119 protein-coding genes and 1 tRNA gene (1 of these 120 only partly in view) are annotated in these 112,182 nt (G+C 60.8%); 39 read left to right on the top strand and 81 right to left on the bottom strand.

What is annotated here, in order from left to right:
• The 25 genes from scpB to glyA all read right to left on the bottom strand — a co-directional run.
• Window positions 1–611: the 5' portion of an SMC-Scp complex subunit ScpB gene (gene scpB, locus B5G40_RS02355; RefSeq protein ID WP_087268538.1), read on the bottom strand. The gene continues 55 nt to the left of window position 1, outside the view; 611 of the gene's 666 nt are visible here — the first part of the coding sequence; it begins with the start codon at window positions 609–611; its stop codon lies off the left edge, out of view.
• 3 nt (window positions 612–614) lie between these two features.
• Window positions 615–1,436 (bottom strand): segregation and condensation protein A, encoded by an 822-nt coding sequence (locus B5G40_RS02350; protein ID WP_343286718.1) that lies wholly within the window; start codon window positions 1,434–1,436, stop codon window positions 615–617.
• A 1-nt stretch (window position 1,437) separates the two neighbouring features.
• Window positions 1,438–2,148, bottom strand: coding sequence for a site-2 protease family protein (locus B5G40_RS02345; RefSeq protein ID WP_087398629.1), 711 nt, complete (start codon window positions 2,146–2,148; stop codon window positions 1,438–1,440).
• Between the two features lie 3 nt (window positions 2,149–2,151).
• Window positions 2,152–2,847 carry a tyrosine-protein phosphatase gene (locus B5G40_RS02340; RefSeq protein ID WP_087398628.1) on the bottom strand — a complete coding sequence of 232 codons (696 nt, stop codon included), beginning with the start codon at window positions 2,845–2,847 and terminating at the stop codon, window positions 2,152–2,154.
• A gap of 105 nt (window positions 2,848–2,952) precedes the next feature.
• Window positions 2,953–3,705: a fumarylacetoacetate hydrolase family protein gene (locus B5G40_RS02335; RefSeq protein WP_087398627.1), complete on the bottom strand. Its 753-nt coding sequence runs from the start codon at window positions 3,703–3,705 to the stop codon at window positions 2,953–2,955.
• Entirely contained in the window at window positions 3,702–4,301 is a 600-nt protein-coding gene (gene yihA, locus B5G40_RS02330; protein WP_087187900.1) for a ribosome biogenesis GTP-binding protein YihA/YsxC, read from the bottom strand. The genes B5G40_RS02335 and yihA overlap by 4 nt, the downstream gene beginning before the upstream one ends.
• A gap of 45 nt (window positions 4,302–4,346) precedes the next feature.
• Window positions 4,347–6,746, bottom strand: a complete 2,400-nt coding sequence (gene lon / locus B5G40_RS02325) for an endopeptidase La (protein ID WP_087398626.1) — start codon at window positions 6,744–6,746, stop codon at window positions 4,347–4,349.
• 108 nt (window positions 6,747–6,854) lie between these two features.
• Window positions 6,855–8,168 (bottom strand): ATP-dependent Clp protease ATP-binding subunit ClpX, encoded by a 1,314-nt coding sequence (clpX, locus tag B5G40_RS02320; RefSeq protein ID WP_087398625.1) that lies wholly within the window; start codon window positions 8,166–8,168, stop codon window positions 6,855–6,857.
• A 94-nt stretch (window positions 8,169–8,262) separates the two neighbouring features.
• The gene (locus B5G40_RS02315) at window positions 8,263–8,844 is read right to left on the bottom strand and encodes an ATP-dependent Clp protease proteolytic subunit (protein WP_087187897.1); all 582 of its coding nucleotides are present in this window, start codon (window positions 8,842–8,844) and stop codon (window positions 8,263–8,265) included.
• A 120-nt stretch (window positions 8,845–8,964) separates the two neighbouring features.
• Entirely contained in the window at window positions 8,965–10,398 is a 1,434-nt protein-coding gene (gene tig, locus B5G40_RS02310) for a trigger factor (RefSeq protein ID WP_087398624.1), read from the bottom strand.
• Between the two features lie 118 nt (window positions 10,399–10,516).
• The gene (locus tag B5G40_RS02305) at window positions 10,517–11,197 is read right to left on the bottom strand and encodes a metallophosphoesterase (RefSeq protein ID WP_087187895.1); all 681 of its coding nucleotides are present in this window, start codon (window positions 11,195–11,197) and stop codon (window positions 10,517–10,519) included.
• The gene (thrC, locus tag B5G40_RS02300) at window positions 11,198–12,685 is read right to left on the bottom strand and encodes a threonine synthase (protein ID WP_087398623.1); all 1,488 of its coding nucleotides are present in this window, start codon (window positions 12,683–12,685) and stop codon (window positions 11,198–11,200) included.
• Window positions 12,673–13,617, bottom strand: coding sequence for a dipeptidase (locus tag B5G40_RS02295; protein WP_087398622.1), 945 nt, complete (start codon window positions 13,615–13,617; stop codon window positions 12,673–12,675). Before B5G40_RS02295 ends, thrC begins: the two co-directional genes overlap by 13 nt.
• A gap of 15 nt (window positions 13,618–13,632) precedes the next feature.
• Window positions 13,633–14,004, bottom strand: a complete 372-nt coding sequence (locus B5G40_RS02290; protein WP_087268515.1) for a YraN family protein — start codon at window positions 14,002–14,004, stop codon at window positions 13,633–13,635.
• Window positions 14,001–14,606: a ribonuclease HII gene (locus B5G40_RS02285; protein ID WP_206407200.1), complete on the bottom strand. Its 606-nt coding sequence runs from the start codon at window positions 14,604–14,606 to the stop codon at window positions 14,001–14,003. The genes B5G40_RS02290 and B5G40_RS02285 overlap by 4 nt, the downstream gene beginning before the upstream one ends.
• A 14-nt stretch (window positions 14,607–14,620) precedes the next feature.
• On the bottom strand, window positions 14,621–15,475 hold the full coding sequence (gene ylqF / locus B5G40_RS02280; RefSeq protein WP_087398620.1) for a ribosome biogenesis GTPase YlqF: 855 nt from the start codon (window positions 15,473–15,475) through the stop codon (window positions 14,621–14,623).
• Window positions 15,476–15,610: 135 nt separating this feature from the next.
• A complete protein-coding gene (locus tag B5G40_RS02275; RefSeq protein ID WP_087398619.1) occupies window positions 15,611–17,617 on the bottom strand; it encodes an amidohydrolase family protein in 2,007 nt (668 codons plus the stop codon).
• 366 nt (window positions 17,618–17,983) lie between these two features.
• A complete protein-coding gene (gene rplS, locus B5G40_RS02270; RefSeq protein ID WP_087398721.1) occupies window positions 17,984–18,325 on the bottom strand; it encodes a 50S ribosomal protein L19 in 342 nt (113 codons plus the stop codon).
• Window positions 18,326–18,463: 138 nt separating this feature from the next.
• Window positions 18,464–19,030: a site-2 protease family protein gene (locus B5G40_RS02265; protein ID WP_242959141.1), complete on the bottom strand. Its 567-nt coding sequence runs from the start codon at window positions 19,028–19,030 to the stop codon at window positions 18,464–18,466.
• 15 nt (window positions 19,031–19,045) lie between these two features.
• A complete protein-coding gene (locus B5G40_RS02260) occupies window positions 19,046–19,957 on the bottom strand; it encodes a M23 family metallopeptidase (RefSeq protein WP_242959140.1) in 912 nt (303 codons plus the stop codon).
• 136 nt (window positions 19,958–20,093) lie between these two features.
• A complete protein-coding gene (locus B5G40_RS02255; RefSeq protein ID WP_087398616.1) occupies window positions 20,094–21,365 on the bottom strand; it encodes a replication-associated recombination protein A in 1,272 nt (423 codons plus the stop codon).
• Window positions 21,366–21,640: 275 nt separating this feature from the next.
• The gene (locus B5G40_RS02250) at window positions 21,641–22,711 is read right to left on the bottom strand and encodes an S-layer homology domain-containing protein (protein ID WP_206407199.1); all 1,071 of its coding nucleotides are present in this window, start codon (window positions 22,709–22,711) and stop codon (window positions 21,641–21,643) included.
• 185 nt (window positions 22,712–22,896) lie between these two features.
• On the bottom strand, window positions 22,897–23,097 hold the full coding sequence (locus tag B5G40_RS02245) for a helix-turn-helix transcriptional regulator (RefSeq protein ID WP_087187963.1): 201 nt from the start codon (window positions 23,095–23,097) through the stop codon (window positions 22,897–22,899).
• Entirely contained in the window at window positions 23,094–23,450 is a 357-nt protein-coding gene (locus B5G40_RS02240; RefSeq protein ID WP_087398614.1) for a DUF3796 domain-containing protein, read from the bottom strand. The genes B5G40_RS02245 and B5G40_RS02240 overlap by 4 nt, the downstream gene beginning before the upstream one ends.
• 132 nt (window positions 23,451–23,582) lie before the next feature.
• Window positions 23,583–24,824, bottom strand: coding sequence for a serine hydroxymethyltransferase (gene glyA, locus B5G40_RS02235; RefSeq protein ID WP_087398613.1), 1,242 nt, complete (start codon window positions 24,822–24,824; stop codon window positions 23,583–23,585).
• Between the two features lie 138 nt (window positions 24,825–24,962).
• Here glyA and nth point away from each other — a divergent pair, with 138 nt between their 5' ends.
• The 4 genes from nth to mreB all read left to right on the top strand — a co-directional run bounded on the left by nth (window position 24,963) and on the right by mreB (window position 28,057).
• Window positions 24,963–25,610, top strand: coding sequence for an endonuclease III (gene nth, locus B5G40_RS02230; RefSeq protein WP_087398612.1), 648 nt, complete (start codon window positions 24,963–24,965; stop codon window positions 25,608–25,610).
• A 402-nt stretch (window positions 25,611–26,012) separates the two neighbouring features.
• Window positions 26,013–26,192, top strand: a complete 180-nt coding sequence (locus tag B5G40_RS02225) for a hypothetical protein (protein ID WP_087398611.1) — start codon at window positions 26,013–26,015, stop codon at window positions 26,190–26,192.
• The gene (locus B5G40_RS02220; RefSeq protein ID WP_087398610.1) at window positions 26,189–26,845 is read left to right on the top strand and encodes a ComF family protein; all 657 of its coding nucleotides are present in this window, start codon (window positions 26,189–26,191) and stop codon (window positions 26,843–26,845) included. The genes B5G40_RS02225 and B5G40_RS02220 overlap by 4 nt, the downstream gene beginning before the upstream one ends.
• A 189-nt stretch (window positions 26,846–27,034) precedes the next feature.
• Window positions 27,035–28,057, top strand: coding sequence for a rod shape-determining protein (mreB, locus tag B5G40_RS02215; protein WP_087398609.1), 1,023 nt, complete (start codon window positions 27,035–27,037; stop codon window positions 28,055–28,057).
• A 92-nt stretch (window positions 28,058–28,149) separates the two neighbouring features.
• Here mreB and B5G40_RS02210 read toward each other — a convergent pair whose 3' ends face one another.
• Both B5G40_RS02210 and B5G40_RS02205 read right to left on the bottom strand, forming a co-directional pair.
• Window positions 28,150–28,932 carry a type III pantothenate kinase gene (locus tag B5G40_RS02210; protein WP_242959139.1) on the bottom strand — a complete coding sequence of 261 codons (783 nt, stop codon included), beginning with the start codon at window positions 28,930–28,932 and terminating at the stop codon, window positions 28,150–28,152.
• Between the two features lie 12 nt (window positions 28,933–28,944).
• Window positions 28,945–29,412: a metallophosphoesterase family protein gene (locus B5G40_RS02205; RefSeq protein ID WP_087326967.1), complete on the bottom strand. Its 468-nt coding sequence runs from the start codon at window positions 29,410–29,412 to the stop codon at window positions 28,945–28,947.
• A 72-nt stretch (window positions 29,413–29,484) separates the two neighbouring features.
• Here B5G40_RS02205 and B5G40_RS02200 point away from each other — a divergent pair, with 72 nt between their 5' ends.
• From B5G40_RS02200 to B5G40_RS02190, 3 genes are read left to right on the top strand one after another with little or no spacing between them, the layout of a single operon-like run.
• On the top strand, window positions 29,485–29,745 hold the full coding sequence (locus B5G40_RS02200) for a hypothetical protein (protein WP_087187878.1): 261 nt from the start codon (window positions 29,485–29,487) through the stop codon (window positions 29,743–29,745).
• 24 nt (window positions 29,746–29,769) lie between these two features.
• On the top strand, window positions 29,770–30,189 hold the full coding sequence (locus B5G40_RS02195; RefSeq protein WP_087326964.1) for a hypothetical protein: 420 nt from the start codon (window positions 29,770–29,772) through the stop codon (window positions 30,187–30,189).
• Complete coding sequence (locus B5G40_RS02190; RefSeq protein WP_087187876.1) at window positions 30,182–30,457, top strand: hypothetical protein; 276 nt, start codon at window positions 30,182–30,184, stop codon at window positions 30,455–30,457. The genes B5G40_RS02195 and B5G40_RS02190 overlap by 8 nt, the downstream gene beginning before the upstream one ends.
• On the opposite strand, the gene B5G40_RS02185 is transcribed toward B5G40_RS02190, so the two are convergent.
• Genes B5G40_RS02185 through trpS form a run of 4 tightly spaced genes read right to left on the bottom strand, consistent with a single transcriptional unit; the run spans window position 30,454 to window position 34,546 of the window.
• Window positions 30,454–31,209, bottom strand: coding sequence for a hypothetical protein (locus B5G40_RS02185; protein ID WP_087326961.1), 756 nt, complete (start codon window positions 31,207–31,209; stop codon window positions 30,454–30,456). The genes B5G40_RS02190 and B5G40_RS02185 overlap by 4 nt on opposite strands.
• A 52-nt stretch (window positions 31,210–31,261) precedes the next feature.
• Entirely contained in the window at window positions 31,262–32,410 is a 1,149-nt protein-coding gene (wecB, locus tag B5G40_RS02180; RefSeq protein WP_087326958.1) for a non-hydrolyzing UDP-N-acetylglucosamine 2-epimerase, read from the bottom strand.
• Window positions 32,407–33,522, bottom strand: a complete 1,116-nt coding sequence (locus B5G40_RS02175; protein WP_087326956.1) for an MraY family glycosyltransferase — start codon at window positions 33,520–33,522, stop codon at window positions 32,407–32,409. Before B5G40_RS02175 ends, wecB begins: the two co-directional genes overlap by 4 nt.
• Window positions 33,523–33,544: 22 nt before the next feature.
• Window positions 33,545–34,546 (bottom strand): tryptophan--tRNA ligase, encoded by a 1,002-nt coding sequence (trpS, locus tag B5G40_RS02170; RefSeq protein ID WP_087187872.1) that lies wholly within the window; start codon window positions 34,544–34,546, stop codon window positions 33,545–33,547.
• Window positions 34,547–34,725: 179 nt separating this feature from the next.
• Between trpS and gltX the strand changes: the two genes are divergently transcribed.
• The 3 genes from gltX (at window position 34,726) to B5G40_RS02155 (ending at window position 38,995) form a co-directional block, all read left to right on the top strand.
• Window positions 34,726–36,210, top strand: a complete 1,485-nt coding sequence (gene gltX, locus B5G40_RS02165; RefSeq protein WP_087398608.1) for a glutamate--tRNA ligase — start codon at window positions 34,726–34,728, stop codon at window positions 36,208–36,210.
• Between the two features lie 54 nt (window positions 36,211–36,264).
• On the top strand, window positions 36,265–37,623 hold the full coding sequence (locus B5G40_RS02160; RefSeq protein WP_087398607.1) for a PepSY1/2 domain-containing protein: 1,359 nt from the start codon (window positions 36,265–36,267) through the stop codon (window positions 37,621–37,623).
• A gap of 193 nt (window positions 37,624–37,816) precedes the next feature.
• Window positions 37,817–38,995, top strand: coding sequence for an iron-containing alcohol dehydrogenase (locus tag B5G40_RS02155; protein ID WP_087187869.1), 1,179 nt, complete (start codon window positions 37,817–37,819; stop codon window positions 38,993–38,995).
• Window positions 38,996–39,068: 73 nt separating this feature from the next.
• Here the strand turns inward: B5G40_RS02155 and B5G40_RS02150 are convergent, their stop codons facing one another.
• Genes B5G40_RS02150 through B5G40_RS02140 form a run of 3 tightly spaced genes read right to left on the bottom strand, consistent with a single transcriptional unit; the run spans window position 39,069 to window position 43,045 of the window.
• Window positions 39,069–39,476, bottom strand: coding sequence for a GNAT family N-acetyltransferase (locus B5G40_RS02150; RefSeq protein WP_158094640.1), 408 nt, complete (start codon window positions 39,474–39,476; stop codon window positions 39,069–39,071).
• Between the two features lie 5 nt (window positions 39,477–39,481).
• Window positions 39,482–42,145 carry a DNA translocase FtsK gene (locus tag B5G40_RS02145; protein ID WP_087398606.1) on the bottom strand — a complete coding sequence of 888 codons (2,664 nt, stop codon included), beginning with the start codon at window positions 42,143–42,145 and terminating at the stop codon, window positions 39,482–39,484.
• A gap of 54 nt (window positions 42,146–42,199) precedes the next feature.
• Entirely contained in the window at window positions 42,200–43,045 is an 846-nt protein-coding gene (locus B5G40_RS02140; RefSeq protein ID WP_242959137.1) for an undecaprenyl-diphosphate phosphatase, read from the bottom strand.
• A 280-nt stretch (window positions 43,046–43,325) separates the two neighbouring features.
• Between B5G40_RS02140 and B5G40_RS02135 the strand changes: the two genes are divergently transcribed.
• From B5G40_RS02135 to B5G40_RS02120, 4 genes are all read left to right on the top strand, one after another.
• Complete coding sequence (locus tag B5G40_RS02135; RefSeq protein ID WP_206407198.1) at window positions 43,326–43,793, top strand: D-alanyl-D-alanine carboxypeptidase family protein; 468 nt, start codon at window positions 43,326–43,328, stop codon at window positions 43,791–43,793.
• Window positions 43,745–44,740: an S-layer homology domain-containing protein gene (locus tag B5G40_RS02130; RefSeq protein ID WP_087398604.1), complete on the top strand. Its 996-nt coding sequence runs from the start codon at window positions 43,745–43,747 to the stop codon at window positions 44,738–44,740. Before B5G40_RS02135 ends, B5G40_RS02130 begins: the two co-directional genes overlap by 49 nt.
• A 38-nt stretch (window positions 44,741–44,778) precedes the next feature.
• Entirely contained in the window at window positions 44,779–45,150 is a 372-nt protein-coding gene (locus B5G40_RS02125; protein WP_158099469.1) for an SH3 domain-containing protein, read from the top strand.
• 72 nt (window positions 45,151–45,222) lie between these two features.
• Window positions 45,223–45,690, top strand: coding sequence for a hypothetical protein (locus B5G40_RS02120; protein ID WP_087398602.1), 468 nt, complete (start codon window positions 45,223–45,225; stop codon window positions 45,688–45,690).
• A gap of 47 nt (window positions 45,691–45,737) precedes the next feature.
• On the opposite strand, the gene B5G40_RS02115 is transcribed toward B5G40_RS02120, so the two are convergent.
• The 11 genes from B5G40_RS02115 to abc-f all read right to left on the bottom strand — a co-directional run bounded on the left by B5G40_RS02115 (window position 45,738) and on the right by abc-f (window position 56,517).
• Window positions 45,738–47,459, bottom strand: coding sequence for a stalk domain-containing protein (locus B5G40_RS02115; RefSeq protein WP_087398601.1), 1,722 nt, complete (start codon window positions 47,457–47,459; stop codon window positions 45,738–45,740).
• Window positions 47,460–47,617: 158 nt separating this feature from the next.
• Entirely contained in the window at window positions 47,618–49,027 is a 1,410-nt protein-coding gene (locus B5G40_RS02110; RefSeq protein WP_087398600.1) for an aminopeptidase, read from the bottom strand.
• Window positions 49,028–49,053: 26 nt separating this feature from the next.
• The gene (gene coaE / locus B5G40_RS02105; protein WP_087398599.1) at window positions 49,054–49,647 is read right to left on the bottom strand and encodes a dephospho-CoA kinase; all 594 of its coding nucleotides are present in this window, start codon (window positions 49,645–49,647) and stop codon (window positions 49,054–49,056) included.
• A gap of 189 nt (window positions 49,648–49,836) precedes the next feature.
• A complete protein-coding gene (locus B5G40_RS02100; RefSeq protein ID WP_087398598.1) occupies window positions 49,837–50,565 on the bottom strand; it encodes an anti-sigma-I factor RsgI family protein in 729 nt (242 codons plus the stop codon).
• The gene (locus B5G40_RS02095) at window positions 50,558–51,040 is read right to left on the bottom strand and encodes an RNA polymerase sigma factor (RefSeq protein ID WP_087398597.1); all 483 of its coding nucleotides are present in this window, start codon (window positions 51,038–51,040) and stop codon (window positions 50,558–50,560) included. The genes B5G40_RS02100 and B5G40_RS02095 overlap by 8 nt, the downstream gene beginning before the upstream one ends.
• Window positions 51,041–51,077: 37 nt before the next feature.
• Window positions 51,078–51,329, bottom strand: a complete 252-nt coding sequence (locus tag B5G40_RS02090; RefSeq protein WP_087398596.1) for a hypothetical protein — start codon at window positions 51,327–51,329, stop codon at window positions 51,078–51,080.
• 106 nt (window positions 51,330–51,435) lie between these two features.
• Window positions 51,436–52,461, bottom strand: coding sequence for an L-threonylcarbamoyladenylate synthase (locus B5G40_RS02085; protein WP_087271519.1), 1,026 nt, complete (start codon window positions 52,459–52,461; stop codon window positions 51,436–51,438).
• Between the two features lie 147 nt (window positions 52,462–52,608).
• Window positions 52,609–52,866 (bottom strand): hypothetical protein, encoded by a 258-nt coding sequence (locus tag B5G40_RS02080; protein ID WP_087187077.1) that lies wholly within the window; start codon window positions 52,864–52,866, stop codon window positions 52,609–52,611.
• Between the two features lie 40 nt (window positions 52,867–52,906).
• Window positions 52,907–53,971: a peptide chain release factor 1 gene (gene prfA, locus B5G40_RS02075; RefSeq protein WP_087398595.1), complete on the bottom strand. Its 1,065-nt coding sequence runs from the start codon at window positions 53,969–53,971 to the stop codon at window positions 52,907–52,909.
• A 12-nt stretch (window positions 53,972–53,983) separates the two neighbouring features.
• Window positions 53,984–54,619 carry a YdcF family protein gene (locus tag B5G40_RS02070; RefSeq protein ID WP_087398594.1) on the bottom strand — a complete coding sequence of 212 codons (636 nt, stop codon included), beginning with the start codon at window positions 54,617–54,619 and terminating at the stop codon, window positions 53,984–53,986.
• Complete coding sequence (gene abc-f / locus B5G40_RS02065) at window positions 54,616–56,517, bottom strand: ribosomal protection-like ABC-F family protein (RefSeq protein WP_087398593.1); 1,902 nt, start codon at window positions 56,515–56,517, stop codon at window positions 54,616–54,618. Before abc-f ends, B5G40_RS02070 begins: the two co-directional genes overlap by 4 nt.
• A gap of 88 nt (window positions 56,518–56,605) precedes the next feature.
• Here abc-f and mtnA point away from each other — a divergent pair, with 88 nt between their 5' ends.
• On the top strand, window positions 56,606–57,595 hold the full coding sequence (gene mtnA, locus B5G40_RS02060) for an S-methyl-5-thioribose-1-phosphate isomerase (protein ID WP_087398592.1): 990 nt from the start codon (window positions 56,606–56,608) through the stop codon (window positions 57,593–57,595).
• Between the two features lie 54 nt (window positions 57,596–57,649).
• Here the strand turns inward: mtnA and murF are convergent, their stop codons facing one another.
• Both murF and B5G40_RS02050 read right to left on the bottom strand, forming a co-directional pair.
• Entirely contained in the window at window positions 57,650–59,041 is a 1,392-nt protein-coding gene (murF, locus tag B5G40_RS02055; protein ID WP_087398591.1) for a UDP-N-acetylmuramoyl-tripeptide--D-alanyl-D-alanine ligase, read from the bottom strand.
• A gap of 40 nt (window positions 59,042–59,081) precedes the next feature.
• Complete coding sequence (locus tag B5G40_RS02050; protein WP_087271533.1) at window positions 59,082–60,131, bottom strand: D-alanine--D-alanine ligase; 1,050 nt, start codon at window positions 60,129–60,131, stop codon at window positions 59,082–59,084.
• A gap of 307 nt (window positions 60,132–60,438) precedes the next feature.
• Between B5G40_RS02050 and B5G40_RS02045 the strand changes: the two genes are divergently transcribed.
• Window positions 60,439–61,578 carry an MFS transporter gene (locus B5G40_RS02045; protein WP_087398590.1) on the top strand — a complete coding sequence of 380 codons (1,140 nt, stop codon included), beginning with the start codon at window positions 60,439–60,441 and terminating at the stop codon, window positions 61,576–61,578.
• Window positions 61,579–61,621: 43 nt separating this feature from the next.
• Here B5G40_RS02045 and B5G40_RS02040 read toward each other — a convergent pair whose 3' ends face one another.
• A complete protein-coding gene (locus B5G40_RS02040) occupies window positions 61,622–62,884 on the bottom strand; it encodes an Ig-like domain-containing protein (protein WP_087398589.1) in 1,263 nt (420 codons plus the stop codon).
• Between the two features lie 141 nt (window positions 62,885–63,025).
• Here B5G40_RS02040 and B5G40_RS02035 point away from each other — a divergent pair, with 141 nt between their 5' ends.
• The 10 genes from B5G40_RS02035 to B5G40_RS01990 all read left to right on the top strand — a co-directional run bounded on the left by B5G40_RS02035 (window position 63,026) and on the right by B5G40_RS01990 (window position 70,471).
• Window positions 63,026–63,793: a formate/nitrite transporter family protein gene (locus B5G40_RS02035; RefSeq protein WP_087398588.1), complete on the top strand. Its 768-nt coding sequence runs from the start codon at window positions 63,026–63,028 to the stop codon at window positions 63,791–63,793.
• Between the two features lie 111 nt (window positions 63,794–63,904).
• Complete coding sequence (gene ylxM / locus B5G40_RS02030; protein WP_087187086.1) at window positions 63,905–64,273, top strand: YlxM family DNA-binding protein; 369 nt, start codon at window positions 63,905–63,907, stop codon at window positions 64,271–64,273.
• A gap of 4 nt (window positions 64,274–64,277) precedes the next feature.
• Window positions 64,278–65,636, top strand: a complete 1,359-nt coding sequence (gene ffh / locus B5G40_RS02025; protein ID WP_087187087.1) for a signal recognition particle protein — start codon at window positions 64,278–64,280, stop codon at window positions 65,634–65,636.
• A 68-nt stretch (window positions 65,637–65,704) separates the two neighbouring features.
• A complete protein-coding gene (gene rpsP / locus B5G40_RS02020; RefSeq protein ID WP_007489428.1) occupies window positions 65,705–65,944 on the top strand; it encodes a 30S ribosomal protein S16 in 240 nt (79 codons plus the stop codon).
• Between the two features lie 18 nt (window positions 65,945–65,962).
• Window positions 65,963–66,193, top strand: coding sequence for a KH domain-containing protein (locus B5G40_RS02015; protein WP_087271545.1), 231 nt, complete (start codon window positions 65,963–65,965; stop codon window positions 66,191–66,193).
• Between the two features lie 99 nt (window positions 66,194–66,292).
• Complete coding sequence (gene rimM, locus B5G40_RS02010) at window positions 66,293–66,793, top strand: ribosome maturation factor RimM (protein WP_087326885.1); 501 nt, start codon at window positions 66,293–66,295, stop codon at window positions 66,791–66,793.
• Window positions 66,786–67,535, top strand: coding sequence for a tRNA (guanosine(37)-N1)-methyltransferase TrmD (gene trmD / locus B5G40_RS02005; RefSeq protein WP_087398587.1), 750 nt, complete (start codon window positions 66,786–66,788; stop codon window positions 67,533–67,535). The genes rimM and trmD overlap by 8 nt, the downstream gene beginning before the upstream one ends.
• A 21-nt stretch (window positions 67,536–67,556) precedes the next feature.
• Window positions 67,557–68,915, top strand: a complete 1,359-nt coding sequence (locus B5G40_RS02000) for an alpha-amylase family glycosyl hydrolase (protein ID WP_087398586.1) — start codon at window positions 67,557–67,559, stop codon at window positions 68,913–68,915.
• Window positions 68,916–69,041: 126 nt separating this feature from the next.
• Entirely contained in the window at window positions 69,042–69,878 is an 837-nt protein-coding gene (locus B5G40_RS01995) for a DegV family protein (protein WP_087398585.1), read from the top strand.
• A 98-nt stretch (window positions 69,879–69,976) separates the two neighbouring features.
• A complete protein-coding gene (locus B5G40_RS01990) occupies window positions 69,977–70,471 on the top strand; it encodes a GNAT family N-acetyltransferase (RefSeq protein WP_087398584.1) in 495 nt (164 codons plus the stop codon).
• A gap of 346 nt (window positions 70,472–70,817) precedes the next feature.
• Here B5G40_RS01990 and rbr read toward each other — a convergent pair whose 3' ends face one another.
• The 11 genes from rbr to B5G40_RS01935 form a co-directional block, all read right to left on the bottom strand.
• Window positions 70,818–71,351, bottom strand: coding sequence for a rubrerythrin (gene rbr / locus B5G40_RS01985; protein WP_087187094.1), 534 nt, complete (start codon window positions 71,349–71,351; stop codon window positions 70,818–70,820).
• A gap of 52 nt (window positions 71,352–71,403) precedes the next feature.
• The gene (locus B5G40_RS01980) at window positions 71,404–71,790 is read right to left on the bottom strand and encodes a desulfoferrodoxin family protein (RefSeq protein ID WP_087187095.1); all 387 of its coding nucleotides are present in this window, start codon (window positions 71,788–71,790) and stop codon (window positions 71,404–71,406) included.
• 73 nt (window positions 71,791–71,863) lie between these two features.
• Window positions 71,864–72,247, bottom strand: a complete 384-nt coding sequence (locus B5G40_RS01975) for a Fur family transcriptional regulator (protein WP_087187096.1) — start codon at window positions 72,245–72,247, stop codon at window positions 71,864–71,866.
• Between the two features lie 174 nt (window positions 72,248–72,421).
• Window positions 72,422–73,969 carry a stalk domain-containing protein gene (locus B5G40_RS01970; protein WP_158099468.1) on the bottom strand — a complete coding sequence of 516 codons (1,548 nt, stop codon included), beginning with the start codon at window positions 73,967–73,969 and terminating at the stop codon, window positions 72,422–72,424.
• 138 nt (window positions 73,970–74,107) lie between these two features.
• Entirely contained in the window at window positions 74,108–76,072 is a 1,965-nt protein-coding gene (locus tag B5G40_RS01965) for a YgiQ family radical SAM protein (protein ID WP_087398582.1), read from the bottom strand.
• A 12-nt stretch (window positions 76,073–76,084) separates the two neighbouring features.
• Window positions 76,085–77,245 carry a bifunctional histidine phosphatase family protein/GNAT family N-acetyltransferase gene (locus B5G40_RS01960; RefSeq protein WP_087398581.1) on the bottom strand — a complete coding sequence of 387 codons (1,161 nt, stop codon included), beginning with the start codon at window positions 77,243–77,245 and terminating at the stop codon, window positions 76,085–76,087.
• Window positions 77,246–77,281: 36 nt separating this feature from the next.
• Complete coding sequence (locus B5G40_RS01955) at window positions 77,282–78,199, bottom strand: dihydroorotate dehydrogenase (protein WP_087398580.1); 918 nt, start codon at window positions 78,197–78,199, stop codon at window positions 77,282–77,284.
• Window positions 78,192–78,971 carry a dihydroorotate dehydrogenase electron transfer subunit gene (locus B5G40_RS01950; protein ID WP_087398579.1) on the bottom strand — a complete coding sequence of 260 codons (780 nt, stop codon included), beginning with the start codon at window positions 78,969–78,971 and terminating at the stop codon, window positions 78,192–78,194. The genes B5G40_RS01955 and B5G40_RS01950 overlap by 8 nt, the downstream gene beginning before the upstream one ends.
• 18 nt (window positions 78,972–78,989) lie before the next feature.
• Window positions 78,990–79,244 (bottom strand): hypothetical protein, encoded by a 255-nt coding sequence (locus B5G40_RS01945; protein WP_087271580.1) that lies wholly within the window; start codon window positions 79,242–79,244, stop codon window positions 78,990–78,992.
• A gap of 12 nt (window positions 79,245–79,256) precedes the next feature.
• Window positions 79,257–80,183, bottom strand: a complete 927-nt coding sequence (gene pyrF, locus B5G40_RS01940; protein ID WP_087187103.1) for an orotidine-5'-phosphate decarboxylase — start codon at window positions 80,181–80,183, stop codon at window positions 79,257–79,259.
• Window positions 80,184–80,213: 30 nt separating this feature from the next.
• The gene (locus B5G40_RS01935) at window positions 80,214–81,497 is read right to left on the bottom strand and encodes a dihydroorotase (protein ID WP_087187104.1); all 1,284 of its coding nucleotides are present in this window, start codon (window positions 81,495–81,497) and stop codon (window positions 80,214–80,216) included.
• A 211-nt stretch (window positions 81,498–81,708) separates the two neighbouring features.
• Between B5G40_RS01935 and B5G40_RS17065 the strand changes: the two genes are divergently transcribed.
• Window positions 81,709–81,885, top strand: coding sequence for a hypothetical protein (locus B5G40_RS17065; protein ID WP_164475006.1), 177 nt, complete (start codon window positions 81,709–81,711; stop codon window positions 81,883–81,885).
• 52 nt (window positions 81,886–81,937) lie between these two features.
• On the opposite strand, the gene B5G40_RS01930 is transcribed toward B5G40_RS17065, so the two are convergent.
• From B5G40_RS01930 to B5G40_RS01895, 9 genes are all read right to left on the bottom strand, one after another.
• The gene (locus tag B5G40_RS01930; protein ID WP_087326852.1) at window positions 81,938–82,516 is read right to left on the bottom strand and encodes an AAA family ATPase; all 579 of its coding nucleotides are present in this window, start codon (window positions 82,514–82,516) and stop codon (window positions 81,938–81,940) included.
• Window positions 82,517–82,532: 16 nt separating this feature from the next.
• Window positions 82,533–83,324 (bottom strand): MATE family efflux transporter, encoded by a 792-nt coding sequence (locus B5G40_RS17525; protein ID WP_343286717.1) that lies wholly within the window; start codon window positions 83,322–83,324, stop codon window positions 82,533–82,535.
• Window positions 83,321–83,935: an MATE family efflux transporter gene (locus B5G40_RS17520; RefSeq protein ID WP_343286716.1), complete on the bottom strand. Its 615-nt coding sequence runs from the start codon at window positions 83,933–83,935 to the stop codon at window positions 83,321–83,323. Before B5G40_RS17520 ends, B5G40_RS17525 begins: the two co-directional genes overlap by 4 nt.
• A gap of 119 nt (window positions 83,936–84,054) precedes the next feature.
• Window positions 84,055–84,495, bottom strand: a complete 441-nt coding sequence (locus tag B5G40_RS01920) for a MarR family winged helix-turn-helix transcriptional regulator (RefSeq protein WP_087398578.1) — start codon at window positions 84,493–84,495, stop codon at window positions 84,055–84,057.
• A gap of 71 nt (window positions 84,496–84,566) precedes the next feature.
• Window positions 84,567–85,289 (bottom strand): RNA polymerase sporulation sigma factor SigE, encoded by a 723-nt coding sequence (gene sigE, locus B5G40_RS01915; RefSeq protein WP_087187107.1) that lies wholly within the window; start codon window positions 85,287–85,289, stop codon window positions 84,567–84,569.
• Between the two features lie 12 nt (window positions 85,290–85,301).
• Complete coding sequence (locus tag B5G40_RS01910) at window positions 85,302–86,150, bottom strand: sigma-E processing peptidase SpoIIGA (RefSeq protein WP_087398577.1); 849 nt, start codon at window positions 86,148–86,150, stop codon at window positions 85,302–85,304.
• Window positions 86,151–86,292: 142 nt separating this feature from the next.
• On the bottom strand, window positions 86,293–86,637 hold the full coding sequence (locus B5G40_RS01905; protein WP_242959129.1) for a DsrE family protein: 345 nt from the start codon (window positions 86,635–86,637) through the stop codon (window positions 86,293–86,295).
• Window positions 86,637–87,701, bottom strand: a complete 1,065-nt coding sequence (gene hisC, locus B5G40_RS01900; protein ID WP_087398576.1) for a histidinol-phosphate transaminase — start codon at window positions 87,699–87,701, stop codon at window positions 86,637–86,639. Before hisC ends, B5G40_RS01905 begins: the two co-directional genes overlap by 1 nt.
• Window positions 87,698–87,892, bottom strand: coding sequence for a DUF951 domain-containing protein (locus B5G40_RS01895; RefSeq protein WP_087266101.1), 195 nt, complete (start codon window positions 87,890–87,892; stop codon window positions 87,698–87,700). The genes hisC and B5G40_RS01895 overlap by 4 nt, the downstream gene beginning before the upstream one ends.
• Window positions 87,893–88,026: 134 nt before the next feature.
• Here B5G40_RS01895 and B5G40_RS01890 point away from each other — a divergent pair, with 134 nt between their 5' ends.
• The 4 genes from B5G40_RS01890 to B5G40_RS01875 all read left to right on the top strand — a co-directional run bounded on the left by B5G40_RS01890 (window position 88,027) and on the right by B5G40_RS01875 (window position 92,994).
• Entirely contained in the window at window positions 88,027–88,971 is a 945-nt protein-coding gene (locus B5G40_RS01890) for a S1 RNA-binding domain-containing protein (RefSeq protein WP_242959127.1), read from the top strand.
• A 147-nt stretch (window positions 88,972–89,118) separates the two neighbouring features.
• Window positions 89,119–89,817 (top strand): response regulator transcription factor, encoded by a 699-nt coding sequence (locus B5G40_RS01885; protein ID WP_087388937.1) that lies wholly within the window; start codon window positions 89,119–89,121, stop codon window positions 89,815–89,817.
• Window positions 89,792–91,837, top strand: coding sequence for a sensor histidine kinase (locus B5G40_RS01880; RefSeq protein ID WP_087398575.1), 2,046 nt, complete (start codon window positions 89,792–89,794; stop codon window positions 91,835–91,837). The genes B5G40_RS01885 and B5G40_RS01880 overlap by 26 nt, the downstream gene beginning before the upstream one ends.
• Complete coding sequence (locus tag B5G40_RS01875) at window positions 91,834–92,994, top strand: DUF4358 domain-containing protein (RefSeq protein WP_087398574.1); 1,161 nt, start codon at window positions 91,834–91,836, stop codon at window positions 92,992–92,994. Before B5G40_RS01880 ends, B5G40_RS01875 begins: the two co-directional genes overlap by 4 nt.
• Window positions 92,995–93,034: 40 nt before the next feature.
• Here B5G40_RS01875 and B5G40_RS01870 read toward each other — a convergent pair whose 3' ends face one another.
• A complete protein-coding gene (locus B5G40_RS01870) occupies window positions 93,035–93,463 on the bottom strand; it encodes a PaaI family thioesterase (protein WP_087326830.1) in 429 nt (142 codons plus the stop codon).
• A 71-nt stretch (window positions 93,464–93,534) separates the two neighbouring features.
• Window positions 93,535–93,622: transfer RNA gene (locus B5G40_RS01865), tRNA-Leu, on the bottom strand.
• A gap of 168 nt (window positions 93,623–93,790) precedes the next feature.
• Here B5G40_RS01865 and B5G40_RS01860 point away from each other — a divergent pair.
• The 5 genes from B5G40_RS01860 to B5G40_RS01840 are packed head-to-tail and all read left to right on the top strand — an operon-like array spanning window position 93,791 to window position 98,112.
• Window positions 93,791–94,114 (top strand): PadR family transcriptional regulator, encoded by a 324-nt coding sequence (locus tag B5G40_RS01860; RefSeq protein ID WP_087398573.1) that lies wholly within the window; start codon window positions 93,791–93,793, stop codon window positions 94,112–94,114.
• A complete protein-coding gene (locus tag B5G40_RS01855; RefSeq protein ID WP_087398572.1) occupies window positions 94,111–95,352 on the top strand; it encodes a DUF2812 domain-containing protein in 1,242 nt (413 codons plus the stop codon). The genes B5G40_RS01860 and B5G40_RS01855 overlap by 4 nt, the downstream gene beginning before the upstream one ends.
• Window positions 95,349–96,479, top strand: coding sequence for a DUF2812 domain-containing protein (locus tag B5G40_RS01850; RefSeq protein WP_087398571.1), 1,131 nt, complete (start codon window positions 95,349–95,351; stop codon window positions 96,477–96,479). The genes B5G40_RS01855 and B5G40_RS01850 overlap by 4 nt, the downstream gene beginning before the upstream one ends.
• Before the next feature lie 31 nt (window positions 96,480–96,510).
• The gene (locus B5G40_RS01845) at window positions 96,511–97,116 is read left to right on the top strand and encodes an FMN-dependent NADH-azoreductase (RefSeq protein WP_087398570.1); all 606 of its coding nucleotides are present in this window, start codon (window positions 96,511–96,513) and stop codon (window positions 97,114–97,116) included.
• Window positions 97,117–98,112 (top strand): asparaginase, encoded by a 996-nt coding sequence (locus tag B5G40_RS01840; RefSeq protein ID WP_087398569.1) that lies wholly within the window; start codon window positions 97,117–97,119, stop codon window positions 98,110–98,112.
• A 45-nt stretch (window positions 98,113–98,157) separates the two neighbouring features.
• On the opposite strand, the gene B5G40_RS01835 is transcribed toward B5G40_RS01840, so the two are convergent.
• A complete protein-coding gene (locus B5G40_RS01835) occupies window positions 98,158–98,583 on the bottom strand; it encodes a flavodoxin (protein WP_087398568.1) in 426 nt (141 codons plus the stop codon).
• Between the two features lie 34 nt (window positions 98,584–98,617).
• Window positions 98,618–99,181: a DUF3793 family protein gene (locus B5G40_RS01830; RefSeq protein WP_087398567.1), complete on the bottom strand. Its 564-nt coding sequence runs from the start codon at window positions 99,179–99,181 to the stop codon at window positions 98,618–98,620.
• Between the two features lie 454 nt (window positions 99,182–99,635).
• Between B5G40_RS01830 and B5G40_RS01825 the strand changes: the two genes are divergently transcribed.
• Complete coding sequence (locus tag B5G40_RS01825) at window positions 99,636–100,589, top strand: tRNA dihydrouridine synthase (protein WP_242959156.1); 954 nt, start codon at window positions 99,636–99,638, stop codon at window positions 100,587–100,589.
• 5 nt (window positions 100,590–100,594) lie between these two features.
• Entirely contained in the window at window positions 100,595–101,668 is a 1,074-nt protein-coding gene (gene proC, locus B5G40_RS01820; protein WP_087398566.1) for a pyrroline-5-carboxylate reductase, read from the top strand.
• Between the two features lie 57 nt (window positions 101,669–101,725).
• On the opposite strand, the gene B5G40_RS01815 is transcribed toward proC, so the two are convergent.
• The 9 genes from B5G40_RS01815 to B5G40_RS01775 all read right to left on the bottom strand — a co-directional run bounded on the left by B5G40_RS01815 (window position 101,726) and on the right by B5G40_RS01775 (window position 111,140).
• On the bottom strand, window positions 101,726–104,272 hold the full coding sequence (locus B5G40_RS01815) for an ATP-dependent Clp protease ATP-binding subunit (protein ID WP_087398565.1): 2,547 nt from the start codon (window positions 104,270–104,272) through the stop codon (window positions 101,726–101,728).
• An 88-nt stretch (window positions 104,273–104,360) separates the two neighbouring features.
• Complete coding sequence (locus B5G40_RS01810) at window positions 104,361–104,900, bottom strand: CDP-alcohol phosphatidyltransferase family protein (RefSeq protein ID WP_087398564.1); 540 nt, start codon at window positions 104,898–104,900, stop codon at window positions 104,361–104,363.
• A 44-nt stretch (window positions 104,901–104,944) separates the two neighbouring features.
• Complete coding sequence (locus B5G40_RS01805; protein ID WP_087266215.1) at window positions 104,945–105,652, bottom strand: CvpA family protein; 708 nt, start codon at window positions 105,650–105,652, stop codon at window positions 104,945–104,947.
• A 15-nt stretch (window positions 105,653–105,667) separates the two neighbouring features.
• Complete coding sequence (locus B5G40_RS01800; RefSeq protein WP_087398563.1) at window positions 105,668–106,897, bottom strand: DUF5711 family protein; 1,230 nt, start codon at window positions 106,895–106,897, stop codon at window positions 105,668–105,670.
• Window positions 106,897–107,646, bottom strand: a complete 750-nt coding sequence (truA, locus tag B5G40_RS01795) for a tRNA pseudouridine(38-40) synthase TruA (protein WP_087266217.1) — start codon at window positions 107,644–107,646, stop codon at window positions 106,897–106,899. The genes B5G40_RS01800 and truA overlap by 1 nt, the downstream gene beginning before the upstream one ends.
• 44 nt (window positions 107,647–107,690) lie before the next feature.
• Window positions 107,691–108,503, bottom strand: coding sequence for an energy-coupling factor transporter transmembrane component T family protein (locus tag B5G40_RS01790; RefSeq protein ID WP_087187129.1), 813 nt, complete (start codon window positions 108,501–108,503; stop codon window positions 107,691–107,693).
• Window positions 108,504–109,367: an energy-coupling factor transporter ATPase gene (locus tag B5G40_RS01785; protein ID WP_087187130.1), complete on the bottom strand. Its 864-nt coding sequence runs from the start codon at window positions 109,365–109,367 to the stop codon at window positions 108,504–108,506. It lies immediately after the preceding gene.
• A gap of 36 nt (window positions 109,368–109,403) precedes the next feature.
• Entirely contained in the window at window positions 109,404–110,264 is an 861-nt protein-coding gene (locus B5G40_RS01780) for an energy-coupling factor transporter ATPase (protein WP_087398562.1), read from the bottom strand.
• Between the two features lie 12 nt (window positions 110,265–110,276).
• Window positions 110,277–111,140, bottom strand: a complete 864-nt coding sequence (locus B5G40_RS01775; RefSeq protein ID WP_087398561.1) for a class I SAM-dependent methyltransferase — start codon at window positions 111,138–111,140, stop codon at window positions 110,277–110,279.
• Window positions 111,141–111,279: 139 nt separating this feature from the next.
• On the opposite strand from B5G40_RS01775, the gene B5G40_RS01770 reads away from it, so the two are divergent.
• Window positions 111,280–111,975 (top strand): hypothetical protein, encoded by a 696-nt coding sequence (locus B5G40_RS01770; protein WP_087398560.1) that lies wholly within the window; start codon window positions 111,280–111,282, stop codon window positions 111,973–111,975.
• Window positions 111,976–112,182: the final 207 nt, after the last annotated feature.

Raw genomic sequence — 112,182 nt, 5'->3', positions numbered from 1 at the left:
TCTTCCTCGGTGATGGCGGACAGGTTCTCCCCTTCCTCCGCCGCCTTCAGCCGCTCCACCGCTGCCTGCATCTCCAGGGTAATCTGCCCGTCCTCCGGCGGCATATTGGGCAGCTCGGGCAGCTCGTCCAGGCTGGACAGGCCGAAGGACCGCAGGAAGGTCTGGGTGGTGCGGTACTGGATGGGCCGGCCTGGCACCGCCAGGCGGCCGCACTCCTCGATCAGATCCCGCTCCAGCAGCAGGCCGATGGTATAGGAGCTGTCCACCCCACGCACCTGGTCCACATAGGCCCGGGTGGCAGTCTGGTGGTAGGCAATGATGGCCAGCACTTCCAGAGCGGGCTGGCTCAGCCGGGCCGGACGGCGGGTCTCAAAGGCTTTTCGGATGTAGGGGGCGAACTCAGGGGCAGAGCACAGCTGATAGCTGGTCTCCAGCCGCACCAGCCGGATGCCCCGGCGCTCATAGCTGTAGCGGTCGGCCATGCGCTTGCACACCGTGTCCACGGTGCCCCGGTCCAGGTCCAGGGCCAGGCACAGCCGTTCCACTCCCACCGGCTCCCCGGCGGCAAAGAGGATGCCCTCGATGGCCGATTCGATTTCCTTTACTTCCATAGATTATCCCCCGTCTGACGGCTCGTAAACATCGGTGGAGTAGTCGGGCTCCTCCCCGCCCTCCCCGGTGCTTGTAATGGTGCAGTCCTGCTCGGTCCCCGCCAGGCGCACCCGCCGGGCCTTGCACAGTTCCAGCACAGCAATGAAGGTGGCCACGACCTCCGACCGGCTCCGGTTGCCCCGGAACAGGGCGGAAAACCGGGTGACCCCGAACCGGGCCAGCCGCTCCAGAATCTCGTCGGCCTTATCGGCCACCGGGTAGGGCTCCCGGCCCACAATGCCCTCAAAGGCGGCCATGGGGGGCGGCAGCCGGTGGTCGGCCCGGGCCAGGACCGACTTCATGGCCTTCAGCAGGTCCTCAGGCTTGTGGACGTAGCGGTAGGTCTTGTCCGCCTGGATGGCCTCCGGCGGCTTGGTCAGGTAGTCCCGCCCCACCGCATAACGGTCGGACAGGGTGGGCACCACCGCCTTGATGCGGACATAATCCTCCCGCCGCTGATGCTCCTCCAGGGAGGCCATCAGCTGTTCCAGTTCGGTAAGGGCCTCCTCATCGTGGATGGACAGCAGCATCCGGGTCTTGATGTAGACCAGCTGGGCCGCCATGGTGACGAACTCGCTGGCCACCTCCAGGTCCAGCTGCCGCCGCTGGTCCATCCAGGCCAGATATTGGTCCAGAATCAGGGAGATCTGAATGTCCTTGATCTCCATCTTGTTCTTGCTCAGCAGATGGAGGATCAGGTCCAGGGGGCCGTTGAAGTCCTCCATATCCTCCCGGTTCTTGACCACTTTTTCCAGATGGTAAATGGGCGTTTCGATGGCACTCACCTCAAAACAGGTTCAGAATAGTGGAAACGTCCTGGAGATAGAGCAGCCATTCCAGCGGCATTCCGGTGATGGCGCACAGCCCCCGCAGGCACTGGACCATCAGGAAGGTCAGGGGCTTGTTGAACACCCCCACCAGCACCAGGATGATGAGCAGGCCCATCACATATTTCTCATACTTGAGGATGGTATAGTAGGTCCTGTCGGGCAGGAAGGCAAACAGGATCTTGGACCCGTCCAGAGGGGAAATGGGGATCAGGTTGAACAGTCCCATACCCACCCCCAGCAGGGCCATATTGGACAGGAAACACAGGGCCAGCAGAGTGCCCTTGTTGATAGGAGCGAAGTGCCAGACAACGGAGGCCAGCGCCACTGCCGACAGAGCGGTGAGGAAGTTGGCCACCGGTCCTGCCAGGGCGGTGAGAGCCATGCCCTGTTTGGGTCGCTTGAAGTAGCGCATATCCACCGGCACCGGCTTGGCCCAGCCCACCTTGACCACCACCATCATCAAAAGGCCCATGAGGTCCAGGTGCTTGATGGGATTGAGGGTAAGCCGTCCGGCATTTTTGGCGGTGGGGTCCCCCAGCCGGTAGGCCACAAAGCCGTGAGACAGCTCATGCAGGGTAATGCACAGCAGGGCGGCCACGGCACTGATGAGCAGGGCCACAAGGCCCCACCAGTCCATATGCTGGGCAAATTCACGCAGAGAACCCAATGGTCATTCCTCCAACAGTTTGCGTTTCAGCCGGTCCAGTACCGGATCGGTCAGTCCGGCGGCATACAGATAGTCCAAAACAGAGCCGTAGGCCCCCTCCAACCTCTCCAGGCAATCCTCCAGATATTCCGGCTTGGAGAGGCCCACATAGGCGGGCAGGTCGGCGCGGGTCTCCTGCATCCACCGGATCACCGGGCGGATATAGGTCTGGGACACCTGATAGTCGGCCAGAATGTCCAGCCGGTCCACTCCCGCCAGAGTGAGCAGCAGGGCGGCAATGCAGCCGGTGCGGTCCTTCCCCGCCATACAGTGGAAGAGCACACCCCCAGGTGCGTCGGCGATGGTCTCCAGCACCGAGCGTATGGTGTCCTTCCGCTCCAGGGTGCGGAAATAGCCCAGGCCGATGAGCTCCTCCTCGTTGGGCAGCTTCTCGCCGGTAGACATGGGAATGAAATGGCAGGAGAAGCCGGAACGGGCCGTCAGTTCGTCAGGGAACTGTCTCGCCTCCGCCGGGCTGCGCAGGTCGATGATAGTAGTGATGTTCCGCTCCAGCAGAAGCTGGACATCGGCGTCGGTCAATCCCATAGGGTTGTCCCCCCGCAGCAGAACGCCCCACCGGGTGGTCCTCCCATCCGCCGTAGGATAGCCGCCCAGATCCCGCAGGTTGAGCATCTTCCCCAGCACGATTCGCCGCTCCATTCCATTTCCCCTCAGTTCTGTCCATAATTTGATTCCGATTATATCAAATTTTCCCGAAAAACACAAGCCGGACCGGCGGGTTTGCCCAGCCGGTCCGGCCTCTGCTCAGATGATGTGGTTCCGCAGGGTACCAATGCCCTGAACGGTCACCTCCACGGTGTCACCGGGGGCCATGGGCCCCACCCCTGCCGGGGTGCCGGTGGTCACCACGTCGCCGGGCTCCAGAGTCATGGAAGCGGTGATGAACGCCAGCAGCTGGGGCACCGCCGTCATGAACTGGCTGGTGTTCCCCTGCTGCACCACCGTCCCGTTGAGCCGGGTCTCGATGGCCAGAGCGGCGGGGTCCACCTTGTCGGTGACCACGGGGCCTATGGGGGCGAAGCCGTCCATGCTCTTGCCCCGGGTCCACTGGCCGTCCCCCTTCTGCACGTCACGGGCGGTGACGTCGTTGAGGCAGGTGTAGCCCAGGATATAGTCTGCAAAGTTCTCTGCCTTTACATCCTTTGCCCGGCGGCGGATGACGAAGGCCAGCTCCCCCTCATAGTCCAGCCGCCCCACAAAGGCGGGAGCGTGGACGGTTCCCTCGGGGTGGTTGAGGGTATTGGGGGCCTTCAGGAAGAGGATGGGCCGCTCAGGCACCCCCTCCCCCATCTCCACGGCGTGGTCGTAGTAGTTCTTGCCCACGCACACGATCTTGGTGGCCTCGCAGGGGGCCAGAAGGCGGCAGGCCTCCAGGGGCAGACTCTCACCGTCGTAGCAGATCTCCTCAAAGGGCGGGCAGGTCAGGGTGCGCACCAGGTCCCCCTGGAGCACACCCCACACGCCCTTGCCGTCCCGCAGCAGCTTCACATATCTCATGCCAGTCCCTCCGCGTGGTCCAGGATCAGATTAAGCAGTTCCTGCTTGCCGTCTCCCTTCTCAGCCGAAAAGGGAATCACCTTTACAGAATCGTCCAGTTCCAGAGTCTCCCGGATACGGGCCAGATTGGGCTCGATGTCGCTCTTGCGCAGCTTGTCCAGCTTGTTGGCCACCACGGCAAAGGGCTTGCCGCTGTTCTTGAACCACTGGGCCATGGTGCAGTCGTCGGCGGTGGGCTTGTGGCGGGAGTCCACGATCATCAGCCCCAGTGTCATCAGAGAGTTGTCCGCAAACCACTCCTCCATGAGCCGCCCCCACCGCTGCTTCTCCGCCAGGGATACCTTGGCATAGCCGTAGCCCGGCAGGTCCACCAGATAGAAAGCGGAGTCGATGAGGAAGTAGTTGATGTGGGTGGTCTTGCCGGGGGCTGCGCCCACCCGGGCAAAGTTCTTCCGGTTCAGGAGCCGGTTGATCACTGAGGACTTGCCCACGTTGGAGCGGCCGGCAAAGGCCACCTGGGCCAGCCGGTCCCGGGGAAAGTCAGACGCCTTAGCGGCGGAGCGGACAAATTCCGCTTTTTGCAGATTGATGGGCATAATTACCTCCCAAATGTGTATGCGCGACGGGGGTTTGCCCCCGTCTTACTGGCGCAGATTGGGCCGCTCGGCGGTCTGGGTCCCGGTGTGGGGCTGGGCCAGCGGCTGGGCAGGTTCACATACCTTCAGGTCCAGGGCCTCAGCCAGCACCTGGTCCACCTGCTCCACAGGCACAAACCGCAGCCCCGCCTTGACGGTGGGATCGATCTCCTCCAGATCCTTTACGTTATCCGCCGGAACAATCACGGTGCGGATCCCGTTTCGGTAGGCAGCCATGGTCTTTTCTTTCAGACCACCGATGGGCAGCACTCTACCCCGTAAAGTAACTTCGCCTGTCATTGCAAGCTCCGTCTTGACCGGCATATTGGTAAGGGCAGACACCATGGCGGTGGTGATGGCGATACCGGCGGAGGGGCCATCTTTGGGCACCGCTCCCTCCGGGAAGTGGATATGGAGATCCTTTGTCTTGTGGAAGTCGGCCTCAATGCCCAGCTGGGCGGCCCGGCTGCGGATATAGGTCAGGGCGGCGTGGGCAGACTCCTTCATCACGTCCCCCAGGTTGCCGGTAAGCTCCACCTTGCCGGTGCCGGGCACCACGGCCACCTCCACCTCCAGGATCTCTCCTCCCACGCTGGTCCAGGCCAAACCATTGACTACGCCCACCTGCTCGGTCTGGGGGATGTGGTCGGGGTGATACCGGGGAATGCCCAACAGCTCCTCCAGATTTTTCTCTGTAACGCTGACCGACTTTACAGTGCCTGTCACCAGGCGCATAGCGGCCTTACGGCACAGGGCGCCGATCTGCCGCTCCAGGATACGCACGCCCGACTCCCGGGTGTAACCCCGGATGAGGGTACGCAGTGCGTCGTCGGACAGTTTGAACTTGGCCTTTGTCAGGCCGTGGCGCTTGATCTGCTTGGGGATCAGGTGGCGCTTGGCGATCTCCACCTTCTCCTCGTCGGTGTAGCTGCTCAGCTCAATGACCTCCATCCGGTCCAGCAGGGGCTTGGGGATGGTGTCCAGGGTGTTGGCGGTGGTGATGAAGAGCACGTCGGACAGATCGAAGGGCACCTCCAGGAAGTGGTCCCGGAAGGTAGCGTTCTGCTCGGCGTCCAGCACCTCCAGCAGCGCGGAGGCGGGGTCGCCCCGCTGGTCGTTGCCCAGCTTGTCGATCTCATCCAGCAGCAGCAGCGGATTGCAGCTGTCGGCCTGCTTGATGGCGGCAATGATGCGGCCAGGCATGGCCCCTACATAGGTCTTGCGGTGGCCCCGGATCTCAGCCTCGTCGTGGACGCCGCCCAGAGAGATGCGGGCCATGTTCCGGTGAATGGCGTGGGCCACGCTGGTGGCAATGGAGGTCTTGCCCACGCCGGGCGGGCCTACCAGGCAGATGATCTGCCCCTTCATCTGGGGAGAAAGCTGCTTGACGGCCAGGAACTCCAGGATACGTTCCTTTACCTTCTCCAGGCCGTAGTGATCCCCATCCAGCACCTTGCGGGCGGCCTCCACGTTGACTCGCTCTTTGGTATACTTGCCCCAGGGCAGTTCCAGCACGGTATCCAGGTAGTTGCGCAGCACGGTAGCCTCGGCGGAGCCGAAGGGCTGCTTCTCCAGCCGGCCCAGCTCCTTGGTCAGCTTGTCCGCCACCTCCTGGGGCAGCTTGGCCTGGGCAATACGCTGGCGGTACTCCTCCAGCTCGCTGTCCCCCTGGCCGTCCTCCCCCAGCTCCTGCTGGATGACCTTCAGCTGCTCCCGCAGCACATAGTCCCGTTGGCTCCGGGTGAGTTGGTCCCGCACCTTGTCCTGCATCTGGTGCTCCAGCTCCAGAATGGCCACCTCCCGGCGGAGGTTCTGGCACAGCTTCTCCAGCCGGCGGACGGGGCGCAACTCTTCCAGAATGGCCTGCTTGTCCCCGGTGCGCATGGGCAGGTTCTGGGCGATGTAGTCGGCGATATAGCCCGGCTCCTCGCTGGAGAGCACCGACAGCAGAATGTCGGGAGTCATCTTGGGGGCCAGGTCGATGTAGTTCTCAAACAGCTCGTAGGTCTGACGGATCAGCGCCTCGGTGCGGGCAGAGCGGCGGAAGGTGGTCTCCTCCGGGATCTCCTCCACCTGGGCGGTGAAGTATGGCGTGGTCTGGGTCAGGCACTGGAGCCGTCCGCGGCTGACGCCCTCCACCATCACCCGCACATTACCGCCGGGCAGGCGGAGAATCTGGCGGACGGTGCTGATAGTACCCACCCGGTAGAGGTCGGCCTCTTTAGGCTCCTCCACTGCCAGATCCCGCTGGGCTACCAGGAAAATGGGCTGACCGGAGGTCATGGATTCGTCCAGGGCCTTGATGGAGGCCTCCCGGCCCACGTCAAAGTGGAGCATCATATTGGGAAAAATGGTCAGGCCCCGCAGGGCCAGGGCCGGCATGACCGCAGGCAGATTGGTTTGCATGGACTTCCCTCCTCTCGGGAATATGAAACAGGAGACAGGACCGAGGGCGGCCGGTCCTGCCCAGTCTCCCGGTTCCTGTCTCCTATATTGGTCTTATGGCTGTTCTGTTCAGGACACGTTGCCCTTGGGGGCCTTTCCGCCGTGCTCGGCACGGAGGGACGCGCCGCCCAGCCTGGGCCGGTGGGTGCGCTCCGGGTCGTGCTCCACCGTGGGAGGCACATGGTCCTTGACGCTCTCGGCGGTGATGGTCACCTTGGTAATGGTGGGGTCGGAGGGCACGTCGTACATGACCTGGGTCATGACCTCCTCCAGCACCGCCCGCAGGCCGCGGGCGCCGATACCACGCTCAATGGCCTTGTCGGCAGCCGCCTCCAGGGCGGCGGTGTCAAAGGTGAGATCCACCATATCGTACTCCAGCAGCTTCTGGTACTGCTTCACCAGAGCATTCTTGGGCTCAGTGAGGATACGCACCAGCTGATCCTTGTCCAGGGCGTTCAGGGTGGTGATCACCGGCAGACGGCCCACCAGCTCGGGGATGATGCCGAACTTCAACAGGTCGTGGGGCTGGACCTCCTTGAAGATAGCGGTATCCTTCTCCTTCTTGCTCTGGATCTCGGCGCCGAAGCCGATGGTCTTTTTGTCCAGACGCTGCTCGATGATCTTCTCCATGCCGTCGAAGGCGCCGCCGCAGATGAAGAGGATGTTCTTGGTGTTGATCTGGATGAACTCCTGGTGGGGGTGCTTGCGCCCGCCCTGGGGGGGCACGTTGGCCACGGTGCCCTCCAGGATCTTCAGCAGGGCCTGCTGCACCCCCTCGCCGGACACGTCCCGGGTGATGGAGGTGTTCTCGCTCTTGCGGGCGATCTTGTCGATCTCGTCCACATAGATGATGCCCCGCTCGGCCAGCTCGATGTCGTAGTCGGCGGCCTGGACCAGCCGCAGCAGGATGTTCTCCACGTCGTCGCCCACGTAGCCGGCCTCGGTGAGGGTAGTGGCGTCGGCAATGGCGAAGGGCACCTTCAGGATGCGGGCCAGGGTCTGGGCGAAGAGGGTCTTGCCGCAGCCAGTGGGGCCCATGAGCAGGATGTTGCTCTTCTGGAGCTCCACATCCTCCCCGCCCCCGAAGTAGATGCGCTTATAGTGGTTGTATACCGCCACGGACAGAGCCACCTTGGCATCCTCCTGGCCGATGATATACTGGTCCAGCACATCCCGGATCTCCCGGGGGGTGGGGATTACATCAGGGATGTCGGGGGACACGGACTCCTCCGGGTCATAGTTGTCGTCCAGAATGCTCATGCACAGGTGGACGCACTCATTGCAGATATAGGCCCCGGGGCCGGCGATGATGCGGGCCACCTGGTCCTGGTGCTTGCCGCAAAAGGAACAGCGTACGCTTTTGCGCTCGTCGTTTTTTGGCATATCGTTACCTCGTCGTACTCTGGATTGGTTGCAGATGGGAGCAGGTAAAAAGCCGGAAAGGGAGCGGGGCGTTTCCTCCCCGCTCCCCCGCAGATTACCGGGAATAGATGACCTTGTCGATCAGGCCAAACTCCTTGGCTTCCTCAGCGGACATGAAGTTGTCGCGCTCACAGGCGGCAGTGACTTCCGCCACATTCTTACCGGTGTTGTCGGCCAGGATCTGGTTCATACGCTTCTTGATGATCTCCAGGCGCTTGAGGTGGATGGCCATATCAGTGATCTGGCCCTGAGTGCCGGCGGAGGGCTGATGGATCATGATCTCCGCGTTGGGCAGTGCCAGGCGCTTGCCCTTGGCGCCGGAAGAGAGCAGGAAGGCCCCCATGCTGGCCGCCATACCGATGCAGATGGTGGATACATCACACTTGATGTACTGCATGGTATCATAGATGGCCATACCATCGGTGACGGAGCCGCCGGGGCTGTTGATATAAAACTGGATATCCTTGTCCGGGTCCTGGGCCTCCAGGTACAGCAGCTGGGCTACCACCAGGCTGGCGGTAGTGGCATTGACCTCCTCGCCCAGGAAGATGATGCGGTCGTTGAGCAGGCGGGAGAAAATGTCGTAGGACCGCTCGCCCCGATTGGTTTGCTCCACTACATAGGGTACTAAGCTCATGATTGCGAAACTCCTTTATTCTGATGTCGGGGCGCCGGGCCTCCCTCTCAGAGACCCGGGCCCCGGACCATCCCCACCCTTGGGCAGGCTTACCTCAAAGTATGCCCGCCTCACGGCGTCTTATTCCTCAGTTTTCTCCTGAGCGGGAGCCTCCTCAGCGGGAGCCTCCTCGGTCTTCTTCTTGGTGGTGCGGCGCTTCTTGGGCTTCTCCTCGCCCTCGGCAGCCTCACCCTCGGCCTCCTCGGCCTTCTTCTTGGTGGTCTTCTTCTTGGCGGGAGCCTTGCCCACCTTGGCGCTGTCGTAGATGACCTTCTCAGCCTTCTGAATGGCCAGGCCCTTCTTCACGTCCTCAGCGGGAGCGGCAGCCTTCACCTGATCCAGCTCCATGTGGTACTCGTCGGCCAGACGCTTGTACTCGGCCTCCAGGTCCTCGTCGCTGATCTCAATGTTCTCAGCAGCCACAACGGCGCCCAGAGCCAGGTCACGGCGCACCCGCTCCATGGCGGCGGCGGCGGCCTGAGAGCGGACAATGTCGATGGTCATGCCGGTCATAGCCATATACTGCTCGAAGGGGATGCCCTGAGCCTGGATGCGGCGGGCCATATCCTCCACCATCTGGTCGGTCTCGTAGGCCACCATGGCGTCGGGGATCTCAACCTCCATGTTGTCCATGACCTGCTCCATGATAGCAGCCTCAAAGGCGCGCTTGGCCTGGGCCTCACGGCGCTCGGTCAGCTTGTCGGCCAGGTCCTTCTTGAAGGCCTCCAGGGTGTCAAACTCGGACACGTCCTTGGCAAACTCGTCATCCACGGTGGGCAGCTGCTTCTCCTTGACCTCGTGGACCTTGACCTTGAACACCACGGGGGCGCCGGCCAGATCCTCGGCGTGATAGTCCTCGGGGAAGGTGACGTTCACGTCCTTCTCGTCGCCGGCCTTGGTGCCAACCAGCTGATCCTCAAAGCCGGGGATGAAGGCGCTGGAGCCCAGCTCCAGGCTGTGGCCCTCGGCCTTGCCGCCGTCAAAGGGAACGCCGTCCTTGAAGCCCTCGAAGTCGATGACCACGGTGTCGCCGTTCTGAGCCTCACGCTCCACGGTCACCATACGGCTGGCGCGGTTGATGTAGGGCTTCAGCTCGCCCTCGATATCCTCGTCGGTGATCTTGACCTCTTCCTTCTCAGCGGTGAGGCCCTTGTACTCGCCCAGCTTCACCTCGGGACGGACAGTGACGGTGGCCTTGAAGGTCAGGCCGTCCTTGCCGGCCTCCAGAACCTCCACGTTGGGCCAGGACACCACGTCCAGCTTCTCCTGCTCCACGGCATCGGCATAGGCCTTGGGATAGAGCTCGTTGATGGCATCTTCATAGAACACGCCGGAGCCGAACATACCCTCGATGATCTTCCGGGGAGCCTTGCCCTTCCGGAAGCCGGGCACGTTGATCTTGTTGCGCTGCTTCAGATAAGCCTTCTGGACCGCGGCCTCAAACTCCTCGCCGCCGATCTCGATGACCAGCTCCACGGCGCTCTTTTCCTGCTTCTCGACGCTTTTGACATTCATCTTGTTAACTTCCTCCTGTCAGCCCCGGGGCCCGGACAGGGGTCCAGGACGGGGCAGCTTTCGCGTTATCCGTTATATATTATCAGATGTGCGCGGAAATTGCCATAGTTTTTTTCAATTATTCCAGGATTTTTTGAGGCTGGAACCCCACATAGTCCGCCGCCACCAGATGATAGACCACCGGACCGTACTTTCCTTCCACCGCCAAACGGTGGCTTCCGCCGTGCAGATGGCCGTAATAACAGGCCTCCACCTCATACTTTTCAAGCAGTGCGATGATCTCCGCACAGCGGTAGCCCTGGTACAGGGGCGGGTAGTGGAGAAAACACAGCTTCTTCCTCTCCCCCGCCGCCTTCAGGGAGGCCTCCAGCCGGATCAGTTCCCGGTTGAACACCTTCTGGTCCCCTTTTTCCTCGTAAAACCAGCCCCGGGTGCCGCACAGAGCGTACTCACCGTATTCGTAGCAGTTGTTGTGGAGGATCTTCAGGGTAGAAAAGCCCTTCTCGGCAAAAAAGCGGTTCATCTTGGATGCGGTATTCCACCAGTAGTCATGGTTGCCCTTGAGCATCAGCTTGCGGACGCCGGGCAGGCTGTCCAGAAAGGCAAAGTCGGCCTCCGCCTCCTCCAGGCTCATACCCCAGGACAGATCGCCACACAGCACCACCGTGTCCTCCGGGCCTACCGCCTGAAAGCCCTCCCGCAGCTTGTCCACATAGCCCTCCCAGCCGCCGCCAAATACATCCATGGGCTTGTTGGAGGCCAGGGAAAGGTGGGTATCGCCAATGACAAACAGGGCCATTTACTTGAGCATCTCCAGCACCTGGTCCACCATGTGCTCCTTGGAGACGGTCTGGCTGAAGCGCACGCTCTTATTCTTGAGGGCAGCCAGAGGAGCAGGCACGGGCACGCCGGTGAGCTCGGCCAGCTGATCCAGGATAGCGGTCCCCTCCGCCAGCTCGGTGACGCCCAGGGCACCCAGCACGCTGTCGCAGAACTTGAAGGGGCTGGCGGTGGACACCACCACGGCGGGGGTCTCGTCGCCGGTCTCCTTCCGGTACTGATCCAGCACGTCAAAGGCAACGGCGGTGTGAGGATCGATGAGGTACTGGTGCTCCTGCCACATCTGACCGATGACCTTCTGGGTCTGGGCATCATCACAGCAGCCGGCGGCAAAGATGCGGCTGAGCTTGGTCTGGATGGCGGGGCTTACCTTATACATTCCCACGGTGTTCAGCTGGTTCATATAGCCCCGCACCTCGGCGTCGTCATGGTTGCTCAGGGCAAAGAGCATCCGCTCCAGGTTGGAGGAGATCAGGATGTCCATGGAGGGGGACATCGTATTGTAGAAGGTGCGGTTGCGGTCGTACTGACCGGTGCGGATAAAGTCAGTGAGCACGTTGTTGGCATTGGAGGCGCAAATCAGCTTGTTGATGGGCACGCCCATCTCCTTGGCGTAGTAGGCCGCCAGGATGTTGCCGAAGTTGCCGGTGGGGACGCAGACGTTAATGGGGTCCCCCTTGTTGATCTTCTCGTCTCGCAGCAGGTCGCAGTAGGCCGAGATATAGTAGACGATCTGAGGAAGCACCCGGCCCCAGTTGATGGAGTTGGCGGAGGACAGGAAATACTCCCGCTCTGCCAGCTGCTCCCGCAGGGCCTCGTCGGAGAAGAGTTTCTTCACGCCGGTCTGGGCGTCGTCAAAGTTGCCCACTACGGAGCAGACTCCCACGTTGCCGCCCTCCTGGGTGTTCATCTGCAGCTCCTGGATAGCAGACACGCCGTCCTTGGGATAGAACACCAGAATGCGGGTGCGGTCCACGTCCCGGAAGCCCTCCAGGGCAGCCTTACCGGTGTCGCCGGAGGTGGCCACCAGAATGCACACCGTCTTGGACTCCTGGTTCTTCTTCAGGGAGGCGGTGAGCAGGTAAGGCAGCATCTGCAGCGCCATGTCCTTGAAGGCACAGGTGGGGCCGTGCCACAGTTCCAAGCAGTAGGTCTTGTCGTCCACCTGCCGGACAGGAGCCACCTCAGGTACGTCAAACTTGGCGCCACCGTAGGCCTTGCTGGCAAAGGAGGTCAGCTCGGAGGAGGTGAAGTCGTCCAGATAGGAGTTCATCACAAAGACCGCCCGCTGCTGGTAGGACATATCCCGCATGGTATTCAGGCCGTTGGGAGACAGCTTGGGGAACACCTCGGGGGTCATGAGGCCGCCGTCGGCGGCCAGTCCCCGGGCAATGGCCTGAGCTGCGGTGCAGCGGTCCTGTTTGTTTCTCGTGCTTACATAGTACATACTTTGCTCACTACCCTCATCAGATTATTGAAGAACAGATCCTGCACCAGGGCCAGGCCGTAGCCCCGCTCCAGCAGGAAGTGGTAAAGCCGTTCATAGTCCTGGACTCCGGCCATGCTGCCGGCCAGGGGGCTGCATCCGTCCAGATCGCCCCCCAGGGCGATGTTTTTCTCGCCCCCCAGCTCCAGCCAGTGGTCCAGATGGGCGGCAATGGCCTCCAGATCCGCCTTACCGCCCACAAACTCAGCGTAGAGGTTCAGTCCCGCCACGCCGCCATGCTCTATTATGGCAGTAAATTGCCCGTCGGTCAAGTTCCGGGGATGAGAAAACGCAGACCGGCTGTTGGAATGACTGGCAAAAAAGGGACCGGACAGGGTATCCGCCACATCCCAGAAGCCCGGGTCGGACAGATGGGACACATCCACCAGCACTCCCAGCTCCTCCGCTTTGCGGACAAAGGCCTTTCCCTGAACGGTCAAGCCCTTGTCGGTGTCCTCTGCGTTGGTGCCGCCCAGAGCGTTGGCCCGGTTCCAGGTGGGATTGACCGCCCGGACACCCAAAGCACAGGCCTCCTCCAGCCGTTCCACAGAACAGTCCAGCAGCTCTGCCCCCTCTACAGACAGGAAGGCGGCCATCTTCCCGGCGGCGAAGGCCTTCTCCGCCTCCTCTGCCGTCCGGCAGTGGGCAATCACAGAGGCGTTGGCCTCCATTTCCCGGGAAAAGAGCTGGTATTCCCGCTCAAAGGTCTCCCGGGGTGTAAGCCCGGGGAAATCCTCCGGCTGACCAAAGAGGGCAAAGAATTGAGCGTACCGGCGGAAGGCTCTTCCCCGCTCCAGATCCACATGATAGGAATTGCGGCCAAAGCCGCCCCCCTCCAGGCAGCATTTCAGCACCGTATCACAGTGTCCGTCAAAGACGTCGATCTCCGGCAAGGCACCCGCCTCCTTTTAAAACGCATTTTCCCAATAGTGAAACTCCGGTTCCCGGGTAGCCATGCCCTGGGGCGCATACAGCTCCGCCACGTCGAACCGGGGCTGAAGCCCCATGTCAGGGTGCTCCGCCAGCCAGCATTCCGCCGTGGTACGCAGCTTCTGCTGCTTCCGCCGGTCCACCGCCGCCCGTCCGGGGGCGAAGGAATCATTCTTCCGCAGCTTCACTTCTATAAAGCATAAATACTTGTCAGTCGTTGCAATCAGGTCGATTTCTCCAAACCGGCAGTGATAACCGGCGGCAACGATGGTATAACCCCGCTGCCGCAGCAGCTCCGCCGCCTTGGCCTCCCCCCAACGGCCCAGCAGCTTGGCCTCTCCCCCGCTCACAGCTTTTTCAGGAAGGTGCGGCGGTGGATGGGACAGGGCCCGTACTGCCGCAGCCGTTCATAGTGGAGTTTTGTGGGATATCCCTTGTGCTGCTCAAAGGCGTACTGGGGGTACTGTTCCGCCATCTCCTCCATGTACCGGTCCCGGCTCACCTTGGCCAGAATGGAGGCGGCAGCAATAGATGCCGACAGGGAATCTCCCTTTACAACTGTTGCGTGGGGCGTGGTGACGGCTCCGTGCTTTCCATGGTCCCGGTTACCGTCGATTAGGGCGAAGTCGGGCTTGACGCTCAAGCCGTCAATGGCCCGCTGCATGGCGTTCATCCGGGCGCTGAGGATATCGGTTTCATCAATCTCCTCTGCCCCTACCCATGCCACGCTCCAGGCCTGGGCCTGCTCTATAATCAGATCGTAGAGCTGATCCCGCTTTTTAGGGGTCAGCTTTTTGGAGTCGTTGAGGCCGGGGATATCCAGTCCCCGGGGCAGGATCACCGCGGCGGCATATACTCGGCCGGCCAGGGGACCTGCCCCCGCCTCGTCGCAGCCACATACCAATTCATGGCCCTGGGCCCAGCAGTCCCGCTCCAGTTCCCACAGATCCATATAGTATATCTCCTTTACACATCTTGGGGGATCTCCAGGGTAAAGTTACCCAGCTTGCCACTGCGGTACTCCTCCAGCAGCACCCGCGCCATACGCTCGGTGTCCACCTCGCCGCCGGAGATCAGAAAGCCCCGCTTGCGGCCGCAGGCCTCCAGCAGCTCCCAGCCAGCCAGGCCGGGCTGGGGCTCCACCTTGTAGCGGTCGGTGATGGCCTGGGGATACCGCTGTCCCAAAATCTCCATCAGGTGGCAGGCCAGGGTCTCCCGGTCCATGATTTCATCCTTCACCGCCCCGGTAAAGGCCAGGTGCATTCCGGTGATCTCGTCCTCAAACTTGGGCCAGAGAATGCCGGGGGTGTCCAGCAGGTCCAGGCCCGGGTCCACGTTGACCCACTGCTTGCCCCGGGTGACGCCGGGCTTGTTGCCCGCCTTAGCGGACTTCTTTTTGGCCACCTGATTGATGAAGGTGGACTTGCCCACGTTGGGCACACCCACCACCATGGCCCGCACAGGGCGGCCCACCAGGCCCTTGGCCTTCCACTGCTCGATCTTGTCCTTCAGGGCAGACTTAATGGCGGTGGAGAACTGGTTGACTCCCTTGCCGTCCCGGGCGTTGGTCTCCATGACCCACCAGCCCCGCTGGCGGAACCAGTCCCCCCACACCTTGTTCATGGCCGGGTCGGCCTGATCCGCCCGGTTGAGGATGATGAGCCGGGGCTTGTCGCCCACGATCTCATCGATATCCGGGTTGCGGCTGGAAATGGGAATGCGGGCATCGATGATCTCCGCCACCAGGTCCACCAGCTTCAGATCCGCCTGGATCTGCCGCCGGGTCTTTGTCATATGGCCGGGATACCATTGGATGTTCATGCTCCCGCCTCCTTTGGTTCGGTTAGAATCAATTTTATGCTCCATTATACACAAGATATAGTAGTTTGAAAAGAGCAAACACGCACAAAAAAGCGGCTCCGGATCAATCCGGAGCCGCTTTGCGGAACAGAGAATTTACTTGAGCCAGCCGACAGAGACACAGGAGCTGAGGCCGTACCAGGTCACGTTGCGGCCCAGACCCTCAAAGAGGGCGCGCACACCCACATACTCCACACCGTTGACGGTCTTGATCTCCACCTCAGCGGTCTTGTCCTCCACAGTGATGGCGGCCTTGGAGCCGTCCCGGGTCACAGTGGCGGTCAGGCCGTTGGCCAGATCGCTCAGCGGCGCATAGATCGTGCCGGGTTCGGTGTAGAAGGGACTGTTAAAGGTCAGGGGCAGGCCGTTCCACATAATGGTGGGCTTGCTGTTGTCCCGGGTAAAGACTACCTCGCCGCCAGAAACCGTCATCAGGGCCTGGGTGTCCTTGATGTCCTCAGCGGGGCAGGTCATAACGTCACGGTCCAGCACCACGAAGTCGGCCAGCTTGCCAACTTCCAGGGAGCCCTTGATATCCTCGTTGAACTCAGCGTAGGAGGACCAGTTGGTGAAGGAGCGCAGAGCCTCCTCGCGGGTCATAGCCTGCTCCATGTGCCAGCCGCCCTCAGGGGAGCCCAGACGGTTGCAGCGGGTGACAGCAGCATACAGACCATGATAGGGGTTGACCAGCTCCACGGGAGCGTCGGAGCCGTTGGGGATGATGCCGCCCTTATCCAGGATGGTGCGCCAGGCATAGGAGGTCTTGATGCGCTCGGAACCCACACGGTCCTCGGCTACCAGCATATCGGAGGTAGCATGGGTGGTCTGCATGGAGGGCAGGATGCCCAGTTCCAGAGCCCGATCGATATCCTCGGGGGCCACGATCTGGAAGTGCTCGATGCGCAGGCGGTGGTCCTCTCTGGGATTGGCCTTGATGGCCGCTTCATAGGCGTTGATCACCTGATGGTTGGCGCCGTCTCCGATGGCATGGGTGGCAATTTGGTAGCCGGCGTCATAGGCCACCTTAACAATGGGATCAATCTCCTCCTGGGTATAGCGGTAGTCGCCAATGTGGTCGGCCCGGTCGCTGTAGTCCTCCAGCATAGCAGCGGAGCGGGCGCCCAGGGAGCCGTCTGCAAACATCTTGACGCAGCGCAGGCTCAGGTGATTGTCATACAGCAGCTCATAGTTATCCGGATCAATGGGATGGTCCTTCAGATACTGGGCCGTCTCATTATCGGCGGCGGTGTGGGAGATCATACCGTACACCCGCAGCTTCAGCTGGCCGGACTCGTACAGTGGCCCAAAGACCTCCTCATACACCTCAATGCTGTTGCCGGCGTCCATGGCGGAGGTGAGGCCGTAGGAGAACAGCTGCTCCTGGGCCTTCAGCAGACCCTGCCGCTGCTGCTCCAGGGTCAGCTCAGGGATCTGAGCCTCAATCGGATCCATGGCGGTGTCGGTCATGCAGCCCAGCAACTCGCCGTTTTCATCCTTCAGATACTCGCCGCCCTGAGGATTGGGGGTATCCTTGGTAATGCCGCCCAGCTCCAGGGCCATGCTGTTGGCCCAGCCCATATGGCCGCAGGCCCGGGTAAGGAACACGGGATTGTTGGGCGCCACCGCGTCCAGCTCCTCCTTGGTGGGATAGTCCGTGTTCTCCCAAACGGTGTTCATCCAGCCCCGTCCCTGGATCCACTCACCGGGCTCGGCCTGCTCGGCCGCCGCTTTTACCAGATCCAGAATGGTCTGCTTGGGCATCCAGAAGCAGTCCAGATTCATCAGACTGCTGCCCAGACCGGTAACGTGCATATGGCCCTCCACCAGACCGGGGATGACGGTCTTGCCGCCCAGATCCACTACCTTGGTATCGGCGCCGATGTAGGCCTCCACGCCGGCCTCATCGCCCACATATACCAGGCGGTCGCCCTTGACGGCGATGGCGCTGACCACCGTGAAATCCTCGTTTACAGTATAGATTTTGCCGTTGCGGTACACACTGTCGGCGGGCTCAGGGCCGGCCGCAGAGGCGGGGAAGAGGGAGAGAAGCATGGTAAGTGCCAAAATCGTGCCAAGAATGCGTCCAAAGCCTTTGCGTGACATGAATTTCGCCTCCTATTTGATTCTTCTTTCTCAGTTTCCCGGTGTGTGCGATTGGGCCTATCCTCCTTTCCTCTTGCTCTTGCCTGTAGCGTACCATGAAGCATTTTCTTTTGCAAGACGGTTTTTCAAAAGTCCATTTATGTCTCTGTATCCCTCTATTCTGTCTGAAACCATTTAAAAATCTTAAAAATATTTCAGTTTCTTTATAAATTATAACCAAAACAAGAATATCAAACTTCGTCGTTCTCAATTTAGAAATGCATTTTTGTGCAAGATGGCAAATAGTTTGCATATTCTAACCACTTTTAGACATAAAAAAAGAGAGAGGCAGCTGCCTCTCTCCTTTTTCGGACAAATCCAATGCGATTAGACGCGCTCCTTAACCTTGGCGCTCTTACCCACGCGGTCACGCAGATAATACAGCTTGGCGCGGCGCACCTTACCCTTGCGGACGATCTCGATCTTGTCCACAGCGGGAGCGTGGATGGGGAACACCTTCTCCACACCAACGCCGTAGGACACGCGGCGAACAGTGATGGTCTCCTCGATGCCGCCGTGCTTCTTGGCGATCACGGTGCCCTCAAAGACCTGGATACGCTCGCGGTTGCCTTCCTTGATGTGCACGTGCACACGGACGGTGTCGCCCACATTGGCCACGGGGGGCTCAGCCTTCTGATACTTGGCGCTGAAAGCCTGCATAAGATCCATTTGATTTTCCTCCTGTTGATAGGCGTTCTTACCGGCCATATTCCCGCCGTCCTTCTCTGGACAGCAGCCGCAGAGGACCGCCCTTTATTGAGTCCGAGATAGTATACCATGCCCCACCACAAATTGCAAGCAGATTTTTCATTTTTTCTTGGTTTTCCGCAGCGGGATGGCGGACAGCCACAGAGCAACCAGCAGCAAGGTCAGGTTGCCCTCCCCTACCCGCCACAGCAGCAGAGCCCCCATAGTCAGGCCCATGGACAGCCCAACGGAAAGCAGGCCCACCACCGGCTGTGCCCAGTCCTCCCTGCCCGCCAGGGTCAGCAGGCAGCTCAGCGCCCGGCCTCCGTCCAGCGGCCCCACCGGCAGCAGATTAAACAGGCCCAGAGCCAGATGAAGGCCGGTAAAGCACCACCAGGCCTCCCCCAGTCCTGAACAGATCCAGGCGCACAGCAGATTGACCGCCGGTCCAGCCAGGGCGGCCGCCAGCTCCCGGGCGGGGCCCAGGGGACAGCGTGCAGACAGGGCCATCTCCGCCCCCACGCAGGAGAGTTTCAGCCGGGCCACTCTGCCTCCCAGCAGCCGGATGGCGGCATAATGGCCCAGCTCATGGAGGGCGCAGGCCGCCAAAGCCTGGGGCACCACCCCCCCGCTGTCCAGATAGTACAGCAGGGCCCACAGCAGCAGGGCCCCTGCCGTGATCTCCACACGCCCCCATCTCATTCAGTTGGTCTCAATATAGTAGATGGGATTGATCCGCACCCCGTTGAACCTCAGCTCCAGATGCAAATGGGGTCCGGTGGTGTTGCCGGTGTCGCCGGACAGAGCCACCGTGTCCCCCGCCTTCACCGTCTGGCCCTGACTGACCAGCAGCTGGCTGCAATGGGCGTAAAAGCTTTTCACCCCGTTGGCGTGGCTGATCTGGAGGTAGAGGCCGTACTGATCGGGGTCATCGCCGATATAGTCTACCACCCCATCGGCAAAGGCCTTGACCTGGGTGCCGGTGTTCACTGCCAGATCCACCCCGTTGTGGAACTTCTCCTCCCCGTCCACCGGGTGCTCCCGCCATCCAAAGGGTGAGGTGAGCACCCCCATCACTGGGCTCACTGTCTCCCCCACATCCAGCTGGTACTTATCCATGGAGGTGTTGTCCGGCAGAGCGGGACCGGTGTAGTCCACGTGCTCCACCGCCGGTTCAGGAGTGGGAGTTGGCTCTGGGGTGACCTCCGGCTGGGGCGCCGGTGTGGCGGCCACCGCCGGGGTAGCCTGGGGGTCAATCTTCAGCCCCAGGGTCCCGGTGCCTTCCTGACGGCCAAAGCCGCTGAGCCAGGCAGCCTGGGCAGCATAGAGGGCGTTCTCCCCCGCCGCCCCGCTGGGCTTGGCCTCCTCCCTGCCCAGCATCTGGCTCCAGGCATCCCCCAGGGTATCCAACATCGGCTCTCCCTTGGAGATAGACTGGCCCAGGTCGGCAAAGACCGCCTGAAAATCCGTGTCCCCCCGCAGCAGGCCCAGCACCTGCTCCCGCAGGTCGGCGATCCGCTCCGGGAAGATCCCTTTTCCAATGAATACCGCCAAAAACAGTGCCAGACAGACCACCAGCTGGGTGATCCGCCGCCTCTCCCGTGGGCCCAGCACTGTTTTTCCCTTCTTTTGTCCCGTTCTTCTGCTGGCAACCCTGCTTCGCTGCTCTCTCATGCCGGCCCGCATCCCTTCTGTATGAGTGTGGGCTATCTATATGCGGCAGAGCGGCGGTTTATGCGGACAACCCGATTTAGGGTTTGTCCCCCATGATGGCGTCCCAGTACCGTTTGGCAGCCTGTTCCACCTTGTTGTCTCCGTACTGATAATAGTGACTGCCCGCCAGGGCGTCGGGCAGGTACTGCTGTTTCACCCAGTGGTTGGGGAAATCGTGGGGGTAGAGGTACCCCTGCTCCCGCTCCATCCCCGCCGAATCGGCGTGGACGTTCTGGAGGTGCCGGGGATAGTCCCCCGTCTTGCCCTTGCGGATGTCAGCCTGGGCAGCGGCAATAGCCTTGTACACCGAGTTAGATTTGGGGGCGGTGGCCAGCAGGATGGCCGCTTGGGCCAACGGCAGCCGTGCCTCAGGCAGACCCAGCTGGAGGGCGTTGTCCACCAGAGCCTTAACGATGAGGGCCGCCTGGGGATAGGCCATGCCCACGTCCTCACTGGCCGAGCACAGCAGCCGCCGGATGGCGGTGATCAGGTCCCCCGCCTCCAGCAGGCGGGCCAGATAGTGGCAGGCGGCATCCGGGTCGGAGCCCCGGAGGGACTTCATCAGGGCGGAGGCGATGTCGTAGTGGTCATCTCCCTCCCTGTCGTAACGCATGGCAGAGCGCTGGGCCACTGTCTGGGCATCGGCCAAAGTGACAAGGAGCTTTCCTTGCTCCCGCTTGGCGGAGTTGAGGAGCAGCTCCACCGCGTTCATGGCCTTGCGCACGTCCCCGCCGCAGGCGGAGGCGATATGCTCCTTCACGCCCTCCTCGCAAACTACCTCGCCCTCCAGCCGCTCCCCCATGAGTCGGATGCCCCGCTCCACGGCGGGCAGCACATCGGCGGCGGTGAGGGGCTTGAATTCAAAGACGCTGGAGCGGCTGAGCACCGCGTTGTAGACATAGAAGTAAGGATTCTCAGTGGTGGAGGCGATGAGGGTGATCTTGCCGTTCTCCATGAACTCCAGCAGGGACTGCTGCTGCTTCTTGTTAAAATACTGGATCTCGTCCAGATAGAGCAGCACCCCGTCGGGGGCCAGCATGGTGCCGATCTGAGCCATGATCTCCTTGATGTCGGAGATGGAGGCGGTGGTGGCGTTGAGCCGGTGGAGGGGCCGGTTGGTGCGCTTGGCGATGATGTTGGCCACCGTGGTCTTGCCGGTGCCCGATGGGCCGTAAAACACCAGATTGGGGATGTTGCCTCCCTCAATGATGCGGCGGAGCAGCCCTCCCTCCCCCAATATGTGGCGCTGGCCCACCACCTCGTCCAGAGACTGGGGCCGGATCTCGTCCGCCAAAGGCCGGTATGTCATGGGAACGACCTCCCTTAAAAGCAGAATGGAGCGGAATTACTTCCGCTCCATGCCATTTTGAACCTTTCACAAAGGTTCAAAATGTATTTGACTGAACGCGAAAGACAACCCTGACGGTTTTCTTTCACACTATCTTTCCCTCCGAAACCTTAACCCCGGAGGTTCCTTCCTCAGTCCAAGCAGAATGGAGCGGAATTACTTCCGCTCCATTCTAACACGCGTTCGAGTATTCGTAAAGGGAACGGGGCGGGAAAATTCCCATCCCACGGGATGTTTCAGCTCCCGGAGCGCGGGGTCACCTGCCTGGTTGTCAGGTCCAGCTGGTACTGCACCCCGTCTACTGTGTAAGAAAACGTGTCCTGGCTGTCGTTCACCGACCAGTCAGAGCCCATCTTGGCCGCCGACAGCACCTGCACCCGTCCATCCCGGTAAATAACCAGCAGTTCCTCGGAAAAATGCATCATGTTCCGGTGGCGGATGGCCAGGACGGTGCCCCAGGGCGTATCTGCCTGGAACTCCGGGATGTTGGTGCCGGGGTCACCCTTGTGGAACACCTCCCACAGCTCCTGCTGATAGGCCGCCTCCTCCAGCTTGATCACGTTGCCCTTGGCGGCACTCACCGGGGCGTCCTCATACAGCCGCAGGAAGGTAACTGCCGCCTGCTCCCGGCTGTAGGTGCCCAGCGGGTCAAAGGTCAGCGCGGAAGCAGAGGTGCTTCCCATGATGTCCAGTCCCACCACAGAAGCAATGCTGTCTATGGCCCAGGTGGCCATTTCGCTATAGTCGGTATAGCCGCTGTACAGCGCAATCCGGTGGTCCTCCGGGTCCAGCTTCTGATAGACCCGGGCCAACAGACAGGCCGCCTCCTGCCGGGTAATGGTACCCTCCGGGTCATAGAGGGTGCCGTCCCCCTTGCCGTTGACCAGGCCCATGTGGTAAGCAGACTGGATATAGCCTCGCTGCTCTCCCGTGGGCAGATCTGTGAAGCAGGAGCCGCTCTTCTCATCGGAGAACCGCTGCCACCAGGTCAGCCCGTCGCCGAAGTCCTCCTCCCCCCAGAATTCGCCGTTGCGGTCGGGGCAGTAGGTCATATAGTCGTTGACCAGCTGCTCATCGGTTCGGCCATAGGTCACGGCCAGATAGCGGATGACCATCATGGCAAACTCGCCTCGGGTCATAGGCTGCTGCCAATCCTCCTGAAGGGACTGGGGCACCAGGCCAACCTCCACCGCACGGCTCACCTCCTCTTCCGCCCAGGGAGAGGGGCCGTCCTCCACCGCCATGGCAGCGGGCAGGCAGCCCAGCAGCAATACCAGGGAAAGGGCCAGAGATGCAATTCGTTTCATGATCATGACCTTCCTTTCTGCTTGGACGTCTCTGATCTTATTCTACTACAAAAACCCTCCAGCCGGGGCATTTGTGACAGGATTTTTATAAAAATTTTAGAAACAACATTATAAAGCAGAATGGAGCGGAATTTCTTCCGCTCCATTCTAACACACGTTCGATTGACCGTAAAGAGAAAATGCCCCTATTCCTCTGTGACGGTAAAGACCTTTTCAATGGACACACCGAATACCTTGGCGATATTCCAGGCCAGTACCAGAGAGGGATTATACTTTCCCTTTTCCAGATTGCTGATGGTTTCCCGCCGGACCCCCACCCTTTTGGCCAGCTCCTCCTGACTGAGTTCCAGCCGGGCCCGGTGCTCCTTGATCCGATTGTATATCATGACCGGGTATACCACCATTCCTTACAACTGCTCCAGAAGTCGGACAAGGCGTATACCGCAACCGCCACGCCCCAGCCCAGGGCAAAGGCCGGATACAGCCCTTCTTTAGAGCTATCCCCCAGCAGTAAACACCCAAGGGCTGCCGCTACAGAAACCGTCATGCCCGCAAAAAAGCCCAGGGCGGCGGAGCGCTGAATGCGTCCTGTCTCCATTTCATCCGCCCGGATGAAAAAATACTGGAAGTCCACCGCAAACGCAAAGAAGCCCAGGAAGGCTCGCTCCGGTGTAAATACCCCCACAAAACCCAGCAGAGACAGTAAGCCGATCAGTCCATACCATCGTTTGGTCCGCATCTCATTCCCTCCTCTTTTATGTGATGTATTTCGCTTATCTTGTGATAAATTTACCACATAGCAATTGAACTGTCAAGCAGAAATAAGGAGAAACGCAACAAGGCCGCCCGAAGGCGGCCTTGTAAATAGTGCTTATTCGTACAGGGGGTACTTGGCAGTGAGCTGCGCCACCTGGGCACGCAGGTTCTCCTGGTTGCCCTCGAAGTTGGTAGCGGTCTGCCACATGACCTGGGCAATGACCTTCATATCCTCCTCCACAAAGCCCCGGCTGGTGGCGGCGGGAGTACCCACCCGGATACCGGAGGTGACGAAGGGCTTCTCGGGGTCATTGGGGATGGCGTTCTTGTTGACGGTGATGTTGACCTCGTCCAGGCGGTGCTCCATCTCCTTGCCGGTGAGGTGGGCGGGCCGCAGGTCCACCAGCATCAGGTGGTTGTCGGTGCCGCCGCTCACCAAGTCGAAGCCCTCCTTCAGCAGGGAGTCCGCCAGAGCGGCGGCGTTCTTCACGATCTGCTGCTGGTAGGTCTTAAACTCAGGCTTGAGGGCCTCGCCCAGAGCCACCGCCTTGGCGGCGATGATGTGTTCCAGAGGGCCGCCCTGGCTGCCGGGGAAAATGGCGGAGTCGATCTTCTTGGCCAGCTCCTCCTTACAGAGGATCATGCCGCCCCGGGGACCCCGGAGGGTCTTATGGGTGGTGGTGGTCACCACGTCGGCGTAGGGCACCGGGTTGGGATGGAGCCCGGCGGCCACCAGACCAGCGATGTGGGCCATATCCACGAAGAGGTAGGCTCCCACCTCATGGGCGATGTCGGCAAAGGTCTTGAAGTCGATGACGCGGGGGTAGGCGGAAGCGCCAGCCAGGATCATCTTGGGCTGATGCTTCTTGGCCAGATCCCGGACCTGGTCGTAGTCGATGCGCCCCTGCTCGTTGACCCCATAGGCCACCATGTTGTAGTTCTTGCCGGAGAAGTTGACGGGAGAGCCGTGGGTCAGGTGGCCGCCGTTGGCCAGATCCATGCCCAGCACGGTGTCGCCGTGCTCGCACAGAGCCTGATAGACCGCGAAATTGGCGTTGGCGCCGCAGTGGGGCTGCACATTGGCGTGGTCGGCTCCGAAGAGCTGGCAGGCCCGCTTGCGGGCGATCTCCTCCACCACGTCCACGCACTGGCAGCCGCCGTAGTACCGCTTGCCGGGATAGCCCTCAGCATATTTATTGGTGAGCACCGTGCCCGCCGCGGCCAGCACCGCCTGGCTGACGAAGTTCTCAGAGGCGATGAGCTCAATGTTGCGCTGCTGCCGGGCGTACTCCGCCTCAACGGCCTGACCTACCTCCGGGTCCTGGGCGGTAAGAAACTCCATGATATCCTTGACCAATGTCTGTCGCCACCTTTCAAAATTTTAGCGATTTAACTCATTATACCGGATGATTCCCAAAATTACAATCGTCACCATAGGAAAAACCCTCTCGTTTTTTGCTGCGTTGTGTGTTATATTGTCTAACGAGGTGATCCTATGAAAGACCATCAGGATGTCATTGCCATTGTGGAGGAGCTCAAGCGCCTCTACCCCGACGCCCTGTGTTCCCTGCAATATCCCAAGCCCTATGAGCTGCTCTTCGCCGTCCGTCTGGCTGCCCAGTGCACCGATGAGCGGGTCAATATGGTCACGCCCGCCCTGTACGCCCGCTTCCCCACCCTGGAGTCTCTGGCGGAGGCCGACGTCAGCGAGGTGGAGACCTACATCCACTCCACCGGCTTCTTCCGGGCCAAGGCCCGGGATATCGTGGCCGCCGCCCGGATGCTGGTGGATGTGTACGGCGGCGTAGTGCCCGACAATATGGAGGACCTGCTGAAGCTGCCCGGCGTGGGCCGCAAGACCGCCAACCTGATCCTGGGCGACGTGTACAAGACCCCCGGCGTGGTGGTGGCGGACACCCACTGTATCCGTATCACCGGCCTTCTGGGTCTCACCGACGGCACCAAGGACCCGGCAAAAACCGAAATGCAGCTGCGCAAGATCCTGCCGCCGGAGGAGTCCAGCGACTTCTGCCATCGGATGGTGCTTCACGGCCGGGCGGTGTGCGTGGCCCGGCGGCCTGACTGCCAAAACTGTACCCTGCGGCCCTGGTGCGACCATTTTCAGAAGAGCACCGGAGATTAAGCCTTTCAGGCGGCCATAAAGGCCGTCCCTACAAAGAGGTCCGAAAGTAGAGCGTAGGGGCGGGGGCTATCCCCGCCCGCCAAACGACCCGCCGCGCTCCAGCGCCCCGTCCCCAGAGGGGGGTACATCCAATAGGGGGGAGACCGCAGTCTCCCCCCTGATTGGTCGTTTTAAGGGGAGAGGATTTCAAAGGGGAGAGGGAAATCGAAATCCCTCTCCCCTTTGACGGTTCTTTGGTGCCTTTCTGTCCGTACAGAAAGGCACTCGCCCCGCAGGGCGAAATCTTTTACAGAATTTTGTGCGTGCAATTTTGTGCACTCCCCCATATTCCACCCAAATTTTCATACTATATATCCAGGATGCGTGCAATCGCACGCAAAGCAGGATGGAGGTGTGAAAGACATGGGAAAAGAAGTCAAACACATTGGCTTACGGGTCACGCCTGAGATCCATCAGAAATTGCGGTACATCGCATCTTATGAGGGCAGAACCATCAATGGACAGGCGCATTATCTGATCCAAAGCTGCATCCGGGAATTTGAAAAGGAGCACGGGCCGATTCCGGCGGAGGCATCAAAATGAGCGGGCCGCTGGGCTTTGTGCTGGACCTGCTCTTCCCGCCCAAGTGTGTGTTCTGCGGGAAGGTGCTGGACTCCGGTAAAAGCGGCTTCTGCCGGCGCTGCCAGCGGGAACTGCCCTGGCTCACCGACGGCGAAGCGGAACTGACAGGGGAATTTTTCTCCCTGTGCACCGCGCCGCTGCGCTATCAGGACAAGGTACGGGATTCCATCCACCGGTACAAATTCAAAGGACGCCGTGGTTATCATAAAGTATACGGCAAATTGGTGGCCCAGTGTGTCCATGATCATTTGGACGGTCGGTACGATCTCATCACCTGGGTGCCTCTCTCCGACCGGCGAAAGAGGGAGCGTGGCTATGATCAGGCCTTCCTGCTGGCCAGCGCCGCCGCTCTGGAGCTGGGAGATGTGGCGGTGGAGACCCTGCGGAAGGAGCGGAATACCGATCCCCAGTCCGGCATCACCGAGGATGCCCAGCGCCGGGCCAATGTACTGGGCGCCTATACCCCGGTGGACCCGGAGCTGGTGGCGGGAAAGCGGGTCCTGCTCATTGACGATGTGGTAACCACCGGTTCCACCCTGTCCGAATGCGCCCGCACCCTGCGTACCATGGGGGCAGAGGATGTGGTGTGCGCCGCCCTGGCCCGGGCCAGATAGGCGGACTGACCGGTCATCTGCCGGGAAAATTCAGAAAATTAGCGGAAATTTACGTTGAAATGGCGGGCATACTTCTGTATAATATAGAGGATTCAGACTGGGGCATTGCATCCAGTCTTGTTTGACTGAGTTGGCTTTCTGGTCAGTCATCACCATTCATCATACAGAGTAAAACGTCGAGGTGCAGGTATGTTCAGTAAAGATATCGGTATCGACCTGGGTACTGCTTCTATCCTGGTCTATGTAAAGGGCAAGGGCGTAGTCCTGCGGGAGCCCTCCGTGGTGGCTATTGACAAAAATACGGGCAAGCTGCTCAAAGTGGGCACCGAGGCTCAGCAGATGCTGGGCCGTACCCCCGGCAACATCGTGGCCATCCGTCCCCTGCGGGAGGGCGTCATCTCCGACTACGACATGACCGAGCGGATGCTCAAGGAGTTCATCCGTAAGGTGACCTCCTTCCGGCTGTTCAAGCCCCGCATTGTTATCTGCGTTCCCTCCGGCATCACCGAGGTGGAGGAGCGTGCCGTCATTGACGCCGGCATCCAGGCCGGCGCCCGCCGGGTGTACCTCATTGAGGAGCCCGTGGCCGCTGCCATCGGCGCCGGTATCGACATCGCCAAGCCCGACGGCCACATGATCGTGGACATCGGCGGCGGCACCACCGATATTGCCGTCATCTCCCTGTCCGGCATTGTGGAGTCCACCTCCATCAAGATTGCCGGAGACCAGTTCGACGAGGCCATCGTCAAGTATATCCGCCGCAAGCACAATGTGCTCATCGGCGAGCGCACCGCCGAGGAGCTGAAGATGCAGATCGGCTGTGTGTTCCCCCGCCCCGAGGAGCAGACTGTGGAGATTAAGGGCCGCTGCCTGATGACCGGCCTGCCCCGTGTGTTTTCCGTGTCCTCCATCGAGATGATCGAGGCCTTCGAGGAGGTCTCCACCCGCATCCTGGAGGCCATCCACGGCGTGCTGGAGCGCACCCCCCCCGAGCTGGTGGCCGATATCTCCACCAACGGTATTGTCATGACCGGCGGCGGCTCCCTGGTCTGGGGCTTCGACAAGCTGATCGAGTCTCATACCGGCATCGAAACCCATGTGGCCGACGACGCCATCTCCTGCGTGGCCTACGGTACCGGCAAGAGCCTGGATGACGTGGATTCCATGCAGGACGGCACCATCAACCTGTCCCGCCGCAAGCAGATGAACTGAATCAAGGCCTCACATTTGGCGTGCCGCAGACTGCGGCACGCCTTTTTTTAAAAAAGCGGTAGGCACTGCAATGCAATGCCTACCGCTTTTTCTTAGTGTTTCTTTTCCCGCTCATAGATGATCCGCAGACCGTCCAACACCAGCTGGGGGTCCACCACATCGATCAGGCCGGTGTTATCCGCCACCATCCGGGCCAGCCCGCCGGTGGCGATCACTTTCACGTCCGGCTCGCCGATCTCCTTCTTGGCCTGGCGAATCAGGTACTCGATGGCTCCGATATAGCCCATCACCGCTCCTGCCTGGATCTGGCCCACGGCGGTGGTACCCAGCACGGTGGCCGGTTTCACCAGCTCCACCCGGGGCAGCAGGGCAGTCTTTTGGAACAACCCGTCGATAGATACCCGTACCCCGGCGGTGATACAGCCGCCCAGGTACACCCCGTCCCGACTCACCGCGTCCAGGGTAGTGGCGGTGCCGAAGTCCAGCACAATCAGAGGTTTCCCGTATTTGGCCATGGCAGCGATGTCGGCCGCCGCCCGGTCTGGCCCCAGCCGCTCCTCACTGGCACAGGGCACATAGGGAAGCCGGGGGTCCAGTCCGTCATCCAACACCAGAGGGGTCTTGCCCACATACTTTTTCATGGCGTTGGTAAGGGTGTGCATCACCTGGGGCACCACCGAGCCGATCACCACATCCTCGATCTGGTCCAGCTCCAGGCCAAAGCGCTGGAAATACTGGCACACCAGCAGCCCCAGCTCATCAGAGGTGCGGTCGCTGTCCGTCATGGTGCGGAAGCTGCCCTTTAGCTCCGCCCCCTCATAAATGCCGAACACCATATTGGTGTTGCCCACGTCCACCGCAAGCAGCATAGCCATCCTTCCCTTCTCTTATAAATGACTGAGGTAACACACCGCGCCGCCATCCTCCAGGACAGCCACAGCGTAGGTGTGAGGTCCAAAGGTACCAACCGAACCGGGATTCACGATCCACATCCCGTTTTCAAACTCGCAGAAGGCCTCATGGGTGTGGCCAAAGCACAGCAGATGGGCCCCTGCTTCCCTGGCCGCCCGCACCGCCATTCCCATACCCATCTTCACATGGTAGATGTGGCCGTGGGTCATCAGAATCTTACAGCCCTCCAGGGTAAAAACCCGCTCCTCCGGCAGGTCGGGCCGTCGTCCGTCGCAGTTGCCGGGGACGTAGGTTACCGGGATGTTGGGGAACTTGGCGGCCAGGTCCTCGGCGTCCCGGGCCAAATCCCCCAGGTGGAGGATGCGATCAGGACTCTCCAGCCGCACCACATCCTCCATATTGGCCACATTGCCATGGGAATCAGAAAAAATCAGCAGTTTCATACAATCACCTTCTCAAGGGCGGTACATATAATGAAGTGAACGCCACTATATATTAGGGATGGAGTTGATGATATGGGTCAGAACAAAACCGATCCCACCGCCGCCCTGGAGCACAACCGGGCCCTGCTGGAGCAGGTGATCCACTCCCCGGACGCCCAGCGGCTGATGGAATTGCTCAATCAAAATGCCGGCGGCAAGCTGAAAACCGCCGCAGCTTCCGCCGCTCTGGGGGATACCAAGGATCTGCTGGCCATGGTGCGCCAGGTGATGCAGAACCCGGAGGGCGCCAAACTGGTGGAACGTCTCAATCAAACCGCTCCCAAACAGGACTGATTTTACGACAAGGAGGGATGGCCCGTGGCCCAGTTGGAAGAACAACTCAACCAGATCCTGGGCAATCCCCAAGCCATGGAACAGATCATGTCCCTGGCCCAGTCCCTCTCGGGCAAGCAGGAGGAGCAGGCATCCGAACAGCCCGCGGCAGAACCGGAGTCTGAACCGGCCGACCAGCCGCCGGCAGAGAGCGACACTCCCTCCCCCCTGTCCGCCCTGGACGGGCTGGACCCCAGGCTGCTGCGGATGGGGATGGGGCTTTTGTCGGAGTATTCCGCCCAGGACGATAAAAAGACTGCCCTGTTGGCCGCACTCAAGCCCTTTCTCAAGCCGGAGCGGCAGGAAAAGATGGATCAGGCCGTCCGCATCGTCCGGCTTACCCGGGTGATCCGGACAGCGCTGCGGATGTTCCGTGACCGCGGAGAGGAGGAGGACGATGTATAACCGCTACATCCCCAACGGCACCTCCTATACCAGGATACCCCAGGAGGATGCCCCCTCTCCCCCGCCCCGGGAAGAGAAGCGCCCCCCAAAGGCGGGGGGCAAAAAGAAAGCGGGCGCGCTGGGTGAGCTGCTGAAAAGCCTGAAGCTGGACAGTCTGGACACCGGGGATGTGCTGCTTCTGCTCATCCTTCTCTTTCTCTTTCTGGAGGGCGACGATATGGAGCTGGTCATCACCCTGGCTCTGGTGTTACTGTTGGGACTCAATTAACTCGGGTCGTGGAGCACCGTGCCATCGGGCAGCACAAAGGATGCGTTTTCCGGCACGGGCCGGTCCACCGAAAAGGCGCTCATCCGATAAATCAGCTGACCTTCCAGCCTGGTTTCCGCACAGGAGAGCAAGCCGCTGTCCGTGGAGATCCAGTATCGCTCTACATAACCCTGACTGTCAGGCACGGTCTCCACAAAGATGCAGGAGACGCCCTCTTTATCCTCATAGCCGGCATCGGCAATATCCGACTGCTTCAGCTTGAGCACATCCTCATAGGTGGGGATACGCTGACCTTCCAGATCGGCGGAGTCCTCATCCGCCGCCCCGGTAAGCACCCGGCTATTCCCCTCGTACCAGAGCCAGAACTGATCATCCCCTACAATGGAATGGCGGACGGTACCTCCGGGCAGCGTGGCAGTGGTGTGGGTCCAGCCATCATCCACCCACACGGTAGCGTGGGTAACGCCGCTCTGGCCATCCCCCCAGAAGTCCTCAATGGTCACGCTTCGTCCGTAGCTCTCCGGCCGAGTCAGGGTGTGCTCCACCACATACTGTACCGTCTCAGTGGTGATCTCCACCCGTACGTACTCCTCCTCCTCCACCGGCTCCTGTGACTGGCTGGCCGCCGGGGTGGGCAGTTGGATCTTGGCAGTATCAGGTGAAAAAAGGCCGAGTCCAAAGCTGGAGAGCATGGCAACGGTAATGACGATGCCGATGAGCACCACCAGAATATTCCGATTGCGCCGTTCCATGCCGCTCCCTCCTCAGGCTCGACCAAGGGATCTGATCCGTTTGCGAACTCACTTAAACGCCGAACTGCTCCGGCTTATCACTTCTCAGGCCGAACTGCCACTCGATAGCATCCACAATTCTGCGGCAGGCAAAGCCGTCGCCGTAGGGGTTGACTGCGTGGGCCATTTCATGGTAGGTCTTCTCGTCGGTCAGCAGCTCAGAAGCCATACGGAAGATGGTCTCCTCCTCAGTACCGGCGATCTTGACGGTACCGGCCTCCACGGCCTCGGGCCGCTCGGTCTCCCGCCGCAGGACAAGCACAGGCCGTGCCAGGGCCGGGGCCTCCTCCTGCAAGCCGCCGGAGTCGGTCATCACCAAATAGGACCGGGCCATCAGGTTGTGCATCTCCTCCACATCCAGAGGATCGATGAGGTGGATGCGCTGGTGGCCGGACAGGTACTTGGCCGCCGCCTCCCGCACCACGGGAGACAGGTGGACCGGATACACCAGTTCCACATCCTCAAAGGACTCCGCCACCCGGCGGAGGGCGGTCATAATATTGGCCATGGGCTGGCCGTAATTCTCCCGCCGGTGGCAGGTGACCAGAATGATCTTTTTATGCTCATAGTCCAGCTGGTTGAGCAGCTCAGTCGCAAAGTGATAATCCTTTACAACCGTTGTCTTAAGGGCGTCGATAACGGTATTGCCGGTGATAAACACCCCGCCGGTGATGTCCTCCCGGGCCAGATTGGCCACGTTGCTCCTAGTGGGACAGAAGTGCAGGTCGGCAATATCGCCCACCAGCTTGCGGTTCATCTCCTCCGGGAAGGGGGAGTACTTGTCCCAGGTCCGCAGGCCGGCCTCCACATGGCCAACCTTGACCTGATGGTAGAAGGCGGCCAGAGCGCCGGCAAAGGTGGTGGAGGTATCGCCGTGGACCAGTACCAGGTCGGGCTTGGCCTGCTCCAGCACCTCCTCCATGCCCAGCAGACACTTGGTAGTAATGGTGGACAGGGTCTGCCGGGGCTCCATGATATTCAGGTCGTAGTCCGGCTTCAGATGGAAGATGTCCAGCACGGAGTCCAGCATCTGGCGGTGCTGGGCGGTGACGCAGCAGATGGAAGTGATGCCCGGACGGCTTTGGAGCTCCTGCACCAGGGGAGCCATCTTAATGGCCTCCGGCCGGGTGCCGAAGATGGTCATAACACGGATCTCTTTCATTTCTGCTCCTCCTCCGGACTTTCTTCCGTCTGCTCCTCAGATGCTTTTCCCTTCTCCATATCCTTCCGGTTATTGCTCAGGAAGATATGTCCGGCAATGGCGCCGGCAAAGCAAAGGGCCATCAGCAGCAGCATGGCCTTCACCGGGCCGCTGGTGGTGAGCACCACGGCGGACAGGCCCAGAATGGCGCTGATGATATAGAGCACCGCCACCGCCTGCTTCTGGTTGAAGCCCATGTCGATAAGTCGGTGATGGACGTGGCTGCGGTCGGCGTGCATGGGACTCTGGCCGTGAGCAATGCGGCGGATGAAGGCAAAACAGGTGTCAAAGATGGGCAGGCCCAGCATGAGGAAGGGCACAGCAAAGGAGATAATGGTATAGAACTTGAACAGGCCGTTGACCGACACCACCGCCAGGATATAGCCCAGGAAGGTGGAACCGGTGTCTCCCATGAAGATCTTCGCGGGGTTCATGTTGTAGGGCAGAAAGCCGATACAGCCGCCGGCCAGAGCGGCCATAAGCAGGGCCACGTCCCCCTCGCTGACCACCAGGGCGATGACCAGCAGCGTCATGGAACTGATGGTAGACACACCGCAGGCCAGGCCGTCCAGGCCGTCGATCAGGTTGACGGCATTGGTGATGGCCACAATCCACAGCACGGTCACCGGGACGGACAGCCAACCCAGGTCCCAGTACAGGTTGGAGGAAAAGACGTTGGGGTTGGACAGGGTCTCGATGACGTTGCCGGAGAGCACCGCCACCAGGGCGGCACCAATCTGGATGAGAAACTTCAGCTTGGCTCCCAGCGCGTAGATATCGTCAAAAATACCCAGCACCACGATAATGGTGGCGCCCAGCAGCATACCCCGCATCTGGGCGTTCAGATCCAGAAAAATCAGTACGCTGAGCAGGAAGCCCAGAAAAATGGCAAGGCCTCCCATCCGGGGAATAGGATGATCGTGCATCCGGCGGTTATCCTTGGGTACGTCCACCGCGCCCACCTTAAAGGCCAGGCTCTTGACCACCGGCGTGGCAATCAGCGCCACCAGAAAGGCCACCACCAGAGCGGCCGCCACCATCCCCAGCAGGGGAAGCTCGGAATTGATTGGCATAGGAAAGATGCTCCTTTATCTCTCAGCGGGGGATGAAGCCCACTTTTTTATGGACCTTACGCAGGGTCCGCTGGGCCACCGAGGCGGCCTTCTCTGCGCCGGCGCGGTACAGGCCCTCCAGATAGGCCTTGTCGCCCAGCAGGCGCACCGTCTCCTCCCGGACAGGCCGGAGCAGTTCCACCACGGCCTCACCCACAGCGGGCTTGAAGGCGCCGTAGCCCTTGCCCTCAAACTCCACCTCGATCTGCTCATAGGTCTTGCCGGTAACGGCGGCATAGATGTCGATGAGGGTGGCCACGCCGGGCTTGTTGGCACGGTCATAGCGGACACAGTTTTCCGTGTCGCTGTCGGTGATCGCACGCTTGAACTTGCGCATAATATCGTCGGGGCTGTCCATCAGGTAGACGCAGCCCTCGGGGATGGACTTGCTCATCTTGCTGTCGGGCTGGTTCAGGCTCATGACCCGGGCGCCCACCTTGGGGATATAGGCGTCAGGCATGGTGAACACATCGCCGTAGATGCCGTTGAAGCGCTGGACAATGTTGCGGGTGAGCTCCACGTGCTGCTTCTGGTCCTCCCCCACCGGCACCAGGTCGGCCTGATAGAGCATGATATCAGCGGCCATCAGGGAGGGGTAGGTGAACAGGCCGGCGTTGACGTTGTCGGCGTGCTTGGCGGACTTGTCCTTGAACTGGGTCATGCGGGACAGCTCGCCGAACATGGTGTAGCAGTTGAGCACCCAGGCCAGCTCGGCATGGGCGGGCACGTGGGACTGGATGAACAGGATGGACTTCTCCGGGTCGATACCGCAGGCCACCAGCTGGGCAAAGAGCTCGATGGTCTGGCGGCGGAGGGCGGCGGGGTCCTGCCGCACGGTAATGGCGTGCTCATCCACCACACAGTAGACACAGTTATATTCGTCCTGCAGGGCCACCCAGTTGCGCAGGGCTCCCAGATAGTTGCCCAGATGGAGGGCGCCGCTGGGCTGGATGCCGCTGAAGATGACTTTCTTATTCGTTTCCATAACAGGTTCACACCCTTGTCAAGAGATTTCTGCATAGTTGACGATATAATACCACATTTCCCGGCGGTTGACAAGAATAACAGGGCCGCACTATTGACAATTCTAGGGCTGAAACGGTAGAATAAAGGTTACGATTTGACACCCGTCACCCGGGTATTTTGTTCAACGGAGGGATCTGTATGGATCTGAACTGGTTTGAGGAACTGGAGGGCCGCATCCCCCACGACGGCGTGCGCACCCGTTTCGCCCCTTCCCCCACGGGCTATATGCACGTCGGCAACCTGCGTACCGCCCTGTACACCTGGCTCATCGCCCGTCACAACGGCGGTAAATTCATTCTCCGCATCGAGGACACCGACCAGGGCCGTCTGGTAGAGGGCGCCACCGACGTCATCTACAACACCCTGCGCAAGTGCGGGCTGACCTGGGACGAGGGTCCCGATCTGGGCGGCCCTGTGGGCCCCTACATCCAGACCCAGCGCCGTGACCTGTACGGCAAGTTTGCCGAGCTGCTGGTGGAGAAGGGTCACGCCTACTACTGCTTCTGTGAAAAGACCGAATCCGAGGAGGACTCCGGCGATTTTGACCGGGCCGCTGATCCCTGCCGGGATCTGGACCCGGAGGTTGCCAAGGCCAGAGTGGCCGCCGGCGAGCCCTACGTCATCCGCCAGCGCATCCCTGCTGAGGGCACCACCACCTTCTCCGACGCTGTGTTCGGCGACATTACCGTGGAGAACAAGACCCTGGACGACCAGGTGCTCATGAAGCGGGACGGTCTGCCCACCTATAACTTCGCCAACGTCATCGACGACCATCTCATGGGCATCACCCATGTGGTCCGCGGCTCCGAGTACCTGTCCTCCGCTCCCAAGTACAACCTGCTGTACGAGGGCTTCGGCTGGGAGGTGCCCACCTATATCCACTGCTCTCCCGTTATGCGGGACCAGCACAACAAGATGAGCAAGCGCAAGGGCGACCCCTCCTACGAGGACCTGATCGCCATGGGCTATCTGTCCGAGGCGGTGGTGAACTACGTCACCTTGCTGGGCTGGTCCCCCAAGGGCGCATACGCCGAGCAGGAGTTCTTCACTCTGGCCGAACTGGCTGATATCTTTGACACCGACGGCATCTCCAAGTCCCCCGCCATCTTCGACATCGAGAAGTTGAAGTATTTTAACGCCAACTACCTCCGTTCCCTCTCCCCCGAGGCCTTCTATGAGGGTGCCGAGCCCTACCTGAAGGAAGCCGTCAAGACCGAGGGCATCGACCTGAAGCTGATCGCTCCCCTGGTGCAGCCCCGGTGCGACACCTGGCTGGACATCGCTCCTCAGGTGGACTTCTTCGACGCCCTGCCCGAGTACTCCAATGAGCTTTACTGCCACAAGAAGATGAAGACCAACGAGGAGAACTCCCTGGAGGCCCTGGAGCAGGTGCTGCCCGTGCTGGAGAATCTGCCTGAGTGGACCTATGACGCCATCCATGACGCCCTCATCGGCCTGGCTCAGAAATTGGAGCTGAAGAACGGCCGCATCATGTGGCCGGTGCGTACCGCCCTGTCCGGCAAAGCGGTCACCCCCGGCGGCGCGGTGGAGCTGTGCCACATTCTGGGCAAGGAGGAGACCCTCCGCCGCGTCAGACTGGGTATGGCTCAGCTGGCAAAATAAGTGTCACATAGTATGCCCCCTTTTCCCCATACTAGAGGAAAAGGGGGCGTTTTTATGTCAAAACAGAAGATCCGGGTGCTGGCTGTCAGCTTTCTGGCGGCGGCCTTTGTCATTACCGCCGGCTTCGCCGTCCAGGGCCACGTCCGGGCCGCTCAGTACCGGCAGCTGCTGGACAACGGATACCGGCACGCCTTTGCCGAGCTGACCACCGCCACGGGAGAACTGGAGGTGGCATTGACCAAAATGAGCCACGCCACCTCCCCCGCCCTGTTTGCCTCCCTGTGCGCCCAGGCCTACTCCAAAGCCCAGGCCGCCCAGGCTGCTCTGGGCGAGCTGCCCTACGGTAATGTGGAGCTGGAACAGACTGCCGCCTTCCTGGCCCGGGCGGGAGATTACGCCATGGCCCTGGCCCAGGGGACCTCAGCGGAGCTGGTATGCACCGACGAGCACCGAGACGCCCTGTTCCAGCTGTCCGAGGCGGCCGGCGAACTCTCCCTCACCCTGGAGACCCTCCAGGCCCAGCTGAGCGCCGGGGCCATCCGGCCGGAGGATCTGGCGGAGGCCCGTGAACGGTTGGCGGCCGAGGACGGCAGCGGTCAGGTCAACGGCGGCTCCGCCTTCCAAAGCGTGGAGTCCGACTTCCCCGAGGTACCCACCCTGATCTACGACGGCCCCTTCTCCCAGCACCTGGACGGCCGCACCCCCCGGATGCTGGAGGGCCTGCCCCAGGTCACCGAGGAGGAGGCCAGAGAGGCCGCCGCTGTCTTCCTGGACCTGCGGCCTGAGGTATTCACTCTCACCGCCAAGTCCGAGGGCAATCTGCCCTCCTACGGCTTTACCGCCATGGTGAACGGCGGCCAGCTCTATATCCAGGTCACCTGTCAGGGCGGACAGATCCTGGAGGTATTCTCCTCCCGTACCGCCGGAGAGCCGGTGCTCAGCCGGACGGAGGGCTGTGAAAAAGCCGCCGCCTTCCTGGCGGAAAAAGGCTACGCCAATATGGCCCCCAGCTATTTCATGGAACAGGACGGAGTGCTGGCAATCAACTTTGCCCCGGTGGAGAACGGCGTCTACTGCTACCCCGATCTGGTGAAGGTGTCGGTGGCCCTGGACACCGGCGAGGTGGTGGGCTTTGAGGCGGCGGGCTACCTGACCCACCACGGCAGCCGGGACCTGTCCTCCCCCGCCGTGGACGCCCAGACCGCCCAGGCCCTGGTGGACGACTCCCTCACCGTTCTCTCCCACCAGTTGGCTCTCATCCCCACCGGCGGCGAATACGAGGTATTATGCCACGAATTCAAGTGCCAGGCCCAGGACGGCACCCATGTTCTCATCTACGTCAACGCCCAAACCGGCAAGCAGCGGCACATTCTCCTTCTTCTGGAGGACGAAAACGGCACCCTGGTTCTATGATAAAAGCCACAGCAGGCGTACAGTTGTATGCCTGCTGTGGCTTTTTTGTGGAAATTGGTAGAACCAAAAGTTTGGAACGAATAGTTTCTTCTTCATGGATTGACAAAGAATTAACAATGTGCCATAATAGGGGTCGTAAGATCGTTAAACATTTAACGATCAAAATTTAATGAGACATACGGAGGTATTTACCATGTCCCGTTTTACCCTTCCCAGAGACATCTATTACGGCCCCAACGCCCTGGAAAATCTGAAGAATCTGAAGGGCACCCGCGCAGTACTGGTGCTGGGCGGCGGCTCCATGAAGCGGTTCGGCTTTGTGGACAAGGCGGTTGCCTATCTGAAGGAAGCCGGTATTGAGACCAAGCTCATCGAGAACGTGGAGCCCGATCCCTCTGTGGAGACCGTCATGAGCGGCGCTGCCGTGATGCGGGAATTCCAGCCCGACTGGATCATCTCCATGGGCGGCGGCTCCCCCATCGACGCCGCCAAGGCAATGTGGGCCTTCTATGAATACCCCGAGACCACCTTTGAGGATCTGATCACCCCCTTCTCCTTCCCCGAGCTGCGTCAGAAAGCCAAGTTCTGCGCCATCCCCTCTACCTCCGGCACTGCCACCGAGGTCACCGCCTTCTCCGTCATCACCGACTATCAGAAGGGCATCAAGTATCCTCTGGCCGACTTCAACATCACCCCCGACGTGGCCATCATCGACCCCGCTCTGGCCGAAACCATGCCCCCCAAGCTGGTGGCTCACACCGGCATGGACGCTCTGACTCACGCCATCGAGGCCTATGTGTCCACCCTGCACACCGTCTTTACCGATCCTCTGGCCCTGAAGGCCATTGACATTGTGAACCATGATCTCATCAAGTCCTACAACGGCGACATGACTTGCCGTGAGGAGATGCACTACGGTCAGTGCCTGGCCGGTATGGCTTTCTCCAACGCTCTGCTGGGCATCGTTCACTCCATGGCCCACAAGACCGGCGCCGCCTTCTCCACCGGCCACATCACCCATGGCCTGGCCAACGCCATGTACCTGCCCTACGTCATCGCCTACAACGCGAAAGCGCCCGGCGTGGCGGAGCGCTATGCTGACATCGCGAAGACCATGGGCATCACCGGTACCGTGGAGGAGTGTGTGGAGGGCCTGCGTGCCAAGATCCGCTCCATGAACGACGCCATGGGCATCCCCAACACCCTGAAGGACTTCGGCATCATCGAGGACGAGTTCAAGGAGAAGCTGACCGCCATCGCCACCAACGCGGTGGGCGACGCCTGCACCGGCTCCAACCCCCGTCCCATCGATCCCGAGACCATGGCCAAGCTCTTCACCTGCATCTACTACGGTGAAGAAGTCAACTTCTGATCTCCCACAAACCCTTACCCATACATACAAGAGGAGCGCAGTCCGGCGACTGCGCTCCTCTTGTTTGATTTGATTACAGCTCTTTGACATAGAAATAGTGGCCGTAGCTGCCGGTCCCCTGCTCTACCGCACCGAAGCGGTGGTAGCCCATCTTCTCATAGAAGCGGGGGGCCTGAAAGCCGAAGGTATTCAGCTCCAGCCGCTTGGCGCCCTGCCGGGCTGCGTTCTCCTCCAGCTGCTCCAGGATGCAGGCGCCCAGACCGGCGCCTCGGTGGTCCTCTGCCACCCACAGCACATCCAGCATGGCCAGCTCCCCCATCCGGAAGGCATCGCAGCCGCCGATGATCCGCCCGGCTTGGTCGATAACCACCAGGGACAGATCCGCCGTATCCGGCACAAACTTCCGGTTATAGGCCCGCAGTCCGGCGTGGATGGCCTCACCGGCCCCCTCGTCGGCGGGACGGATTACAAACTGCTCCATTCCCATCACTCCATATCAAAGGGGGGCATATCCCGGCTCTGGGGAATGGCGTCCCCCTCAAACTCCAGCTCGTCGGGCACCGGCTCCGGCGCGCCGCTGGCCATGTCCTGCCTGAACTGCATCTCCTGCCACTGCTCCTTGGTGATGAGTACCTGGCGGGGCTTGGAACCCTCAAAGGGGCCAACGACCCCCTTCTCTTCCATCTGATCCACCAGGCGGGCGGCACGGGAATAGCCCAGCTTGAGCCGCCGCTGGAGCATGGACACCGAGGCCATGCCGGTCTCCACCACCACTTCGATGGCGGCAGGCAGCAGCTCGTCGTAGTCGTCTCCCACATCCTCGGGTGCGGAGCCGCCCACGCCCTTGGAGCCCTTTTCCTTCTCGGCGGCGTGCTTTTCGATGTCGTGCATAATCTCCTGATCGTACTCGGCCCCGCCGCTGTTCTGCTTGATGAAGCCCACCACGGCGGCCACCTCCTCATCGGAGATGAGGCATCCCTGAACACGCTGAGGCTTACCGGAACCCAGGGGGAAGTACAGCATATCGCCCCGGCCCACCAGCTTCTCCGCGCCGGTGGTGTCCAGGATGATGCGGGACTCCAGCGAGGAGGCCACGGCAAAGGCGATACGGCTGGGGATGTTGGCCTTCATCAGGCCGGTGATCACGTCGGCGGAGGGACGCTGGGTAGCAATGATCAGGTGCATACCGGCGGCACGGCCCATCTGAGCCACCCGGCAGATGGATTCCTCCACCTCCTTGGCGGCCACCAGCATCAGGTCGGCCAGCTCGTCGATGACCACCACGATCTGGGGCATCTTCTCCATGTCGTCGGTCTTGGCTGCATGGGCGTTGTAGCTGGCCAGATCCCGGACACCAATCTCAGAGAAGGCCCGGTACCGCTTCATCATCTCCACCACCGCCCACTGGAGGGCACCGGCGGCCTTCTTGGGGTCGGTAACCACCGGGATGAGCAGATGAGGAATGCCGTTGTAGATGCCCAGCTCCACCATCTTTGGGTCCACCATGATGAGGCGGACCTCCTCCGGGGTGGCCTTGTACAGCAGGGAGATAATGAGGGAGTTGGTACACACCGACTTACCGGAGCCGGTAGTACCGGCGATCAGCAGGTGGGGCAGCTTGGCGATATTGCCCACAATATTGTTGCCGCCGATGTCCTTGCCCACGGCAAAGGACACCTTGGAGGGGTTGTCCCGGAACTCCCGGGAGTCGATCACGTCGTGGATGTATACCGGGGACACCAGTCGATTTGGCACCTCGATGCCCACCATGGAGATCTGGTTGGGAATGGGGGCGATCCGCACGCCGGTGGCCCCCAGAGCCAGGGCGATATCGTCAGCCAGATTGGTCAGCTTGTTGAGCCGCACGCCCTGATCCAGTTCCAACTCATACCGCGTAACAGACGGGCCACGGGTCACATTGGAGATGTTGGCGTCGATGCCGAAGGAGCGGATGGTATCGCTGAGGCGGGCCTGGTTGGCCCGCAGCTCCCCCGCCACGTCGGAGCTGGATACCCCCTCCCCCTCCGTCAGCAGGGAGACGGGGGGATACTGGTAAACCGCGGGCTCCTCCTCCAGGCTTCGGGCAATGTCCTGGGCCACCTCGGCGGCGGCCTGGGCGGTCTCCTCCCTCTGGCGGGCCTTGGCGGAGGTGGGGGGCACGGCGGGCTCCCGCACGATCTCAGGCACAGGCTGAGTCTCCGGAACGGGTTCCGGCTCCGGTTGGACCACAGGCTGGGGCTGGACGGCTTCATGCCGGATCTCCACCGGCGCGGCAAAGGGCAGAACCTCCTCCGGCGCCTCCTCCTCGGGCTGGGCCTGGGCATTGCCAGCCAGCACCTGATCGGGGGTAGGCACTGAGGGCTTGCGATTGAAAAAGCGCTCCTTCTTCTCGATGGGCTTGGGTTCCCGGCGCTTGCCCACCAGAGGTCCGTCATCCACCGGAATATCAATCTGGGGCTGCTGTCTGCGGCCCTCCCGGACAGGTTCCGGCTCACGTTCGGCTTTCTTCCGGCGGGGACGGGGCTCGGGGATCTCCTCCTCCTCGTACTCCGGACGGCTGCGAAGCCTGTCCACCACATCGGTGGGGGAAATATGGAAGCATACCATTACCAGGATCACAGCCAGCAGCACAAAAATGATACCGGCGCCGATCTTGCTGAACACAGCCGTGAGACCCAGTGCAATCACACCGCTGATCACACCGCCGCTGGCCAAAGCCTCGCCCTGTTTCCAGAGCAGTTCAGGCAGCTTCATATCCCAGGCATAGGCACCCTGGGCCAGCAGCAGGTGGAAGAAGCCGCCTGCCAGCACCGGCAGCAGCAGGGCGCACCACACCCGCAGCCGCACCGGGCGTCCCCGGTGGAAGGCCAGGATACCGCTGGCCACCAACAGCATGGGAGGCAGCAGCAGATAGCCGTAGCCGATCAGCCCTTTCACCAGCCCGCAGAAGAAGTCGATGAAGATGGCCTGGATGTGGAAATAGCCCAGCGCAGCGAAGATGGCCAGTAACAAACACACCACGGCCCCCACCTCCCGCCGGACCGGGCGGGGGGCGGGCTTTTTGCGGCTGGATGTGGTGCGGGAAGAGGAGGACCGGCTGGAAGAGGCAGTCCGCTTCCCTCCGGTGCTTTTCTTCTTTGCGGTGGCCATGGTATCAGATCCTTTCAGGGTCGGGTTTCCCGCCCACAGGTGGGCGGTACCGATTTACATCATAACGGTTTTCACAATGCCGGCGATGAGGCTGCCAAGGCCCACCGCCCAGCAGTAGTAGGCGAACTTGCCGAACTTGCCCTTGTCGGACAGGGTCTTGACCAGCCGGATGGCAAAGTAGCCCACCACGGCAGCTACGGCCACGCCCACCAGATACATGGGCAGTTCAGCCATGGCAAAGCCGCTCTCCACCGCGTCTTTCAGCTCCAGAATATTGGCGCCCACGATGGCAGGCATGGACAGAAGGAAGGAGAAACGAACGGCGAAGGAGCGGTCAAAGCCCCGCATCATACCTACGGAGATGGTGGTACCGGAGCGGGACAGGCCGGGGATCACCGCCAGAGCCTGGCCGCAGCCCACGATGAGGGCATCCACCACGGTGGCGTTCTTGGCAGTCTTACGGCCATGCGCCAGCCGGTCAGAGAAATAAAGGATGCAGCCGGTGGCCAGCAGCGCAATGGACACCATAATGGAGCTGGCAAACAGGGCGTTCACCGCATCCTGGAGCAGCACCATCACAAACAGGGGCAGGGTGGCGATGATAATGAGCATTACCATCCGCCGGGCGGGAGGCGGCGGAGTGCCGGTGTCCTTCCCTGCCAGGGCGGCGATGCCCAGGAAGAACTCCCGGATCATCTCCACCACGTCCTTCCAGTAGACCACCAGCACCGAGATCAGGGTACCAAAGTGGAGCATGACCGTAAACATCATGTACTTTTCTTCCATGTTCTCCATGCCGAAGAACTGCTGAAACAGGGCCAGGTGGCCGGAGCTGGAGATGGGCAGAAACTCCGCCACACCCTGAATAATCCCCATGAGGATGGCCATCAAATAGCTCAAAACGACTTCCTCCATTCACGATTTTTGGGAATCGAAACCCGTTTGAAAATGAGTTCGTCCCCGGTACATCGCCCCTGTACGCGGTATACTGCGTCAGGGCGGTTAGTTTTTATCATATCATATCCGGCGGAGTTTTTCCATCCTTTTTCCCTCCAGTTGAAAAAATCACAGGAACAGTTTTATTCCCAGCGGTACTGTCATTTGACAAAGACTTTTGGATATGCCATACTGATTGCAATACCAAACGGTTCATGTGCCGCCGGAATTGGAGATGAGCGATATGTCGTGCAGCAAATCCCGTCGTTCCATGAGTATTCTTTCTCTGCTTCTGATCTTCTCTCTGCTGCTCAGTACGGCAGCTGTGGCCGCGCCGGAACCGGAAAAGCCGAACATCACCGCCGCGGCCGCCATCGTTATGGACTATGATACCGGCGCCATCCTTTATGAAAAGGATGCCGATACCATGCGGGTCCCCGCCTCCATGACCAAGGTTATGACGGCCTACATCATCTTTGAGGAGCTGGAGGCCGGCAACCTGACACTGGACACCATGGTACCCATCAGTGCCGAGAACGCCCAAAAATCCCGGGACGGTAAGAACTATCCCGCCTCTGTTCCCCTGCCCGCCGGGTCCTCCGTATCGGTAGACACCCTGCTCAAACTAATTATGATCCCTTCGCCAGCGCCAGCTGCATCGTTATGGCTGAGTATATCTCCGGCAGTGAGGAGGCCTTTGTCCAGCGGATGAATGAGACCGCCACGCGCCTGGGTATGACAGCGGAATATGAAAGCTCCCACGGCGCTCACGTCCACTATCTCACCGCCCGCTCCCAGGCCACTCTGGTCCGGGAATTCATCCATCGCTTCCCTCAGATTCTGGACTATACCTCCCTCACCGGGGTCTCCTTCAATGGAAAATGGTACCCCAACACCAACAAACTGCTGCCCGGCCTGGACTACGCCTATGACGGCGCGGACGGCTTCAAGACGGGCACCATCACCGCCGCTGGCTACTGTCTCAGTGCCACCGCTGTGAAAAATGGCCGCCGCATCATCAGCGTGGTAATGAAGTCCTCCAACGACAAGACCCGCCACACCGACAGTGCCGCCCTGCTGGACTACGGCTTTGCTCTGCTGGAGTACCAGTCTCCCTTTGACGACGTGGCTTACCACTGGTGCCGGGAAGAAGTGGCCGCACTCAAGGACCTGGGGGTGGAGCTCCACACCGACGGAGACACCTTCCGTCCTGACGACCAAGTGACTCGTGCGGAATTTACCGCTATGCTGTACACTGCCCTGGCGCAGAAGAATGCTCTGCCTCAGGCACCCGAAGGTGTGGAGGAGCCCCTCTTTGCTGACGTGGAAGGCACTTGGGCCGCCGACTACATCCATCAGGCCGCCCGACTGGGTCTGGTGGCTGGCACCGATGAAAACACCTTTGCCCCTGATCGACCCATTACCCGGCAGGAGATGATGACCATCATCGGCCGCTGCCTGGACCTGCCCGACGAAAACGGCCTGGGCTTTGCCGATGACGGCGACATTGCCTTCTGGGCTCTGGAAGCCGCCGCCCGCACCTCCGCTGCCGGGCTGTTCCAGGGCGGCAGCGGCAATGCTCTGATGCCGTTGGCCACCTCCACCCGGGCCGAGGCCGCCACTGTGCTCAGCCGTGTGGTTGAGATGCTGGAACAATAAAGGAGAATGGGTATGATGAGACGCGCCGCTGCTCTGCTGTGCGCCCTGGCCCTGCTGGCCGGTCTGGCCGCCTGCGCCGCCCCACAGCCGGAGCCGCCGCAGTGCTCCCTGCCGGTGCTTCCTTTACCATCCTGGGGGAAAAGGGAAACTGGTGGAAGGTGTCCTCTGGCTACGGAACCGGCTGGGTAGACCATCGCCTGTGCATGATCAATCTGCCCGACGTGGTCCCTTCTATCGTATATGACGCCACCAACGCTTATTCCTCCCGGTACACCAGTTCAGGCAAAGATATCCCCGGTATCACCGGCCAGGCCCTCTACCAGGGCAAGGTGTATAACCCTCGCTTTGATGAGGAGCAGTTCCTCATGCCGGTGCTCTACGCCACCGCCAAAAAGATCTGCGCCGCCTAGCAAAAGGCCCTGTCCCAGGGCAACAGTCTGAAGCTATACGAGGCCTACCGGCCTTATGCCGCCCAGCGGGCGGTGGTCAAGGCCCTGACCGCCCTGGCGGAGCGTGATCCTGAGGTCAAGGCGGGCATCACCACAAAGCCCTGGTCCATGACCTACTTCATCAACACCGGCTACTCCAATCACCAGAAGGGTTTTGCGTTGGATGTAAGCCTGGTGAAGGTATCCCGCACCGAGACCCGTACCACCGGCGGCCACACCTATCTGGTACCGGTGGACTATCAGGAGTACGAAATGCCCACCCCCATCCATGAACTGAGCATGGCGGCGGCCTCCACCACCGGTCCCGGCGAAACAACCCTGGCTTCCACCATGAATGACCCGGCTCTGGCCCTGCGGAGTTATTTCCGCAAGGCGGGCATGACGCCCCTGGAGTCGGAGTGGTGGCATTTCAACGACTACGCCGCCCGCACTCTGGCGGGAGGACGCACCTCCACCGGCGGCTTTGAGGTCACCCGCTGCCGCAGCGCCGCCCCCGGATAAAATAGAGAGGCAGGACGTAATGTCCTGCCTCTCTATTTTATCCCGTTTCAGTTCTTCACGCCGGAGCCGCCGCAGCCGATGCACAGCCGCCGACCGGTACTGCCGCAGTAGGTACAGCCCTGAGGGGTATCCATTCCCATAATGGAGATGGACTGGCCCTGGCCGGTGCCTCTACAATAGGGGCAGGTCACCATTCCGCTGCCACCGCAGACGGCACAGCTCTCCTGGGGCAGGCCGTTGACATCCATCTCCCCCACAGGAGAGGACGTATTGGAGGAATTGGTATAGGAGTTGATGGTGCGGAGGTTATTTCCGTCCCCATCCATCACATACATCTCGGCATATTGATATCCCTTGGTGGCAGTAGGTGTACCCGCCCCCGCGCTCTTGGCTTTCAACACAGCAACCCACTGGCCGTCATTGGTGATGTAGTAATAATTTTCACCGGACAGCAGGGTTTCAGTAATGCCGGTATTGATGTTGGTCCGGTACACCCTGGAGCCGTCGCTTCCATAGGTCCATTCGCCGGTACGCACGGAGGACAGATCCTCAGCGCTGTTAAACTGGCTTTCCGTGATTTTAGAAGCGGCCCCACTGCCAAGGCTGATCTGATAGTATTCCGTAAAATACTCAGCACCGTAGTAATTGCTGGTATCCTCATTCCGGGAAAACTTGATCCCGAAGTAGGCATTCTCCTGATCAAATTTGACCCCGGCCGCCACATATCTGTGCGTATAGCTGCTGTTCTTGAGCCCCAGCTGGGTCACGGTGCCTTTGATGTTGCAGATTTCCTTTGACGTGCCGGTATTTGTGTCGATCATCAGGATTTTGCAGCTGGACTCGCCGCTGAGCAGGGGCGAAATGCCCTCCACCACAAACAGATACTGCTTCCACAGGGCAAAATCACTGCCATCCTCCACGATCAGGCGGCCCGCATCGGGACGGGTATAGAGCACCTGAGAGGCGCCCGAAGACAGATCCAGCTTGTAAACACGCTGTGTCTCCCCCTCAAAGCCGATGATAACCATTTTATCCCCGCAGATGGAGAAATCGGAGACCTTGCTCAGCTTGGCAAACACGGTTTTCCGCTGTCCGTCGGCCATATTGATGGCGTTTACGGTCTGATTATCCCGGTTGATGTAATAGATCTGATTCCGGTTCACCACGATCCCCAGGGGCGCTCCTCCGGAGGCGTAGGTTCTGGTGGCCGCGCCGTCGTAGGCGTAGATATACGGCTGATAGATAAAAGAGTAATAGAGCACGCCGTTGTGAATATAGCCGTTTGTGGCCGCGTTGGAGCCGTCGATCCACTTCTCAGAGGAAACCGTCACAGTCTGGGTGCTTCCATCCCACTCCACATTGCAGTCAAAGGACTCGGATACCGCCCGGACAGGCACCAGGGTCCGGCCATTCAGGGCAATGGGCGGCACATCTAGGTCGTAGACCACACTGTCTCCGCCGCCCACGCTCCTGGCAAATCGGTTGTTGCCCAGCTGCATGACCACCAAGGTATCCCCCTTCTGGGCAGCTACAGCCTGATCCTCCGGAAGCCATTCCACCTCGGCGCCCAGCGCCTCAAAGATGGCCCGGAGCGGCACCAGCACCCGTCCGTTCTGGGCGATGGGCGGCTGATCGAAGGTCAACTTCTCCCCGTCCACATACACGGAGATCTCGCTGCCCGCCGCCTGGGCAACGCCTCCAGCCGGCACAAAGGCCGCAGTCAACAGAAGCACAGAAATCATCAGGGACAAGAATCTGCGTCTTTTCATGGGATCCACTCCATTTCCATTTTTATTTTCGCTGGAAGCAGTATACCATATTTATCCTTGTATATCAATCTGTAGAATTTCTTTTTTCGCCGTCCGGGCAAACAAACAGGGAGCCCCCGACCTGATGGCCGGGGGCTCCCCGTGTTCATTTATTTTACTTACTGAGCCTCGTAGACCGCCTTCATGCCCTTGTAGGTCATATAGCAGTCCAGCTTGGACACGGTCTCGAAGGGGGCGTGCATGGACAGAACAGGCACGCCGGCGTCGATGGTGTCGATGTCACGCTCAGCCATATAGCAGGCCACGGTGCCGCCGCCGCCGGCGTCCACCTTGCCCAGCTCGGCCATCTGCCACACCACACCGTTCTGATCCAGCACACGGCGGACATAGGCCACCAGCTCGGCGGAGGCATCGGAGGCGCCGGACTTGCCCCGGGCGCCGGTGTACTTGCACAGGCCCATGCCGTAGTTGACCTTGGCGCTGTTGCGCTTCTCGTACACGTCGGCAAAGTTGGGGTCGAAGGCGGCGGTCACGTCGGCGGACAGGCAGAAGGACTTCTCATAGCAGGCCTTCAGGGTCACCCGCTGGGCGTCGCACAGATCGCTCATGAAGGTATCGAAGGCGGCGGACTGCATACCGGACACGCCCTCGGAGCCGATCTCCTCCTTGTCGGCCAGCATACACACGGCGGTGCGGGCGGGGGTGCCCAGGGTAAACAGGGCAGCCAGGGCGGCAAAGCCGCACACCCGGTCGTCGTGGCCGTAGGCGCCGATGAGGGAGCGGTCAAAGCCGATATCCATGGCCTTGAAGGCGGGCACGGCGGACAGCTCGGCAGAGATAAAGTCCTCCTCGGTAATACCGTACTTCTGGTTGAGCAGGTCCAGAACAGCCAGCTTCACCCGGTCGGAGCCCTCGTCACCGGCAAAGGGACGGCTGCCGATGAGCAGGTTCAGGCTCTCGCCGGGAATGGCCTCGCCCAGAGGCTTCTTGGACTGCTCAGCACCCAGGTGGGGCAGCAGGTCATCGATGGTGAAGCGGGGCTCGCCCTCAGAGGAGCCAATGGACACCTTTACGGTGGCGCCATCCTTCAGGGCAATGACACCGTGGAGTTCCAGAGGGATGGTGACCCACTGATACTTACGGATACCGCCGTAGTAGTGGGTCTTGAAGAAGGCCAGCTCAGCGTCCTCATAGAGGGGGTTAGGCTTCAGGTCCAGGCGGGGGGAATCGATGTGGGCGGCGCCGATATTGACGCCCTCGCTGAGGGGCTTGCTGCCGATGACAGCCAGCATGATGGCCTTACCCCGGTTCACCCGGTACAGCTTGTCGCCGGGATTGAGGGCCATACCACGGACAAAGGGCTTGAAGCCGTGATACTCGGCCAGGCGGACGGTCTCGTCCACGCACTCCCGCTCGGTCTTGCCGGCGTCCAGGAACTTCTTGTAATCCTCACAATATGCGTTCAGATCCGCCTCTTCCGCAGGATTCAGGCGGTCATAGCCATTCTTGGGCTGATAGAGCAGGGCTTCCCGCCGCAGCTCACCGGCGGTCTTTTGTTTCTCTTCCATGTGAGAGTCCTCCTTTATGATAAACGTTATGGGATCAGCGTCTGAAACAGAGCCAGGGCCTTTTGGGCGAATTCTTCCGCTGTGCCCTGGTTCTCTAGAATGTGGGTGCAGTGGGTACGGAAAAAACCGTCCCCCTGCTGGGCATCCACCCGCTTACGGGCGTAGTCCTCCGGGATACCCTCCCGGGCCATGATGCGGCGGATACGGATCTCCCTGGGAGCCAGAATGCCCACCACCGCGTCGCAGGTCTCCCCTACGCCGCTCTCGATGAGAGCGATGGCATCGATGGCTACCGCCGTCCGTCCGTCCGTCTCTGCCTGGGCGGCCTGCCGGTCGATCTCTTCGATGATAAATCGATGGGTAATGGCATTCAGGTCGGCCAAAGCGGTGGGATCGGCAAAGACCACACTGCCCAGGGCCTTCCGGTCCACCTGCCCCGTCTCATCCAGGATAGCAGAACCGAAGCGGGCCGTCAGGGCGTCCCCCATGGGAGCGCTGTGGGCCAGCAGGTCATGATACACCTGATCGGCGTCAATGATATGGGCCCCCAGTTCGGTCAATACGTTGAGGGCGGTGGTCTTACCCGCTCCGGTGGGGCCGGTGATGCCGATGCGTTTCATGTCCTTCGCCTCCAGCAGTTAGTATACCACACTATCGGTATGGTGTGTGAGCGATTTGTAAATTGTGGCGGCTTCTCCACATCCGTAGCCTAATTAGTATACCACAAGTTCCGCCCCTTTGGAAAACGATTTTTTCCAAAAGCGAAGAATCGGGACGGCGAATTTTCACTCGCCGTCCCGATTTTATCGCTATTCATGCTCGGACCAGCCGTGGTGATGGCCGTGGCCGTTCCCCGTCGGGGCACTCTCTACAACGTTTCCCTGCTCCAGCGATCCAATCCAGTCCCGGATCTGCCGCATGGTCAGCCCCGCCACATCCTCCGCCGTCACAGTGGGGTCCAGAGCCTGAAGTTCCAGAAACGCCTGGTACTTGCCCAGGGACAGCCCGGCATGGTGGGCCTCCTCCAGCGCTTCCGCATCCCCATGATGGCACTGGACATTCTCCTGCCCGGCGGTACAGTCCTCCGCCCCCGCCAGCAGACGGCTGCACTGGGCCTCATCCTCCCCCGCCACGGTGATGGACAACAGCTCACCTGCCGCCAGCCGGTCGGCAATGCTCTCACTGGCTACCAGCTGTTCCAGGGCCTCCTGGTAGTCCATCAATCTCAGGTCCAGGCTGTCGGCCAGCTCCTGACCGTCCTCATTCCAGGCGCGAACGGTCACCACCTTGTCAAACCGGTTGATCCCCAGTTCCAGGGATGGATTGATGTCGATGCTGAGATAGGTGGTTGGTGTAAAGTAGTAACGGTATCCACCCAGCCCCGCCAACAGCAGCACCAGGCAGACTGCCACCGCGGCCAGGTAGCCCACAGGCCGGTGGCGGCGGCTCCGCGCCCGGTCCAGGGCGGCCCGGGTATTTTCCTTCATGGCTTCTCCGGCGTAAAGCTGCCCAAAGGCCTCCCGGATCTGCTCATCCATGGTCCTCACCCCCCAGCGTTTCCTTCAGGTGCGCCCTGGCCCGGGCCAGAGTGGTGTAGATGGTGTTCACGTTCTTACCCAGCAGGCGGCTCAGCTCCGGGGCGGTATAGCCCTCGTAGTAGTGGAGGTATACCACCTGCCGCTCCTTCTGGGGCAACGCCAGCACAGCGGCCAACACCTCCTGCCCCTGGCCGGTAAGCTTGTCGGCCTGGCCGGTCAATTCCTCCAGAGGCACGGTATTTCTGCGGAAAAAGCTGCGGAGCAGGTCCTTGCAGGCATTGAGGGTCACCCGGATGAACCAGGCCTTCTCATGCTCGCCGCTTTCAAAGGGCTTGTCGTGGAGCAGATACTTCAAAAACACCGTCTGGAAGATGTCCTGGGTGTCCGCCTCATTCTTCAGATGGATCATGCACAGCCGTCGAACGGTATCCCCATACCGCTCCATCGCCTGATTGGTCTCCTCTTCACTTCGCATGGACACCCTCACCTCCCCTCCGGCTCAGCCGGACCTGTTACCAGCCGTGATGGCCGCCGCCGTGGCAGCTGTGTCCACTGTACCCGCCGCCATACCGGCAGCTTGTACCATGGTAGTCACACACCCCATCGCCGTCGGTATCTGCAAACCGGCAATAGTTCCCCCGGTTGTCACAGATCCCGTCACCATTGGCGTCCACGTAATTTCGCCCCCCGGCGGCAAAGGCGCCGGTCACTCCCACCGTCAGCACCAGAGCGGCAATGGCGGTACCCATCAGGATTTTCTTCATGGTGATTCCTCCTTACTTCATTTGGTTTCACCCTGAATACGAACCAAAGGACGGAATCCTTTCAACACTTTGAAAAAAGATGGCCGTGAAAACACGGCCATCTTCGTTAATCGGGCTGATCAGCCCGGATGATATGGAATCCGGCCGCCTTGTTGAGCCGGTTGGCCACCGCCAGACCGATGCCGGTGGCGTCGGGACACTGGGCCCAGATGTGGGTCACGTCGGTGCCGTCGAACCAACGCAGGGCGTCGAACACCCGTCTGGCCTGCTCGGGCACGTCGGTGCTGGGGCCCAGCTGCTCCAGGGGGTGGCCCTCAAACAGATGGGTATACTCGTCAAAGCAGATCACCCCGTCGCCGGGGGCCATATGGGTCTGGATGTATCGGGCCGCCGTCTCAGGCGCGCCCTGAACCACCGTCACCGGCGCTTTGGGTGCGTAGTGGCGGTACTTCATGCCGGGGGCCTTAGGCTGCTCCCCGGCACCCATGAGCCGGGTCACCGCCGGGTCCACCGCCACCTCGCCCAGTACACTCTTCAGCTGCTCCAGGGTGATGCCGCCGGGACGCAGCAGCCTGGGCGGCTGCTCGGTCAGGTCGATAATGGTGGACTCCACCCCCACGGAGCAGGGGCCGCCGTCCACAATGCCGTCGATCTTGCCGTCCATATCCTCCAGCATATCCGCCATATTGGTGGGGCTGGGCCGGCCGGAAGTATTGCCCGACGGGGCAGCTACCGGCACATCCGCGGCAGCGATGATAGCCCGGCACACCGGATGGGCCGGGCAGCGCATCCCCACTGTGTCCAGTCCGGCGGTAACAGCGGCAGGCACAATGGGCTTGTGCTTGAGGATCATGGTCATAGGACCGGGCCAGAATTTGTCGGCCAGGGCATAGGCCGCCTCCGGGATGTCCTCGCAGTAGCGCTCCAGCCAGTCGGCGGTGGGGATATGAAGAATCAGCGGGTTGTCTTGGGGACGGCCCTTGGCCGCAAAAATGTGACCTACCGCCTCGCTGTTCAGCCCGTTGGCCCCCAGGCCGTACACCGTCTCGGTGGGAATGCCCAGAAGGCCGCCCCGGCGGAGGATGTCCGCCGCCTCCCCGATCTGCTTATCATTCAAACGCAGGGTATGCATCCTTCCTCACCGCTTTCTCAAAACCGATGACGGCGGCGGCGACGGCGGTCCTTCTGTACCACCGTCAGGATACCTGCCGCCAGCAGGGCGGCGCCGGACAGGATGTGCAGGATGCCAATGGCCTTTTTCATACCCAAGTCTCCTTTGTTATTCGTAGATGCCCACCGGCGTGCCCGCCAGTTCAATGGTGGTATCGGGGGCGAATTTGGCCTTTTGCAGATAGCCCTTCACGGTGAGAATGCCGTATTTGGGGTTGACCTTCTCGTCCTCCAGCTCCAGCTCCAGATAGTCGGCGCCCGAGCCGGTGAGCCAGCCGTCGTCCTCCAGCAGGTTCGCCAGATCGTCCCGTACCAGATCCAGGGTCAGCCCCTCCGGCAGGGTATTGAAATGAATGATCAGTTCCATGGTCAGTGCTCCTTTTCTAGGATTCCGGGATGCCTCCCGTTTATTCCTCCTGGCTGTGTTTGAGCCGCTCGGCCTGGTCAGCGGTAACCAGTCCATCGATGATCTCGTCCAGGTCGCCGTTCATCACATTCTCCAGCTTATACAGGGTCAGGCCAATGCGGTGATCGGTGAGCCGTCCCTGAGGGAAATTGTAGGTACGGATGCGCTCGTTCCGCATTCCGGTGCCCACCTGGCTGCGGCGCTCCGCCGTCAGGGACTCCTCCTGCTCCCGTACCTTCTCCTCATACAGCCGGGAGCGCAGGATCTGCATGGCCTTGTCCCGGTTCTGAAACTGGCTGCGCTCCTGCTGGCACTCCACCACCGTGCCGGTTGGCTTGTGGATGAGCCGCACAGCAGAGGAGGTCTTGTTGACGTGCTGTCCGCCCGCGCCGGAGGAGCGGAACACCTGCATCTCAATGTCGGCGGGGTTGAGCTCAAAGTCCACCTCGTCCACCTCGGGCAGCACCGCCACGGTGGCAGTGGAGGTATGGATGCGCCCGCCCGACTCGGTCTCGGGCACCCGCTGGACCCGGTGTACTCCGCTTTCAAATTTCAGGCGGGAGTAGGCCCCGTCTCCCTCAATGGTAAAGCAGATTTCCTTGACGCCGCCCAGCTCGGTTTCATTCACCGAGTCTACCTCCACCTTCCAGCGGCGGGCGTCGGCGTACATGGAGTACATCCGGAACAGGGAGTGGGCAAACAGTGCCGCTTCCTCCCCTCCTACTCCGGCCCGGATCTCCACGATGACGTTTTTGCCGTCGTTGGGGTCCCGGGGCAGCAGCAGGATGCGGATCTCATCCTCCAGTTTGGCGATGTCCTCCTTGGCCTGCTGATACTCCTCCTGGGCCAGCTCCTTCATGTCGGGATCGCCCATCAGCTCCTCCGCGTCCTTCAGGTCCTGCTGACGGCGGGTATAGGCCCGCCAGGCAGTGACCACCGGCTCCAGTTCCCGCTGCTCCTTATTGAGTTTGGCCACCAGGACCGGGTCGTTATAGGTCTCCCCTGCCCCCAGCTGGGCCTCGATACTGGCAAAACGCAGGTCCAGGGCGCTTAGTTTTTGCTGCATATCCAAATTATATCACCTGTCAAAGAAATAGGACTTGACCAGAGCCAACGGCTCCCGGATGTACATCTTCAGCCGGGATGGAATGTGGGAGCTGGGGGCCGCCAGGGTGGACAGGGTATAGTCCCCCTCCCATGCTCTGTCCCACAGCATCCGCACCCGGGTCAGGTGGAAACCGTTGGATACCACCAGCACTTGGCTGGTATCGATCCCCTCCTGCACCAGCAGAGCCTGGGTAAAGCGGATGTTTTCCCAGGTGTTGTGGGATTGGTCCTCCAGCAGGATCTGGTTTCCATCCACCCCGTGGTCGGTCAGATAGTCGCACATACACTGGGCCTCGCTCTGGTGTTCGTCGGGGCCCTGCCCGCCTGAGGCCACGATGGTCAGGTCCGGGTGGTCCTCCAGGTAGTCCAGGGCTTTATCCAGCCGGTCCTGGAGCAGGATAGACGGCCCCCAGGACTCCACCTTGCAGCCCAGGATCACCATCACCTTGGGTTCTCCGGTAATACTGTCGTGGGCGCCAGACAACACCACACCCAGCAGCACCGCAAAACTCAGCAGAGCAGCCAGCACAGCCGTCAGCAGAGCCAGCAGCCATACCGGCTTTCTGCGCCCTCCGTAGGGGCGGTAATACTGTTTTCCGCGTCTCATCCTCTGGCCTCTTCCAGTTCCGCGGCCAGGGTCTCCCACTTGGTGTACAGGGTGGCGATCTCGTCCTCCAGCGCCTTCTGCTCCTCATACACCTTCTGGAGCTCCAGGTAGTTGGAGGCCACCTCCTCAGCCTTCAGGGACAGTTCGTACTGCCGCTCCTCCGCCTTGGCCACCGCCCGCTCCGCCGCGGCCACCTGCTTCTCCAGCTCCTTGGTGCCGCCGGGGCGCTTGGGCTTCTCCTTCTTGGGCTTCTCCGGCTCCGCCTTCACCGGGGCGGCAGCCTGGGCCTTGGCCCGCTCCCGGGCGGCCCGGAACTCCTCAAAGGTGCCCCGGAAGTCGGTGATGTGCCCGTCCTCCAGCATCCAGATGCGGGTGGCGAACTGCTTGATGAAGTAGCGGTCATGGGATACGAAGAGCAGGTTGCCCTCGTACTCCGCCACCGCCTCCTCGATCCACTCCCGGCTGGCAATATCCAGGTGGTTGGTGGGCTCATCCAGGATGAGCAGGTTGATCTGCTCGTCCATCAGCATACACAGACGCAGGCGGCTCTGCTCGCCGCCGGACAGGGCGGACACCGGCTTAAACACGTCCTCTCCCCGGAAGTTAAAGGCGGCCAGCCGGTTGCGGGCGGTTTGAGTGGAGCAGTCCTGATCGTAGATCATAGTGTCCACCAGGTTGCGCTCCGGGTGGGAGAAGTGGATGATCTGGGGCAGGTAACCCACCTTTACAGTTGGCCCCATCTTTAACTTTCCGGAGTCGGGCTCCTCCTCCTTCAGCAAAATCTTCAGCAAGGTGGATTTGCCGGTGCCGTTATCCCCCAGCAGGGCGATGCGCTCACCTCCCACCACCTCCAGATTGACGTGGTCAAAGAGGGTGCGCCCGTCAAAGGACTTTTTCAGCTCCTTGATGGTAAGCACCTCGTCCCCGCGGAACTCCCGCTCTCCGAACTTCATGTCCAGGCGGCGCTCCTTGGCGGGCTTGTCGGTGGTACGCAGGCGCTCAATCCGTTTCTCCATGGACTGGGCCCGCTTAAAGATCTTGTCGTTGCCCGAGTAGGCCCAGATCCGCAGCTGCTGGGCGGCCTTCTCCAGCTGCTCAATCTTGGCCTGCTCCTTCTCGTACCGCTTCAGCTGCTCCTGATAGCGGTGCTCTTTCTCCACCACATAGAAGGAGTAGTTGCCTTCGTAGAACTCCGCCTTGCCGTCCTGGATCTCAATGACCCGCTTGACCACCCGGTCCAGAAACCAGCGGTCATGGGAGATGGCAAGGACAGTACCTTTATACTTGTCCAGATATTCCTCCAGCCACTCCGTAGCCCGGAGGTCCAGATGGTTGGTGGGCTCGTCCAGCAGCAGGATATCGGTGTCCTCCAGAATGAGCCGGGCCAGGTTGACCCGGGTTTTTTCGCCGCCGGACAGAGAGGAAAAGAGCTGACCTCTCATATCCTGGGAAATTTCCAGGCCGTTGCACACCTTGTTCAGGGGGGTGATGGTATCATAGCCGCCCCCCGCCTCAAAGGCGGCAGTGAGGGCATCGTACCGCCGCAGCAGAGCCGGGTCGCTGTCCCGGCCCATACGGATAGTGAGCTCCTCCATCTCCCGCTCCATGTCGTGAAGCCGCTGGAAAGCGGTCTGGAGCACGTCCTCCACCGTGTACTCCGGCGGATAGACGGGGATCTGGGAGATAAGCCCCACCCCCTTGCCGGGGGCGATGTGGACCTCACCGTCATCCCAGTCCATTTCGCCGGTGAGGATTTTGAACACCGTGGTCTTGCCGGCGCCGTTTTTGCCCAGCAAACCCACCCGTTCCCCCTGGTCGATCTGGAAGGTGAGGCCGTCCAATATTTTTTTGCCTACCTCGAACTCTTTGGACAGGTTCGAGACGGAGATATCGATCATTGCTTGCCTCCAAATGGTGTGTGTGGTACAATCGGTTGGAACAAAATGCCCCGGTCCGCCGGGGCCGCATCACAAGGAGGAGTTCTCTATGGACGCGATCCGTTGGGAAGGAAATACCCTTTACTTACTTGACCAGACAAAGCTTCCGGTGGAGGAGACCTGGCTCCCCTACACCGATTACCGGCCGGTGGCCGACGCCATCCGCACCATGGTAGTGCGGGGCGCTCCCGCCATTGGCGTCACCGCCGCCTACGCCTATTGCCTGGCCGCTTTGGCCGGGGATGACCTGGCCGAGGCCAAGGCCGTCCTGGCCGCCAGCCGTCCCACGGCGGTCAATCTGTTCTGGGCTCTGGACCGGATGGCCCGCAAAGCCGAAGCCTGCGGCGGCGATCCGGAAACCCTGATTGCGGAAGCCATTACCATCCATCAGGAAGATGTGGCTATGTGTAAGGCCATGGGCCTTTACGGCGCTTCTGTGGTGCCTGATCACGCCCACATCCTTACCCACTGCAACGCCGGAGCCCTGGCCACCGGCGGCTACGGTACCGCTCTTGGAGTCATCCGGGCCGCCCACGAGCAGGGTAAAGTGGATATGGTTTACGCAGATGAGACCCGTCCCCTGCTCCAGGGCGCCCGGCTCACCGCCTACGAGCTGGTCACCGACCACATTCCCGCCACCCTCATTGCCGACAACATGGCTGCCAGCCTGATGGCCAAGGGCAAGATCGACATGGTGGTGGTGGGCTGCGACCGGATGGCGGCCAACGGAGACTTCGCCAACAAGATTGGCACCTACTCGGTGGCGGTGAACGCCCATCATCACGGGGTTCCCTTCTATGTGGCCCTCCCCTGCTCCACCATCGATCTGACGATCCCGGATGGCGACCGTATTCCCATCGAGGAGCGGGACAAGAACGAGGTGCGCACCCTGTACGGAGTCCAGACCGCGCCGGCCACGGTGGAGGTTTACAACCCCGCCTTTGACGTGACCCCACACAGCCTGGTCACCGGCATCATCACCGAGAAGGGCGTCATCTATCCGCCCTTCAAGGAGAATCTGCAGAAGCTGTTTGGATAACACAGATAGCATCAGGACCTTCCCCCCGGTGGGGGGAAGGTCTTTTTTTCGCCATTACGCCTCTTTGGTGATGGTCAGCAGGTACTCCACCAGCTCCTCCAGGGCCATGCCCCGGGAGGCCTTTACCAGAATGGTAGCGTGGGGGCGCACCACGCTGTCCAGTACCGGCTTGGCCTCTGCCTTGTCGGCGCAGTGCCAGCACACCGGCACACCTGCCGCCTTGGCGGCATCGTAAATATGCTTGGACAGCTCACCCACCGCCACAAGACAGTTGATGCCCGCCTTGGCCAGGTACTCGCCGATGCCGGCATGGAGGGCGGGAGCCAGGGGGCCCAACTCAAACATATCGCCCAGCACCGCAACCTTGTACTCTCCCTTGGCGTTGGAGAGCACCTCCACCGCCGCCCGCATGGACTGGGGATTGGCGTTGTAGGTGTCGTTGAGGATGGTGATATCATCCCCACGGGTGAGGATGTTCATCCGCATCTTGGTGGGGGCAAAGTGGAGCACTCCGTCGGCGATCTCCTGAGCGGTCAGGCCGAAGTGCTGGCCTACCGCCGCCGCCATCAGGGTAGGATAAATCATATGGTCACCCAGAGTAGGGATCTCCACCGGGAAATCACCGTCAGGCGTTTCCACCTTACAGCTGATCCGGCTCTTACCGTCGCTGGCCAGATCCACCGCCCGGTAGTCCAGCCCCTGGGCGGAGCCCACCCGGATAAAGGGGTGGTCCAGCTTGCCGGGCAGAGTGTTCAGCAGCGGGTCGTCGCCGTTGATGACGGCGGGCGCGCCCGGCTTGGCGTGGCGGAAGATCTCACTCTTGGCCTCCAGGATCTTCTCCCGGGAACCGAAATGCTCGATGTGGGAGTCGCCGATGTTGGTCATGAGGATCATGTCGGGCTCCACAATGGCGGAAAGATAGTCGATCTCCCCGGCGTGGTTCATACCCAGCTCCAGTACGGCGATCTGGTGCTCCGGCTTGAGACGCAGCAGAGTCATGGGGACTCCGATGTCGTTGTTCAGGTTACCCTCGGTTTTGAGGACGTTGTACTTCTCCCCCAGCACCGCTGCCACCATGTCCTTGGTGGTAGTCTTGCCCACCGAGCCTGTGATGGCTACCACGGGGATGGCGAATTTCTGCTTGTAATACTTGGCCAGATCCCGGAGGGCCCGGTGGGTGGACTTTACCTTAATATAGAACTTGCCGGGCAGGTAGCTGTCCCGCTCCCGCTGGGTGAAACACCCGGCGGCGCCCCCCTCCAGAGCGGCGTTGATGTAGGCATGACCGTCAAAACGCTCTCCCACCAGGGGAATGAACAGAGAACCGGGATGGATGGTACGGCTGTCGGTCTCCACCCGGCTCACCGCCCGGTTCAGATCTCCGAACTCACCCAGCAGGCTGCCGCCTACCGCTTCCATGATCTCTCGTATGGTCATCGGCTCCATGTTATTGTCTCCTTCAATCTCTCTCGTTCCGGATGCCGGTTTACCGACCCTGTTTTCTGGCCTCCAGGGAGGCCTCCACAATGCGCTGGCACAGGCTGTTGTAATCGATGCCCACCGCGGCGGCCTCCTGGGGCAGCAGGCTGGTGGGGGTCATGCCGGGCAGGGTGTTGATCTCCAGGAACCAGGGCTCACCGTCGCTGGTGACGATGAAGTCGGCCCGGGAATAGACAGACAGGCCCAGGGTCTCATACACCCGCAGGGCAGCAGCGCGGAGCTTCTCCTCCCACTCCGCCGGAATCTCCGAGGGGCACACCTCCAGCGCCGCGCCGGGCTGGTACTTGTTGGCGTAGTCGTAGAAGCCCTCCTTGGGGATGATCTCGATGGAGGGCAGGGCTTTGCCGTCCAGGATGCCCACCTGGATCTCACGGCCCTTCACATACTCTTCCAGCACGGTGCGGCCTCCCAGGGTCAGGCCGTCGGTGAGGGATTTGCGCAGCTCGTCGGCGGTATAGGCGATGGACACACCGATGGAGGACCCGCTGGCTACCGGCTTTACCACCAGAGGCAGCCGGGCGGTCTTGACCAGGCCCTCAATATCCTCCGCCTTGTACTCCACGGTCTTCCAGCCGGGGGTATTTACCACGTCAGCCACCATCCGCTTGGTCAGGTCCTTGTCCATGGCGATGGCGCTGGACAGGTAGCCCGCCCCGGTGTAGGGGATGCCCATCAGGTCAAAGGCAGCCTGGACCTTGCCATCCTCGCCGCAGGTACCGTGGAGGGCCAGGAACACCAGATCGGCCATCTGGCACAGCTCCAGCACACCGGGGCCAAACACGCTCTTGCTGTCGCCGGGACGGCTGGCCTTGATCTGCTCCAGGTCAGGGGCCTCCCGGCTGATCTTTTTAAAGGATTCGGGCACCGGCGCATCAAAGAAAGACTCGTCTGCACGGCCCTGCTCCAGGCCGAAAAACATATCGATGAGTCCCGCCCGATGGCCCAGAGCCCGCAGGGCCTCGGTCACCATGGTGCCGGTGGAAAGGGACACGTTCCGCTCCGGGGACAGCCCCCCGGCCAAAACTACGATCTTCATAATACACCTCAGTTGCCAGTTTGATACAATATGATACGCGCTAATGGTATATTATAGCACGCTTTACCTCTATACTCAACTACCTTTCGACTATCTGTGCATGAAATCTTTCTTTTTCCGGTGGTCACACCCTACCGCTTGACATTCCTCCGCCATTCTGCTACATTGAACCCAGAACTTCCTTTCATGGAGTGAAGCAACTATGCTGTATCGGTCCAATCCCACCTGAGGTGCATCCTAACATCCCGGCGCTGTGCTCCAGCGCCTCGTTTTGATGCAGAAATTCAGGAAGGATTGGATCTTTTTCATGAAGCGGAATTTAAGGTGTATGTACGCCATCGCCCTCTTGCAGGGCATGGTCTTTTATGGCCCTGTGGCCACCCTCTACCGGGAAGCGCAGGGCGTGTCCATCGCCCAGATCACCCTCATTGAGAGCCTCTCCCTGGCGCTGTGCATCCTGCTGGAGGTGCCCTGGGGGATCCTGGCCGACCGGCTGGGGTACAAACGCACCATGATCGGGTGCTGTTTTCTCTATTTCCTGTCCAAAATCGTATTCTGGCAGGCAGACGGCTTCGGCGGCTTCCTGCTGGAGCGGGTCATGCTCAGCGTGGTGGTAGCCGGGATGTCCGGGGTGGACACCAGCATTCTCTACCTCTCCAGAGGCGGGCAGGACAGCCAGCAGGTTTTTGGGTGGTACAACAGCCTCCAGACCGCCGGATTGCTCATCGCCGCCCTCACCTTCTCCCTGTTTGTCGGAGACAACTACGCCCTGGCGGGGGGCCTCACTGTCCTCAGCTATGGTGCCGCCGCCCTGTGCGCCCTGGGGCTCACCGAGGTGAAGGCACCCGCCCCCTTCTCTCCCCGGCTGACCCTGGACATCCTGCGCCAGACCCTGACCAATCGGCGGCTGCTCCTCTTCCTCCTGTCAGCGGCCCTCCTCTCCGAGGCCCACCAGACCATCACCACCTTTTTAAATCAGCTGCAATATGCCCGCGCCGGCCTGCCCGATTGGGCCATTGGTGCCCTCTATATCGCCGCCACAGTACTGGGCATGGCGGGAATCTGGTCCGCCCGACTCACCCGCCGGACAGGCACCGTGGGAACGGCGGTGCTGCTCTACGGCGGCGGGGTACTGGCCTGTATCGCCCTGGCTCTGACCGCTGCCCCTCTCCCCTCCATCTGTGCCATTCTCACTCTGCGGCTGTGCAATACCCTGTGCCAGCCCTTCCTGATGGAGCTACAAAACAAGCAGGTGACCACACCCCACCGGGCTACCGCCCTCAGTGTCCAGGCCATGATCATAGATGGGGTGGGAGTTGGTACCAACCTGGCTTTTGGCGCTCTGGCGGAAATCAATCTGGACTGGTCCTTCTGGCTGGGCGGCGGGATCTGCCTTGCCGGGTTACTTCTTTTTATGATATGGTATAAATTGCGTCCCCGTGCATAAAGGGAAACGGCCGCCGATGGCGGCCGTTTTTCTCATATTCCCCTTAAAACCAGCCAGTGTCCCGGCTGTCCAGCAGATCCAGGGCGGCGCACAGCAGCTGGGCCGCCTCTCCACGGGTCAGAGTTTCCGTGAGGCCGGCCTCCGCCGGCAGCACCCCGCAGGTGGACAGGTTGGCCGCCGACTGGGCCGCCCAGGCGGGAGCGTCGGCGGCAAAGGTCTGGGCGTCCACGTCGGTGACGGACAGCACCCGGTCCAGCAGCACCGCCGCCTCGGCGGTGGTGATGGAATCATCGGCCCGGAACACCACCCGGCCCTCATCATCGGTGGTGCCCTGGACCAGACCGCACTTCAGGGCGGAGGACACATAGGGCTTGGCCCAGGTGGGAATGCTTTCGTCGTCGGCAAAGCCGGTGCGGGACACCCCCTCCAGGGACTCCACCCCGGCAGCATTCATAGCCATGGCCACAAATTCGCTGCGGGTCACAGCGGCGTCAGGCTGGAAGAAGTATTCCCCTCCCATGCACTCGCCAACAAAGACCCCCTCCTCCGCCAGACGAATGGCCGCCTTATGGGCAGGGTGACCGCTGAGATCGGCGTAGGTCACCTTGGTGTCCGGCTTTTCGATCTTTACTTTGACTGTAGCCGGGTCGGAGGCGTTGCCCACTGTGTCCATGGCAATATAGGTGAAGGAATCCTTGCCAGTCTTATTCTCATAGGGGGTGTAGACGAACTGTCCATCCTCCCCGATGGTTACCGAACCCCGGGCGGGCTTCTTCACCAGCCGGTAGGTCAGCAGGTCGCCCTCCGGGTCCACGGCGGAAAAGCGGTCGGTGACCGCCACATTTTTATAGGTGGACAGTTCCAGATTCTCCGCCACCGGGGCGCCGTTGGCATCGGTCAGCAGATGGACCTCCACCCCAACCTCCTGTCCCGGCTCACCGTCGGCAAAGAGTGGCTGAAAGGTAAAGCTGGCCTCCAGAGCGGTGGGGGTAACAGAGGGGGTGAAGCGCAGGCCGTCCACGGCAGTCATGGCGATCACATCCCCCTCTCCCACCATCTGGCCGCCCACGGTGAGTATGCCTTCTTCGGGCAGCTGGGTGATCACGATGGCGTCCAGAGCGCCCTCCCCCTCCACCACAAAGTCTGAGGACTGGAAGGCGATGGTCTCGGCGGCCATACCGTTCTTCACCACGTCCAGCACCGTGGGGCTGGTCTCCTCCTGGTCCAGAAAGAGCGCCGAGGCAGGCAGGGCCGCGGTGAGCAGGGCGGCCGTCAGCGCTGCGGCAATCAGGATGCGGGTTTTCACTGATAGTACCTCCTTATCTGATGTAAGGTTAGTGTTTGCCGGTGTGGTGGAATTATACAAAATGTGGGCCGCCCTCTTGTGCGAAACCAGAATCTCCGGTACAATATTGAAAATAATTTGTCCCTGTGGAGGAATCTGCCCATGAACCGTGCTGTTGTGGAACAAATCGCTCAGGCAGGCGCCGGCAAGCTGGCTCTGGCCCGCAAGGCGCCTCTGCGCTATCTGACCCGGGCCGCCCTGGCCGGGGCCTTTATTTTTGTGGGGGCCCTGCTGTCCTGCCTGTGCTCCGCCTGGTTTTACAGCGGAGCCCTGCCTGTGGCCAAGCTGCTGGGCGCCGTCACCTTCTCGGCAGCCCTTACCCTGATCGTTCTGCTGGGCGGCGAGCTTTTTACCGGCTGCAACCTGGTGATGGGGATCTCCCTCTATGAAAATCAGGTCTCCCCCGCCGGGGCTCTGCGGGTCTGGATCATGTCTTATCTGGGCAACCTGGCAGGCATTCTGGTGCTCTGCCTGGTGCTGGTGGGCTCCGGGGCCAGCGCCGACCTGCTGGGGGCCTATCTGGCCGTCATCGTGCCCGGCAAACTGTCTCTGCCCTGGTATGTGCTGCTGCTCCGGGGCGTGCTGTGCAATTTCCTGGTGTGCATCGGGGTGTTCGCCGGCTTCCGCCTCCAGAGCGAGACGGGTAAGGCCCTGGTCATCGCCCTGGCCATCACCACCTTCGTCCTCACCGGTCTGGAACACTCCATCGCCAATATGGCTTACTTTGCCCTTTACGCTCTGTACACCCATACGGCAGACTGGGCCGCCATGGGCTGGAACCTGCTGTGGGTCACCATCGGCAACCTGCTGGGAGGCGCGGTGCTGCTGGGCTGGCCCCTGTGGTATGCCGCCGAAGAAAAAGAAAAATAAAGCGCGCTTTCCCCCTTGACAAACGGAGGAAAATCGTGTATCATCACCTCTGTTGTAAAGCTTTGAAACTTTACTTCCTTTACAGAACGACTTACTGAAGGAGGGTGTACCATGAAGAACCAGGCCTACCGCATGGCTCTGCTCTATGATTTTTATGGAGATATGCTCACCGACCGACAGAAGGAATTCTATGACCTCTACTACAATGAGGACCTCTCTCTGGCTGAGATCGCCGAGAACTACGGCATCACCCGCCAGGGCGTCCGGGACGTGATCGTCCGGGCCGAGGCCATCCTCACCGAGCTGGAGGACAAAACCGGCATCATCAAGCGCTTCCACAAGATGCAGCAGCAGTTCCTGGAGGTGGAAGAGGCGGTGAACGCCATCGCCCAGCGCAACGACCAGCGCTGGCAGGACGACGAGGTTGAGATCCAGTGCAACCGCATCCGCAGTGTTCTGGATCAGCTGAAACAGGAGTGACCCCATGGCATTTGAAGGACTGACCGAAAAGCTGTCCGCCGCCTTTAAGCGGCTGCGGGGCAAGGGCCGTCTCACTGAGGCCGACGTAAAGGAGGCCATGAAGGAGATCCGGATGGCCCTGCTGGAGGCCGACGTAAACTTCAAGGTGGTCAAGCAGTTTGTGGCCTCTGTCACCGAGCGGGCCGTGGGCTCCGACGTACTGGAGAGCCTCACCCCCGCCCAGATGATCGTCAAGATCGTCAACGAAGAGCTGACCAATCTGATGGGCGGCGAAAGCACCAAGCTGACCATCTCTCCCAAGCCCCCCACGGTTGTGATGCTGTGCGGCCTCAACGGCGCCGGCAAGACCACCAACGGCGCCAAGCTGGCGGGCTTTCTGAAAAAGCAGGGCAAGCGGCCCCTTCTGGTGGCCTGCGACACCTTCCGCCCCGCCGCCATCACTCAGCTGGAGGTTGTGGGCTCCCAGGTGGACGTGCCTGTGTTCCAGATGGGTCAGATCGACCCCATCGACATTGCCAAGGCGGGCATTGAGCACGCCAAGAAACACGGCAACGACATCGTATTCATCGACACCGCCGGCCGTCTCCACGTGGACGAGGAGCTGATGGAACAGCTCAAGGACATGAAGGCGGCCATTGACCCCACCGAGATCCTGCTCATTGTGGACGCCATGATCGGTCAGGACGCGGTCAACGCCGCCAAGGCCTTTGACGAGGCACTGGACATCACCGGCGTCATGCTCACCAAGCTGGACGGCGACGCCAGAGGCGGCGCAGCCCTCTCCATCAAAGCGGTCACCGGCAAGCCCATCAAGTTCGTGGGCCAAGGTGAGAAGCTGGACCAGGTGGACATCTTCTACCCCGACCGGATGGCCTCCCGTATCCTGGGCATGGGCGACGTGCTCTCCCTCATCGAGAAGGCCCAGCAAACCTTTGACGCCAAGAAGGCCGCCGAGTTGGAGCAGAAGCTGCGGAAAAACCGCTTCACCCTCTCGGACTTCTACGATCAGCTGGTGCAGATCAAGAGCATGGGCTCCCTGTCCGATATCGCCGGGATGCTCCCCGGCGTCAACGCCAAGGCTCTGGAAGGTGCTAACGTGGACGAGAAGTCCCTGGCCCGCACCGAAGCCATTATCCTGTCCATGACCCCTGCCGAGCGGGAGGACCCCTCCCTGCTGAACAACAGCCGGAAAAAGCGCATCGCCGCCGGCTCCGGTACCCAGGTGGTGGACATCAACCGTCTGCTCAAGCAGTTCGACATGATGCAGCAGATGAGCAAGCAGTTCTCCGGCAAGCAGATGAAGCGTCTTGGCAAGCTGGGGAAACTGGGTAAGCTGGGTAAAATGCCCGGTCTGCCCTTCTAAACGGTGGTAAACGCGCCACGTCGCGTTTCCATAGATATGCTTTACGATTACATGGAGGTGAAGATACAATGGTTAAGATCAGACTGCGTCGTATGGGCGCCAAGAAGGCTCCCTTCTACCGCATCGTGGTGGCTGACTCCCGCTATCCCCGTGACGGCCGTTTCATCGAGGAGATCGGCACTTACAATCCTCTGACCCAGCCCGCCGAGATCAAGGTGGACGCCGAGCGCGCCCAGGCTTGGATCAAGACCGGCGCTCAGCCCACTGAGACCGTGAAGGCTCTGCTGAAAAAAGCTGGCGCCATCTGATAGGAGGGCACAGCTGGCATGAAGGAACTGCTCACCTATATCGCCCGCAATCTGGTGGACCACCCCGACGCCGTGGAGGTCACCGAGCACGCAGGTGAGAGCGAGACCGTCCTGGAGCTTCGGGTGGCCCCCGAGGACATGGGCAAGGTGATTGGCCGTCAGGGCCGCATTGCCAAGGAGATCCGCACGCTGATGCGCTCCGTGGCCCAGCGCCAGGGCACCAAGGTTTCCGTCGATATCGTCGACTAACTCCGGGGGCCTCCCCCCGGATATGAAAAAGCCGACCGACCCTGTGGTCGGTCGGCTTTTTCATATCTTGCAGATTTTGTACGATTCGGGGTGATACCGATGAAAAATCAATTTTTAGAAGCAGGTCAGATCGTCAACACCCACGGCATTCAGGGTGAGGTCAAGATCGTCCCCTGGTGCGATTCTCCGGAATTTCTCTGCCAGTTTGACGTGTTGTATGTGGACGGCAAGCCGGTGAAGATCCGCTCCGCCCGCATCCACAAGGGCAATGTGCTGGCCTTTCTGGAGGGTGTCAATGACGTAAATGCCGCCATGTCCATGAAGGGCAAGACGGTGTTCATCGACCGCACCGGCGTGGAGCTGCCCGACGGCCGCCACTTTATCGCCGACCTGATGGGGCTGGATGTCATCGACGCCGCCACCGACGAGAAGATTGGCGTGGTGGCCGACGTGCTCACCCCCCCTGCCCACGAGGTCTATGTGGTCAAGGGCGAGCACGAGTATATGATCCCAGCCGTGGACGAGTTCCTGGCGGAGACCAACGTGGAGGGCGGCTACATCAAGGTCCGCCTCATTGAAGGGATGCGTACCGATGTATAGCATTGATATCATGACCCTCTTCGATCTGACTGTGGGCGACATGATGAATGAGTCCATCCTGGGCCGGGCCCAGGAGCGGGACATCATCCGCATTGAAGCCCACCAGATCCGGGATTACACCCTCAACAAGCAGAAGCAGGTGGACGACTACCCCTACGGCGGCGGCCGGGGGGCGGTGATGCAGGCCGATCCCCTCTACCAGTGCTGGAAACACATTGTGGATACCTACGGCCCGGGCCATACCATCTATATGTCCCCCGCCGGCAAGACTTTTACCGAATCCGACGCCCGCCGCCTCCGAGATGACTACGACCACCTGATCCTGGTATGCGGCCACTACGAGGGCATCGACCAGCGCTTCATTGAGGAGTGCGTGGACGAGGAGATCTCCATCGGGGACTTCGTGCTCACCGGCGGCGAGCTGGCCGCCATGGTGGTGGCCGACGCGGTGGCCCGGCTGGTGCCCGGCGTGCTGGCCGATCCTGAGTGCTTTGAAAATGAGAGCCACTGGAACGGGATGCTGGAATATCCCCAGTACTCCCGGCCCGAGGAATGGCACGGTCGAAAGGTCCCCCCTATCCTCCGCTCCGGCGACCACAAGAAAATCGCCCAGTGGCGGCGGAAGCAATCCATCCTCTGCACCCGACAGCGGCGGCCCGACCTGTACGAGAAGCTGGACCTGTCCTCCAAGGAGGACCAGAAGCTGCTGCGTGAGCTGGAGGAAGAAGAAACACAATCTTAATTGAGACTGGAGGAGTCAAATATGAGTCATTGGGTCAATCAGTCCGTGTTCTACCACATCTACCCCCTTGGTTTCTGCGGTGCGCCGGAGTACAACCCCGGCGGCGCCCCGGTGCCCCGGCTGGACAAGCTGAAGGACTGGATCCCCCACCTGAAGGAACTGGGTGTCAATGCCCTCTACCTGGGTCCGGTGTTCCAGTCGGTGAAGCACGGCTACGACACCACCGACTACTTCCAGATCGACTGCCGCCTGGGAGACAACGACTCCTTCGCCGCTCTGTGCGGCCAGCTTCACGAGAGCGGCATCCGTGTGGTGCTGGACGGCGTGTTCAATCATGTGGGCCGGGGCTTCTGGGCCTTCCGGGATGTGCAGGAGCACGGCCAGGCCTCTCCCTACTGCGGCTGGTTCCATGACCTGAACTTCGGCGGCCCCTCCCCCATGGGCGACCCCTTCTGGTACACCGCCTGGCAGGGCCACTATGAGCTGGTAAAACTCAATCTCCGCAACCCCGACGTGGTGCGCCACCTGCTGGACGCGGTTGGGATGTTGATGGACAAATTCCACATTGACGGTCTGCGGCTGGACGCCGCCGACTGCGTGGACTTTGACTTCTTCCGCACCCTCAAAGGCTTTGTCAAGGGCAAGGACCCGGATTTCTGGCTCATGGGCGAGATCATCCACGGGGACTACGCCCGGTGGGCCAACCCGGAGATGCTGGACAGCGTCACCAACTACGAGTGCTGGAAGGGCCTGTGGTCCTCCCACAACGACAAGAACTACTTTGAAATCGCCCACTCTCTCCATCGTCAGTGCGGCCCCGGCGGCATCTACCGCAACATTACCCTGTACAACTTCGCCGACAACCACGACGTGGACCGGCTGGCCTCCAAGCTGAAGGACCCGGCCCACATCAACAACCTGTACACCCTGCTGTACACCATGCCCGGCGTACCTTCCCTCTACTACGGCAGTGAGTGGGCCATCAAGGGGGAGCGCACCAAGCATTCCGATGCCCCCCTGCGCCCCTGCCTGGACCTGAAGGAGATGATGGCCCTGGACCAGAGTCTGTGCGCCCACCTGGCTAAGCTGGCCGCCATCCGGGCCGCTTTCCCCGCCCTTCAGGAGGGTCAGTACGAAAATGTGGTCATCAAGAACCAGCAGCTGGTGTTCCGCCGGGCTACCGACAGCCAGCGTGTCTATGTGGTCCTCAACCTGGAACCCCAGGAGGTCCATGTAGAGTTCCCCCACCAGGAGCCGGTGCTCCAGGATGTGCTCAATGAAAACCAGGTCTTCAACAACGACGGCGGACGCACCTGGCTGCCCGTGCCCCCCTGCGGAGCCCGTATTCTGGTAGGCGCCCCCGACCGCTTTACCTGGTAAATCTGCCCCATCCTTTTGCCCGTTCCAGAATATTCACACTTTCTCCCTTTACTTTTCCCGCTGATGGTGATACAATAGCGGCAATGGCAAATATCATTTTGATAATTATATTCGAGGGTTTTTGTTATGAGTTTTAAGATCATTGTTGATAGCTGCTGCGACCTTACCCCTGCTGAGCTGCGGGAGGACTGTTTTATCAAGGTCCCCCTCACCATCCGCGTGGGGGATGAGACCGTTGTGGATGACGAATCCTTCGATCAGAAAGCCCTGCTGCAAATGATGCGAGATTGTCCCACTGCTCCCCAGTCCGCCTGCCCCTCCCCTATTCAGTATATGGACGCCTTTGACTGCGGGGCTGACGACATCTATGTAGTCACCCTGTCCGCCCTGCTGTCCGGCTCCCACAATGCTGCGGCTCAGGCCCGCAATCTGTGGCTGGAGGATCACCCTGGGACCAATATTCACATCTTCAACTCCTGCTCTGCCTCTGCCGGTGAGGTACTGGTGGCCTTGAAGCTCCAGGAGCTGGCTGAGGCCGGACTGGATTTTACCACCGTGGTGAGCAAGGCCTCCCAGTATATCGAGGAGATGAATACCCTCTTCGTACTGGAGACTCTGGACAATCTGCGGAAAAACGGGCGACTCACCCGCACCCAGGCTCTGGTGACCAGCACCCTGCACATCAAGCTGCTGATGGGCTCCACCCCCCAGGGTGAGATCTGTAAAAAAGGTCAGGCTCTGTCTATTAAGCAGGCCCTGAGCAAAATGGCAGCCATGATGGCGGCCGACCCCAATCACGCCGGCCGACGACTGTGCATTGTCCACTGCAACTGCCTGGACCGGGCCTTCCATCTAAAAGAACTGGTGCAGAAGCAGTGCAAATTCTCTGAGATCCTCATCAGCGAGACCGGCGGCATCTCCACGGTGTACGCCAACGACGGCGGTGTAATTGCCGCCTACTAAGCCAACGTACCGCAAACCGCCTGGGCACATAGCCCGGGCGGTTGCTTTTTATGGTCGGATATGCTAATATGATCCAAATCTGTTTGGGAGGCATTATTATGAACTACACCATTCGTCCCACGGAACCCCGGGACGCCGCTGGCACCGCGGCCCTGCGCCGGATGCCCGGGGTCTTGGAAACTACTCTGGGACTTTCCTCCTACCGCACCGCGGACAGCGATGCTTTCTTAGCGAACCTGGGCCCCAACGACCACCATTTCGTGGCGGTACTGGACGACGGCACAGTCATCGGTGTAGCCTGTCTGCAAGTCTTTGGCAATCCCCGGATGCGCCATACTGGCAGTGTGGCCCTGATGGTCCATGCCGACTACCAGAACATGGGGGTCGGTTCTGCCCTTTTAAAGACACTGCTGGATCTGGCGGATAACTGGCTCATGCTGGTCCGTGTTGAGCTCACTGTATTTGCCGATAATGAGCGGGCCATCCACCTGTATGAGAAGCTGGGCTTTGAGAAGGAAGGGCTCAAGCGCATGACCACCGTGCGGAACGGCAAATATGCCGACGAATACATGATGGCCCGACTGCGCCCCTGACCTGCCAATACTCCTCCCCCACAGGATGAACCGATGCCCTCATCGGCCTGTTATCTAAGTAAAAAAACGCAGCCCGGAAGAAAATCTTCCGGGCTGCATTTCCTTTTACCGATCAATAGTTGACGGCGCGGATCTCGAAGTAGGCCTGAGGATGCGCGCACACGGGGCACACCTGAGGGGCCACCCCACCCGGCTCAAGCCGGGCGGGGACCCCATTGATTATAAAAAGCCCGGGTGGAGTGAATCCACCCGGGCTCAAGGTTTTTACGCTGTAAAAACGCTTGTACGGCGCTAGCGCCGCCCTATCTCCGATGGGGCCCCCAAAGAGCCCCCCTACGGAGTCACATCAATAGTTGACAGCGCGGATCTCGAAGTAGGCCTGGGGATGGGCGCACACAGGGCACACCTGGGGGGCCTCTTTGCCGAAGTGGATGTGGCCGCAGTTACGGCACTTCCACATATACTCGTCGCCCCGCTTGAACACAACGCCCTCTTCCAGGTTCTTCAGGAGGGTCAGGTAGCGCTCCTCGTGCTCCTTCTCGATCTTCAGGACGCCCTCGAACAGGAAGGCCAGCTTCTCAAAGCCCTCCTCGCGAGCGGTCTCGGCCATCTCCTTATACATCTCAGTCCACTCTTCATGCTCACCAGCAGCGGCGGACTTCAGGTTGGCCATGGTGTCGCCGATGCCGCCCAGCTCCTTGAACCACAGCTTGGCGTGCTCCTTCTCATTGCCGGCGGTCTCCTCAAAGATGGCCGCGATCTGCTCGTAGCCCTCCTTCTTGGCCTTGCTGGCAAAATAGGTATACTTATTGCGGGCCATGCTCTCTCCCGCAAATGCCTTCCACAGATTGGCTTCGGTCTTGCTACCCTTCAGTTCCATATAATCATACCTTCCTTTCTAAAATCAGGTTGTCTCTTATAAAGCGAATATGTTAGCCTTCGCCCTTCCAGAAGCCGTGGAGATTGCAGATCTCGTAGGCCTCCACCTTATCGCTCCGGCAGAAGGTCTTCAGCTCGGGCGCGTCGCCGGGCTTGGGGAACTTCATGGTAACGGTGTCGCCGTCCACCACAGCAATCAGGGAGATATAGTGCTCCGGCAGCATGGGATGCTCCACACCGCCCACCTTGACGGTCACGGAGTTCCCGCTGCCATGAGCGGTCTTCTCCACCACAGGGACGTGCTTCTCCTGAGCCGCGTCGGTGGTATTGGGGGTGATCTCTTCCATCTTCTGGCCACAGCACATGACGGGCACACCCTTATCCACAACCTTAAAAATCACATTGCCGCAGTGCGCGCAGCGATACAGCTTGAACTCCATGTTACTACATCCTTTCTAATCACAGTATTGGCACTTTGGTGCAAAATAAACTTACCATATTATCTGAAAAAACTCAATGTTTTGGTTTGCAGTTAACGCAGACCCCATGAAAAATCAGCTCATGGGACCGAATATCATGGCCGCTGGCCAGCAAGGCCTTCTCGTCCAACCCTTTATCATAGGGCAGATCCAGATCAAAGACCCCGCCGCACACTTCACAGCGGAAATGAGGATGGGGCTCTACGTTGGCATCGTACCGCTCCACCGGGAAAGCCATCCGCACAGCAGCACCTTCGTCCACCAGCAGATTCAGATTCCGGTATACCGTCCCCAAACTCAGGTTGGGATTGGTGGGCTTGAGCCATTGATACACCATTTCAGCGGTGGGATGCTGGTCCGTGTGCATCAGGGCCTCATAGATCAGCTCTCGCTGACGTGAGTATCGCTTTCCGTTCATTAGTCACCACTCTTTCTAATATAAACAGTAACTATTACTGTTATTGATATAATAGCAGACTTCCCCAATTCTTGCAAGTCCTTTTTTTCATTTTCTCAAATTTTTTTCGTCTCCCCTTCCCTATAAAGAAAACGAGCTTGCCGCAGAGGCGGCAAGCTCGTTCTTTCCGGCGATTTATTCGGACACAAAGACCTGAAGCGTAGAAGTCAGGTTACGTCCGGGGGTGGCCAGGGTCTGCCCCTTATAATACATAGCGGTGGAACCGCCGCCGTCCAGGTTAATGGCATCCACACAGCCCAGAGCCAGCATCAGATCCCGCATCTGCTCAATGGAGGCAGCCTTTACATTGATCAGCAGCAGCTTGCCGTCCTTGGTGGTACCTACAGCGGTACGGGGCGTGACGGCGGTGGTAAAGCGGGCCTCCTTAAAGCCGTTGTCCAGACCGGTGAACTTTACGCCGTCCTTCACCAACCGGGGGGAACCAGACACCATGGTCTGCACACCGGTCAGATCGAAGCCCTCTTCATCATCCCGCTGGAGGTAGGGCCGCAGAGCCACAGTGCGGCCTGCCTCAAACTGATTGAAGAAGTCGTAGTTGGTGACGGTGTCGCTGGAGTAGAGCACATAGCCGTTAGCGGGGATGGCTACCGTCTGACCGGCGGATACCATCTGGAAGCTGGTGGTCACATTGTTGACCACGGTCAGGGCGGAACCAGGATAGGTGACCTGGAAAGAGGTACCCCGGGCGGGGGTGTAGAGCACCGCCTGGCCGCTGAACTGCTTGAGCATATTGACCTCGTAGGCATCCCACCAGCGGTAGGCGCCGCCGTCTACCGTCTCAATGCGGACAAAGACGGGAGGCCGGCCGTAGCGCATCTCGTTGGTATCGGTGATGCCCAGAGAGGACAGGCCGGAGCTGGCATACATAAACTGGCCGTTCACCATCAGGTGGCCGATGGGGTCCTTGATGGTCTTTTCGCTCTCAAAGAAGTTGGCGTTGATCACCGCTACTGCCCCGGAACTGGCGGCAATGGACTGGAAGCTCTGAGGCGAATTGAGCTTGCCGCCGGCGAGTACCGACTTGACGCTCACCCGGAGGTCCTTCATATTGACGGTGATCACGTTGGCATTGACGGTGCCGGAGGCCAGCGTATAGCTCTTGGAGGTAAGGGTCACCGGGTCCTCCTTGGGGGTGGTCTTTTCCACCAGCTTCTGGACCTGGGGCAGGCTGGTGAGATTGTTCTTATCCACCTCGCCGTTGGCTACCACCACAATCTGGTTCTTGCCCTCCCATTCCACGGTCAGGCCCAGATTCTCGCTGACAAAGCGCACCGGTACGAAGGTGCGGTTGTTCTTGGCCCGCATAGGCACATCCATGGTCACCTCTTCCCCATTGACCAGGGCGGTGGTGGAGTCCAGCTCCAGCTCCACCGAGGTGCCGTTCAGGGAGCAGCGCACACCGTTGGTCTCCTGCACCCACTCCACGGTGCCGCCGAAGGCCTCAATCATCCGACGGATGGGCAGCATGGTACGGCCATTCTCGGCCATCAGCACCACGGCACTGCTGGTCTCGTCGATTTGAGTCACAGTATCACCAATCACGCACCAGGGGCTATTGTACCGCATGGTGATGACCAGATCAGGCTGTGCGGCGGAGGCGGCGGGGATCAGGCCCAGCATCAGCACCAGCGCAGCCAGCAGGGACAATACGCGTCTTTTCACAGGCATACATCCTCTCTTCTCTCCCCAGAGGGAGTATTTAAGTTTAGTATACCAATTCTGAAAGGAAGCTTCAATGCTCTTGCCGCATAGTATTTCAGGCAAAAGGAAACCGGCAGAGCGCGCTCTGCCGGTTGTCTGTTATCCCTTTCCCTTGCGGGGACGGGCATTCTTTTTTGGCTTGGCCACCGCCCATCCGGCTTTGCGGGTGGGTTTGGCCTGGGGTTTGTCGCCCTTCTGGGCCGCCGTTTTACTTCCCTTGCCGGTTCTGCCCCGGTTGGAGGTCTGTTTGCTCTCCTGAGGCTTGCCATATTTCTCCGGCCGCAGCAGACAGTCTTTGCCGAAACCGATCAGGTCCTCCCGGTGGGCCCGGTGGAGGGCCTCCCGTACCAGGGCCCGTTTCTCCGGCCGCTTCCACTGCATCAAAGCCCGCTGCATGGCCTTTTCGTGGGGGTCCTTAGGCACATAAACCGGCTTCATGGTCCGGGGATCAATGCCGGTATAGTACATACAGGTGGACAGAGTGCCCGGTGTGGGATAGAAGTCCTGGACCTGCTCAGGCTGACGGCCGGTGCGGTTAAGCCATTGGGCCAGCTCCACCGCGTCGTTCAGCGTACAGCCGGGGTGGGAGGACATGAGGTAGGGCACCAGATACTGCTCCTTGCCGTACTTCTGGTTCAGGGACTCGTACTTCCGCTTGAATCTCTCGTATACCTCGATATGGGGCTTGCCCATGTAGTCCAGCACCGAGTTGACACAGTGCTCCGGGGCCACCTTCAGCTGGCCCGACACATGGTACTTCACCAGTTCGGCGAAGAATTCCCCGCTCTTATCCTTCTGCATAAAGTCGAAGCGGATGCCCGAGCGGATGAACACCTTTTTCACTCCCGGCACCGCCCGGATCTTCCGCAGCAGCATCAGGTAGTCGGTGTGGTCGGCGTCCAGGTTGGGACAGGCCTCTGGGGCCAGACAGGCCTTACCTCGGCACAGTCCGGCCTTCATCTGCTTCTTACAGGCAGGCCGCCGGAAGTTGGCGGTTGGGCCGCCCACGTCGTGGATATAGCCCTTGAAGCCGGGGTGATGAGTCAGCCCCTCCACCTCTCTCAGCACACTCTCGTGGCTGCGGGAGGTGATGATCCGCCCCTGATGGAAGGCCAGGGAGCAGAAATTACAGGCACCGAAGCACCCTCGGTTGTGGGCCACCGAGAAGCGCACCTCCTCAATGGCGGGCACCCCTCCCATGTTGTCGTACATGGGGTGGGGCTCCCGAACATAGGGCAACTCGGCCACAAAGTCCAGCTCCGCCGTAGTAAGAGGCATGGCGGGGGGATTGACGATGAGCAGCCGGTCTCCATGGCGCTGGAGGATGGCCTTCCCCCGCACCGGATCGTGCTCCTCATACTGGATCATATTGGCCACGGCATACTGCCGTTTATCGGTAGAAACCTGCTCATAGGAGGGGCACTCCACCTTGGGATAGGCGCAGGCGGAGGGATCTTTTGCAATAAAGGCAGTTCCCTTTACATCAGTGATCTCCCCCACCGGGGTACCGGAGGCCAAACGGGCAGCAATCTCCCGGGTGGCGGTCTCACCCATGCCGTACACCAGCAGGTCAGCCTGGCTGTCAAAGAGCACCGAGCGGCGCACCTTGTCCTCCCAGTAGTCATAGTGGGCAAAGCGGCGAAGGGATGCTTCCAAGCCGCCAATGATCAGGGGAATGTTTCCAAAAGCCTCCCGCACCTTGTTGGCATACACGATGGAGGCCCGGTCGGGACGCAGTCCCGCCTGATTGCCTGGGGAATAGGCGTCGTCGTGCCGGCGCTTCCGGGCAGCGGTATAGTGGGCCACCATGGAGTCCAGATTGCCGGCAGACAGCATCACCCCCAGCCGGGGCCGCCCCAGTGCTGTAAAGGCTTCTGCCTTGCGCCAGTCCGGCTGGGCCAGGATGGCCACACGGTAGCCCTCGGCCTCCAGCACACGGGAGATGATGGCGCAGCCAAAGGAGGGATGGTCCACATAGGCATCGCCGGTGATGATGAGAAAGTCGTACCCGTCCCAACCACGCTCTTCCATATCCGCCTTAGAGACGGGCAAAAATCCATTCATATCGTTCCTCAGTCAGTCCTTGGTCTCATAGCCAATGTATTTTTCCAGAATATCCAGGGTCACGCTGCCGTGCTCCTCCCCTACCTTTTCAAAGCCGTACTTCTTATAGAAGCGCTGAGCCACCGCGTTCTCCGGAGCGCAGCGCAGCCGCAGGCGGGTACGGCCCAGGGGGCGGAATACCGACACCGCCTGGCCGATCAGCTGAACGCCCAGCCCCCGCTTCCGGTGCTGGGGATTCATGTACACAAAGGGGATATAGCCGATGCCCTCATCGGCAAAGCGGGCCAGATCCAGCTGGAGCACGCCCGCCACCTCATCCCGCTGCATGGCAACTGTCAAGGCTTTTTCCTTGTCCTGTTCCCAGCAGTGACGGGCATCCTTGCAGAAGCTCGCCCCGTCAAAGGGAACCTCGCTGCCGTGGATATCGATCCAGGCGTCGTGCCGGGCCGCCAGATAGAGTTCCTCTTCCCGCTCCAGGTTCAGAGGACGGAACCACATATTGGCGTCCGCAATGCTCCCCTCCCGGGACTTCCACCACTTCTGTCTGGCCAGGGTAGAGATCTCCTCCGGCAGGTGGGAGTTGTCGTTCTCATAGACGATGGAGATCCGGTCTCCCTCCACCTCCAGACAGGTGACACCGGTGTTGTCACTGTGACCCAGGCTGTCCATCTCACCGGGACCCAGGCCCCGGATGGCACCCTGGAGACAGCGGATGGCGGAGCCGTGGGAGAACAAAGCCACCGTCTGGCCGGGATGCCTGGCGGCGATATCCAGCACCGCGCCCTTCATCCGGGCCTGGACCTGGGCGAAGGTCTCGCCCCCTTCCACCTGGAACTCGGGGGAAGCATGGTTGAAGCGGATGAGCCGCATGGCATCGTGCCGCTCCAGGTCACCCCAAGGCTTGTCCTCCCACACTCCTACGCCGATCTCCCGCAGGGCCGGGGTGGTGTTCAGTTCCAGGCCGTGGCCGGGATAGATGGCCGTGGCGGTGGTCATGGTACGAAACAGATCGCTGGAGTACACCGCGTCGATATGTACGCCGGCAAACCGGCCGCGGAGGGCGGCAATCTGCCGGTATCCGTTGTCAGTAATGAGGCTGTTGTACCAGCCGTGGACCCGGCGGTACAGGTTGCCCTCCGCCTCCGCGTGGCGGATCATGTAAACCTTAGTCACAGTAGGCACCCTCTTCGGATCAGGATATAGCAAGCATTACCAGGGACGCACGCCGCCTGTCAGGTCAGAAACCTTATCAAGGCCCTGGGCAGAGGCGATTGCCTCCAGGCCGTCCCGCACCTTGATAGGGGCGTAGGGATCGGCAAAGCAGGCGGTGCCTACCGCCACGGCGGAGGCGCCCGCCAGCATCAGCTGGGCCGCGTCCTCTCCCTTGGCCACGCCGCCCATGCCCAGGATGGGCAGATCCACGGCGCAGGCCACCTCCCACACCATCCGCACCGCCACAGGCAGCACGGCAGGGCCGGACAGGCCGCCGGTGTTCATCTTCAGGATGGGACGGCGGGTGTTCAGGTCGATGCGCATACCCCGCAGGGTGTTGATGAGGGACAGAGCGTCAGCGCCGGCATCAGCCACCGCACGGGCGATTTCGGTGATGTCGGTGACGTTGGGAGACAGCTTCACCATCACAGGAATGGTGGAATGGCTCTTGGCCATCTTGGTGACCTCGGCAGCCAGTTCCGGCTTGGTGCCGTAGGCCAGACCGCCCGCCTTCACGTTGGGGCAGGAGATGTTGACCTCGATCATATCCACACCCGCTGCCGACAGCTTCTCGCACATGATACCGTACTCCTCGGGGGTGTTGCCCGAGATGTTGGCGATGATGGCCAGATCGTGCTTCTTCAGCTCGGGCAGCTCGTGCTCGATAAAGGCGTCCACACCGGGGTTCTGCAGGCCCACGGAGTTGAGGATACCCATGGGGGTCTCGGCGATCCGGGGGGGCGGATTGCCCTCTCTTCTGTGAAGGGTAAGGCCCTTACAGCAGATGCCGCCCAGTTCATTCAGGTTATAGAACTGGCCGTACTCCCGACCGAAGCCAAAGGTACCGGAGGCCACCACCACCGGATTTTTCATCTTGACGCCCGCCAGATCGACGGACAGATCCACCTTAGACATTCCAGTCCACCTCCTTGGCGTCGAATACCGGGCCGTCCTTGCAGACGTGCTTCATGGTGCCGTCGGCCATCTGGACGGCGCAGCCCAGGCAGGCACCCACGCCGCAGGCCATCCGCTCCTCCAGGGAGACCTGGCAGGGCACGCCGTACTCGGCCGCTACCTTGGCCACATTCTTCAGCATGGGCTTGGGGCCGCAGGCCAGAACAGCTGTAAAGTTTTTATCCTTTTCAAGGATATCCTTCAGCTGGGCGTCCACAAAGCCGTGGCGGCCCAGGGAACCGTCGTCACTGCAGAGGTAAACCGCCTCGCAGTAGTCCCGGTAATCCTCCACCAGCATGGCCCGGTCGGCAGACCGGAAGCCCAGTACAGCGGTGGAGTTCTTGGCGGTAAAGGCGGCCTGACCCAGCAGCGGGGGCACGCCGATGCCGCCGCCCACCAGCAGCAGCCGGTCATTGGGGGTAACGGTAAAGCCGTTGCCCAGAGGGCCCAGCACATTCACCTTGTCCCCCACCTGGCGCTGCGCCAGACACTTGGTACCCTCACCCCGCACCTCAAAGACCACGCGGGCGGTATCTTGGGGCTCGTCCTCCTGGACCATGCAAACCGAGATGGGCCTGCGGAGAAGCAAACCCTCCCCGCAGGCGATATGGAGGAACTGACCGGCCATCAGGCCCTCCTTTTTCACCATATCCCCCACCTCCAGGGTGAAGGAATAGGCATACTCGTTCAGCTTGGCCGCCTCAACGATGGTACAGATCTGTTCAATGGGCATACTATCCCTCATTTCCACTTATTTGGCAGACTCGTCCCCGTGGACGGTCTCAGTCATGGTCTTCAGATCCATGATGCTGCCGCACACCGGGCAGATCCGGTTGCGGCGCATGGTGCCGCAGGTGGGGCAGCGGAAGGGCTCCGCTGCCACCAGTCCCGCCGCAATCTGCTGCTGAAGGATCTCCTGCCAGTTCCATTCCCGGTGCTGGCCGATCTTCCATTTGCTGACCTCGTCCTCACGGACACCTTGTTTCTCTCTCTCTTGCTCTGACATAGGCCGCTCCGATTATGCGATGGTAGTAAAGCGGGCGATGTCGTCCCGCATGGCGATCGCGGCGTTGCGGGCAGCCTCCTGATAGTCCATGCCGTCCTTGCCGGTCTTCTGCCAGGCGCAGATGATGCCGCGGGAGGAGTTGACGATAGCGCCATGACCGTCCTTCTGGAAGGCATACTGCACATCCTCGGCAGTGCCGCCCTGGGCGCCGTAGCCGGGCACCAGCAGGAAGGTGTGGGGCATCCGGGCCCGCAGCTTCTGCAGCTCTTCCGGATAGGTGGCGCCTGCCACAGCGCCGGCCATGGTATAGCCATACTTGCCCTCGGTGCCCGCGCCCCACTTCTCAATGAGGTCGGCCATCAGGCCGTACACAGTGTCGCCCTCACCGGCGGACACGTTCTGCAGCTCGCCGGAGCCGGGATTGGAGGTCTTGGCCAGGATGAAGGCGCACTTGTCCATCTCCTTGCAGGTCTTGAGGAAGGGATTGACGCTGTCGGCGCCCATGTAGCCGTTGAGGGTGACGCAGTCGGCATCAAAGACGCTGAGCATCTGCTCCCCTACCTTGGTCTTGCCCAGCCAGCCGTCGGAATAGGCCTCGGCGGTAGAGCCGATGTCGCCGCGCTTGATGTCGGCGATGACATACAGACCCTGCTCCTTGGCGTAGCGGATGGTGCGCTCCAGCACCTCCATACCCCGCCAGCCCAGGCGCTCATAATAGGCGGACTGGGGCTTGACGGCGGGCACGATGTCCTTCAGTGCGTCCATCAGACCGCAGTTGAAGCGGTAAATGGCCTCGGCGGCACCCTCCAGGGTCTCGCCGTACTTGTCATAGCACTCCTTGCGGATGTGGGCGGGCACATACTCCGGCTTGGGGTCCAGACCCGCCACGGTGGGGTTTTTCTTGGCAATGATGGCTTCCTGCAGACGATCGAAGGACATGGTTCATTCTCCTTTATCTCTTAAAATCTCTTATTTCTCATCCTGATAAATGATCTTTCCGCCCACGATGGTGTACTTGATCTTTCCCTTCAGTTCCTTGCCGGCGAAGGGGGTGTTGCGGCCCTTGGAGGCAAACTGCTCCGGGTCCACCGTCCACACCTCATCCGGGTCAAAGATAACCACGTCGGCGTCAGCGCCGATGGCCAGCCGGCCCTTGGTGGGCAGGCGGAGGATGCAGGCGGGATTGATGGTCATTTTCCGCAGAATATCGGACAGGGGCAGCTCCCCGGTGTGGTACAGATAGGTCAGGGTGACGCCCAGGGCAGTCTCCAGCCCCACCATGCCGCTGGGGGCCTCGGTGAGGGGCCGGGCCTTCTCCTCGGCGGAGTGGGGGGCGTGGTCGGTAGCGATGGCGTCGATGGTACCGTCCTTCAGGCCCTCGATGATGGCCTCCACGTCGGACCAGGTCCGCAGGGGCGGGTTGACCCGGGCCATGGTGCCCTGGGCCAAAATTTCATCCTCGGTGAGGGAGAAATACTGGGGGCAGGTCTCGCAGGTGATCTGCACGCCCTTGCGCTTGTACCGCCGGACAATAGCCACCGATTTTGCGGTGGAGATGTGGCAGATGTGGACCGCGGCACCGGTTTCCTCGGCCAACATGGCGTCCCGGGCTACCATCAGCTCCTCGGCGATGGCAGGCCGCCCGTCCAGACGGAGCTGGCGGGATACCCGTCCCTCGTTGACGGCGTAGTTTTTCACCATATCCGCATCCTCACAGTGGGACAGGATGGTGAGATCCTGCCGGTGGGCCATGATGAGGCCATCCCGCATCAGATTGGCGTTCTGGATGGGCACACCGTCGTCGGACAGGGCCACTACTCCCGCACCTTTCAGAGCCTCAAAATCGGTTAGTTCCTGGCCTCGCTGTCCCTTGGACACCGAGCCGATGGGCCAGACATGGACCCCGCAGGCCTCCGCCGCCTTTCTGCGGACAAAGTCCACCTGCTCGGGGCAGTCCACCGTGGGCCTGGTGTTGGGCATACAGGCGATGGAGGTAAAGCCGCCCCGGGCGGCGGCTGCCGCGCCGGTCTCGATGGTCTCCTTGTACTCAAATCCGGGCTCCCGCAGGTGGACGTGCATATCCACCAGTCCGGCGCACACGGTCAGTCCTGCCGCATCGATGATCTGAGCGCCCGGCTCATTGATGTTGCTGCCGATGACAGTCACCTTTCCGTCTTCCATCAGGATATCCATGACACCGCCGATGCCCCCCACAGGGTCCACCAGGCGTCCCTGACGAATCAACAGTTTCACTGGATCACTCCTTTCCGTTCCGCGGGCCGGCTCTGTGGCCGAAACCCACATTTGCACAGCAAAAAAGGGTACAGGTCCTTCCCCCGTCCCCTCCTGCAAGCCACTCTGTTCTTCGCCCTTCATTATAACTTGAATCGCATATTTTAGCAATGGATTTTTCAGCATTCCGGGCAATAATAAATACGGACATCCAAGGAAGGGAGCTGAGCAAATGACTAATCACACCTTTTTAGGCGGCATGGGCCTTGGCATTCTGGCCGGGGCCGCTATGGGCATGGCGGTAGCCGCCAAGGGGATGCAGAATCCCAAAATGCGCCGCATGGCCAAAAAGGCCACCCGGAAGATGGACCAGATGAAGGATGATCTGGCCGACACCATGGGCTTTTAAGCCAAAAACAGCAAAAAAGACCGCCGTTGGCGGTCTTTTTTGCTGCAATTACTCAGTAGAGCTGCCGGATCAGCTCCGCACAGCGGTCGATGCCCAGGGTTCCGCTGTTGAGGGTAAGGTCATAGTTCTGGGCGTGGCCCCACTTCATATCGGTATAGAACCGGTGGTAGGCCGCCCGGCGCTTATCCTTCTCTTTCAGCCGCTGCTCCGGAGAGGCCTCCCGCTCCCCGTACACCTCCACGATCCGTTTGGCCCGGAAGGCCATATCCGCGTGGATAAATACCCGCAGACAATCAGCCTTATCCCGAAGGATATAGTCGGCGCACCGGCCCACAATGACGCAGGATTCCTTCTCCGCCAGTTCGGTGATGATCCTGCACTGGATCTTCCAGATATAGTCCTCGTTGGTGGGGCCCGCGGTACCGTGGGCAAAGGCGGAGGCCAGTATCCCGCCGGGGGCATACTCCCCCGCCTCCTTGATATAATTTTTGTGAAAACCGCTCTCCGCCGCAATCTTCTCAATCAGCTCACTGTCATAGCAGGCAATGCCCAGAGCTTCGGCCACCTTTTTGCCAATGGTACGGCCGCCGCTGCCAAATTCACGGCTGATGGTGATGATCCGGTTTTTCATGATTGATCCACTCCTTTTATGCGATCTCAGGCGCTTCAGATTGCAGCCGGTGCTCCCGCTTCAGGTGGTTGTGCTCATGGATCAGCAGGCCCAGAGAGAGCAGGAAGGCCAGGCCGTCGGCTACAGGGCCGGTCCACAGCACCCCCTCCACCCCCAGGAACAGGGGCAGGATCAAAGCCGCGGGCACAAAGAAAATGATCTGACGGGCCAGGGAGAGAATGGCGGACTTGACAGGCTTGCCCACCGCCTGGAGATAGACTGCCGCCACCGTCTGGAACCCGGTAAGGGGGCAGAGCATCAGGAAGATGCGGAAGGCCTTTACAGCAAACTCGTTATAAAGCCCCTCCTCGGAACCAAACAGCATGACTACGCTCATGGGCGCGAACTGGAAAATCAAAAAGGCTACGATGGACACCACCTCAGAGGCGATGAGGGAAATTTCCAGGGCTTTTTTCACCCGCTTGAAGTTTTTGGCACCGTAGTTGAAACCGATGATGGGCTGGGTACCGGTGGCGATGCCCAGCAGAATAGCAATCATGATCTGGTTGACCTTCATCACAATACCGGTGGCGGTCAGAGGGATCTCTGCACCATAAACAGAGGTAGCACCATAAACCGCCAGCAGGTTATTGGTCAGCGCCATAACAATGGTGATGGCAAACTGGGTAATAAAGCTGCTCAGGCCGAAGGTAAGGATATTGCCGTAGGTCCGGCCGTTCAGGCGGAAGGAAGCGGCATCAGGATGGACGGTCTTGAACCGGGGCAGATAGACCGCCGACACCACAAAGGAGGCCACCTGTCCGATCACCGTAGCGATGGCAGCACCCTGTACCCCATATGAAAAACAAAGATAAAGACCGGGTCCAGAATCACGTTGAGGACCGCACCGATGATCATGGAAAACATGGCGTATTTGGGGCTGCCATCCGCACGGATCATGGAATTGATGGCGGCTGATATCATCATAAAAGGCAGACCGAGGCCAATGATGAAGCCATACTCCAAGGCCAGAGACCGCAGCAGGTCGGTTGCGCCGAAGAGGGTCAGGATCGGGTCGATGAACAGCAGGAACACCACAGCCAGGACGATGCTGACCACGGTCACCAAGGCAACCGCGTTGCCCACGCCTTTCTTGGCCACGTCCACCTTGCCCTCACCCAGCTTCAGGCTCAGAAAGGCCGCGCCGCCGTTGCCGATCATCATAGCCAGTGCCAGGGCAATGATGGTGATGGGAAACACCACATTGGTGGCGCCGTTGCCCAGGTAGCCTACGCCCCAGCCGATAAAGATCTGGTCCACGATGTTGTACAGGGAATTGACCAGCAGGGCAATGACGCTGGGAACGGCAAATTTCAGGATCAACCGGCCAATGGGCTCCGTGGCAAAGGGACTCTCGCGCTCTGGTACTTCTTTTTCCATCTTGACTTGCACTCCTTTTAGGTAACTAGTTACTTATTTAGCGATAAAAAAGCAGGCAGCGCGCTTGAGTTATCTCCTCAGCACACTGCCTGGGAATTCACTTTTTCTGACCAAAAGGGTCACTCCAGATCGATATTGCTCAAGATCAGATCAATGGCCTCCCCCAGCATTTCCTTTTGTCGGGGCGTAAAATCCCGGCATAGCTCCTCCAGTACCTCCCTGTCCTGCTCCAGAATGGTCTCATGGATCCCCGCAGAGCGCTCGGTACAGGTAATTTTCTTATATCGCCGGTCCTTCTCACTGGGCACACACCGGACCAGGCCCTTGCTCTCCAGCCGCTGGAGCATTTTGGTCATGGCCGGATGGGTCACGTGCTCAATGTGCTCCAGATCGTTTTGGTGGATCTCCTCTTTCCCGGCCGCCTCCAGACGGCTCACCGATCCCAGCACCCGCAGCTGGGCCCAGGTCAGACCCATGTCAGCTGCCTTCTCATCCATCCGCCTGCGGAATTCCCGGCTGATAACTGCGATCTTCAGGCCAAAGGGCATCCTTCCCGTCATACTTCCACCTCATCCAAATAAGTAACTAGTTACATATTATACACCTTCCTGCGGTTTGTCAAGGCGGCTGGTCACATCAGCCGTAAAATCTCCCGCTTGAGCCGGGCGATAATCCGCTTTTCCAGCCGGGAGATGTAGGACTGGGAGATGCCCAGGCTGTCGGCCACCTCCTTCTGGGTGCGCTCCGGCTTGCCGTCCAGGCCGAAGCGGAGGGTGATGATATGCCGCTCCCGCTCCTCCAGCCGCTCCAGAGCGTCGGAGAGCAGCTTGCGGTCCACATCCTCCTCGATGGGTTTCATCACCAGATCGCTGTCAGTGCCCAGAATGTCGGAGAGCAGCAGTTCGTTGCCGTCCCAGTCGGTATTTAGCGGCTCGTCAAAGGATACCTCGCTTTTCAGATTGGTGGTCTTGCGCAGATGCATCAAAATCTCATTTTCGATACATCGGGAGGCATAAGTAGCCAATTTGATGTTTTTGGCAGGCTGGTAGGTGTTGATGGCCTTGATAAGCCCGATGGTGCCGATAGAGATGAGGTCCTCAATACCTACCCCCGTATTTTCAAACCGGCGGGCGATATACACCACCAGCCGCAGGTTGCGCTCAATGAGCTGGGATTTCACCCCCTCGTCCCCCTCATCCAGGCGGCGGATGAGTTCCGCCTCCTCATCCCGGGACAGTGGGGGCGGCAGGGTGTCGCTCCCCCCGATGTACATGATTTTGCCCGGCAGCCTCAGCCCCAGCCGCGCCAGCAGCTTTTGTATGCGCCCATACCAGCGCGTCTTCCAGCTCTTCATAGCCATCCTCCTTTATGCTCCGATGAGGGCGCAGTAGCCGCCCCCGTCGGTGAGCCCGGTGGGCGACAGCGCCACCAGCAAAGGACCGTAGTCCTCCCTGCCCACCTTTACCTTGTCACTGCGCAGGGCCAGCAGCAGCCCGCACTCTACCCCCACCGCCTGATAGGACAACAGCCGGCACCGCAGGCCTGCGTTGCTCAGCCGCTCCAGAGCTGCGGAAGGGTCGCGGAGCTCTGCCTGGCAGGGGGCGGTCCCCGGCGGAAACAGGGTCTTTACCTTCTCCCCCTCTGCCACCAATACCGGCCTGCCGGTGGCCGGGTCGGTGAGGGTATTGCCCGTATCCACCAATGCGGTGAGGACCGCCCGCCGTCCCCCCAGCTCCACGACTGCCGGGGCCAGCTCCCGCCGGGAGCAGTGGCGGGCGGCACGCTGAAAGAGCAGGGTAACAAGCCCATAGCACCCCGCCGCCGACAGCAGCACCAACTTCAGGTCAAGGGGAGATGCCAACACCCCATTGGCCATGGTAAGGCTGCGGCTGCCCAGCAACTGAAGGGCAAAGATACCTCCGCCAAAGGCAGCGGACACCACAAAGAACACCAGGCAAACCCGCAGCAGCCGCCGGCTGCCGCCGTAGCCGATCAGTACGGTCAGCACCCCCACCCCCACCTTGCACAGGGGATGGACCAGAAAGCCCAGCCCCGGCAGGAACACCGCCCCGGCGTAAGCCGCCCCCAGGGCGGCCCCCAAAGCCAAACGCCCCCGGCGGAGTATCTCCCCTGCCAGCCGTCCGGCGGCCAGCAGCAGCAGATAGTCCACCACAAAATTCAGCAAAAACACCTCGTCCAGATAGACCACCGTCATGCGGCTCCCCCCTTCCGGCGTGCAGACCCCATTATACCTGCCTGTCTCCATAAAAAAGGTCAAATCGGGGACAGGGCACAAAAATGGCCCGCCGTGGATTGAATCTCCACGGCGGGCCATATTATGACAGGATTCGATTAAATCAGACGGTGAGCAGAGGCGCCCGGCTCTTGATAAGCTCGGTGAGGGGCGGACCCCAGGAGATCACCTCCAGGCCCATGTCCCGCAGGTCCTGCTCCACACCCAGTTCCCGAGCGCAGGTGACGCAGGCAGAGAAGGCCACCCCCTGCTCCATAGCCAGGGCGATGCGCTCCCGAACCGCCGGGTCATGGGCGGCCAGGGCCGCCGTGTCCCCCCACAGGATGACGGTCACCTTCTCCCACCAGCCCCGGACCAGGCTGTTGACGGCATACATCAGCACCATCTTGTCAAAGACGGTGGGGTCGGCATTGGTCCATAAAATATGCAGATGATTTTCGTCCATCATCACTTTCCCCCCACCAGCTCCGCCATGGCGGCGCACAGAGCCTGCATCTCCTGGTCAGTGCCTACGGTGATCCGCAGGTAGTCCCGGATGCGGGGCTTGTCCCACCAGCGGACCAGTATGCCCCGCTGCCGCAGGCCGTCCAGCAGCTCCTTGGCGGGCGCATCGGGATGGGAGACAAAGAGGAAATTGGCGGCGGAGTCGGTGACAACAAAACCCAGCTTCTTCAGGTGGGCAGCGGTACACTCCCGGGTGTTCTGGATCTTCATGGAAGTGGCACGCAGATAATCCCGGTCCCGCAGGGCCCCCTCCGCCCCGGCCAGAGCCAGACGATCCAGGGTATAGGAGTTAAAGGAGTTCTTCACGCAGTTGAGGGCGGCGATCAGCTCCTCGTTACCCATGGCAAAGCCCACCCGCAGCCCGGCCAGGGACCGGGATTTGGACATGGTCTGCACCACCACCAGGTTGGGATAGCGGTCGATGAGCTCCACAGCGGAGTGGGCGCCGAAGTCCACATAGGCCTCGTCTACCACCACCACTGCGCCGGGGTTGGCCTCCAGAATGGCGCGGATGCCGCACAGGGACAGCTCCCGTCCAGTGGGGGCGTTGGGATTGGCAATCACTACGCCGCCGTTGGGCTCCAGGAAAGGCTCCAGAGGCAGAGCGAAATGCTCGTCCAGCGCCACCTCCTGGTAGGTCAGGCCGTACAGGTCGGCATAGACGGGATAAAAGCTGTATGTAATGTCCGCAAAGAGGATGGGCCGGTCCGGGTCAAAGAAGGCCTGAAAACACATAGCCAGCACCTCGTCGGAGCCATTGCCCACAAAGATCTGGGAGGGTTTCAGGCCGTAGGTGGCCCCCAGCAGCTCCCGCAGGGTGGTGCAATCCGGGTCGGGATAGAGCCGCAGGGTGTCGCAGGCCGCTTCCCGGATGGCCGCCAGGGCCATGGGAGAGGGCGGATAGGGGTTCTCGTTGGTATTCAGCTTAATGAATTTCCGGTCCCGGGGCTGCTCCCCCGGCACATAGGGGGTCAGTGCCCTGGCCCGTGCGCTCCAATACTGGTTCATGTCTCGTCCTCCCCCGGCCGAATGATCTTCTTAATGCTTTTTTCCGCTTTGCTCCGGGGGATCATCAGCTCATGGCCGCATCCCGCGCACCGCAGACGGAAATCCATCCCTACCCGCAGCACCTGCCACCGCCGGCTGCCGCAGGGGTGCTCTTTCTTTAGCTCCAGCACGTCGCCTACATGGATGTCCATGGGTCCTCCCCCTTTTGCTTCACTTTATCCGTGTAAAGAATATTATAAATTCCCGGTCCTCCTCTGTCAATTCAAGGTTCCCCATTGCATATCATTGTCTGGTAAGAAAAAAAACACCCCAACGCAGAAAGGATTTGGTCAGATTGACGAACCGTTTTCCACCCGAGGGGCGGCTGCTCCACACCCCGGAAAATCAGGCTGCCTGCGCCGACGCCCAAGGGCTCAGGCAGGCTATGGAGTCGGAGGCGGTGCTGGAGGGGACCGCCCTGCTGTGTACGCCGGAGCATGATCTCGTCGTGGCCGTAGGCCCCTATCGGGGGCTCATTCCCCGGACGGAGGCCGCCCTGGGCATTGCCGAGGGGGTCACCCGGGACATTGCCATCCTCTCCAGAGTTGGCAAGCCAGTTTGCTTTACAGTCACTTCTATGGAGGAATCCGACGGGGAGCCCCGCCCCCTGCTCTCCCGGCGGCGGGCCCAGCAGATGGCGCTGTCCTACCTGCTGGAGCACTGGAAGTCCGGTCAGGTCATTTCCGCCCGGGTCACCCATCTGGAGCCCTTTGGCGCCTTTGTGGACATAGGCTGCGGGGTACCCTCCCTCATTGGGGTGGAAAATATTTCGGTGTCCCGCATCCCCCACCCCGCCGTCCGGTTCCGGGTGGGGCAGGACATTCTGGCGGCGGTGCTGGACCTGGACCCGGCCCTGGGCCGGATCTACCTGACCCACAAGGAGCTGCTGGGCACCTGGGCGGAGAACGCCGCCCCCTTCCAGCCGGGCATGACGGTGCCGGGGGTGGTGCGTGGGGTCAAGGACTACGGTGTGTTCGTGGAGCTGACGCCCAATCTGTCCGGGCTGGCAGAGCAGGACTGCCGCCTCACCGAGGGCGCTCGGGTGTCGGTGTACATCAAGGCCATCCTGCCCGAGCGGATGAAGATCAAGCTGCTGGCCATTGAGCCCCTGCCTCCATTGGGAGACCCCCAGCCTCTCCACTACTTCATCCGGGAGGGGCGGCTGGACCACTGGAAATACGCACCCCCCGGCTGCGTGAAGGTGGGCGCCGAAACCATCTTTGCCGACTGAGCAAGCCCCCGGACAGCTTTTGCTGTCCGGGGGCTTCTGTTATTGCCCATCCCTCCTTGGGTATGATAAAATCGTAAGAAATACGAAAGGTTTCCTCCCCGTCTTTGAAAGAAACCTCTGCTATGCTGTACCCATGGAGGGATCAATATGAATGAAGCCATTCTTGTGGTGGACGACGACGCCGAGATCGTCCGCGCCATTGCAATCTTGCTGGAAAAAGAGGGCTACCGGGTGCTGAAGGCCTACAACGGCCTCCAGGCCCTGGATCTGGCTATGGACCCGTCTCTGCGGCTCATCCTGATGGACGTGATGATGCCCAAGCTGGACGGGCTGTCTGCCGTGCTCAAGATCCGGGAGCAGCGCAACCTGCCCATTCTCATCCTCAGCGCCAAGGGGGAGGATACCGACAAGATCCTGGGTCTGTCCATGGGGGCGGACGACTATATCGCCAAGCCCTTCCACCCCCAGGAGCTGGTGGCCCGGGTGCGCAGCCACCTGCGGCGGTACACCCAATTGGGAGACGTGAACGCTCCCAGCCAGAAGGCGGAACTGGTCACCGGGCGTCTATGCTATCTGCCCGACCAAAAGACGCTGCTGGCTGACGGCGTGCCGGTGCGGCTCACCGCCACCGAGCTGAAGATCGTGGACCTGCTGATGCGCAACCTGGGCCGGGTGTTCCCCGCCGAGGAGATCTACCGCCGGGTGTGGAACGAGGAGCCCTATTCCGCAGAAAACACGGTGATGGTGCATATTCGCCGCATTCGAGAGAAAATCGAGCTCAATCCCAAAGAGCCGGAATATTTAAAGGTGGTGTGGGGCATTGGATACAAAATCGAGAAGCATTAAGCCCGCCCTGGCCTTTTGGGCCCTGTTTTTCGGCGTCAATCTGCTTATACTGGCCCTGGCCGCCGGTTATTCAGCGGTCCACACCCTGGGCTGGCACGGCATCAGCGACGCTTTCCAGTCCGATTATCAGAATACCGCCGACTTTCGGCGCACCATCTCACAGTGGTTTTACAGCTTTGCCGACCCGGACTGGCAGGAGCATTACCAGCTGAGCGATCAAAATCTGCTCTACAAGGTAACCAAAGACGGTCAGACGGTGGCCACCAACGCCGACGGCCTCTCCCCCGACGCCCTGCCGGAGGGATACAACTTCCTGCTCTATTTTAACGGGGAGACCGTCACCATTCAAAAGGACGGCCAGGAAATAGACATTTACGGCGACGGCTACTACCGGGAGGAGGACCAGTGGAACCTGCCCGGCTACCGCAATATGCCGGTCCCCCAGTCCTACGCCGGGCTCACCATTACCATGGCTGTGGCCAAAGAACCGGTGGCCTATATTGCGGACACCGCTGCTCTGACCGGCGATGTCATAACCGATAGCGGCCTCTACTCCACAATGGATTATGCCGCCCGCCTGCAGTTTCCCCTGATCCTGTTCGTGGTGGTCCCGCTGGCGGTGGGAGTTGTGCTGCTGCTCTGGTCCATTCTGTGGCATAAACACAAGGTGCGGGCAGACCAGGCCATCGCTTGGTTCACCGGAAAGATCTGGCTAGAGGTCAAGCTGGTGCTGCTCATTCCCTTTTTTCTGGCCTGCATCGCCGCCTTTTTCTGTCTGGTGAGCCTGTATACCGCTCATTATTACACCATCTGGTTCTATCTGTCGGTACCGGTGGCCCTATGGTGGGCCTACCTCTATCTCAACGACCTGCGATACAACTTCGGCCACATCACCGCCAACAGCCTGTGCGCCCTTCTGGCCCGGCTGTACCGGGGCGGGGAGCTGTCCTGGCCCGCCGGACAGCGGATGATGCGCCGCTCTGCCCTACAGTTCCTGGCGGCTGTGCCCTTTATTCTGGGCTGTATCGTGGTCTTTTTTCTTCTGTTCGGCCCCACCATGTCCCGCCTCCCTATTTTCTTTCTCCTGTTGCTGCTGGCCCTGGCAGGGCTCTTCCTCATCGCCGCCCAGCTGTGGCTCATGAGCCAGAACCGCCGCACCGCCGCCGATGTGGATGCCCTGCTCTCCCGCATCCAGGCCGCTGGGACTGGTCAAGCCTCCGCCGCACCTCTGCCCCAAGATTCTGATCTGCGGGCTGCGGTGGAGGGGTTGGACCAGATGGAGGTACGGTTGAAGGACGCCCTGTCTGAGCAGATGAAGAGCGAAAAGCTGAAGCTGGAGCTCATCACCAACGTGTCCCACGACCTCAAGACCCCCCTCACCTCCATGGTGAGCTACACCGAGCTGCTGCGGCAGGAGGAGGACCTACCTGACCATGTTCGGGACTATATTCTGGTGCTCTATCAAAAGACTCTGCGGCTCCAGGCCATGGTACAGGATGTGTTTGACGTGAGCAAAGCGGCCACCGGCAACCTGCCGGTCACCATACGGCCCCTGGACTTTGCCAAGCTGCTCCGCCAGACTCTGGCCGACCTGGACGAGGACATCCAGGCCTCCGGCCTTGCGCTCCGCTCCAATCTGCCCGATGGACCGGTGTGGATTATGGCTGACGGGGACCGGCTGTACCGGGTGTTCCAGAACCTTATTGGCAATGCCCTGAAATATGCTCTGGACGGCTCCCGGATCTACCTCACCCTCTCCGTGGAGGGGGACAGGGCCGCCGCTGTCATTCAGAACACCTCCCGGGAGGAGCTTCCCTACGGCGTGGACTTCACCGAGCGCTTTGTCCGGGGGGACCAGAGCCGCACCGATGGGGGCAGCGGCCTGGGCCTGTCCATTGCCCGTACCTTTACCGAGGCCTGCGGCGGTTCCTTCTCCATCCGCACTCAGGCCGATCTGTTCACCGCGTCAGTAACCTTCCCCCTGACCCAGACCAGACCCCAACCGGAGGTGTCACCATGAAACGAGTGACTTTGCTTCTGCTGTCACTTCTGCTGCTGGCGGGCTGCGCCCCCAAGGAACCCACCACAGACGCCTCCGCCATCGATCTGGGAGGCGTGGTGGCGGAGTCCCAGCCGGAGGAATTCTACAATGGCCTGACGCCCCTCTCCAGCGAACTGGACCCAGAGGGGCTGGAGGCCTATCTGACGGCGGCCTACGGCCTGGACCGGGAGGACTGGGTGGACGCCGTAGCAGCCTACTCTGAAGGGCTCCAGGCCTATGAGCTGGCGGTGATCCAGCTGGCTGACGGCGTGGATGCCGGATCGGCGGAGGAGCTGCTGCTGGCCTATCTGGAAGGCCGCCAAGCCGACTTTACAGGCTACGCCCCCGACCAGGCCGCCCTGGTAGAGGACGCCCTGCTGCTCCGGCAGGGCCGCTGGCTTCTGCTGGCCATCTGCCCCGATCCCGAGGCCGCCAAGGAGGCCTTTCTGACCCGCTTTGACGGCGAGACCACCCAGACAGCGGCCCGCCCCTATACGGTGGAGCGGGACAGCCGGGGCTATGTGGTCTTTGATCCTCCCAATGAGGAGGAGATGCCCCTCTACGACACCGCCCCTGTGATGGAGGCCTACCGCACTGGGGATACCTCCGCCCTGTCCGAAGAGGACGCCGCCATTCTGGAGATATGCCGGCAGGTGCTGGAGGCAGAGATCGACAACGATATGTCCCCGGCGGAGCAGGAACTGGCGGTCCACGACTGGATCATTGACCACGCCGCCTATGACGAGACCCATTCCTCCCCCAACCGCAGTCATCCCTACGGCCTTCTGGTGGAGGGGCAGGCCATCTGCATGGGGTACGCCAACACGTTCCAGCTGTTTATGGGACTGCTGGATATCCCCTGCGTCACGGTGATCGGGGCCTCCAGCGACTCCCGGCAGGACCACGCCTGGAACCTGGTACAGCTGGATGGGGACTGGTACGCAGTGGACACCACCTGGGACGATCCTCTGGGCGGTTTTGTGGATGTACCCGCCGCCAATGAGTCAGGGCACCACACTTACTTTAATGTGACCAGCGATTTTCTCCGGCAGACCGACCACCAGTGGGACTACGACGCCGTCCAGGAGGCGGAGGGTACTTACTGGACCTGGCGGCACCTCACCCGGAGACGCTGAAACGCAAAAAATGGCTGCCGGCGGCAGCCATTTTTTGCGCTCAGACAGGATTTTTCCCGGCCCCGGGGGCGGCCCCCACGGTATAGCCGTTGACAGTGAGGTAGGCCACCTTGGCCCCCAGATCGTCAGTCACCTCCACGGCATAGAGGCAAGTGGTACGGCCGGCCTTCAGGCATCTGGCTTCAGCGATCAGGGTGCTCCCCCGGGCGGCGGAGAGAAAGCTGACCGACACCTGCTGGGTAACGGTGATACGGTCACTGAATCCGTTGGCAGCCACCGCAAAGGCAAAGTCGGCCAAGGTGAACACCGCGCCCCCCATGGGGACGGAGTTGGCGTTCAGGTGGACCGGCCGGATGGGCATCACGCACACCGCCCGTCCGGGCTCGGCCTCCCGGATGGCAGCGCCGGCGGCCTCGGTGGCAAAACGGTCCCCTGCAAAGCGGCTCCGGATCTCATTCAGCTCAGGCATAGATCAATCTCCTTTCCTGCGACATCATCAGAGTAAAAACAAAAGGACATCCTTTCGGATGTCCTTTCATCTGGTGCGCGAGGCGGGACTTGAACCCGCACGTGCGTAATGCACACTAGAACCTGAATCTAGCGAGTCTGCCAATTCCACCACTCGCGCATTTGGCGTTGCGCTGTCGTTCAGCGCGAGATATATATTACCACGTCGAATCCAGGTTGTCAACACTCTTTTTCACTTTTTTTGAATTTCTTTTTATATCGATATTCGCTATTGACTTTGTATCGAATATCGCTATACAATGAAGCTGACAAAGGGGGGTGGTTACCATTGGCACGCAAGAAGCTGGAGACGCTGACAGAGCAGATGTTCTATGTGCTGCTGGTCCTGCGGCAGGAGCGCCACGGCTACGGCATCATGCAGGCCATCACCACCCTCACCAACGGTCGGGTGAACGTGGGAGCCGGTACCCTGTACGCCCTGCTGGAGCGATTTGAAAAGGATGGTTTGATCCTGCTCACCCGGACGGAACTCAACCGGAAATACTATCAGCTTACCCCCCAGGGAGACAAGGTGCTTCAGGACGAGTACCAGCGCATCCGCCAGCAGGCGGCGGATATGGAACAGGTATTGCGTGAGGAGGAAACGACATGAAGCGGAAATGGACGCTCTTTGCCTATCCTGTCATGGACATCAAGGCGGCGGAAGCTATGCTCAACCGCCGGGCTGAAGAAGGCTGGCGGCTGGAAAAGCTGTGGCTCAACCTGCTGGCTCGTTTTGTTCCGGCGGAGAAGCCGGTGACCTACAGTCTGGACTGGTACGACCCCGCTCGGGAGGATGGGCCGGACTACCTCCGCCTGCTGGCCGACGCCGGGTGGTATCAGGCGGCCCAGACCGGCTACTGGAACATCTATGAGGCTCCGGCTGGTACGCCTCCCATCCAGACGGACGGTGAACTGGAGTACCGGCGGTTCCGAAAAAAATCCCTTCACCGTATGATGTTCGGCTGGGCGGTCTGCCTGATCTGTTTTCTGCTGCTGCCCCTGTTGGGCGTGGCCACCAACTGGACAGGTACGGGGACGGCCTTGCTATTCTGGGTATGGTTTCTTACCAGGTACAATACCGCGGCGCTGGTTCTTCTGTGTCTGCCCCTCCTGTTGGCCGGAGGACTGCTTTGGTCCGGACGGCTGCTGCTGCGGCTGATCCAGTGGCGGCGAGCGGCAAGCGCAGGCCTCCCCTTCCCTACGCCGGGACCAAAAAGCGCCATGGCAGCCCGTCTGTTGGCGGTACTGGGCTATCTTCTGGCACCGCTCTTCCTGTTCGCCCTATTGCTGGATGCGAATGCGGGAACATACTCCCGAGCATGTATGGTAGGCAGTATCATCGGCGCTTTCCTCTACGGCTTGCTCAAACAGGACCCAGCCTACCGCCGGGCCCGGCGGGGCAACTGGATCATGGCCGGGGGCGCGGCGGTGATGCTGGTGGTCAGTCTGCTGCCCCTGTCTCCCCTGACTACCCGGCTCCAGGTGGCCCCTCCCCTGGCAGGACAGCAGCTCCTCCCAACCGCGGAGGCCGCCCTCCGGGAGGACAGCGCTACCTTCCTGGCCGCCCACACGGAATGGACCGAGTGGTGGTCGCCGGATGGGACAGATTACACGCTTGCGCTGGAGGGCCAGGGCTGGGTGCTGCCCTGGAACTGGCTGGCCGACGGTGTGCAGAACGCAGTGACGGGACAGGCCATGGCCCCTCTCCCCGGCTATGACGGGGTGTGGAGCGACGGGGACAGCTACGTGCTCCGCCGAGGTAATACGATCCTGTGGATGGAGAGCGGACCACCCGCCAGTCAGTGGCTGGATCAGGTACTCATTCATTTGGAGGCTTCCACGGCATGAAACAGGAGAAACAAACTTGTATCCGCTGGTTCCGCTACACTGTCGAGGACGCCAAAGCCGCTCAGGCGGAGCTGGATCAGCTGGCAGACAACGGCTGGGAGCTGGCGGAGCTGGGTATTTTCACTGCCGCCTTCCACCACGCGGAGCAGCCTCGCCGCTGCTGGGTGGAGCCCGCCCGGTGGAAGAGCAGCAGTCGGAAAGACGAACAGGCCCGGGCGGATTATCTGGCCCTGTGTAATGAGGCAGGCTGGGATCTGTTGGATGAGGCAGGCGGTCTGTTCTATTTCCAGGCCAAGCCCGGTACCCATCCCGCCCCCATTCAGACCGACGGCAGCATGGAATGGGAAGAGGTTTTAAAAAAGAGCCTTCGGAATCAGGCCAATACCTTTTTTTACTTGGTGATCTATTGGTCGGTCTATGGGGCAATCAACCTGTTCCGGGATCAGCCCCGGGTGTGGGAGATGTTTTTCTCCAACGGGGCTATGTTAGCTCAGCTGCTTCTGTTGGCATGGGCCGCCCTGGTACTGTATCTGGGGCTGCGTGTGGTCCGCTACCGGAGGAAATGCCGCCGGGCAGTGGAACATAACGCTCCCATACCGATTCCCAGCCGGAGCACTGCCCGATTCCGGGGCGCTGCACCCCTGTGCTATGCGCTCATAGCCTTGGGCATCGGGATCAGCCTTTTCATAAGTATCTCCGACAGCCATACAACCTTTGAAGGAGGCAGCACCCTGACCACTGGAGACTCCGTGTTCGGGCAGGCGGCAGAATATCGTCGGTTCTCCGAGGAAGATGGGGATCTGTGGGTGGAATCCTATGACTGCCGCACAAGCTGGTTGGCCGGTATCATCTGTGACGATCTGCGGGCCATCGAGGGCGACCAGGGCCGCCTGGACCGCTATTTCCACCTGCACGACCCTGCAGCGCTGACCCAGGCGGAACTGGGCTACGACCAGGCCTGGACCTACCGCTGGGGCGAAGGCAACGGCCTGATCTTCCGGCAGGGGGACCGGGTGGTCCACATCGAGGCGGAGAAACTGGATCTTACGGATAACAACACAGTATCCTCCCTGCTGGGGGAATTGGACCGGTCCGCTTGCGCCCTTCTGGAATCTGTGATAGCATAGACAGGAAAACAGACGCAGGAGCGTGAACACCATGGAACAACTTCTCTTTATAAATGCCTGTGTGCGGGGTGAGCGGTCCCGCACCCTGAAGCTGGCCCGCCGGTTCCTGGATCGCTGGCAGCAGGCCCACCCCGATGGAGCCGTTACCGAGGTGGACCTGTGCAAGGACCGTCCGGTACCCCAGTATCCCGAGGTACTGGCGGAGCGGGATGAACTTTGGAACGCAGGCAAGCTGGACGATCCCATGTTCGACCTGGCCCACCAGTTTGCCGCCGCCGACCGGATTGTAGTCGCAGCCCCCTTCTGGGACCTGTCCTTCCCCGCCATCCTGAAGATCTATCTGGAGCGGATCTCGGTGACGAACATCACCTTCGGCTACGATGAGCAGGGCAACAACGTGGGCCTGTGCAAGGCGGGCAAGCTGCTGCTCATCACCACCCGGGGCGGCAACTTCTCTCTGCCTGAAACGGCATGGATGGAGATGGGCGCCCGGCAGCTGGAGGCTCTGTGCGCCATGTATGGCATTCCCTCCTTCCAGTGCCTCGCCGCCGAGGGCCTGGACGATATCCGCAACGACAAGGAGGCCATCCTGGCCGAGGCCATGGGCCGGGCGGACGCCATGGCGGAGGTGTTTTAAGTGAAGAGCCGCATCCTCCTGCTTACCACCGGCGGCACCATTGCTTCCCTGCCCACCGACGACGGACTGGCCCCCGGCCTGGACGGAGAGGATCTGGCAGAACTGCTCCCCCGGGGCGTTACCGACTCCTACGACATCACCATCCGGGACATCCTCCATCTGGACTCCTCCAACATCCAGCCTGAGGAGTGGCAAACCATCGCCCGCCACGTCTTTGAGCAGCGGGGCGCCTATGACGGTATCGTCATCACCCATGGCACCGACACCATGGCCTACACCGCTTCCATCCTGTCCTTCATGCTCCGGGGCATCTCCATCCCGGTGGTGCTTACCGGGGCTCAGCTGCCCATGACCCACCCTCTCAGCGACGGCATGGAGAACCTGCGTACCGCTCTGGCTATGGCGGCCTCCGGGGTGGCCGGGGTGTTCCTGGCCTTCGACCGGAAGGTGATTCTGGGCTGCCGGGCGGTCAAGACCCGCACCACTGACTTCGACGCCTTTGAGAGCGTTAACTGGCCCCTGGCCGCCGCGGTGGACGGCAAGGGCCTTCAGATCCGCCGGGAGGCCATTCCCACCACCGCCGGGGCCTGTACCCTGCGGGACAGGTTGTGCGACAAGGTGTTCCTCATCAAACTCACCCCAGGTCTGGACCCGGAGATCTTCGATATGCTCCTCCAGATGCACTACCGGGGCATTGTCATTGAGGCCTTCGGCGCCGGCGGCCTCCACTTCGTCCGCCGGGACCTGATTTCCAAGCTCCAGACTGCCGCCCAGGCGGGCATGACGGTGGTGGTATGCAGCCAGTGCCTGTACGAGCCCAGCGACTTCTCAGTCTACGAGGTGGGCCAGAAGGTGCTGGCCCAGGGGGTCATCCAGGGCCGGGACATGACCACCGAGGCGGCGGTCACCAAGCTCATGTGGGTATTGGGCCAGACTGACGACCCGGAGATCATCCGGGACTACATGGAGCGCTCCCTGGCGGGAGAAATGGCATAACACAGCAAACGGGCGTACCGCACAAGGCGGCACGCCCGTTTTTTCTTAACTAACCAGAGCCTTGCCCAGATCCCGGCAGGCGTCGGCGGCGTCGGCATTGGGGGCCTCGTGGGCAATCACCGGCTCGTCGGCCAGCTTGCACCCCAGGTCCTCGCACTCCTCCGCCCAGGTACGCATCCATTCGCCGTCTCCCCAGCCGTAGGAGCCGAAGAGACCAATGGTCTTGCCCCCCAGGCTGCCCTTGACAGCGTCAAACATGGGCTGGAACTCCCCTTCCTCCAGCTGCTCGGCCCCCATGGAGGGACAGCCGAAGGCGATGGCATCGTAGCCGCTCACCAAATCGGAGGTGAAGAGGGCGGGAGGCAGCAGGTCGGCCTGACCGCCGGCAGCCACGATACCCTCCTCCACCAGCTTGGCCATGGCCTCGGTGTTGCCGGTGCCGCTCCAATAAACCACTGCGATCTTGCTCATGTCAATCATCCTTTCATCTATGATGGATCTGTATTCAGGCCGCCACGGTCAGCTGTCTCAGGGTCGCCCCTGCCGCAAACCGGCGGCGGTAGACATTGGTACACTCCTTGAACCGACGGAACTGCCGGGCAGCCTGCCTGGGATCGCCGTAGCACTTCCAACAGCCGCAGAGGGTAAAGTTCTTCCCCTTGTGGCGGATGAAGCCCTTCACGTCGGAGAGCGGATAGCCCAGGAACACCCCGATTTCATGGGGGAACTCCCCCTCCAGGCACAAACGGGTGGCCAGCTGCCGCAGGCAGCCCCGGCTCTCCGTCCAGGGCTCATACCCCATCTCCCGGAGAAAGGCACGGTGGTCCGGCTGGTTCAGCAGCCCCGCCAGGTCCTCCTTCCGGTAGAGGTAGACCAGATAGGCCCCCGTCCTCCGGCAGCCCTTCAGCAGGGTGAGCACCAGTCCCCGCTCCTCCAGCTCCCGGCGGCAGGCAAGAAATTCCCCGGCAAAGTCTCCCCCCTCCTCCGGCTGGTACCGAAACAGGCTGGCGGGCTTCAGCCCCGCCAGGGTGGGAGAGCTATGCTCAACAAGGACGGCTTGCAGGGACATCATTGGTGCTCCTTTCGAGGTTAGTATACGCTAACCAAATCGTTTTATTTTTGGTTAGCTATAGCTAACCATGTCATAAAAATACCATACTTCCCCTCCCCTGTCAACCCCTTTTTTGCGTTTCCCTCCGCTTGACGGCGGCGGCCCGTCCTGCTACAATTTGCTACAGTAATATCTGCTGAATAAACCGCGATGCGGTTTATTCGCGCGGAGGCATCCGCGCAATTTCATAAAAACAGCTCGAAGTGGCTGTTTTTATGAAATTCAGCCATTGTTGCAATGCGTATTTCCGTTGGCGCGTCTCAACGCACCAATGGAAAGCGCAAGGTTTTTGGACGAGATCGTCCAAAAACCTTGCGCTTGAACAAAGCCAACCGACCTTGAAAGTTAATGTTTTCAGACATTTGGCTTTGTTCAGTACGCATTACAGCAATGTAAAGGAGCGAGTTGTTTGATGGTATCCCTCGCCCCCATGGAGGGGCTGACCACAGTTTACTACCGGCAGGCCCTGGCCCGCTGGTTCGGCGGGGTGGACCGGTACTTCACTCCCTTTCTGACTCCCACTCAGGACCACCGCTTCACCAAACGGGAGCTGCGGGAGATCCTGCCGGAGCACAACGGCGGCCTTCCCACTGTGCCTCAGCTGCTCACCCGAAATGCAGAGGATTTTCTCTGGGCGGCGGGAGAGCTGGCTGCCATGGGCTACCGGGAGGTCAACCTGAACCTGGGCTGTCCCTCAGGCACGGTGGTGGCCAAGGGCAAGGGCTCCGGCTTTCTGGGCCATCCGTCGGAACTGGACGCCTTTTTGGATGAGATTTTTTCAAAGGCCCCTTGCACCCTCTCCATCAAGACCCGGATTGGCCTGAAGGAGCCGGAGGAATTTACCGCCCTGCTGGCCATCTATCGAAAATACCCTGTGGCGGAGCTAGTTGTCCACCCCCGGGTACGGACGGATATGTATAAGAACACCCCCCGGTGGGACTGCTTCGGGGCGGCGCTGGAGGACTCCCCCTTCCCGGTGTGCTACAATGGGGATATCTACACCCCCGACGACGCCGCCAGGCTCCAGGCCGCCTTTCCAGCGGCAGAGCGGCTCATGCTGGGCCGGGGGTTGGCAGGCGATCCCGCCCTGGCCCGCCGCCTCAAGGGTGGGTCTGCCGCCAACAAGAAGGAACTGGCTGGGTTTGTGGACCAGGTGTATGAGAGCTATGCGGAAGCCTTCGGCAGCCGCCGCAACGCCATGCTGCGGATGAAGGAGGTCTGGTTCTACCTGATCCGCCTGTTTCTGGAGGGGGACAAGCTGTCCAAGGCCATTAAGAAGGCCCGGGACCCGCTGGACTACGAGGCCGCGGTGCGCTCCGTCTTTTCCGACCTGGAGCTCTCCCCCGTCCTCCGGCCCGACTGGTGAGTGCCATGGAATACTGGGTCTATATCCTCCGGTGTGCCGACGGCAGCCTGTACACCGGCACCGCCGCCGACGTAGACAAGCGGTCGGCGGTCCACAACCGGGGCAAAGGGGCCAAATATACCCGCTCCCGCCTGCCGGTGGAGGTGGTCTACCAGGAGGCCTGTCCTGACAAGGGGGCGGCTCTCCGGCGGGAATACGCCATCAAGCAGCTGCGCCGGCAGGACAAGCTGGCGCTCATCGCAGATTATCAAAGAAAGCTGGGATCTTTTATGAAAAAAGCGGCATTTATCGGCGCAGGCAACATGGGCGGCGCCCTCATCCAGGCGGCCTGCCAGGCTATTGGCCCGGACCAGGTGGTCATTACCGACCACGCCTACGCCAAGGCAGAGGAACTGGCCGGAAAGCTGGGCTGCACCGCGGTTCAGGACAACGGGGACGCCCTCCGGCAGGCCGAATACGTCTTTCTGTGCGTCAAGCCTCAGGTGATGGAGGGTGTGGTGAAGGCCCTGGTCCCCGCCCTGCGGGAGAAGCCGGACACCGTACTGGTGACCATTGCCGCCGGTATTCAGATCGCCACCCTGCGGGGCTGGCTGGGAGACTGCTCCCCCGCCATCCTGCGGATCATGCCCAACACCCCCGCCTCCATCGGTATGGGAATGCTGGCCCTCACCGGCGAGCCCGATGCCCGTGAGGAACACTATCAGGCCGTGGAGGCCATTCTGGCCAAGGCTGGCCGTGTGGAACGGCTGACGGAGGGCCAGATCGACGCCTTCTCCGCCGTGGCGGGCTGCGGCCCTGCCTTTGTCTATCCCTTCATCGAGGCTCTGGCCGACGGTGCGGTGAAGGTTGGTCTGCCCCGGCAGCAGGCCATGGTATACGCCGCCCAGATGGTGCTGGGCTCCGCCGCTATGGTGCTGGAGAGCGGCAAGCACCCCGGCCAGCTGAAGGATGAGGTGTGCTCCCCCGGCGGCTCTACCATCGCCGGTGTGGCCGCCCTGGAGGCCCGGGCCTTCCGCTCTGCCGCCATTGAGGCGGTGGAGGCCGCCTACCATAAGACGGTGGATCTGGGAAAAGTGTAATAACCCCACAAACAGAAAACCAGGGTGTGCCGTAGGGCACACCCTGGTTTTTTATGCTTATTCCGCCGTAATAACGGTCTTCTCCCCGTCCGACGTGGCGTGGATGGCAGAGATGGGATGGAGATAGCTGTCGATGAGCTTGGTAGCGATGTCGTCCTCCAGGTCCTTCTGGATCTGGCGGCGCAGGTTGCGGGCGCCGTAGGTCTGGGAGTAGGACTTGCGGACCAGGTGGTCCAGCAGAGCGTCGTCCCAGGTGAAGGTGATGCCCTTCTCCTTGAGGGTATCCCGCAACTCGCCCAGCATGATGGCAGCGATAGACTTAAAGTTGTCCTCGGTGAGCTTGTTGAAGTAGACAATCTCGTCCACCCGGTTGATGAACTCAGGCCGCAGGAAGGACTCCAGCGCCTTCATGGCCCGCTCCCTCCCCTGCTGGTCTGCGGTGCGACCAAAGCCCACGCTGCCGGCGGAGGTGCGGGCGTCGCTGCCCGCGTTGGAGGTCATGACGATAACGGTGTTCTCGAAGTTCACGTTGCGGCCCTGGGCGTCGGTGATATGGCCGTCGTCCAGGATCTGGAGCAAAATATTGAGCACATCGGGGTGGGCCTTCTCAATCTCGTCGAAGAGGATGACGCAGTAGGGCTTGCGGCGCACCTTCTCGGTGAGCTGGCCCGCCTCGTCATAGCCCACATAGCCCGGGGGGGAGCCGATGATGCGGCTGACGGCAAACTTCTCCATGAACTCGCTCATATCCAGCCGGATGAGGGACTCGGGAGAGTGGAACATATCCATGGCCAGCCGCTTGACCAGCTCGGTCTTGCCCACGCCGGTGGAGCCCACAAAGATGAAGGACACGGGCTTGCGCTTGGAGGCGATGCCCACCCGGCCCCTGCGGACGGCGGCGGCCACAGCGTGGACCGCCTCGTCTTGGCCGATGAGGTGCTCTTTCAGCCGGTCTTCCAGCTTGGCCAGGCGCTCATACTCGGCCTCCTGGATCTGGCTGGCAGGGATCTTGGTCCACAGCTCAATGACCCGGGCCAGGTGCTCCACCGTCAGGGGCGGGGCGCTCTGGGCATCCAGCTTGCTCAGCTCGTCCTGGAGCTGGATCTCCCGGCTCTTGATAGAGGCCAGCCGTTCGTAGTCCTTGCTGCTGCCCTGGTCGGCCATCAGCTTCTCCCGTTCGGCAGCCAGGTTGTCCAGTTCCTTGCGGAAATTGGCCTGACGGCGTTCATTGGCCCCCAGGGCCTCGGTGGTGGCGGGGTTGCCCATAAGGGCATCGTGCTCGGCGGTGAGCTTGTTCAGCTCCCGGCGGATCTCGCCCTGGCGGCTCTCGTTGTTCTTGAGGGCGGTCTGGCGCTTGTAATCCCGGTCGTTGGCCTCCACCATCAGGTTCTCCCGCTCCTGACCCAGCTGCTCCAGTTCCTTCTTCACCTCCACCTCACGGGCCAGGGCCTTGTTGTGGAGGTTCACGTCGGAGCAGGCCTCGTCGATGAGGTCGATGGCCTTGTCAGGCAGGAACCGGTCGGTGATATACCGCTCGCTCATGGTCACCGCCAGGCGGCACATCTCAGGAGAGATGGAGACGAAGTGGTACTTTTCATAGTAGGGGGCGATGCCCTTGATGATCTTAATGCTGTCCTCAATGGAGGGCTCCTCCACCATCACCGGCTGGAACCGCCGCTCCAGAGCGGAATCCTTCTCGATGTACTTGCGGTACTCGGTGAGGGTGGTGGCGCCGATGACCTGGATCTCCCCCCGGCTGAGGGCGGGCTTGAGGATGTTGGCGGCGTTCATGGACCCCTCGGCGTCGCCGGCGCCCACAATGTTGTGGACCTCGTCGATGACCAGGATGATGTTGCCCAGCTTCTTGATCTCCTCAATCAGGCCCTTCATGCGGCTCTCAAACTGGCCGCGGAACTGGGTGCCTGCCACCAAGGCGGTCAGGTCCAGCAGATAGACCTCCTTGTCCAGCAGCTTATAGGGTACGTCCCGCGCCCAGATTTTCTGGGCCAGGCCCTCGGCAATGGCAGTCTTGCCCACGCCGGGCTCGCCGATGAGACAGGGGTTGTTCTTCTGCCGGCGGTTGAGGATCTGAATGGTGCGCTGGATCTCCTCGTCCCGGCCGATGATCTTGTCCAGCTTGCCCTCGGCGGCCTTCTGGGTCAGAGAGATACAGTAGTTCTCCAAAAACTTCCGCTTGGGGGGCTTGTCGCCTTTCTTGTCCTTATCAGCCCGTTCAGAGCGGTTATTCTCCCGCTCGGGAGGCTGGTTCTGGGGGTTCTGGGCCCCGCCGCCGAACAGCTTGTTCAGGAAGGGGAATGTGGCGGTCTTGCCCTCGTCCTCCTCATCCTGCTCGCCGTCGTCGCTGGGCACCAGGCCCTCCATGCCCTCGGCTCCCCCGAAGGCGGACATCATCTCGTTGGTCAGTCCCTCCAGGTCCTCATCGGTGATGCCCATCTTCTGCATCATATCTTCCACGGGCTTGATGCCCATTTCCTTGGCGCACTTGAGGCACAGCCCCTCACTCTTGGTGGTGCCGCCCTCCATCTTCTGAATGAAGATGACGGCTACATTCTTATGACATCTGGAACAAAGTGTGGGTTGCATATATGTTCAGCTCCTTTGACGGGGACGGCCGTACGGGCCCTCTCCCCGGAGAGATGATTCTAATCCGAAATTATGAACTGGGTATGAATCAGGCCGGCTTTCTTTCCCGCATGGTCTTGCAATACTGGTACACATACCCTGCCAGCGCCAGCAGCGTCAGTACCAGAGCTCCGCCGATCATGGCGGTACGCCCCACTCTGGGGATGGCGGGGAACAGCATCAGGGCCACACACACCACAAAGAACACGCCGGTAGACAGCTTACCCAGCCAGTTGGAGGGGATCACATCCCCCAGACGGCGATACATGAGATAACCGCCGATGGCCATGCACAGCTCCTTGCAGAAGAACACGATCACTGCCCACAGGGGGATAATGCCGTCCACTGTAATACAGATAATGACCGTAAAGGTCATCCACTTGTCAGCTGCAGGGTCCAAGATACGGCCCAGCTTGCTGACCTGATTGAAGTGGCGTGCGATCCAGCCGTCGGCAATATCGGTGAGGAAGGCCACCAGATAGATGAGGGCCGCCCAGGTATGGGCGTCCGGCATGGGCTGGAAAAACACCACTGCGAACACCGGCACCAGAAACAGCCGGAACAGGGACAGAATATTGGGGACTGTCATGTCGATTCACCTGAATTTCTCTCTTTTTCTCAGATCGCTGCCGGTTACACGCCGGAAAGCAGGCTCATAGGATTGGTGGTCATGAAGAATTTCAGCAGTACCGTGTGCTCCACCGTCTCCGCCGGGATCAGATTACCCATGAACTGGATGGCCCAGGCGGCGATAAACAGGATCAGGCAGCCCTGAAGCAGGCCAAACACGCCGCCCAGAGTCTTATTGAGGAAGTGGAGCACCGGCAGGCGGGCCACCAAATCCAAAGCCCGGCTTACAAGCTTCCACAGAATGAGAATAACCACAAAACCTACCAGGAACAGGATGAGATAGGCCGCTGACTGGGCGATGGCCGCCGCCACCTTAGCTGCGGCACTGGCGGCCACCTCGGTCATACCGTTCTCTACCGCCTGGTTGACGCTGTTGATCAGAGGCTCATAGAAACCCATGTCCCGCAGGGCGTTGAGCACGTCCTGAAGAGGCAGGGTATCCGGTGTGGGAGCCTCCTCCCCTGTCTGGCCGTTCTCCTCCAGGCTGGCCTGGATCTGCTGGTCCAGCTGCTCCTCAATGGCGGCAGCAAACTTGGGCTCCAGGGCGTCTGCCACCATGGGAGACAGGGTACGGGCCAGCACGCCGGCGCCGCCAAAGGCGATGAGCACGCCCACCAGGCCGCACAGGGACAAAACCAGTCCCCGCTTGATACCCAGCAGCACAAAGGCCGCCAGGATGGCCACAACGATCAGTTCAAATACGATTGCCATAGGGTTCCTCCGTGATTACTGGGGCAAATAGACCCGCGCGGTGTCGTTGCCGATGAGCAGCACACTGCCGTCGGAGCGCTGGAGCACCTTGCGTGCGCTTTGGGTCTCTTCCAGGGAATGATAGACCGACAGATCCTGGTCATAGATGTCCAGCTGGTCGGCGGTGAGCAGGCTGATATACCGCCCCGCCGCCGAGATGGACAGCACCTGCTCGTCCAGAGCCATGGTGGCCCGGGCCTCGCCCTGGGTGTCCACCACCACTAGCTCAGCGGTACTGCCTGCCCGGTACTTGCCCAGCAGCAGAACGGCGGTACCGTCTCCTGCCAGGGAAAAGCCCTTCAGATAGCGATCGGAATAGGAATAGCTGCCCGTCAGGGCGGCGGAATCATCCAGATGATAGATCTCATCCTCACCCAGGGCCCAGATTCCGCTGTCGTCCCAGGTCATGTCCAGGATCACCTGGCCGCCCACCGTGCAGGTAGTCTGGGGAGAGGCATCGGAAGCGGCGCCGGCGGTGGGATAGAGCTCCACCTGACTGGTGAAGGTGCCGTCGGTGAGGCCCATGGTGAGCACCGCCACCGTACTGTTGTCCGGCGACAGGGCTGCATCCATGATAAAGCGGCTGGACAGGCTCACCTGCATCTGGGGCTGGAACTGACTGTCGTACACCGTAACCACGCCCTTATAACCGCTCTCCTGGGTCACCGTCACCATCCAGCCCTTCCCGTTTACATCGGCGGAGAGCACCTCTTCGTCCTCCGCCAGCTCCAGGGTAAAGGCCTCCTCCCGGTTCCGGCAGGCCAACAGAGTCTGGCCGCCGGCATCGTAGGCCAGAGCGGTGGACCCGGCAGCTACCGCAACCGGGTTTTCCATGGTGACCGTGCGGTCCACATACACCTGACCACTGGCTGAATAGAGCCGCACACCGGTAGTGGAACACACCAGCAGATCGCCGTCCAGGCTGGCAAAGGTGCTGCTGCTGTCCCCGTCAAATGGGAAAGATTCAGCCTGTCCGCTGTCTCCCCGCTCCAGATCCCGGTAGGCAAACCACCGCTTGATGGAGTCAAAATTCAATTTATCATAGTTGACGATGAGGAAGATGGCGCCCAGCACCATGACTACGGTCAGCAGAAAGGCCAGCAGCCGCAGCACTGGATTGGGCCGCTTCTCCTTCTTGCGGGAGGGATTGGCGTCCTTGTCCTCGTTCAGTCTATGCGCCTTCTTGGAAATTATGTGGCGAGGCATTACAACACATCCTCATGGTACCATAGCTTTGTCATGTACAGGCCGCCGGCGGGCACCGTGGGGCCTGCGGCGGTGCGGTTCCTGCCCTCCAGGATGGCGGGCACGTCATCGGGAGAGAACTTGCCCTCGGCGGCATAGACGCAGGTGCCCACCATGGCCCGCACCATGTTGTACAGGAAACCGTCTGCACACACCTTGCATTCGATCATCAGACCGCTGCGGGTGATATTGAAGTAGTGGACCGTCCGCACGGTGGTGCGGGTCTCGGTACCTACGCTGCGGACAGCGGCGAAGTCATGGGTACCCACAAAGTGGGAGGCCGCCCGCTGCATAATCCCCTCGTCCAGATGCTTGGGATAAAACCAGGCCCGGTCTACATAGAAGGCGTTGCGGATGTGGGAGTTGTAGATCCGGTAGGTATACTCCTTCTTCAGGCAGGAGCCGATGGCATTGAACTCATCCGGCGCCTCGGTGGCCTTCACCACTACGATGTCATCGGGCAGCCGGGTATTCACCGCCAGGGGCAGCCGGTCGCAGGGGATGCGGGAGGTGGTGCGGAAGTTGGCCACATAGGTCTCGGCGTGGACCCCGGCGTCGGTACGGCCTGCGCCGGCACACTTCACCGGATGGCCCACCACCGTGGCCAGGGCCTTTTCCAGAGTTTCAGCCACGGTAACGGCGTTCTTCTGGACCTGCCAGCCGTGGTAGGCCGTGCCCACATACATCAATCTTAACGCAATATTTCTCATAAGTCCTTCAGTAAACCTTAAATTTTGGTAAAAATTGTGGTCCCTTACCAACCGTAGTGAGCCAGCACGCCGATACCCACGCACAGAGCCACCGACAGCAGCAGGGAGAGAATGTCCACACCCTTCATCTTCAGCTGGCGCAGGCGGGTGCGTCCGCTGCCGCCGTGGTAGCACCGGCACTCCATGGCTACCGCCAGCTCGTCGGCCCGGCGGAAAGCAGAAATAAACAGGGGCACCAGCAGGGGCACCAGGGCGCGGGCCTTGCGGATCAGGTTGCCGCTGTCGAAATCGGCGCCTCTGGCCTTCTGAGCGGACATGATCTTGTCGGTCTCCTCAATGAGGGTGGGGATGAACCGCAGGGCAATGGACATCATCATGGCCAGCTCGTGGATGGGCACCCGGATCACCTTCAGGGGGCTGAGCAGTTTCTCCAGGCCGTCGGTGAGCATAATGGGCGAGGTGGTGTAGGTCAGCAGGAAGGTGCAGGTGATGAGCATCATAATCCGCAGGATCATGAACACAGCTGCCCGGATGCCCTCCGCGTAGATGGTAAACACCCACCAGGACACCAGCGGTTCCCCCTCACCGGGGGTAAAGAACAGGTTCAGAATGGCGGTGATGAGGATGATGATGAAGATGGGCTTCATGCCCCGAAGAATACTCTTGAGCCCCACCTTGGAAATGGCGATAAGGGCGGCCAGCAGCACCAGCAAAATGGCGTAGGTCACCACATTTGCGGCCAGAAACAGGGCTACGATATAGGCAATGGTGCCAATCAGCTTGGTGCGGGGATCCAGCCGGTGGATGATGGTCTTGCCCGGGAAATACTGGCCCAGGGTAATGTCTTTCAGCGCCATTTACACCACCGCCTTTCCCAGTTTGGCCAGAATCGCGTCTCTGGCCTGCTGGATGGTGTACACCGAGGGGTCGATGTCCACCCCCATGGCACGCAGCCGGTGGAACACCCGGGTCATGGCGGGCACACCCAGTCCCATACGCTCCAGTTCGTCCCCGTGGGCGAATACCTCCCGGGGAGCGCCGGAGAAGGGAATCTTGCCGTCGTTGACCACCACGATGCGGTCCACCGTCCGGGCCATCTCCTCCATAGAGTGGGAGACGATGATGATGGTGGCATTCTTGGCCACATGGTAGTCGTGGATGTTGCCCAGAATGGACTCCACACCCACCGGGTCCAGACCGGCGGTGGGCTCGTCCAGAATGAGCACCGAGGGCTCCATGGCAATGACGCCGGCAATAGCAACCCGGCGCTTCTGGCCGCCGGAGAGCTCAAAGGGAGACTTCTCCAGAGTCTCCTCCTTCAGGCCCACGAACTGGGCGGCCTGCCGCACCCGGCGGTCGATCTCGTCTGGCTCCAGCCCCATGTTGCCGGGGCCGAAGGCGATATCCTTATAAACGGTTTCCTCAAAGAGCTGATACTCGGGGTACTGGAACACCAGGCCCACCTGGAAGCGGGTCTGGCGGGTACGCTCCTTGCTCTCCCAGATATCCTTGCCCTCAAAGAGCACTCTGCCCGAGGTGGGCTTCAACAGGCCGTTGAGGTGCTGGATCAGGGTAGATTTGCCCGAGCCGGTGTGGCCGATGATGCCCAGGTACTCCCCGCGGTAGGCGGTAAAGTCCACGTCCACCAGGGCCCCGTGCTCAAAGGGGGTGCCGGCGGAATAGATATGACTCAGGCGCTCCGTCTGAATAATCGGTTCCAATTTGCTTCAGTCCTTTATCACAATGGTGCATTCCCCTTACGGGGTAACGCCCTGGTTCAGCAGCTGATACAATTCCTGGGCGCACTCCTCGTCGCTGAGGGCGTCCAGGGAGACGTCCACCCCTGCCTTTCGCAGCTCCCACAGAAGCTCGGTGGTCTCGGGGACGGTGAGGCCCACTTCCTTCAGTGCCTCCACCTGCTTGAATACCTCACGGGGGGCACCGTCGGCAATGACCTTGCCCTTGGACATAACCACCAGTCGGTCGGCCTGGGCGGCCTCGTCCATGTGGTGGGTGATGAGTACCACCGTCACCCCGGAGGTACGGTTGAGCTGCTTGATGGTTTTCAGCACCTCGGAACGGCCAATGGGGTCCAGCATGGCGGTGGGCTCGTCCAGCACGATGCACCGGGGCTGCATGGCGATGACGCCGGCGATGGCTACCCGCTGCTTCTGACCGCCGGAGAGCAGATGGGGGGCGTGCTCCCGGTACTCATACATCCCCACTGCCTTGAGGGAATCGTCCACCCGGCAGCGGATCTCCTCCGGGGGGACTCCCAGATTCTCCGGAGCGAAGGCCACGTCCTCCTCCACCACGTTGGCCACGATCTGGTTGTCCGGGTTCTGGAACACCATGCCCACGGTACGCCGGATATCCATCAGTTTTTCCTCGTCGGCGGTATCCATACCGTCCACATAAACCTTGCCGCCGGTGGGCAGCAAAATGGCATTCATATGCTTGGCCAGGGTGGATTTCCCCGAGCCGTTGTGGCCCAGCACCGCCACGAAGGTGCCCTCCTGGATCTGGAGATCCACTCCGTCCAGCACCACCGGGGATGGTCCCTCCTCCTCGTCATAGCGGAAGTGCAGGTCCTTTGTTTCAAGAATGGCTTGTCCCATAGCGTCTCCTTCTTAGTCGCAGATCCATCGTCCGGTAGCGCCGCAGGGCAGCGCCAGGCCGGTAGCGGTTACCGGCAGACCCAGCTCCTGGCTCTCAGTATGGCCGCCGTGCTTCCGGGCCACCAGTGTCTCCAGCAGGTAGGTGAGTACCGAGGGGGCAAGGCCGGTGGTATAGGAGTTGATGAGGAAGAACAGGGGGTTGTCCGACAGCACCCCGGTCACCAGCTCCACAAAGGGGAACAGGTTCTCCTCCAGCTTCCAGATCTCGCCGGAGGGGCCCCGTCCGTAGGAGGGCGGGTCCATAATGACGGCATCGTACTTCCGTCCCCGGCGGATCTCCCGCTCCACAAATTTGCCGCAGTCATCCACGATCCAGCGGATGGGGGCGTCGGTGAGGCCGGAAGAGGCAGCGTTCTCCCGGGCCCAGCTTACCATACCCTTGGCAGCATCCACATGGCACACGCTGGCGCCCGCCGCGGCGCAGGCCACGGTGGCCCCGCCGGTGTAGGCAAATAGGTTGAGCACATTCACCGGCCGGCCTGCGGAGCGGATACGCTCCATGGCAAAGTCCCAGTTAGCAGCCTGCTCGGGGAACAGGCCGGTGTGCTTGAAGTTCATGGGCTTAATATTAAAGGTAAGCTCCTTATAGCCCAGCGTCCACCGCTCGGGCAGGGCCTTTTTCACCCAGCGCCCGCCGCCGGTGGAGGACCGCTGGTACCGGGCGTCGTACCGGTTCCAGCCGGGATGCCGCCCTTCGGGGCGCCAAATAGCCTGGGGATCCGGGCGCACCAGAGTAAACTTGCCCCAGCGCTCCAGCCGCTCTCCCCCGCCGCAGTCCAGCAGCTCATAATCTTTCCATCCGTCAGAGACCCACATAGTCATCCTCCCGGTCATTGTTGTCATAATCATCCTATTATATCATTCTACCCCTGTCGAGTCAACGAAAAGAGCGGATTGTGTTATGGAGAAAACTGTGTTAAAATAGGCATGAATTTGTGGAAATGAGGTGTCCCCTATGAGCGCCACAGAGCTTCAGTTTCGTACCGCCACCTTCGGCGGTTTTCAGAAGCAGGATGTGCTGAGTTATATTGAATCCTCCAACCAGAGCCACGTGGAAAAGCTGGCCCAGCTTCAGCGGGAGCGGGATGAGCTGGCGGCCGAAAAGGAGGAGCTGGCGGCGCAGGCCGGACAGGCCAAAGAGCAGGCTGAGACGTTGGCCAAAGAAAAGGAGGCCCTGACTGCCCAGCTGGATGAGGCACGCAAAGAAGCGGACGCGCTGCGGGCCCAGCTGGCTCAGGTCCGTGGAGAGGCCGAGCAGACCGCCGCCCAGCTGACCGACGCCAATGCCCGCCTGGCTCAGGCCGAGCGCGACGCCGCCGCCTACCAGCAGGTAAAGGACCGCACCGCCGGCATCGAACTTGAGGCCCACTGCCGAGCTCAGGAGGTGCAGCAGGAGGCGGAGGAAAAGGTCCGTCGGGCCCACACCGAGGTCACTCAGTGGCTCCATAAGGTGCAGGCAGGCTATGACCTGCTGCGCTCGGATATGGACGGGGCCATCTCCCGCACCGGTCAGGAGCTGGACAAGCTGCACCAAATGCTGGAGCAGCTGTCCTCCAACTTCAGCAGTCAGGACGAGCACTTGCGCAAGCTGGCTCAGGACTGCGCGGATCAATTTGCGCCCCCCGCGCCCCTGCCCCTGGACGAGAAATAAAAAACCCCGCCGCGCGGGCATGGGGGCTGTTGCAGTCTGCTGCAACAGCCCCTTCTGTTGTCCGGCGACGTCAGTCTGTTTTTTGTGGAAGACCTGCTAATAAAAGTCAAGTAGAAATTTCAGATTTTTAGGGAGGCGAAAAAATGCAATACAAAATCAAGCCGCTGAGCATCTCAAAATTAAAACGGCGGCCAGCCAGATGGTATA

It is taken from the genome of Flavonifractor sp. An9 (genome assembly GCF_002161245.1).
GTDB lineage: Bacteria > Bacillota > Clostridia > Oscillospirales > Oscillospiraceae > Flavonifractor > Flavonifractor avicola.
This window is presented reverse-complemented; position numbering and strand designations above follow the sequence as displayed.

Coding starts and splice junctions, on each gene's coding strand:
- B5G40_RS02340 (WP_087398628.1), bottom strand. CDS start 2,847: ATGGAGCGGCGAATCGTGCTGGGGAAGATGCTCAACCTGCGGGATCTG.
- B5G40_RS02335 (WP_087398627.1), bottom strand. CDS start 3,705: ATGAGATATGTGAAGCTGCTGCGGGACGGCAAGGGCGTGTGGGGTGTG.
- yihA (WP_087187900.1), bottom strand. CDS start 4,301: ATGCCCATCAATCTGCAAAAAGCGGAATTTGTCCGCTCCGCCGCTAAG.
- lon (WP_087398626.1), bottom strand. CDS start 6,746: ATGCAAACCAATCTGCCTGCGGTCATGCCGGCCCTGGCCCTGCGGGGC.
- clpX (WP_087398625.1), bottom strand. CDS start 8,168: ATGCCAAAAAACGACGAGCGCAAAAGCGTACGCTGTTCCTTTTGCGGC.
- B5G40_RS02315 (WP_087187897.1), bottom strand. CDS start 8,844: ATGAGCTTAGTACCCTATGTAGTGGAGCAAACCAATCGGGGCGAGCGG.
- tig (WP_087398624.1), bottom strand. CDS start 10,398: ATGAATGTCAAAAGCGTCGAGAAGCAGGAAAAGAGCGCCGTGGAGCTG.
- B5G40_RS02305 (WP_087187895.1), bottom strand. CDS start 11,197: ATGGCCCTGTTTGTCATTGGCGATACCCACCTTTCCCTGGCCTCCAAC.
- thrC (WP_087398623.1), bottom strand. CDS start 12,685: ATGTACTATGTAAGCACGAGAAACAAACAGGACCGCTGCACCGCAGCT.
- B5G40_RS02285 (WP_206407200.1), bottom strand. CDS start 14,606: ATGGATCTGTGGGAACTGGAGCGGGACTGCTGGGCCCAGGGCCATGAA.
- ylqF (WP_087398620.1), bottom strand. CDS start 15,475: ATGAACATCCAATGGTATCCCGGCCATATGACAAAGACCCGGCGGCAG.
- B5G40_RS02275 (WP_087398619.1), bottom strand. CDS start 17,617: ATGTCACGCAAAGGCTTTGGACGCATTCTTGGCACGATTTTGGCACTT.
- rplS (WP_087398721.1), bottom strand. CDS start 18,325: ATGGATCTTATGCAGGCTTTCAGCGCCAAGTATCAGAAGGCTGAGCCC.
- B5G40_RS02255 (WP_087398616.1), bottom strand. CDS start 21,365: ATGACATACCGGCCTTTGGCGGACGAGATCCGGCCCCAGTCTCTGGAC.
- B5G40_RS02250 (WP_206407199.1), bottom strand. CDS start 22,711: ATGAAACGAATTGCATCTCTGGCCCTTTCCCTGGTATTGCTGCTGGGC.
- B5G40_RS02245 (WP_087187963.1), bottom strand. CDS start 23,097: ATGATATACAATCGGATCAAGGAGCACCGGGCCCGGCTGGAACTCAGT.
- B5G40_RS02240 (WP_087398614.1), bottom strand. CDS start 23,450: ATGCGGACCAAACGATGGTATGGACTGATCGGCTTACTGTCTCTGCTG.
- nth (WP_087398612.1), top strand. CDS start 24,963: ATGAAAGACCATCAGGATGTCATTGCCATTGTGGAGGAGCTCAAGCGC.
- B5G40_RS02225 (WP_087398611.1), top strand. CDS start 26,013: ATGGGAAAAGAAGTCAAACACATTGGCTTACGGGTCACGCCTGAGATC.
- B5G40_RS02220 (WP_087398610.1), top strand. CDS start 26,189: ATGAGCGGGCCGCTGGGCTTTGTGCTGGACCTGCTCTTCCCGCCCAAG.
- mreB (WP_087398609.1), top strand. CDS start 27,035: ATGTTCAGTAAAGATATCGGTATCGACCTGGGTACTGCTTCTATCCTG.
- B5G40_RS02210 (WP_242959139.1), bottom strand. CDS start 28,932: ATGGCTATGCTGCTTGCGGTGGACGTGGGCAACACCAATATGGTGTTC.
- B5G40_RS02205 (WP_087326967.1), bottom strand. CDS start 29,412: ATGAAACTGCTGATTTTTTCTGATTCCCATGGCAATGTGGCCAATATG.
- B5G40_RS02200 (WP_087187878.1), top strand. CDS start 29,485: ATGGGTCAGAACAAAACCGATCCCACCGCCGCCCTGGAGCACAACCGG.
- B5G40_RS02190 (WP_087187876.1), top strand. CDS start 30,182: ATGTATAACCGCTACATCCCCAACGGCACCTCCTATACCAGGATACCC.
- B5G40_RS02185 (WP_087326961.1), bottom strand. CDS start 31,209: ATGGAACGGCGCAATCGGAATATTCTGGTGGTGCTCATCGGCATCGTC.
- wecB (WP_087326958.1), bottom strand. CDS start 32,410: ATGAAAGAGATCCGTGTTATGACCATCTTCGGCACCCGGCCGGAGGCC.
- B5G40_RS02175 (WP_087326956.1), bottom strand. CDS start 33,522: ATGCCAATCAATTCCGAGCTTCCCCTGCTGGGGATGGTGGCGGCCGCT.
- trpS (WP_087187872.1), bottom strand. CDS start 34,546: ATGGAAACGAATAAGAAAGTCATCTTCAGCGGCATCCAGCCCAGCGGC.
- gltX (WP_087398608.1), top strand. CDS start 34,726: ATGGATCTGAACTGGTTTGAGGAACTGGAGGGCCGCATCCCCCACGAC.
- B5G40_RS02160 (WP_087398607.1), top strand. CDS start 36,265: ATGTCAAAACAGAAGATCCGGGTGCTGGCTGTCAGCTTTCTGGCGGCG.
- B5G40_RS02155 (WP_087187869.1), top strand. CDS start 37,817: ATGTCCCGTTTTACCCTTCCCAGAGACATCTATTACGGCCCCAACGCC.
- B5G40_RS02150 (WP_158094640.1), bottom strand. CDS start 39,476: ATGGAGCAGTTTGTAATCCGTCCCGCCGACGAGGGGGCCGGTGAGGCC.
- B5G40_RS02145 (WP_087398606.1), bottom strand. CDS start 42,145: ATGGCCACCGCAAAGAAGAAAAGCACCGGAGGGAAGCGGACTGCCTCT.
- B5G40_RS02135 (WP_206407198.1), top strand. CDS start 43,326: ATGTCGTGCAGCAAATCCCGTCGTTCCATGAGTATTCTTTCTCTGCTT.
- B5G40_RS02130 (WP_087398604.1), top strand. CDS start 43,745: ATGGCTGAGTATATCTCCGGCAGTGAGGAGGCCTTTGTCCAGCGGATG.
- B5G40_RS02115 (WP_087398601.1), bottom strand. CDS start 47,459: ATGAAAAGACGCAGATTCTTGTCCCTGATGATTTCTGTGCTTCTGTTG.
- B5G40_RS02110 (WP_087398600.1), bottom strand. CDS start 49,027: ATGGAAGAGAAACAAAAGACCGCCGGTGAGCTGCGGCGGGAAGCCCTG.
- coaE (WP_087398599.1), bottom strand. CDS start 49,647: ATGAAACGCATCGGCATCACCGGCCCCACCGGAGCGGGTAAGACCACC.
- B5G40_RS02100 (WP_087398598.1), bottom strand. CDS start 50,565: ATGGATGAGCAGATCCGGGAGGCCTTTGGGCAGCTTTACGCCGGAGAA.
- B5G40_RS02095 (WP_087398597.1), bottom strand. CDS start 51,040: ATGCGAAGTGAAGAGGAGACCAATCAGGCGATGGAGCGGTATGGGGAT.
- B5G40_RS02090 (WP_087398596.1), bottom strand. CDS start 51,329: ATGAAGAAAATCCTGATGGGTACCGCCATTGCCGCTCTGGTGCTGACG.
- B5G40_RS02085 (WP_087271519.1), bottom strand. CDS start 52,461: ATGCATACCCTGCGTTTGAATGATAAGCAGATCGGGGAGGCGGCGGAC.
- B5G40_RS02080 (WP_087187077.1), bottom strand. CDS start 52,866: ATGGAACTGATCATTCATTTCAATACCCTGCCGGAGGGGCTGACCCTG.
- prfA (WP_087398595.1), bottom strand. CDS start 53,971: ATGCAGCAAAAACTAAGCGCCCTGGACCTGCGTTTTGCCAGTATCGAG.
- B5G40_RS02070 (WP_087398594.1), bottom strand. CDS start 54,619: ATGAGACGCGGAAAACAGTATTACCGCCCCTACGGAGGGCGCAGAAAG.
- abc-f (WP_087398593.1), bottom strand. CDS start 56,517: ATGATCGATATCTCCGTCTCGAACCTGTCCAAAGAGTTCGAGGTAGGC.
- mtnA (WP_087398592.1), top strand. CDS start 56,606: ATGGACGCGATCCGTTGGGAAGGAAATACCCTTTACTTACTTGACCAG.
- murF (WP_087398591.1), bottom strand. CDS start 59,041: ATGGAGCCGATGACCATACGAGAGATCATGGAAGCGGTAGGCGGCAGC.
- B5G40_RS02050 (WP_087271533.1), bottom strand. CDS start 60,131: ATGAAGATCGTAGTTTTGGCCGGGGGGCTGTCCCCGGAGCGGAACGTG.
- B5G40_RS02045 (WP_087398590.1), top strand. CDS start 60,439: ATGAAGCGGAATTTAAGGTGTATGTACGCCATCGCCCTCTTGCAGGGC.
- B5G40_RS02035 (WP_087398588.1), top strand. CDS start 63,026: ATGAACCGTGCTGTTGTGGAACAAATCGCTCAGGCAGGCGCCGGCAAG.
- ylxM (WP_087187086.1), top strand. CDS start 63,905: ATGAAGAACCAGGCCTACCGCATGGCTCTGCTCTATGATTTTTATGGA.
- ffh (WP_087187087.1), top strand. CDS start 64,278: ATGGCATTTGAAGGACTGACCGAAAAGCTGTCCGCCGCCTTTAAGCGG.
- rpsP (WP_007489428.1), top strand. CDS start 65,705: ATGGTTAAGATCAGACTGCGTCGTATGGGCGCCAAGAAGGCTCCCTTC.
- B5G40_RS02015 (WP_087271545.1), top strand. CDS start 65,963: ATGAAGGAACTGCTCACCTATATCGCCCGCAATCTGGTGGACCACCCC.
- rimM (WP_087326885.1), top strand. CDS start 66,293: ATGAAAAATCAATTTTTAGAAGCAGGTCAGATCGTCAACACCCACGGC.
- trmD (WP_087398587.1), top strand. CDS start 66,786: ATGTATAGCATTGATATCATGACCCTCTTCGATCTGACTGTGGGCGAC.
- B5G40_RS02000 (WP_087398586.1), top strand. CDS start 67,557: ATGAGTCATTGGGTCAATCAGTCCGTGTTCTACCACATCTACCCCCTT.
- B5G40_RS01995 (WP_087398585.1), top strand. CDS start 69,042: ATGAGTTTTAAGATCATTGTTGATAGCTGCTGCGACCTTACCCCTGCT.
- B5G40_RS01990 (WP_087398584.1), top strand. CDS start 69,977: ATGAACTACACCATTCGTCCCACGGAACCCCGGGACGCCGCTGGCACC.
- rbr (WP_087187094.1), bottom strand. CDS start 71,351: ATGGAACTGAAGGGTAGCAAGACCGAAGCCAATCTGTGGAAGGCATTT.
- B5G40_RS01980 (WP_087187095.1), bottom strand. CDS start 71,790: ATGGAGTTCAAGCTGTATCGCTGCGCGCACTGCGGCAATGTGATTTTT.
- B5G40_RS01975 (WP_087187096.1), bottom strand. CDS start 72,247: ATGAACGGAAAGCGATACTCACGTCAGCGAGAGCTGATCTATGAGGCC.
- B5G40_RS01965 (WP_087398582.1), bottom strand. CDS start 76,072: ATGAATGGATTTTTGCCCGTCTCTAAGGCGGATATGGAAGAGCGTGGT.
- B5G40_RS01955 (WP_087398580.1), bottom strand. CDS start 78,199: ATGTCTAAGGTGGATCTGTCCGTCGATCTGGCGGGCGTCAAGATGAAA.
- B5G40_RS01950 (WP_087398579.1), bottom strand. CDS start 78,971: ATGCCCATTGAACAGATCTGTACCATCGTTGAGGCGGCCAAGCTGAAC.
- B5G40_RS01945 (WP_087271580.1), bottom strand. CDS start 79,244: ATGTCAGAGCAAGAGAGAGAGAAACAAGGTGTCCGTGAGGACGAGGTC.
- pyrF (WP_087187103.1), bottom strand. CDS start 80,183: ATGTCCTTCGATCGTCTGCAGGAAGCCATCATTGCCAAGAAAAACCCC.
- B5G40_RS17065 (WP_164475006.1), top strand. CDS start 81,709: ATGACTAATCACACCTTTTTAGGCGGCATGGGCCTTGGCATTCTGGCC.
- B5G40_RS01930 (WP_087326852.1), bottom strand. CDS start 82,516: ATGAAAAACCGGATCATCACCATCAGCCGTGAATTTGGCAGCGGCGGC.
- B5G40_RS17520 (WP_343286716.1), bottom strand. CDS start 83,935: ATGGAAAAAGAAGTACCAGAGCGCGAGAGTCCCTTTGCCACGGAGCCC.
- B5G40_RS01920 (WP_087398578.1), bottom strand. CDS start 84,495: ATGACGGGAAGGATGCCCTTTGGCCTGAAGATCGCAGTTATCAGCCGG.
- sigE (WP_087187107.1), bottom strand. CDS start 85,289: ATGAAGAGCTGGAAGACGCGCTGGTATGGGCGCATACAAAAGCTGCTG.
- B5G40_RS01910 (WP_087398577.1), bottom strand. CDS start 86,150: ATGACGGTGGTCTATCTGGACGAGGTGTTTTTGCTGAATTTTGTGGTG.
- B5G40_RS01905 (WP_242959129.1), bottom strand. CDS start 86,637: ATGATGGACGAAAATCATCTGCATATTTTATGGACCAATGCCGACCCC.
- hisC (WP_087398576.1), bottom strand. CDS start 87,701: ATGAACCAGTATTGGAGCGCACGGGCCAGGGCACTGACCCCCTATGTG.
- B5G40_RS01895 (WP_087266101.1), bottom strand. CDS start 87,892: ATGGACATCCATGTAGGCGACGTGCTGGAGCTAAAGAAAGAGCACCCC.
- B5G40_RS01885 (WP_087388937.1), top strand. CDS start 89,119: ATGAATGAAGCCATTCTTGTGGTGGACGACGACGCCGAGATCGTCCGC.
- B5G40_RS01875 (WP_087398574.1), top strand. CDS start 91,834: ATGAAACGAGTGACTTTGCTTCTGCTGTCACTTCTGCTGCTGGCGGGC.
- B5G40_RS01870 (WP_087326830.1), bottom strand. CDS start 93,463: ATGCCTGAGCTGAATGAGATCCGGAGCCGCTTTGCAGGGGACCGTTTT.
- B5G40_RS01855 (WP_087398572.1), top strand. CDS start 94,111: ATGAAGCGGAAATGGACGCTCTTTGCCTATCCTGTCATGGACATCAAG.
- B5G40_RS01850 (WP_087398571.1), top strand. CDS start 95,349: ATGAAACAGGAGAAACAAACTTGTATCCGCTGGTTCCGCTACACTGTC.
- B5G40_RS01845 (WP_087398570.1), top strand. CDS start 96,511: ATGGAACAACTTCTCTTTATAAATGCCTGTGTGCGGGGTGAGCGGTCC.
- B5G40_RS01835 (WP_087398568.1), bottom strand. CDS start 98,583: ATGAGCAAGATCGCAGTGGTTTATTGGAGCGGCACCGGCAACACCGAG.
- B5G40_RS01830 (WP_087398567.1), bottom strand. CDS start 99,181: ATGTCCCTGCAAGCCGTCCTTGTTGAGCATAGCTCTCCCACCCTGGCG.
- B5G40_RS01825 (WP_242959156.1), top strand. CDS start 99,636: ATGGTATCCCTCGCCCCCATGGAGGGGCTGACCACAGTTTACTACCGG.
- proC (WP_087398566.1), top strand. CDS start 100,595: ATGGAATACTGGGTCTATATCCTCCGGTGTGCCGACGGCAGCCTGTAC.
- B5G40_RS01815 (WP_087398565.1), bottom strand. CDS start 104,272: ATGCAACCCACACTTTGTTCCAGATGTCATAAGAATGTAGCCGTCATC.
- B5G40_RS01810 (WP_087398564.1), bottom strand. CDS start 104,900: ATGACAGTCCCCAATATTCTGTCCCTGTTCCGGCTGTTTCTGGTGCCG.
- B5G40_RS01805 (WP_087266215.1), bottom strand. CDS start 105,652: ATGGCAATCGTATTTGAACTGATCGTTGTGGCCATCCTGGCGGCCTTT.
- B5G40_RS01800 (WP_087398563.1), bottom strand. CDS start 106,897: ATGCCTCGCCACATAATTTCCAAGAAGGCGCATAGACTGAACGAGGAC.
- truA (WP_087266217.1), bottom strand. CDS start 107,646: ATGAGAAATATTGCGTTAAGATTGATGTATGTGGGCACGGCCTACCAC.
- B5G40_RS01790 (WP_087187129.1), bottom strand. CDS start 108,503: ATGGCGCTGAAAGACATTACCCTGGGCCAGTATTTCCCGGGCAAGACC.
- B5G40_RS01780 (WP_087398562.1), bottom strand. CDS start 110,264: ATGGGACAAGCCATTCTTGAAACAAAGGACCTGCACTTCCGCTATGAC.
- B5G40_RS01775 (WP_087398561.1), bottom strand. CDS start 111,140: ATGTGGGTCTCTGACGGATGGAAAGATTATGAGCTGCTGGACTGCGGC.
- B5G40_RS01770 (WP_087398560.1), top strand. CDS start 111,280: ATGAGCGCCACAGAGCTTCAGTTTCGTACCGCCACCTTCGGCGGTTTT.